Here is a 115,343-nt window from a genome sequence, read left to right as displayed (position 1 = left end):
GTAACCACAACGATAACGATACCATCCTCGGAAAGATTATGCCGGTCACGGAGGACAATATTACCGATATCACCGATCCCCTTACCATCAACATAGACAGCATCAGCAGGTACCTTACCAGCTTCTCGCCAGGAGTCTTGGGTTAGGGCAGCAACTTGGCCATTATCATGGATGATGACGTTTTCTTCAGGTACACCAACAGCTTGGGCGGTTTCACCATGAACACACAGCATGCGGTATTCCCCATGAACAGGCATAAAGAATTTTGGTTTCATCAAGCGAAGTAATAGCTTTTGCTGTTCTTGACTAGCGTGTCCAGAGGTGTGGACGTTATTAATCTTACCGTGAACCACCTCAGCTCCAGATTCTAGTAACTTGTTAATCAGGTTATTGACGCTGGATAAGTTACCAGGAATTGGGGAAGAAGAAAATACGACGGTATCTGTTGGGTGCAAGGTCACTTGGCGGTGGGTGCCATTAGCAATTCGACTTAGGGCAGCTAATGGTTCCCCCTGAGACCCTGTACACATAATCATGATCTCATTATCCGGATAGTCGTTAATTTCTTTTGACTCAATAAAGGTACCTTCTGGAATATTAAAATAGCCAATTTCTTGGGCATTGCGGAAGGCGTTCTCCATTGAGCGCCCAAAAACAGCGATTTTTCTGCCAGTGTTGACTGCTATTTCTATGGCTTCACTTAACCTGGAGATATTAGAAGCAAAGGAAGCAAAAATGATTCTGCCTTCGATTGGCGTCATAATATCTTTCAATGAATTGGACACATAGTGTTCAGACATGGTCCAACCAGGAACTTCAGAGTTGGTTGAATCAGCTAATAGGAGTAAGAGCCCCTCATCACCGATACGAGCCATTTTGTGCAAGTCTGCATGCTTACCAATTGGAGTAAAATCGAATTTATAGTCTCCTGTGAAAGCAACTGCTCCAACGGGAGTCTTAACTAAAATTCCCTTGGCGCCAGGAATTGAGTGGTTTACTGTGAAGAATGAAACGGATGTTTTATCAAAATTAATGATAGATTCGTCATCGATTTCATGTAGAATCGCATCACCTAATAAACCATGTTCTTCTAATTTGCCTCGAATTAAAGCCAGTGCTAATTGATCAGCATAAATAGGAAAATTCACTTGTTTTAATAACCAAGGAATTCCACCAATATGGTCTTCGTGGCCATGGGAAACAAAGATTCCTTTTACCTTATCTTTATTCTCAATGAGGTAGCTATAGTCTGAAATTACATAATCGATGCCAAGTAATTCATCGTCAGGAAATTTAACCCCATTATCCATAATAATGATTTCGTCTTGGTATTGGACCACGTACATATTTTTCCCAATTTCGCCAAGACCACCAATGGCAAAGACATAAACTTCATTATCTTTTACTTCAAAACTCATTATTTATCAAACTCCGTAAGATGAAAATCTGGGCTTTTTTGTTCATAAGCCAGATGGGCTTCATCTAATGCTTGGATGTGTTCAACGAGATAAGGGGTATTTTCTCGTAATTGTTGGCGTACATCGATAATGCTATCGGACTCGATATAGAGTGCTTGAGTTTTTTCACGAACAGGTGCTTCGTTAGCTTTTTCTTGATAAGTCACCTTAAATATCATAAAATTCTCCTTTTCTAGTATTAATTAGCTTGTTTATTGGAATTGAATCAATATCGCTTGTTCTATTTTAGCATAATGACAGAGCTTTGCCTAAATAAAGTTGTTCTAGCAAGTCCCTGCTTCATTAGGCGCCTTAAACATAAAAATAAATCGATATAAATTGGCAGGCGGTCCCTAATAGAACAAAGAGGTGCCAAATGGTATGGAAATAGACATATTTATGATCGAAACGATAGAAAGAAGTTCCTAGCGAATAAAAAAGTCCCCCGGCTAAAAGCCATAGAAGGCCAGCCAGAGATACCGACTGGATGATTGGGTAAACAATAAAGACAGCTAGCCAGCCCATACTTAAATAAATGTAGGTTGAGTATTTTTTCAACCAATGCCGCTTATAGATTTCACAATAAAGACCTAAGGCTACAATCAACCACTCAATAAAGAAAATTAGCCAGCCCAGGGAGTTATTTAAAGCAACTAAACAAAAAGGGCTATAGGAGCCAGCAATGAGAAAATAAATACTGCAATGATCAAAAAAGCGGAAGACTGGGGCTACCTTGGTAAAATATAGAGCATGGTACATGGTTGAAAAGAAATATAAGTTAATCATCGACAAGCCATAAATGGTGTAAGCCATTAGCCGGTTAAGTTCTTGAAATTGGAAAGCTTTGCTAATTAAAAGTCCCGTACCAATTAGGGCTAACAGTAAGCCGATGCCATGGCTAATCGCACTAAAAATTTGACTTGTTACTTGATAGGACCGCGAATTCAATATCTGGGGATTTGAAAACAAGAGGTTTTGTTGCTTTTCCATGGTCATCCTACTTTCCATTAAGCTCACTTTATAATTATATAATAACACAAGTCCTTAATCGGTGTTGGAGGAAGAAAATCTGGAGTTTGTCTTGCAAGCTTGAGTTAAAGTCGTCCTAATTTATCTTTAATAGCGTCTTCTGCTATAATTGTAGGGAACTGAGGAGGTAGCAGAATGGCATTTAATCCTAAAAACTTTGATTTTTCACTCGCAGACGATTTACTCAACCAGGCCGGCGATACGATTAATGAAATGGAAAAAATTGAAATTCTCGTCGTTGGAAAAACTGGTGTGGGTAAAAGTACTTTAATTAATAATATCTTTCGAGAAGAACTGGCTAAAACGGGCGTAGGAAAACCCATCACCCAACATATTCAAAAGCTTAGTAAAGAAGACATGCCCATCAATTTATATGATAGTCGGGGACTAGAGCTTTCAAAAGAAGTGCAAAAGCAAATTAAAGAAGAAATTAATGCTTTACAAGCTGATCTCACTAAAGAGGGCAGCCATTTGCACGCAGCTTATTACTGTATCAATGCGAATTCTCAACGGATTGAAGAAATGGAAATTGACTTGATTGAGCAGCTCGCTGACCATATGCCAGTTATTGTCGTTTTGACCCAATCAATTGGTGAAGCGGGTGATACCATGAAGTCTTATATTGAAAGTCTTAATTTACCTATCCAGGGTGTCATTCCAGTCATGGCAGCCGATTACAGAATTAATGATCAAGTCACTATCGAAGCTTTCGGCTTGGAAGACTTACTTAATTTAACTTTCCTAGTTATTCCAGAAAATGTTCATCCCGCTTTTACCAATGCTCAACGGATTGATATTAAACGGAAGGCCAAGGCTGCTCGCCGTTGGGCAAAAAAGTCAGTAGCCATGACTTTTGGAGTCGGTTTTTCCCCGATCCCTTTCTCTGACGCCACTTTGCTCGTGCCAATTCAAATTACTATGCTAGCTAGGATAACAGCTATCTTCGGCATATCTATGCAAAGTAAGCAAGTCATTAGTATCTTAGGGGCAGTGATCGGGACTGGTGGGGCGACTTATATCGGGCGAACCATTGCCTCCAACCTGGTGAAGTTTATTCCAGGTTTAGGATCTGCATTAGGGGGGCTGATCTCAGGATCGACTGCTGCTATGGTGACGACTGCCTTAGCTATGTCCTATATTGAAGTATTAACCATTATTGCAGAATCGGAGGCTAAGGGCGAAGAAATTTCCCTTGAAAGTCTTAATAAATTAATGAAAACGCACTTTAGAAAACGCCTAAGACGCGGGAAGAAAGATAAAGACTTTCAAGATGTCGAAGACATGAAAGATTAATCGTCATGTGAAGAGCGTGAGACTAGTTGTTATCGATTGACTAGACAGGTTAAAAGAATAAATGAGGAAAACCAGGAGGATGAGCCAAAAGCTCTATTCTCCTGGTTTAATATTACTTATTATTTTTTTCGTGAACGAACAAAGGAATAGAGCAGATAGAGTCCAAGGACTACTCCCATGACAAAGAATAGTAGGGCGATATTGCCGGCATAGTGGCTATTGTTTTGGGAAACGATAAAGCCGGATGAGATGATTATTGCTGACAAAATGAGGGCTGTAACAATTCGGTTAATGATCTGATTAAGTTCTTTAGTTAACTCTTTAACTTCGCGCATGGAGATATTTATTGTCGTACGGCCCTTAATGAACTCAGAGAGGGCCTGGTTGGCTTGCTGGGGGAGAGAAATACCCGACCGCAATAAACGAGTTGATTCGCGAAGCAAGTGATCCTTGTTAAATAAACGACTCTGCTCTAATAAGGAGTGATGGAAGGTAAAATCCATAAAAATAGACATAAAATCAAATTCAGGATTCAAGGATTCGCAGATGCCTTCTAGGATAATCACGGTTTTACTTAATTGGACGAACTTAGTGGGAAAAGTTAACTTATATTTTAAGGCAGTTTTCATGACTTCTTGAAAAATTTCCCCCATATCAATCGCCTCCAGGCCAGTGGTGAGGTAACGCTCAAATAACCACTGAACATCCTTATACAGGCTATACTGGTCAGTGATCCGAGGCCCTTTGCAGATGATCTGTAGGAGGCGGACTAATTCATCAATATCCTTAAAAGCTAGGGCCTCTAATAAATTAATTAATAATTTTTGATCGGAGTAGGAGAGTGTCCCCATCATTCCTAGGTCAATAAAATAAATTTTTTCCTGACTAATGAGAATATTGCCGGGGTGGGGATCGGCATGGTAAAAACCATCCTCAAATACCTGGTAAAGAAAAGAATAGACCAGCTTTTCGGCGATATTATTCAAGTCATAGCCCATTTGTTTTAACTTTGAGACATTGCCAATAGAAACCCCCGCAATATAGTCCATAACCAATACTTTGTGGGTGGTTAAATCACCATAATAGTTGGGAACGCCTATCAAGGAACGCTTTTCATGGTTGCTTTGGAAACGTCGCATATTATTTGCTTCATTTAAGAAATCCATCTCTAAAAGACTTTGCTGGCGAATTTCTCGGAGAATAGCCACTGGATTGGAGATAATATTGGTGAAAATAGTAGGGACTTTATTGATAACGTGAATGAATAAATCAATATCGGAGATTAATTGCTCTTTGATTTGGGGACGCTGGATTTTAACCACGACCTCTTGACCAGTTTGTAATTGGGCCCGGTGGATTTGGGCAATCGATCCAGTAGCTAGGGCTTCTTTAGCAAAACTTGCGAAGCATTGGTCAGGAGCTTCTCCTAATTCTTCTCTAATAATTTGTTCGGCTTCTTGGTAGGAAAAGGGAGGGGCAGAGTGTTGTAGTTTTTGCAATTCTAAGATGTAAGGTTCAGAGAGGAGGTCGTTTCGAGTGGAGAGTATCTGACCAATTTTAATAAAGGAAGGCCCCAAGGCTTCAAAAGCCTGTCTTAAATTTTTAGCACTTTCCTGGACATCCAATTTTTTAAAACTGCGCTGGTAAACTTCTCCAAAACCAAAGTTAGCTAAAACTTGAATGATTTCACTTAAGCGATGTGTTCTATTTGCCATGCGATCACTTCCTAAAAAAGATGGGTATAAATAATTACTCGGCCCAGTCTTGTTCTAGTAAAAGCAAAAAGTTCTCAATGAGCTGATTAACTCTTGACTGACGTCTAAGCCAAATATTTATCCTTGAATTCTGATTAATCAGTTATTTTCTATGGCGATTCAGCCTTATGAAAAAACGCTTACCCTTAGATAAGCGTTAAGAAAACATTTTCTTAGATCTCATTTAATTTTTCTGATAACTGATTCACTTGGTCAGATAAATTATCAACTTGTACTTGCAAGGATTCGATTTGTTCTGAAAGCGATTGTTTTTGAGTTCGGTCGGTAAAGCTCCGCTTTAAGTCTTCAGTCAGTTCTTTACCTTCTTGGACGGTTATTTGTCCCTTATCAATGGCCTGTTTGATCATTTCTTGAGCTTTTTCTAAGGTTAGGCTAGTACCACCGACAGCAGCTAAAAATAATTTTTTTAGATTATCCATAATTACATTGCCCCTTTTAATTAGTCATCAACAAAAGTAAATAATAATTTTTCTTCTTCTTCATCGTAGTCAACTTCTAGAGAGTGATCATTGTAAAACCAAGCATCATCTTCTTCAGCAAAGAAGGTGATGCCGTCGATTGTTTCACTTACCAGGACTTTTTGTGGTTGACTGACTTGAACCATTACCGACACACCTTCATGAATGTTGGTTTTTCCATAGACCTTACTGGTGAAACGGACAGCATCCCCGGAACCTAGATCCATATCTTCTTTGAAAAACTTTAATGCCTGATCACTAATTCGAATTTGCATATTTTCACTCCCCTGTATCTTTAAACTAGCTCCATTATAGATGAAAAGAGAATACTTGACTAGTCAAAGGCTTGGGGGTCAAAATGCCTGAGTTTATTAGAGCTTTTCTTATTTTATTATTTATTTATAGGACAGTTAAATGCTATAATGGAAGTCGATATATTCTAAATGTTCAAGTACAATTTTGTGAAGAAGGGGTTCAATGGCAGCGTCTTATCAAAAAGATATTATTATCAGTCAAGATCAATGTGATCAAGAAGGTCGTATTCAAATTAAGAGCCTCATTGCTCTCTTTTTAGCCCTCTCTGCTGACCACGATCAAGCCTTAAAGCAGGCCGGACTTTGGTCGTTGGACTCGCGTTATATCTGGGTAATCGTTGAAAATCACTTAAGTATTAACCGTCTAGCAGAATGTAATGAATCTGTCACTGTGACCACAGAGTTGACAGGAGCTAACGCCTTCTTTGTAAAAAGAAGCTTTAGCTTAGTTGATCAAGATAGAGCCCTTTTAGCCAAGTGTACCATGGTATATACTTTGATTGATTTTGTCAGTCGTCAAATCGAGCGGGTTGATACGCACTCCTTAGATGCCAAGCTAGGGATTGATGTTAGCAAGCGCATTCGTTTGAATAAAATTAAGTTTTCACCAAGAGAAGATGCCGATTTGCTGACTGAATTCTTGGTTGATCATCAAGCGATTGATCAGAATAAGCATGTTAACAATTTAGTTTATTTGGATTGGATATTTAGGCAAGTGGGTCAAGAATTTATAGAGAGCTGGCAGGTGAAAGATTTGATCATCAGCTATAAACACGAGCTTTATGAAGGGGATCGCGGCTGGTTAAAATCAGAAATCAACCAAGCAGGCGATAAGCAGTTATTGACCAAGCATAAGATAGTATCCTTTGATGATAATATTCATGCAAGTGTTGAAATATCTTGGAATAGAAAAGACTAGTAAGGGGTTTAGGGAATGGCTTTCAATAATATGTATCATATTATTGACCGGGACGATTGGCATGCTTATCGTAACGAAATTACATCTGATATTAATGTGAAATTAACTGAGAAGCAATTAGAGGCCTTGCTGGCTTTTAATGACCATCTGACTTTAGAAGATGCTAATGATATTTATCAGCCTCTCACACAATTAATTAGTATATACTTTAAAAATTATCAAAGGTTGATTAGTGAACGCAATCAATTTTTAGGAATCAATGATAAAATACCACCTTTTATTATTGGCATATCGGGAAGTGTTGCCGTTGGTAAAAGTACTACGGCGCGTCTATTGCAACTCTTTTTATCGCAATTTTTTCCCTATTTAGATGTTGAATTAATTACTACCGATGGCTTTTTGTATCCTAATGAGCAATTAGAACATTGGGATCTAATGCACCGTAAGGGCTTTCCGGAAAGCTATGATATGCATGAATTAAAGAAGTTTTTCATGGCTGTCAAGAGCAATAAGCAGCGGCTCAAAGTCCCTTTGTACTCTCATGAGAGTTATGACCGGATTAATGCCTATCGAGAAATTAAATCGCCCCATATTCTTATTGTTGAGGGGATCAATGTTTTACAATTCGTTGGATCAGACCAGTTTTTTATTGGTGAATATGCTGATCTGTCTATTTATGTTGATGCCGATACTGAATTAATTGAAAAATGGTATATGGAACGTTTTATTTTACTTCGTGAAAATGCCTTGAAAGACCCCGACCACTATAACCAACGATATAGTAAGATGTCATTAGACGATGCTTTACGTTCAGCTAAACGGACTTGGGAAAACATTAATTTAGTTAACTTGGAAGACTATATTTTACCCACTCGAGATCGGGCAGACATAGTTATTCACAAAATTGAAAATCACTATATTGATTCAATTAGAATGCGACGCTATTAGGAGAAATGAAAAATGAATTTTGAAAAGAATTGGATAAAAGTTTTTAGTGGAATAGCCATTCTTTTGGCGGTCCTTTGGATAATGAATAATTTAAATATTATCAGTAATTTTATGGGCCAAATTCAAAATGTAATTAGTCCATTTTTAGTTGGGGCAGCAATTGCCTTTATTCTATCGATTCCGGTAAATTATATTGAAAAATACTTAAAAAGATTCGATTATTTTAAAAGACATCGGAAAACTTTGCGTGGCTTAGCCATTGTCCTTTCCTTGATTCTCATCGTCTTATTGATATACTTTTTAATCTTCTTAGTCTTACCTGATTTTGAAGATACGATCACTTCATTTATTTCTATCGTGCCTACAACCATTAGTCAAGTCATCTCTAAGGTCATGCGTTTTATTGACCGTCATCCTGAATTAGTGACTTATATCCAACAATTGGATATCAATTTAAATAATTTAGCCCAAAGAGCCATCGCCTTCGTGCAATCCTTAGCTACCAATTTGCTTTCACAAACCTTTACCATCGGTATTGGCCTGGTGAATAGTCTGTTTAACTTATTTATTTCTTTGGTTTTTGGGATTACTGTGGTTTCGGCCAAGGAAACTTTAACCAGACAAGTAAAGAAAGTCATCTATGCCATTTGTAATTTACCTTGGGCAAATTACCTAGTCAATGTGGGAAAGTTAGCCAATGATGTTTTCACTAATTTTGTTAGTGGCCAGGTTCTTGAAGCTTTTATACTTGGAATTATGGTTTATATTGGCATGTTAATTTGTCATTTTCCATATGCTTTAACTATTTCAGTGATAATGGGGGCTTCAGGTTTGATTCCTATTTTTGGAGCAATCTTCGGAGCAGTTGCTGGGGCCTTGCTAATCGTTGTGACTAGTCCGACCAAAGCGATCCTATTTATTATTTTTATAACTGTTGTGCAACAACTGGAAGGAAATATTATTTACCCTCGTGTTGTTGGGGGGAGCGTTGGTTTACCTGGTTTGTGGACTTTGGTCGCTGTGACTGTCGGCGGTGCCTTCTTTGGCTTACCAGGAATGTTACTCAGTGTCCCTACGGTATCGGTAATATACCAACTCACAGCAGCCACCATTAATCATCGACTCTATCTGAAAGAATTAGATATCGAAACCTGGAGCGCAGAAATTGATCCTAAATAAGAGAAAGAGGCTGGAACAAAAATTCCAGCCTTTTCTTATGCAATATTTTGTTGGTTTTTAGTGAAGCTAGCAGCAAGAAAACTTATAGTCATCGTTATTAAAGAATGAATTCGCTAATAGCCCATGTGAATTTCTGCGGCACTTTCTTGGTTAAATTGACTATTGTAAAGATCTGCATAGAAACCGCCTTTAGCCATGAGACTATCATGGTTACCGTGTTCGATAATATCACCATTTTTCATGACTAGTATAACGTCGGCATTACGGATGGTTGATAGGCGGTGGGCAATGACGAAGCTGGTGCGGTTTTCCATGATGCGGTCCATTGCAGATTGAATTAATTGCTCTAAGCGAGTATCAACCGAGGAAGTTGCCTCATCGAGAATAAGAATATCAGGATCAGATACGATCGCTCGGGCGATGGTCATGAGTTGTTTTTGACCTAGAGAAACATTACTTCCTTCTTCGTTAATTTCCATATCATAGCCACCAGGTAGGGTACGGATAAAATGATCAACATTGGCTATCTTAGCAGCATCAATCACTTCATAATCACTGGCTTCTAAATCACCAAGGCGAATATTTTCACGGATAGTATCTGTATAGAGCCAAGCATCTTGTAAGACCATCCCAATATGGTTTCTCAAATCATGTCGGCTGATGTCTTTGATATTAATGCCATCAATCTTAATGGCCCCGTCCAGGACATCGTAGAAACGCATGAGCAGGTTAATCAGGGTGGTTTTACCTGCTCCAGTTGGGCCAACAATGGCAACTGTTTGACCAGGTTCTACGGTAAAGGAGACATCGTGCATTAAGATATTATCCTCATCATAGGCAAATTTCACATGGTTAAAGCTAACTTGTCCTTTAATTGTTAGAGGAAGATGTTCAGACACTGGTTTTTGGTAAACCTCTTCTTCGCCAAGGAAGGTGAAGATTCGCTGACTGGCCGCTACAGCACTTTGAATCACTCCGATGAGTTGGGTGATGGTTTGGATGGGTTGGTTAATTTGCCAGACATATTGGACAAAGGCTTGTAAGTTACCAATGGTTAATTGTTGGATAAAGACGAAATAAGCACCGAGACCAGTGATTACAATATAGGCTAAATTAGAAATAAAGCTTAGGATGGGTTGGAGGATTTCAGCTAAGAATGCGGCTTTAAAGCCAACTTCTTGCAGATTTTGATTACGTTTTTCAAATTCATCAACCGACTCATTTTCTTTGTTATAGACTTTTATTTCGGTATAGCCGGATAATTGCTCTTGGGTATAGCCAAAGAGGTGTCCCAAAGCATCTGCTTGTTTTTTAAAGATTGGTTGGGAGTAATTCAAAATCGATTTTGCACTCAAGTAAGTAATAGGCATAGAGATGACACTAACCAAGGCCAGCTTCCAATGCAATATAAACATACTGATTAAGGCAAAACTAATTTGTAAAACGCCGGTTAATAGGGGAAGAACTGATTGCTGGAGGGCGTTGGATAAGGTATCTACATCGTTAGTCATTCGGCTAAGAATATCTCCCGTTTGATTCTTGTCGAAATAGGAAACTGCTAGGCGATTTGCTTTATGACTAATGGCATTACGCAAATCATAAATCGAATGCTGCACGACATCAGTTAACCAGTATTGACTGAGGTAAAAAGAACCATGGTAGAAGATTCCCCGTAGAAAGTAGAGGGCCATGATCTTTAATAAGTAGTCATAGTTAATCCCAGCTCCTGGCACATTATTCATGATGGCTAATATATTTTTAGAGATTTCAGTAATTGCTAAGCCTAGGACAATCGGTTCAAGGACATTTGATAGACATAGAACGATTGTACAAATAACACTTAAACTGAACTTAAAGCGGTAGGGAGAAATAAAGTGCCAGAGACTCTTCATTAATTGACGATTATTCTCCATATTCTAATTCCTCCTTGGTAAGTTGTGACGAAGCAATTTCATAATATAGCGGAGAGGACTTTAAGAGTTCCTTGTGGGTGCCTTTCGCGGCTATTTGACCATGATCTAAAACGATAATTTGATCAGCATTGATGATGGTGCCGACTCGTTGGGCAATAATAATCGTTGTCGCGTCTTTCGTTTCTTCCTTAAGCGCTTGGCGTACAGCAGCGTCAGTTTTATAATCCAGAGCGGAAAAACTATCATCAAATATATATATTTCCCGGTCCCCAATAATTGAACGGGCAATGGATAGGCGTTGGCGCTGGCCACCTGATAGATTAGTGCCGCCTTCGGTCAATTCGGTATGGTAACGAGTCGCCAGCCGATTGATAAATTCACTAGCCTGTGCGATCGAAGTCGCGTGGTCCATGTCTTCCTCGTCAGCATCAAATTTACCATAGCGGAGGTTGGTGGCAATCTGACCAGAGAAGAGATTGGCCTTTTGAGGGGTATAACCAATCTTTGAACGTAATACTTGCAAATCTAAGTCGCGGATATTGATACCATCGAGCTTAATTTCACCATTGGAGACATCGTAGAAACGAGGGATTAACTTCACAATGGTTGATTTTCCTGAACCTGTAGAACCGATAAAGGCGATGGTTTCACCAGCTTTTGAAGAAAAACTAATATCTCTTAGAACTGGTTCGTCTGCATCCGGATAGGCAAAATCGACATGGTTAAACTCTAAGCGCCCACTACCATCAGTCTCCATAATCGGATTTTCAGGGTGAGGGACGGTTATTGGTGTATGCATGACTTCATCGAGTCGCCCTGCTGAAACAACTGCTCGTGGATACATCATGAAAATATTAGCAAAAATGGTTAAGGAGAAGAGGGCTAGCCATACGTACTCAATAAAGGCAACTAAGGTCCCTACTTGAACACTCCCCCTAGCGGCAAAACCGGCACCAAACCAGACGATTAATATGATAGTAATATTCATGATTAAAGAAAAGAGAGAGGGCGTAATGGCCATGGTTTTAAACAGGCGACTAGAGTATTGTCGGTAAGTATGGTTGACTTCTTCAAAACGTTCTTCGAAAAATTGTTCCCGGTTAAAGGCACGAACGACTCGAGTACCAGTAATATTTTCTCTGAGAATCCGGTTAATACTATCTAAAGTTTTTTGTTGGGCACGAGAAATTGGTAAGGTTAGCCAGGCTATAATGATAATCATGGCCACTATCATGGGGGCCACGGGGAAAACATACAAACCTAATTCGGGCGAAGTCCGTGTAATCATATAAATACTAATAATGATCATCACTGGTGCAGTTGCCAAAGTCCTAAGAGTCATTTGAGTAAACTGCATGAGGATAAAAGCATCGGAAGTCATCCGGTTGGTTAAAGAGGGTACCCCGTAATCTTGAAACTCGTGATGAGAAAGCTTAAGCATTTTTTTAAATAAATCATTACGTAAATTCATTGTCATCATGGTTGACAACTTACTAATAAAATAAGAGCCAAAAATCTGTCCAGCAATGCCTAAACAAGAAATAAAGAGCATAATTGCTAGGAAAAAGTAAAGGTTGGATAAGTCACCTGGTATTAAAGCGTTATCAATAATCATTGCTAACATGGTTGGTAAACCTAGGTTAACCACTGAAAACATCAACATACCCAGGAAGATAAATACTAACTCTTTCTTAAAGGGTTTGATATAAGACCAAATATATTTCATAAAAACTCCCCTCAATAGATAAACTATTTACCATCATAAAAGACGATAGAAAAATTAGACAATAATTGTTTTCACACTAAATATATAATAAAAAAAGAAACATTGATAGCCCCATTTATCTGCCTTTCAGTCTAGGATTATGCCTAACTTTGGGGCCTTTTTTATTGTAGTCAACTCAAGGACCGGGCGAACGTATTTGATCGAGCGGGAGTGTATCAGATTTGATCGAAAGATAGATTATCATTTTTAACTTAAAACTATTGATTTTTAGGTCGACCCTAACTAATATTAAGTCAATAAAAAATATAACTTACAAAAAATTAGTTAAACTTCAGCTTTATTTAATTGGGAAATTGGAGTTTTACTAGTAAGGAGGAAAACAAAATGAGTAAGAAGGAATTAGTAAAAACAGTCTTTGATGGCCATCAAGCTGAGCGGACGCCGGTTGGTTTCTGGCACCACTTTGTAGAAGATGTTTACCATGCTAATGCGTTGAAAAATGATCAAATCAAACCAGCTAATTTAGCTGGCCACCAACAATTTCTTAAGGACATTGAGCCTGACTATATAAAGATAATGACCGATGGTTATTTTCAATATCCTAATGAAAAGTTACAAAATGCTGAGCATTTATCGGAAGTTGGAGAAATTGAACCGCTAGCAAATGATGATCCTTGGATTCAAGAACAAATTCAGTTTGCCAAGGAGGTCGAAGCCCTACATAATAACCAATTGTATAGTTTTTATAATATTTTCGGTCCATTAACTACCTTCAAAATTTTATATGATGACCAAGATGAACGTGTCAGCCGTTTCTATCAGGAAGATCCTGAACTTTTCGCAAAAATTTTAAAAGTCATTGCGGGAGATATTCAAAAGGTCATTGAAGGGATCTTATCAGAGACTACCGTTGATGGCATTTATTATTCTACCCAAGATTTACAAACCGATGATTTCACTGACAAAGACTTCATTGAACTGGTTAAGCCATTAGATACTGCTTTATTAAATCGTGCTAAAGAACTTAAACCTCACCATATCCTCCATGTTTGTGGTTACTTAGGCGCCCATAACCGATTAGAAAAATTTGCTGACTATCCAGCCAGTGCGGTTAATTGGGCAACTGGGCCGGAAAAATTATCAATTGAAGACGGCAAGAAGATTTTTAAAGATAAGGTTGTTGTGGGTGGTTTCCAAAATACAGCAGATGACCTCATTTACAAGGGAACAGAAGAAGAAATTAAAGCTTATACCAAGCAATTAATTAAAGAAGCTGGCGATACGCCTTATGTGATTGGTGCAGATTGTACCATTCCAGCAGATACACCAAGAGAACATTTTGAATGGGTTCGCCAAGCAAGTATAGAGGAGGCAGCTGAAAATGAAAAATAAAAAATTATTTATCGGTATTTTAGTGGCGGTAGTCGTTGTATTAGCAAGCTTCTTAATCAGAAACCGGAGTAATGAACCAAGTAAAGAAAATGCACGTAATGTGAAGGTTGCTTTTTGGCAGAATTATTATCCCTATAATTTCGTGAATGATAAGGGCGAAGCCGATGGGTATGAGGTTGCCGTTTTTAGAGAAGTTGAAAAGAAGTTGCCTCAGTACCACTTTGACTTTGTCCCCACATCTAATGAAGACTTACTCATTGGCTTAGAGTCAGGCAAGTATGACGCAGGGATTAAGGGATGCTGGTATACCGATGAGCGGGCTAAGAAGTTTATTATTCCTAAAAACTATCATGGGGCGAGTGTGATTGGGTTGACCATTCGTTCTGAAGATAAGGATAAATATAAAAACATCGATGATTTCGCTAAGGCAAAGGGAAGATTAGTTCCTATTTCCCCACAAAACGGTCAATATGATGTGATTCAAGATTATAATCAAAAGAATCCTGATCATCCTATTGATTTGGTTCCTGCTGATCAATTTGACTTATCCGATGCCTATGGTTGGGTGCTTGAAGGACGTTACGATGCTTACTTCTCTATTGACCTATCCTATAAAAAGTCTGTAGAAGATGAAGATGGTCCTTACCATGATAAAGCTGATCAATTGACCTACGTGACTTATAAAGGGATTCCAATCTATCCTTTATTTGAACGGACTGATGAAAATGAACAATTAGTCAAGGATTATGATCAAGCGATTAAAGAACTCCGTGAAGATGGTACTTTAGAAAAATTATCTCAACAATACTTAAATAAAAATGTATTTGATTATATTAAAGATTAAAAATGGCAATCTGATGTAAGACGAGGATGTGTTACTTAGCCCTGATTAAGTCTAGATGAAATGAAGTCTTCTGAATAATTATTTTCAGAGTAAGCAGTCAGTTCAATCTAAGTTAGCAGGGCTATTGCCATTCACTGACTAGTGTAGAAAGGAGATAATATGGTTAATTTTGATGTAAAATCCATATTCCCTTTATTTAAGGAATTGATACCATTTATACCAGTATCATTATTTATATTAATTATTGCCTTTACCCTTGGCAATTTACTAGGAGTTATTCTAGCTTATGGCTTAGAGGCAAAGCAAAGATGGTATCAGCAAATAACGAAGACTTATATATTTATTATGCGCTGTACGCCACCGATAGTGATGATATTTCTAGTGTTTTATGGTTTACCCCAGCTATTGAAGTGGTGGCTTAAGATTAACATTCATGATTTCTCACAAGCAGTCTTTGTCATTATTGCCTTAACTTTGCTATATGGAGCCAATATTTCTGTTGTGTTCAAAGCAAGTTATGATGCGGTCAATAAGGGGCAAAGGGAGGCTGGCTTAGCTTTGGGCCTGTCAGAAGCTAGGACTTTCTTTAGAATCATACTACCTCAAGCCTTAAGGATTGCCCTACCAAATATTGGTAACTCGACGGTTTCTTTATTAAAAAACACTGCCCTAGCTTATACCATTGGATTAATTGATGTCATGGGGGCAGGGCAATTATTTATTAATCGAAATATGGGTAATTTTTCCTTAGAAACTGATTTGGCCGTAGCCATTATCTATTGGATTATTGCTGGATTAATTATGGTTTCTATTCATCTATTAGAAAAAGAAATTTCTAAAGGGGAGGTATAGGGCGATGAATTGGGATTTTATTATTGATACATTTTTTGCTTCCTTAAAAGGAATTCCTGTGACCCTTAGTATTATGCTGGTAGCGATAATATTTTCTATCGCCCCTGCTTTATTGTTTGCCTTAGCTTTACAGAGGGAGCTGCCAGTCATTAGTAAGTTTATTCAAGTTTACTTAGCGACTATACGCGCTACTCCCTTAATTGTTCTTATTCTGTTCTTTTACAGTTTATTGCCTAGCCTTTTAAATCAATTCACCAATTTAATTCATGTTAAGGTAGACGTCTTTAATTTTAATCCGATTATCTATGCCTACATCATCTTCTCCTTAATTGCGCTAGCATCCTTAACCGAGATCTTTCGGTCTGCCTTAATGGCTGTTGATTATGGCCAGTGGGAAGCAGCCTTAAGTGCCGGTTTAAGTCCTTGGAAAAGTTTTGAAAGAATTATTTTTCCACAATTGCTTAAAGTCGCTCTACCTTCATTTATTAATTTGATTATTGAACTGGTTAAGGGAACTTCTTTAGTCTTTGTGATGACGGTGCAAGATATCACAGCTATTGCTAAGACGGCAGCCGCTTATTCCTATAATTTTACCAGTGCTTATATTGTTATCTTTGTTATTTATTTAATACTTTGTGGCTTAATTCAATATCTTGGACAGGTCATTAATAAGTATTATCTATCCCATGCCTAGGAGTGATTAATGATGTTAAATGTTAAAAATATCCACAAATCCTTTCTTGGTCAAAAAATATTGAAAGGAATCGATTTAACGGTTGATTCTGGAGATGTGATTGCTATTCTGGGCCCTAGTGGGTCAGGAAAGACCACCCTTTTACGGTGTTTAAATTTCTTAGAAAAGGCAGATCATGGTGAATTTGGCCTTTTAGGAGAGCATTATGACTTAAGCAAAATTACTCGAAAAGAGATTTTGAAAATCAGACAACATATTGGTTTTGTTTTTCAAAATTATAATTTGTTTAATAATAAAACGGTTTTAGAAAACCTGCTAGAACCACTGGTTACAGCGCGAGGCTGGGCAAAGGATGAAGCAGTTGCTCGAAGTGAAGAAATCCTTGACTGGGTAGGGATGGCTAAACTCAAGGATCGTTATCCTAATCAACTCTCGGGAGGACAACAACAAAGAGTAGGAATCGCTAGAGCAATCGCACCTAGTCCTGATCTCATCCTGTTTGATGAACCGACTTCAGCTTTAGACCCGGAATTAGTCGATGGGGTTTTAAATATTATGACTGAACTCGCGAAAAAGGGAACTACCATGGTCGTTGTGACCCATGAAATGTCCTTTGCTAAGAATGTTGCTGATCATATTATATTTATGGAGCAGGGAGAAGTGATTGAAGAGGGCGATCCTTACAGTTTCTTTAACGCTAAGAAAAATCAGAGAGTTCATAAGTTTCTCAATGTCTTAGATCGCTTTTAAAATAATGAGTTTATCAGAGGGCCGCAATAGCTTATTCGATTAGCTATTGCGGCTTTTTTGTTGAAATATTTCAAGCTCATAGTCTGAACTCGTTATATTCGTTTCTTGTGATCACAATTTATTAGTTAAGAATGGACAAGCTTGATCGAAAGAAGAAAGGAAAAAATTCTTGCTTTTTAAGCGCTATTTGTACTAATATAAAGTAAGTAAATATCACTTACAAAAAGTTAGTACTTTTTACAAGTTATCTAAAAATTTTCAAGTAAGTGATGAGTAAATTTCACTTTGGGAGGAAATATTTATGAGTAAGAAAGACCTATTAAAGAGCGTGTTGAATAAAGAAAAAACACATCGCACTCCAGTCGGCTTCTGGCATCATTTCCTGGCAGATGAACACCACTCTGACGCATTAGAAAATAAGAACTATAAGATAGAAAATTTAAAAGGCCATGAGCAATTTATCAAGGAAGTTCAGCCAGACTACATCAAAATTATGACGGATGGCTATTTCCTATATCCTAATGAGGACTTACGCACTGCCGAAAGCCTGGCTGATGTCCCATCGATCCAATCCCTGGGGAAAGACCATCCTTGGATTAGAGAACAGGTTCAATTTGCCAAAGAGGTTGAAGACTTACATCATGATGAGCTTTATAGCTTCTACAATATTTTTGGCCCATTGACTACCTGGAAATTCCTTTATGATGAACGTGATGAACGCTTAGGCCGCTTTTTCCAAGAAAACCCTGAATATTTTGCTGAAATCCTAAGAGTTATTGCTGAAGATATCCGTTCAGTGATTGAAGGAGTCTTATCTGAAACGACTGTTGATGGGATCTATTATTCGACCCAAGATTTGCAAACGGACGTTTTCACAGACCAAGACTTCAAAAATTTGGTTAAACCATTGGATATTTCCTTACTTGAGACAGCTGAACAGATCAAAGACCACCATATTTTACACATTTGTGGTTTCTCTGGAGCTCATAACCAATTAGAGAAATTCCTCGATTATCCTGCTACAGCAGTTAATTGGGCAACTCAGTCAGAACATTTACCAATAAGCGAGGGTAAAAAACTCTTTAAAGACCGGGTGATTGTGGGGGGGTTCCCCAATACAGCAAATGACTTGATCTATCAGGGCTCAGAGCAAGAAATTAAAGATTATACCAAGGAATTGATAAAAGAGGCAGCCGATCTTTCCTATATTTTAGGAGCAGATTGCACAATTCCTAAAGATACACCAACCGAACACTTGGAATGGGTGCGACAAGCAAGTAGAGAAGTAGGTGTGGATAATGAAGAATAAGAAAATACTGGGTGGAATTATTGCCGTAGCGGTGGTCTTATTAATTACTTTTTTGGTGCGAAACCGTGATGAAGAGACTAGCGCTGACAACCAGCGTACGGTAAAAGTCGCTATCCAACAAAATTACTATCCCTATAACTTTGTTAACGAAAATGGGGAAGCAGACGGCTATGAAGTGGCTGTTTTTAAAGAACTGGAAAAGAAATTACCCCAATATCATTTTGAATTTATTCCAACTTCTAATGAAGACTTACTTATTGGTTTAGAATCGGGAAAATATAATGCCGGGATTAAAGGCAGTTGGTATACAGAGGAGCGAGCGAAGAAATTCATCATCCCTGAAAACTATCATGGGGCCAGTGTCATTGGTTTGACCATTCGAGCAGAAGATAAGGATAAGTACCAAAGTATCGATGATTTTGCCAAAGATGGCGGTAAATTGGTGCCGATCTCTCCGCAAAACGCCCAATATGCGGTGATCCAAGAGTATAATGAAAAGAATCCTGACCATCCCATCGACCTAGTGGCAGCGGATCAATTCGACCTGTCAGATGCTTACGGTTGGGTCCTTGAAGGGCGTTACGATGCTTATTTTTCAATCGATCTTTCCTATCAAAATTCGGTAGAAAGTGAAGATGGCCCTTATCATGATAAGGCTGACCAATTAGCTTATATTCCTTATAAAGGAATCCCTATTTATCCTTTGTTTGAACGCACAGAAGAAAATGAGCAGCTGGCTAAAGACTATGATGTAGCTATCAAAGAATTGCGTCAGGATGGTACTCTATCCAAACTATCAGAAAAATATTTAGGCAAAGATGTCTTTGAATATGTAGAAGACTAGCACTCATGGCTGAAGAAGTGACTTAGAAAGGAGATAAAATGGTTAGCTTTGACTTTAATTTGATATTTCCTTTATTTAAAGACCTGCTTGCTTTTATCCCAGTTACCCTATTGGTCTTAGTCCTGTCTTTTGTGATTGGTAATTTACTTGGCTTTTTCCTAGCATATGGTCTTAAGGCTGAGCAAGCATGGTATCACGGTCTAGCCAAATCCTATATTTTTATCATGCGCTGTACACCTCCAATTGTCATGATCTTTCTAATCTTTTATGGCTTGCCCCAACTATTGGAATGGTGGCTGAGAATTAGTATTCATGATTGGTCACAGGCGATCTACGTTATCATTGCCCTATCGCTTTTATATGCGGCTAATATTTCGGTGGTTTTTAAAGCCAGTTATGATGCGGTTGACGATGGCTTGCGAGAGGCTGGTTTGGCCCTAGGTTTATCTGCACAAAAGACCTTTTTCTTAATCACTTTTCCCGAAGCCTTAAGAATTGCCTTACCGAATATCGGAAATTCTACTGTCAGCCTCTTAAAAAATACCGCCTTGGCCTATACTATCGGTCTGATTGACGTGATGGGGGCAGGTCAATTGTTTATTAACCGTCAGATGGGTAACTATTCCTTAGAGACTTATTTAGCTGTGGCAATTATTTATTGGCTGATTGCTGCTGTTGTGATGGTGATTATTCATCTAACGGAAAAGCGTATCAGTAAAGGGGAGGGGTAGACGATGAATATCGATTTTATTGTTAGTACATTTTTTGCCGCTTTAAAAGGTATTCCTGTCACCCTGAGTATTATGCTGGTGGCGGTTATTGCCAGTCTTCTACCTGCATTATTTTTGGCTATTGCGCTCATCCGAAAGGTGCCCGTTCTAACTAGTCTGATTCAGGTTTATTTGGCTATTGTTCGTGCGACACCCTTAATTGTTCTCATCTTATTCTTTTATAGTTTGCTGCCTAGTTTATTGAACCAGTTAAGTTTGAGTTTAAATTTAGGCATTGATGTTTTTAGCTTTAATCCAATAATATACGCTTATATAATCTTCGCTCTGATTGCTTTAGCATCATTAACCGAAATTTTTCGTTCAGCCCTATTGGCTATTGATTATGGACAATGGGAAGCGGCCTTAAGTTCTGGTTTGACGCCTTGGAAGAGTTTTGAAAGAATCATCTTTCCTCAACTGTTTAAAGTTGCCTTGCCATCTTTTACCAATTTGGTGATTGAATTGGTCAAAGGGACTTCCTTAGTTTTTGTCATGACGGTTCAAGATATTACTGCCATAGCAAAAACAGCTGCCGCTTATTCATATAACTACACCAGTGCCTACATAGTCATCTTTGTGATTTATTTATTGCTATGTGGAGGTTTACAATACCTAGGACACTTGGTGAATCGCTATTATCTCAGAGAGGCTTAGGGGGAGTCATTATGTTAGAAGTAAAAAATATTCATAAGTCATTTGGCGGTCAAGAAATCCTAAAAGGGGTCGATTTACAGGTTGAAGCTGGCGATGTGATTGCCATTTTGGGCCCTAGTGGATCAGGGAAGACGACCTTACTGAGATGTTTAAACTTTTTAGAGCGGGCTGATCAGGGAGAATTTAACTTCTTAGGGCAGCAATATGAGCTGAATAAACTTTCCAGAAAGGATATTTTATCAATACGCCAAGAAATCGGTTTTGTTTTTCAAAATTATAATTTATTTAACAATAAGACGGTACTGGAAAATTTATTAGAGCCCTTAGTTACAGGCAGACAATGGTCTAAAGAAGAAGCTATTACCCGAAGTGAAGAGGTGCTTAAATGGGTAGGCATGTTAGACTTAAAAGATCGCTACCCTCATCAGTTGTCCGGGGGCCAACAACAAAGAGTAGGAATTGCTAGGGCAATAGTCCCCAATCCCAGCCTGATCTTATTTGACGAACCTACCTCAGCCTTGGACCCTGAATTAGTGGATGGAGTTTTAAACTTGATCACGAAACTGGCTGACCAAGGTACTACCATGGTGGTAGTGACTCACGAAATGTCCTTTGCCCGCCATGTTGCTGATCATATTGTCTTTATGGATCAAGGAAAAATCATTGAAGAAAATGATCCGCTTACTTTCTTTCAGCACCCCCAAAGAAAAAGGACCCAAGATTTTCTTGAGGCAATCGCTAGTTACTAAAATAAAAAGACAAAAGCCCAAAATGTCCTTAATTAACCTTTTGGGCTTTTTGAATATCATTATTTACTTGTTAATCTTGGTATAAGGCGTTAACTCTGGCTTGAGTATCTTCATTGTTTAAATATTCTTCATAACCGGTCTCAATCCGGTCAACTAAGCCGTTAGGACTGACATGGATCACCCGGTTTGCAATGGTTGAGAGAAATTCTCTATCGTGGGATGAGAATAATAGGACGCCTTTAAAGCGGATTAAGCCATCATTCAAGCTGGAAATCGATTCCAGGTCAAGGTGGTTAGTCGGATTATCCATAACCAGGACATTAGCTTTGGAAAGCATCATTTTAGAGAGCATACAGCGGACTTTTTCGCCCCCAGATAGCACATTAACGTGTTTATTCACGTCATCACCGGAGAAGAGCATCCGTCCTAAGAAACTTCTCAAGAAGGTATTGTCTTGTTCTTCAGGCGTTTTAGCATATTGGAAGAGCCATTGTAATATGGATTGATCATTATTTTCAAACTCTTTTGAGGTGTCACGCGGCAGGTAACTTTGACTGGTGGTTACTCCCCATTTGAAGCTACCAGAATCAGGCTCCATTTCACCCATTAAAATTTGGAAAAGGGTAGTAACAGCGACATCATTGCGACTGACAAAGGCTACCTTATCATCATTTTTTAGGTGGAAGGTAATATTATCTAGCACTTTGACGCCATCAATTGTTTTAGAGAGGCCTTCTACGGTCAAGACATCATTACCAATTTCGCGTTCTGGTTCAAAGCCTACATAGGGATACTTACGGCTAGATGGTTGAATATCATCGAGCTCGATCTTATCCAGCATTTTCTTACGGGAAGTGGCTTGCTTTGATTTGGAAGCATTGGCTGAAAAACGGGCGATAAAGGCCTTTAATTCTTTGACCTTTTCTTCCTTTTTAGCATTGGCATCGGCTTGTAATTTGGCTGCTAACTCACTGGATTGCTTCCAAAAGTCATAGTTCCCCACGTAAAGTTTAATTTTACCAAAGTCAACATCACAGATATGGGTACATACTTGGTTTAAGAAATAGCGGTCATGGGAGACCACGATAACTGCGTTAGGGAAGTTAATAATATATTCTGCCAGCCATTCGATGGAGTCCGCATCTAAACCATTGGTTGGTTCATCAAGTAAAAGAATATCAGGATTTCCAAAGAGAGCTTGAGCTAAGAGTACCTTAACTTTATCGCGTTCTTCGAGTTCACTCATCAGTTGATAGTGTTTATCTTCTGCAATTCCTAAGCCTTGGAGTAACTGAGAAGCCTCAGATTCAGCCTCCCACCCATTCATTTCAGCAAATTGGGCTTCAAGTTCACCGGCACGAATACCATCTTCTTCACTGAAGTCACTTTTTGCATAAATGGCATCTTTCTCTTCTCTTATTTGGTAGAGTTCTCTATTCCCCATGATGACTGTATCAATTGGGCTATATTCTTCAAAGGCAAAGTGGTCTTGGTTTAAAACCGAAATCCGTTCGTTGGCTTCTTTACTGATTTCACCAGTTGAAGGGGCAATTTCTCCTGATAATATTTTAAGAAAAGTTGACTTTCCGGCTCCATTGGCACCGATGATACCATAGCAATTTCCGGGATTAAATTTTAAATTGACATTGTCATAAAGTTTGCGGTCAGAAAAATGTAGGCTAACATTTGAAACTTGTAACATGATGATTCCTCACTTTTTTTGATGATCGAGTAGTTTCAGTCACTCATACTGACTAATCATAACGAATTAAAACTTTGATTGCAAACAGTAAATGAGAAGAAAAAGCTCTAATTTGTCCTGATAAGGGCAGTGTGATATGATAAAAAATGTAAGCGATTTATATAAATACATGGAATGAAGGAAGTGACCCAGTGAAATCAGTTGTTATCTTTGATATGGATGGAACCTTAATTGATACAGAATCTGTCTACCTTAAGGCCTATCAAGAGGTTTTTCAAGCGCGAGGAATAGAATTTACCGATCAGGAATACATTGACCAGCATGCTGGTCGAACAGCAGCAGCCTGCTTACAGGCCCTAGTGGAAAAAACGGGCAGCCAAGATTTAGCTAAAACGCTTTTCAATGAAGCTGAGCAAAGATTTGTTGAAATTGAGGCTGAATCCGGTATCGACAATAAAGCCGGTTTACTAGAGACTCTCGAGGCTCTTAAAGACATGGAAGTTACCATCCATGTGGCTTCTTCCAGTAACCGCTCAGAAGTGATTTCTAGGTTAAAAGGAGCTGGAATTAGTTCATATATCGATGGTTTTACTTCTGGGGATGAAGTCACACATTCTAAGCCTCATCCTGAAATCTTTTTAAAGGCCTTAGAGAAGACGGGGCAAAGTAAGGATAGTGCTTTAATCATTGAAGACTCCGTAGCGGGGGTTGAAGCTGGTTTTCGTTCGGGAATTGATACCATCATGGTGCCTGACTTAGTCGCAGCTAGTGAGAAAAATAAGGCGCAAGCGCTTGCCATTGTTGACCGCTTAGACGATATCCTTAACTATGTTAAATAAGCTGGCTAAAGCACTTTACTAGCGGTATGAGATATCAGTAAACTGAATAATTTAGTCAATTTTATGCAAAAGCGACAGGGTCTAATTCCTGTCGCTTTTATGTTTATTGAAGTTTACTATCACTGGCTGATTGGTTCATTATATTATTTTGGAGGTAGTGAATAATTTTATCAGTTCCTTGGTCAATTTGTTGGTAGGTGGTTTGAAAGTCTTTGGTTAACATCGGATCATCAACGTCAGCTTGGTCTTCAAGGAAATGAGAGAAGGGGACGATTTTAGAAAAATAACTTTCTCCCAGACGCTCTCTAGTGGCATCATAGATAGTAGTATCCATACAGATAATCAAGTCGAAACGCTTGGCATCCATGGGTTTGAGAAGGCGACTCTTTAGTCCTTGATAGGGTATTTGATGTTCCTTGAGCAGCTGTATTACACGAGAATCCGCCTTATCACCATTGCGCCAATTTTCAATGGAAGCGGAGTCAACTTTTATGGACTGGGAGAAGTGGGCTTGCTTAATTTTTTCACGTAGCAGGGCTTCTGCTAATGGGGAACGACAAATATTAGCTAGGCAAACAAAAAGTATGCTTTTGCCTTTTGGGGCAATTATTTTTTGCCAGCTAGACTTTAGCCGCTCTCTAAGCTTCTGCCAGTTAGGGGACTTAGTTGCCATAGGGTGCTTTTCCCCATTGCGTATTAGTCTGACTCAAATCCAGGGCTTTATAGATAGCATCAGCGACACCGCCTTCGTTATGAGGACCGGTGACATAGTCAGCGATTTCTTTAACGGCGGGATCAGCATTAGCCATGGCGAAACTATATCCGGCCATTTCCAGCATTTTTAGATCATTCAAATTATCCCCAATAGCCATGATATTTTTAGGATTATAGCCATGGGCTTGGCAGTACTTGGCGACAGCCCCACCTTTATTGGCTGTTTTAGCTGAAATTTCCAAGTTTGACTTAAAGGAAGAAGTGATATAAATGTTATCATAGCGCTGACTTAATTCCTGCTGAATCGGATGGAGGACTTGCGGTCCCTTTTCATGAATAAAGACTAATTTGAGGATGTGCTGGCCTTCTTCTTCAATGAGGTCAGTTAAATCATCAATATATTCAATGGAGTTAACCTCATTCGATTGGCTGGCCCGACTAAGGGTTTCTTCAAAGCTCAATTCAGGAGACATTCTTTGAATCATATCTGCAATATAATGAAGGCGTTGGTGCTTTGAATTGGAGTAGACGTTCTTTGAAGTCATAGCTTCCATGTAATAGCCATGTTCACGTCCATAGAGAATAATCTCTTTAGCGACTTGGTCATCTAGGTCAATTTCATACTCTACCTCACCTTCTCGGTCAAAAAGAATGGCACCATTTAAACCGATAATCGGGCAGCGAATACCGGCTTCGTCTAAGAGTACCTTGGCTTCATGGAAGTTTCTTCCGGTAGCAACAATAAATGGGATACCTAATTGGTAGGTATGCATGATGGCCTCACGATTGCGTGGGTGGATGTGCATGGTCCCGTCCAATAATGTTCCGTCCATATCAGAAACAATTAATTCCAGCATAAAAATCTCCTTTTTTATAAAATCTGTTATAACTATGGCTATTGTAACATTTTAAAAAATGGTAGACTAGGTATAAGTTAAGTGATAAAGGAAAGGGGAAATCAAGCGTGCATACAATCATTAATAACCAATGGCAAGAGGCCTTAGATCCAGTTTTTGAAAGTCCTGCTTACCAAAAATTAAGAGAGTTTCTAAAAGATGAATATCGTAATCAGGTGATCTACCCAGATATGTGGCATATCTATGAGGCCTTTAAGTTAACCCCTTTTGACCAGGTAAAAGTCGTTATTTTGGGGCAAGACCCTTATCATGAACCCCATCAAGCCCATGGACTAAGCTTTTCGATACAGAAAGGGGTGGCGATTCCGCCTTCTTTAAACAATATCTACCAAGAGCTAAGCACTGATGTTGGTTTTCAACCTGTTCATCATGGAAATTTAACTGAGTGGGCCGAGCAAGGGGTCTTATTATTAAACTCTGTTTTAACAGTACGTCAAGGGAAGGCTCATTCACATCGCGGACGAGGTTGGGAAGAAGTCACCGACTTTGCTATCCAACAATTAAATAAGCGTAATCAACGGGTTGTCTTTATTTTATGGGGAAATGCGGCTAAGTCGAAGCGACGATTTATCGATGAAAATAAGCATGCTGTTCTAACTTCTGTCCATCCTAGTCCCTTATCAGCTTACCGAGGCTTCTTTGGGTCCCGACCATTTTCGAAAGCTAACCAGCTCTTAATTGAGAGTGGGCAAAGTCCAATTAATTGGCAACTCAGTGAATAAAAAATTACCCAATATCTTTGTGACACTCGCATTGGCCAGGGATGCAATGGCAAGTGACAGTTGGGACAAGTTCTTTATCCTTCAAGGCTTGGAAAATATTGTCTTGCATGCCTTGGTCCAGGTCACTTTGTTGGATCATGTCAATGATTAATTGATCGGCGTGGGTGCGACAATGTTGCTTGAGTAAATTATTAATATCAGCCACTTGGCTACTTGCTTCAGAAATTAGAGGATGGTAGAGATACTGTCCTCCTTTTTTTTCAGTCGCTAGATAGCCTTTATTGACTAAACGATGTAAGAGGGTTTTGATGGTTGTGGGTTTCCAACCAGTCTTTTCGCTGAGGCTATCGATTACAAAACGACTGGTGGTTACTCCTTGAGCCCAAATCACCCGGAGAACTTGGTGCTCACTGTCGGTTATGGAGTTTTTCTTAGTCATCTGTTTCACTTCCTTAGAGAATAATTACTTGAGTTTGCTTGTTTGGGCAGACGATGTTGACTTATCCAAGTCAGAATATCACGGTAAACGACTTCTTCATTGTCATAAAGAAAAAGCTCATGACCACGTTTTTCATAAATTTGAAAAATGACATCTTGAAAATGAGCTTCTTCCAATTCCTGGTAGGCGCCAGAAAGTTTTTTGCTTGGACCTAGTAAAAAATCATTGGCCCCATTCATAAAATATAGGGGGAGATGGGGGTCAATCGTCTTGGCCCAACCTTTTTTGGTAGCGGAGTCGACTAACCTAATTAAATGCCAAAAGCCATCATTAGTAAAAGGAAAACCATCCAGGGGATAGTCTACTTTTTCTGGTTGAGGGTACCAATATTTCAAGATCCGTAAATCGCGCTCACTAGGCTGGCGTTTAAATTGGGTAAAAAGACCACCAAATAAGAAACGGTGCAAAAAGAAATTGGTCGCTTGCGGACGACTGAGCTTAGTCAATAGGGGGCTCAATAATTTTCCCAAATCAATTACAAAAGAATGATCGGCGCTACCGGAGAGAATGGCTCCGGAGACCATGTGACTATATTTTTGTAGAAAAAGCCGAGAGATAAAAGACCCCATGGAATGTCCAATCAGAAAATAAGGGACATTGGGATTCACTGCTTTGACATCGCAAATCACGCGGTAGAGGTCTTCTACCAGAATTAACTTCATATTATAGGGCCCAAAATAGCCTAGGGCGTCATGGGCTTTGGCATAAGGACCATGCCCAACTTGATCATGGGCAATGAATGTGATGCCTTGAGACTGAAACCATTCTCCCATGGGCTGATAGCGGATGGCACTTTCAGACATCCCATGCACGTAGTGTATGATGGCCTCGGGATGGTCAGCTGTCCAGCTGTAGTAATCTAAGGGGTGTTTATCGGGGTGGGAAGATTTTAAATTGTGATGTTCTTGATACATGGTCGAATCCTTTCTCTTGTGGCTACTATTATATAGGAAAATTTTTAGAAGGTAAAAGTTAGGCTAGTCAGACAATAGTCTTGCCTAATATTGGTGTTCGTGGTAAATTTAACTATTAATAAGCTAACTTGTAGTAATCCTCATTTTAAAAGGAGTTTGATAATTATGAATTTTGTCTATATTTCCCCATATTTTCCTCAAAATTTCCAAGAATTCGCTGTTAAACTTCATCAAAATGGTGCAACAGTATTAGGTATTGGGAGTGAAGCCTATGATATTCTACCGGCGTCTCTTAAAGAAGCCCTGACAGAATATTATCGAGTGGATAATTTAGAAGATACTTTAGCTGTGAAGAAGGCAGTGGCTTTTTTCTTCCATAAATATGGTCCAATCGACCGGATAGAATCCCAAGAAGAATATTGGCTAGAACTAGATGCTCAATTACGTGAGCAATTCAATATTACTGGGATGAAACCTAAGGAACTGAAGAAAATAAAACACAAATCAGAAATGAAAAAATACTTTAAGAAGGCTAAGTGCCCAGTAGCCAAGGGGCGTTTAGTCAGAACCAAAGTTAGTCTGAAGCGGGCAGCTAAGGCCTTAGGTTATCCAGTTGTCTTAAAACCTGATGTTGGGGTAGGTGCTGGTAATACTTACCGAATTGATAACGATGGTGATTTGGAAAAATTTGAAGCCCAATGGGACCACACGACGCCTTACTTTATGGAAGAGTTTATTGAAGGTGGACAGCTATGTACTTTTGATGGTTTATTGGACCAAGAAGGTAATATTGTTTGGTATGGAAGTCTAACCTATGAAGAACCAACCTTGGATTGGGTCAATGGTGACCGCGATGGGGTCTACTGGATTGAAAAAGAAGTCGATCCAAAACTCAAAGAAATTGGCGAAAATGTCGTTAAAGCCTTTGGAATTAAGGAGCGTTTCTTCCATATCGAATTCTTCCGGATGCCGGATAATTCTTATCTGGGTATTGAGTATAATAACCGTGCTGTCGGTGGCTTTGGTCACGATGCCTATGACTACGCCCATAGTATCGACTTATATGATATGTATGCCAAGGTTGTTTTAGGCAAAGAAATTCCTGCTAACCCCAATAACTCACGCTATTGTGTGGTGACATTTAGGCAGGCAGATAAAAATTACCAACATTCAATTGCTGACATTAAGGAACGCTATGCTAATGATGTTAAAGCCGTTAAAGACCTACCTAAGGTCTACCATGATTTGTTAGGTAGTCAGTTATTTGCTATCCTATGTGACAATGACAACGAGCGTCAAGCAATTACGGATTACATCCGTGCCTAGCGTCACTTTATGCTTCATGCTAGAAAAGAGAATATAAGAGTAGAGCTAAAAAGAGCTGGTTTCAAATGTAATGACTCCAAAAGTTAGATCCTTAGTCCGACTTATTGGAGCCACCATAAATCACCAGCTCTTTTTTGATGAATTCTCTTTAATATTAAAAGTCAGAAAAAGAGAGTGTGACAAAAGTCAGAAGAGCCCTGAACCACTGGAGCGAACTATGGTAGATAGTTGCAAAACTATCGCACATAGTTCGTGAAGTGGACGTCAGGGCTGACTTTTGGAGCACGTTTTGAATAGATAGTTCGTGTTTTAAAAAGAGCCTGGGACTTTTGTCCCAGGCTCTTTTATCGTTATTAGATTTTCTAGACTTTAACTAGCATTAGGCAGTTCACTATCGCCTCCCGACCTGTAAATGGTCCGTCGACTATAACCTTCTCCTTGGCTATTTCCTGGACTCACACTAGGTTCTCTCTGAGAGCTTGGTGTTTCTCTAGGTGGATTTTGTAAACCTGATTCATTGCCTCGATCTGTGCTAGGCGCATCCTCTTTTGGATAAGCTGAGGTCGAATCTTCAATCTCAGATAATTCACTATCTGAGTGGCTTTCTTCCAGTCCGGAATGACTACTTTCTTCGACTTGACTTTCACTCTCTCTTGAAATGTAAGTTTCGACTTCTTGGCTACTTTCAGAGTATGAATTGGAGTCAATATCGATGGTGGTTTGTCTGCCATAATTTTGCTTAAGTTCTTGATACAATTCATTATTGACTAAATCTCGTACACTATGACCAGCGCCTGGACTAGCTAAGCGGAGTGGTTTTGAGCCAAAAATTAAATCAACTGTATGGACGGAGTCAGGTTGAGTCCAATCGCTACTTGGATTTCTACTTTCTAAGTGATCCATTACTTGCCGGTATAGGCGATCCGCAATTTGCTGTTGAGCTCTCGTTAAGTAACCATTTTCCTGGTAAGGCTCATCATGCCCAGTCCATACTGTTACTGTATGGTTTTTGGTGTAACCGCTGGCCCAGTGATCGGGGACAGCTCCGGCTGGAATATTCAATTGGCGAACTTGGTCATCCGTGTAATTGGTCGTCCCAGTTTTACCTGCCTCATGAATATTAGGATTATGAATCCAGGAAGATAAACCTGATTTAAAGGTATCTTTTAAGACAGAGGTTAGCATGTAGGCCGTGGAGTCTTTCATCGCTTCATGCGATTCACCTTGAACATCAACTTCTTCTCCGTCTGTAGTAATGAAGTAATCAACGGCTTTAGCTTCATTATATTGGCCATTATTCCCCATTGCAGCATAGGCAACGCTTAATTGTAAGGGGGTCATTTCCCCACCGATAGCATTGGATTCAACCAGACCTTTGCCATCATTCAAAGTAATTCCTAATTTCTTTAGAAATTCGTCGGCACGTTCTGGACCAACGTCCTGGAAGACTTTGATGGCAGGGATATTTCTTGAGTTCTTCAAGGCTGTTCTTAAGGTCATGGTTCCTTGATATTGACGGTCCCAGTTATAAACCTTGGTTCCACTTGAGTATTGATAAGGTTCATCTTTTTCAGTTTGGCCTGGTGAATAATTTAAATATTCAAAGGCAGGTCCATAGGCAGATAAAGGTTTTATGGATGAACCGACACTACGATTTAACTGGGTAGCTCGGTTAAGGCCCAATTGATTTTCTAAGTGGCGACCCCCGAATAGGGCAATGATATGACTATTGCTGGTATCTAGAACGGAGACCGCTGTTTGGATATTATCATTATCGAAAAGTAAACCATTGTTATCTTCAGCAGTTTGATGTAGGAAAGTTTGTGCTTGCATATCCAGGTGGGTATAGACTTTTAAACCATCGGAGTAAAGGTCATAGCCCGCCGCTTTAACGTCGGCAGCGACTTGCTGAATATAGGAGTCCAGCATCAATTTCTGTTGATTATTAGTATCAATCTGTTCGCTAAGCGGGAGTAAACCGTGATCAATCGGTTGGCTAATCGCTTCTTGGTACTCTTCTTGAGTAATGGTGTCATTATCTAACATCGTGTAGAGCACGGTATCGCGACGCTCTTTTGCCCTATCAGGATTATGGTAAGGATCGTATTCATTTGGTGCTTGCGGCATCCCAGCTAAAAGCGCAGTTTGATCTAGGCTCAGCTCAGTTAAAGGCTTGCCATAATAGATATTTGCGGCGGTTCCAATACCGTAGACACCATTAGCCATATAAACCTTATTAATGTAGTATTCAAAAATTTCCTGTTTAGAAAATTGTGATTCTAACTGTAGGGCCAACCATAACTCTTGGACCTTTCTCTTATAGGTTCGATCTGATTCATTTGTAGAGAAAACAGATAGTTTCACTAATTGTTGGGTAAGGGTAGAACCGCCTTGGGCAATCCCACCTGCTCTTAGATTGGCAAATAAGGAACCCATAATACGAATAGGGTCGACACCGCGGTGTTTAAGAAAGCGACGATCTTCGATTGATGTCACTGCGTCAAAGGTTTCTTGAGAGATTTCATCGCCTTCTACAATAATTCGCTCATTTTGGCTGGTTTCAAAAACTTCGTTTCCTTGGTTATCATATACGACAGAGGCCACTGAGCCTTGCAAATCACCTTCATTAATTTCTGGTGCTTGGGCAATCCAGATCAGGGCAATAATAGCTAAAATTATAAAGACACTGCCCACAGCACCAAGGCCAATCAGTAATATTTTCTGCCACAAGGGCTTATTGTTAAAATTATTATTTTTTCTTTGTCGTGTCTTTTCCTCTTTATTCAAGCTAGAGGTGCGCCTTCTATTATGGGGATAATGAGTAGACAAAAGAGTCACTTCCTTTTTAATTGTTATTTTGTAAATACTTATCCAGAGCAGCTAAATAATCGAGGGGAGGTTGGTATCCGACTTTAATCAAATAACCATGGTTTTTGACGCGTTTGAGACTAATTGAAGCTTTTTGCCCCTCTTGAAAAGCTTGCCAGTCCTCTAATAAAGCACTAAGCGGGTATAGATAGCTTTGCGACAAGGTGGTGAAATGTAAGATAACAAAACTTATACCTCCTTGCTGACTACATTTTTCCATGTGTTTAATCTGATGGTCATGGAAGTTATTGAGGGGAAAACGGGTTTTTGTTTTCGTTTGCTTGGCTTCAAAATCAATATACCTACCTTGGTAGACCCCATTATAATCTGTGGTTGAGGCTTGTCGATAGTAGGCCTCAGTGATTTTAGCATGTTGACGATTGGGATAATCGACATGCACCACTTGTATAGGCGTTGGCTTTTTATGGATAACTGCCAAGTCATGAGATAAATACCAGGCATTGGAATCATTTAACATGTCTTCTAGCAACATGCCTCTTTTAGCATAAATTGTCTTTGGCTGACGTCTTGAATGCTTATTTAGCGAGGGAGCTTTATGGTATTTCTTCCCGTTGGGATAATACATGACCTACCTCCTCTCAAACCATTAATTTATTATAGCAAAAATTGGCATTATTAAGAGAAATACATCCCCTATTTAATATAATTATAATATAGGCAATCTTTTTATCAAATGCACAGTATGGATATGCAACTAAAGATATTAAAGACTAGCCTGTAAAATTGCAATGGATAAGAATTATTTTGCGATAAATTGGACAAAGCCCCGGAATTAGTGTAATATATCTGAACGTGTAGATTAATCTTAAGGATTAATTCTTGATTTAGAAATTTATTTATAGTTAGGGGAATGACCGCATGTCAGTAAAATTTGAAGAAACAGCGACAAATGAAGGTGTTTTACACTTTACCGTTTCTAAAGAAGATGCTCAAAAAGCTTTAAAACAAGCATACAACCGGGTTAAAGGAAAAGTTAATATTCCTGGTTTCCGTAAAGGTAAAGTGAGTTACCCAGTTTTTGTTAAAATGATTGGTGAAGAAGCCTTATATGAAGATGCTTTAAACTATGCCTTACCACAAGCTTACGCTAATGCCGTAAAAGAAGCTGATTTGGATGTTGTAGGCCAACCTAAATTTGATGTGGAAAAAATGCACAAGGGTGGTTCTTGGGAATTAAAAGCTGAAGTAGCCACCAAGCCTTCAGTTTCTTTAGGCGATTACAAGGACTTAAGTGTTGATAAACAAGACCGTGAAGTAACTGATGAAGATGTGGATAACCGCTTGAAACAAGCCCAAGAAAACTTAGCAGAACTTTCCATTAAAGAAGGAGAAGCTCAAGAAGGCGACACCGTTGTGATTGACTATGAAGGTTCTGTTGATGGGGAAAACTTTGCCGGGGGTAGCGCAGAAAATCACTCCTTGGAATTAGGATCAAATTCCTTCATTCCTGGCTTTGAAGACCAATTAGTGGGTTCAAAATCTGGAGATGAAGTAGAAGTAAAAGTCACTTTCCCAGAAGAATACCACGCTGAAGATCTAGCTGGTCAAGACGCTATTTTTAAAGTGAAAGTTCATGAAGTAAAAGAAAAATCAGTTCCAGAACTCGATGATGAATTTGCTAAAGACGTGGATGACGAGGTTGAAAGCTTAGACGAATTGAAGGCTAAGTATCGTGATCAACTTCAAGAAGCTAAAGACCAACAAGCTGATGAACAAGTGGAAGACCAAGCAATCCGTCAAGCTGTTGACAACGCTGAATTTTCTTCTGTTCCTCAAGCAATGATCGATGAAGAAGTTAACCGTCAACTAGACCACTACTTGAATGAAATGCAACGTCAAGGGATTAGCCCTGAAATGTTCTATCAATTAACCGGTACTTCTGAAGAAGACTTACGTCAACAATTTGCTGAAGACGCAGATACCCGGGTAAAAACTAATTTATTATTAGAACAAATCATTGCTGAAGAAAACATTGAAGTGAGTGAAGAGGATATCGCTAAGGAAATTGAAAACCTAGCAGAAACCTATAATATGGAAGTTGAAGCCGTTAAGAACGTGGTCACTGAAGATATGCTCAAACATGACATTGAATTAAAACAAGCCATGAACTTAATTACCTCAACAGCTAAAGAAAAATAATCTGAACAGCTATTTTCAAAAATAGGTCAGAAATCGAGTGGGAGGTCGCATTAATTGACTTCACACTCGTTTTTTGTCACAATACATTAGATAGAGAAGGAGGAATGCGTAGAATGTTTAATGACGATAACGATAGCAATATCCATTGTTCCTTTTGTGGAAAGTCACAAGACCAAGTGACCAAGTTAATTGCAGGACCGGATGTTTATATCTGTGATGAATGTGTGAAACTCTGTCAAGAAATTATTGAAGATGACTTAAACGTTCAATCAGATAACGAAGAGTTTATCGTGAACCCTCCTAAGCCAACTGAAATCCGTCAAATTTTGGATGATTACGTGATTGGACAAACAGATGCCAAAAAGGCTTTATCTGTGGCCGTTTATAATCACTATAAACGTATTAACAGCAATCAAATTAAGAATCAAGACGAAGATAATGTAGAATTACAAAAAAGTAATATCTTATTAGTTGGTCCAACTGGTTCAGGGAAAACTTACTTAGCTCAAACGCTAGCCCGCATATTGAAAGTACCCTTTGCTATTGCGGATGCCACGAGTTTAACTGAAGCAGGTTATGTTGGAGAGGACGTTGAGAATATTCTCTTAAAACTGCTACAAGCAGCTGATTTTGATGTGGATAAAGCTCAACAAGGTATTATCTATATTGATGAAATTGATAAAATAGCAACCAAGGCGGAAAATGTATCTATTACCCGCGATGTCAGTGGTGAAGGAGTTCAACAGGCCCTCCTGAAAATTCTAGAAGGAACCGTTGCTAATGTTCCTCCTCAAGGTGGACGTAAACATCCTCATCAAGAGTTCATCCAAATCGATACTACTAATATCCTATTTATTGTAGGTGGGGCTTTCGATGGAATTGAAAATATCATTAAGGAACGTACTGGCCATAAGGTAATTGGTTTTCAAGCAACTCAGACGACAAAAGCTGAAAAGCATGACCTCATGACGCAGGTGATTCCTGAAGACTTACAAAAATATGGTTTAATTCCGGAATTTATCGGGCGTTTACCCATTATTGCTAGTTTAGATGAATTGAATGAGGAAGACTTGGAACGTATCCTGACAGAACCTAAGAATGCTTTGATTAAGCAATATAAACAGTTATTAGCCATGGATAATGTTCAGTTAGAATTTACTGATGACTCCTTACGGGCCATTGCTCAAAAAGCTATTGACCGTAAAACTGGGGCGCGGGGATTAAGGTCCATTATTGAAGAATCGATGTTAGAAGTGATGTATGATATTCCTAGTCGTGAAGATGTTTCTAAGGTTATCATTACTGAAGAAGTCGTTAAAGATCATGCAAGTCCCGAACTCTATGACCAAGATGGTCAGTTAATTGCCTAATGAATTAATTGAAGAGGGGCTGTGACAAGAGTCACAGCCTCTTTCTCAATGCAGTCCCTTATTTAAGCAAGCCATAAGACGCCTAAGCCTGTAATTAGCTAGGGAAATTTACTTTTAAATAATAATCTCAAGCTCGCCTAAGTCTGTTTTATAACGTAAGGAGTAGCTCATGATACAAGCACAGAATATTGAATTTATGCTAAGCGCCGCCAGTCCTAAACAATACCCTGTTCCTGACCGCCCAGAAATTGCTTTAGCTGGTCGGTCCAATGTGGGGAAGAGCAGTTTCATTAATACGATGACCAACCATAAAAAGATTGCTCGTATTTCCAGTAAGCCTGGGAAGACCCAGCAGTTAAATTATTATAATCTTGATAATAGTCTTTACTTAGTTGACGTTCCTGGCTATGGATACGCAAAAGTAAGTAAAACGGAGCGAAGCCGCTGGCAAAAACAACTGGCAGATTATTTTATCCAACGGGAAAATTTAGAAGCCGTCTTTCTTTTGGTAGATTTTAGACACCGGCCTAGTAAAGATGATATCAATATGAAAGATTTTCTTGACCAATGTCAGGTACCGTATTTTATTATTGCGACTAAGGCGGATAAGGTGAAGAAAAATCAATGGCATAACCACCTGCAAGCTATAAAAGAAGATTTAGACCTGGTGACTGAAGATCAAATTTTACCTTATTCTTCTGCCAACCGTGAGGGGCGTGATGAGGCATGGGAAGTCATCAATGCCTTATTGGCTGGAGACTATGATGAATAGCTATTGTTTGAAAAGAAATATCTGACAATATTTTCGCTCTTATCTTGCATTCAAAAATTATCTTCACTATAATTTACTCTGATATAGCCAGTGGAGAAAGTGGGGGGTACAATGGCCTTTATACCGGAGGAAGTTATTGATCAGGTCCGCCAAAATGTTGAAATTTTAGATATTATTGGTCAGTTTGTGGATCTTCAAAAGCGAGGAAAAAATTACTTTGGCAAATGTCCCTTTCACGATGAAAACACGCCCTCATTTACTGTAGAAGCTAATAAGCAATTTTATAAGTGCTTCTCCTGTGGTAAAGGCGGCAATGTCTTTAATTTCCTAATGGATTTAGAAGGATATAGTTTTCCTCAAGCTGTAAAAGAAGTGGCTCAATTAGCTAATCTTAAGTTGGACTTTAATTTTGACCAGCTAGACCCAGGGACCAGTGTCCGTCAGTATAATGAAGAAGAGCAAACGCTTATCGATATCCATGAAGAGCTGGCAAATTTATACCATTATTTATTAATGAATACCAAAGCTGGTCACCAAGCCTTGGCCTATTTAGAAGACCGGGGGTTAAAAACGGAAACCCTCGTCCAATATCACATTGGTTGGTCTCCCTACGATGGCCAGTTAACTTTCAACCATGTAAAAAATAAGGGGTATGACAGTGAAGCAATTGTAGCTAGTGGTATTTTTGTGGGTGATGGTCCGGAAAAAATCGATCGCTTTAGAGGTCGTATTGTATTTCCTTTACGTGATAAATTTAGTCATGTCTTGGGCTTCTCAGGAAGAATTCTTGAAGCCGATAGCGCAAATTCGCAGGCTAAATACCTAAACAGTCCAGAAACACCGATTTTTCAAAAAAATAATTTTCTATTTAACCTCGATTTAGCCCAAGATAGCATTCGCAAGGAAAAGGAAATTATTCTTTTTGAAGGCTTTATGGATGTCATTCATTCCTACCAGGCCGGGGTCAAGCATGGCGTCGCTTCTTTGGGGACCAGTTTAACTGATCGTCAGATTCAAGTCCTCTACCGCAGCTCACGACAACTTTTACTCGCTTATGATGGTGACAAACCCGGTTTAAAGGCAAGTAAGCGGGCGCTTGAACACATAGCCCAGCAAAGTCCTAGTATGCGAGTTAACCTGCTCATGTTTCCAAGTGGGATGGATCCTGATGAATTTATTGGTCGCTATGGTGAACAACGCTACCAGCAATTTATCCAAGAGCAAAGAATGACGCCGATTGCTTTCTACCGGCACTTTTATCAACAAGAGTTTTCTTTAGCAAATGATCAGGGGAAAATCCAATACATCAAGGCCATGCTAGCTGTTATTAGCCGCTTATCCTCCACTATTGAGCAAGATGTCTACTTACAGGAATTGAGTGAAGACACTGGGGTTGATAAACGTTCGCTTCAAGCCCAACTCCACTTTGAGCAGGAGACCGGGCAGCGAGAAGAGCAGTTTTCTGAAGTTAGCCGTGAGGAAGAAGAAGCTCAACTGGATAAATTCCCCTTAAAAAAATATTCCAGTTTACAGCGCTTTGAGTTACAATTACTTAACCGCCTACTAACTTCTGAGAATGCTTGGTATTTAATCAAAAATATTGATGGAAACTTTCATTTCGAAAGTAGTAGTATTGAAAGTGTCTATCTTTTACTATGGGCCTACCGGCAAAGTGAAGGTGAAAGTATTGATATTGGGAATTTTTATCAGACCCTTCGCTCTGATGCTGATAGGCGGATCGTTATTGACGCTCAGGCGATGAATCTTCCCCCTGAGTGTACTGGTCAGGAAATTAGCGATTTAATTTATCAAATAAAAGAAAAGAGTCATTATCAGGACCAAATTAGGCAGATCAACCGGGATATAGCGAATGCTAAGCAAATTAATGATTATGCTAAAATTAGCGATTTAAATCAACAGAGAATACAAATATTGCGACAAATGAAACTGTCAAAAAAGAAGTCAGGAGAGATTTAATTGAGCAAAACGACCGACAAGCAGGAAAAAACTTTAAAACAAGCCAGTCAAGAATTACTTAATGAGAAGAAAATATTGGGCTCTATTTTATATACTGAGTTAAGTGATAAAATTGCTCAACCCTATTCTTTGAATGATGAACAAATGGATCAGCTTATTGAAAAATTTGAAGACGGTGGCGTAGCCGTTGTTGATGAAGACGGAGGCCCAACCAACCGTCAGTTACAAAATGAAGCGCTTAAGATGCAAGAGGACGATGAAGAAACTGAAAAAGATATTGATCAAATCTTAGATGAAGAAGAAAAAACTAAGAAGAAAGATAAAAAAGACAAAAAAGATACTAATAAGTCGGCTTCTTCAACGAGTTCAAAGGTAAAAACTAACGATCCTGTACGTATGTATCTTAAAGAAATTGGCCGAGTAGACTTACTGACAGCTGATGAAGAGGTGTCCCTTGCCAAAAGAATTGAAGCCGGAGATCCAGTAGCCAAGCAAGAGCTGGCCGAAGCCAATCTCCGTTTAGTCGTGTCGATTGCTAAACGTTATGTCGGTAGAGGAATGTCATTTTTAGACCTGATCCAAGAAGGTAATATGGGCTTAATGAAGGCAGTAGAAAAATTTGATTATACCAAGGGTTTCAAATTTTCCACTTATGCCACTTGGTGGATTCGTCAAGCGATTACCCGTTCGATCGCTGACCAAGCCCGTACCATTCGTATTCCGGTACATATGGTGGAGACTATTAATAAATTAGTCCGCATTCAACGGCAATTACTCCAAGAACTCGGTCGCGAACCCACGCCAGAAGAAATTGGTGCGGAAATGGACCTACCTACTGAAAAAGTGAGAAACATTATGAAAATCTCACAAGAACCAGTTTCCTTGGAAACCCCTATTGGTGAAGAAGATGATTCCCATCTTGGCGATTTTATTGAAGACAATGATGCCATGCAGCCGGATGAATATACCAATCAGGAATTGTTAAAAGAACAACTCAATGAAGTGCTGGATACTTTAACTGATCGGGAAGAAAATGTCTTACGTCTTCGTTTCGGTTTAGAAGATGGTCAAACCAAAACCTTAGAACAAGTTGGACAACAATTTGGGGTGACTCGAGAAAGAATCCGTCAAATTGAAGCCAAGGCCTTACGTAAATTACGCCACCCAAGTCGTCTCAAACAATTAAAAGATTTTCTAGAAGACTAAAAGCAACTCTGATAACAGTAATGGCATTCAAATGTTGGATCGCTTTCCAACGCTTGAATGCCTTTATTTTATCCTTCGTTTATATAGATCACAATTGAAAGGAAAATGATCACTGTTGAATCCAATTATTAATCATGCTATCTTTAGATCAATTAGTTCATTCTAGAAGGAAGAGATGTCTTAGTGAAAGTAGTAAAATTCGGTGGTAGCTCTCTAGCTAATGATAAGCAAATAAAAAAAGTGAAGAATATCATCGCGAGTGATAAGGACCGAAAAATTATTATTGTTTCTGCACCTGGAAAGCGTTTTGATGGGGATATAAAAGTGACTGATTTATTAATAGAGTTGGCCTCACAGACACTAAATGGCAGCGTGGATACCTCCCAAACCTACAAGGAGATCGTTGAAAGGTATCGCGATATGGCAGAAGCCTTAGAAATACAAGAGCCAGTCATTGATGAAATCAAAAAATCTTTAAATGACATTCTCAATATGGATAAAAGTCAACCGGAATACTTTATCGATGCCCTCAAAGCGAGTGGGGAGGATAATAACGCTAAATTAATCGCGGCCTATTTCAGAACTTGTGGCTTGAATGCGAGCTACATCAACCCTGGTGAAGCAGGTTTGATTCTTAGTGATGAACCCGGCAATGCTAAGGTCTTAGCTGAATCCTATCTCAATTTAGCAAAACTAAAAGAGCGTGATGAGATCCTAGTTTTTCCTGGTTTTTTTGGTTACACCAAAGAAGGTAAGTTAGTCACTTTTTCACGTGGTGGTAGCGACATTACCGGAGCTATCGTTGCCAATGGAGTGGGGGCTTCTATGTATGAGAACTTTACCGATGTTGATAGCATCTTTGTCGCTAGTCCGGCCCACGTTCCTAACCCCGTTGGAATCAGCAATTTAACCTATAGAGAAATGCGTGAACTCTCCTATGCAGGCTTTACTGTGGTTCATGACGAGGCATTGTATCCTGCTTTTGCAGAAAACATTCCCGTCGTAGTCAAAAATACCAATAATCCGGAAGCCCCTGGGACAATGATTACGGAGAAGAAAATGACTGAAAATAAATGGCCAATTGCTGGTATCGCTAGCCATGGTGGATTTGCTTCTGTTTATATTACAAAATATATGATGAATCGCGAAGTGGGCTTCATGCGTCGCGTGTTGAGCGTCTTTGAAGAGTACGACTGTAGTGTAGAGCACGTGGTATCAGGGATCGATGATATTGATGTTATCTTTAAAGAAGAGCAACTTTCCGCAAAAGAATTAGATGAACTGCTTTTAGCGATCCAAACACGTACAGCAGCTGACAAGGTAGAAAAAAGAGAAAATCTTTGTCTGTTGATGATCGTTGGTGAGTCCATGCAATCAAGCATCGGGATTACCGCCCGGGCGACTAAGGCCCTCAGTCAAGCTAACATTAATTTAGAAATGATTAACCAGGGGTCTAGCGAAAATAGTGTGATGTTTGGTATCAAGGAAAATAAAGAAGCAGAAGCCGTACGGGCAATTTATGATGAATTTTTTGACGCAGAAGACTAAGCCACTTGTTAGGTTTAAAGATAAACAGAGAAGCTACTAAAGAAGTCAAATTTGTTTTGGCTAATAATAATTTTATGGATTGATTTATCACTTATTTTAAAAAATGCTTGCTATCTTAGAAGGAATAGGCTAAAGTAAGTAACAATAAATGTTACTAATACTTTGATAAAAAAGATTAGACATTCTTTAGTCTTTTTTATTCGCCTAACTTATGAAAGGGGTTACTCACATGGCTCAAGCAAAAGTAGTGATTCAAAACCTAAAGAAGAGTTTTGATGATAATGAAGTTCTCAAAGATATCAACTTAGAAATCAGCGAAGGTGAAGTGGTCTGCATCATCGGTCCTTCGGGTTCAGGAAAATCTACTTTATTGCGATGCATTAATCGTTTAGAGACGATTGATGGGGGTAGTGTGGTAGTCGATGGTATTGATATGTCTGATGAAAGTATCGATATCGACAAGGCGCGTGAAAATATCGGAATGGTTTTCCAACAATTTAACCTATTTCCGCATATGACTGTAAAAGAAAATATTACTCTAGCACCCCTCCAATTAAATAAATTAAGTCAAGAAGAAGCTGACCAAAAAGCCCTTGAATTATTAGATAGTGTCGGCCTTAAAGAAAAGGCTGACGCCTATCCTAATTCCTTATCTGGTGGTCAAAAACAACGGGTAGCCATTGCTCGGGCCCTGGCTATGGATCCTGACTTAATGTTATTTGACGAACCCACCTCAGCCTTGGACCCAGAAATGGTTGGTGACGTGTTAGAAGTCATGAAAGACCTTGCTAGACAAGGGATGACTATGGTAATTGTGACCCATGAAATGGGCTTTGCTAAAGAAGTGTCTGACCGTACCTTGTTTATGGATGGTGGTTACATTGTCGAGTCAGGTAAACCAGAAGATCTATTCAATCATCCCAAACATCAACGGACCCAAGATTTCTTAGAAAAGGTACTCTAATCAATAAAACAGCTGACCTTGGAGTTAGCATGAATTAGTGGAGTCATTTAGACAAGAATATTTTATTTAGAAGAGAGGCGGCATCTATACCCTGGCCTCTCTTTTATTTTATGGATGGGGCTAGTAATTCCTGCTTTTCAAGAGATAGTAAAAAAATTATAATTAAACAGGAAATGATTATAATTCTGATTAATGAATGGTACAATATTACTACTATTGATTTACGACTTGGAAAGGATGGAGCAAATTGCGCCAATTTTTTGAAAATAAAAAACTTGTGGTTGTGCTATTGAGTGTTATTAGCTCACTTAGCCTGATTGCTTTTTCCACCTTTGGACAGGAAAGTTTACCCCAACCCATGACCTGGGTGAATGACTTTACTGCAATGGTAGCTCGCCTGATATCGACCCCAACAAATTCCATCATGCAATTTGGCGATTCTGTGACTAATTTACAGAACACCTATCAGGAAAACCAGCAATTAAAAAAACAACTGTCCACTTTACAGAGCTTAGAAGCTCAAAATACCATTTTAAAAGAAGAAAATAAGCAAATGACCAATCTTTTAAAATTGAAACCGACCCTGGTTGGTAAGACAGTAATTGCAGCTTCAGTCATTTCTAGAGCTCCTGAGAATTGGTTAGATAAGTTGACTATTGATGTAGGTTCTAACAACGGGGTAAAGGAGAACATGTCGGTCATGACTGACTCAGGCCTCATTGGCCGAGTTTCCGAAGTTGGTCCCACAAGTGCAAAAGTGAGCTTAGTCACTTCAGACCAAGAAGATGCGGTGGAAATTGCTGCCGGTGTCCAATCGGATGATGGGATATTTTATGGGGTGATTGACCAATACGATTCCAGTCATAACCGCTTAATTGTCAATCAAATTCCTAAGGAAGCTAAAATAAAAGAGGGAAATCTGGTAACCACAAGTGGTCTGGGAGGCGTTTCTCCAGAAGGTTTAATCATTGGAAAAGTGGCTAAAATGGAAGATGATGAATTTGCTTTAGCTAAACGTGTCTATGTCGAGCCAGCAGCGAATTTCAATGATATCCGTCATGTCTTTGTGATTATGTCTCAAAGAAGTGAACCAGATACAGAAAACCCTAATGCGGCTGAAGAAATTCCAGGGGCCAATCACCAAGCTCAAGCCAGCCAAGCTGGGGCAAGTAATCATGCCAATTAGGAGGAGAGAGTGATATGTTCGATTATATACGCTATCATTTAACCCTTCCCGTTTTCTTAATTTTTGTTTTCTTACTGGATGGCGCTTTAGTCAACGTCTTACTAGCTAGTGTGGATACCTATGCCTATCAAATTATTCCCAGTCTTTTACTGATTAGTTTAACCCTGATTCCCTTATACTATAACCAGCCAAGAACGATTTACTTGATGGCTTTTATTATTGGTTTTCTATATGATTCATACTATAACGGAATTCTAGGAATTAATTTATTTCTGTTCCCAGCAGTCGTTTACTTATCTTACCAGGTAAAAAATCGCTTTCCCTTGAATTTTTATAGCATCTGGGTCTGGGCTGTGATCATGTATCTTTTATATCACAATGTGATTTATTGGCTCTATCGGATCTTACGTATTCACGGGGACACTTATCTTAAGTTCTTAGCTAGCTTTTTAGGTCCCTCCCTATTATTTAATAGTTTAATGATTTTTCTGCTCAACCTGGTGATTTATCGCTTAGTAAATTGGGTCAAGGGCTGATCCTTATTGGGTTTTAAAAATAAATAAATCTTGCTAAATACTAATAATATCAGTATAATGAAAATTAATATCATAATGACAGTGAATGGAAGAGGCTAAAACCTTTCTTTTAAAGAGAGTCTGGCTGGTGGAAACAGACAAAGAAACTTTAGCTACACACCCAGGAGTCAATAGTTTAAAAGGCTATTCGCTTAGCGAGCGTTACATCGCGATGTTACTAACATCATGAGGCAATTATTGTGAGATAGTTGCGAAAAAAGGTGGAACCACGAAAGCGTCCTTTTCGTTTTAAACGAAGAGGGCGTTTTATTTTTTATTAAAAGAAAAGGAGGAGTTTGTCATGATAGCAGGATTCGACTTGAAAAAGTCTTGGATAGTTATGGTTATTGCTTTAGTTACTATTTTGGGGTTGGTGGCAAACCACCATGTTGAAGCTGAAGAGGCAGCTCCTCAAGAACGGATGGAATCTGTTGAAGAGGGACCAAAAAGAGGCGATAAGGTTGTCATCGGCCTAGATGATACCTTTGCTCCCATGGGATTCCGTAATGGGCAAAATGAAATTGTTGGTTTTGACATTGACTTAGCCCAAGCTATTGCTGAGATTTACGGCTGGGAGCTCGACTTTCAGCCGATTGATTGGGCAATGAAAGAAACCGAATTGAATAGTGGTAATATTGACTTGCTTTGGAATGGTGTTGGAATTACCCCTGAAAGAGAAGAACAGATGCTCTTTTCACAGCCTTATTTTGAAAGTCCTAATATCGTAATTACTAAAAAGGGAAGCCCAATCAAGGAACTTTCTGATTTAGCTGGAAAAACGATATCGACCCAGTCTGGCTCGACGACAGCTGAAGATATTAAGGGCTGGCCCAATCAACTCTACCAAAAATTGGCGCAAAAACCGGTTCTCTATTCAAGTTATAACGAGGTTTTTGCTGATTTAGATTCCGGTCGTGTGGATGCTGTGGTCACTGATTATACTTATGGCCACTATATTATGGAGGTTCGTGGGGAAGAAAAATATGACTCCTTCGTGGACCCCAGTAAGGAGCCTGAGCAAATGGCAGTCGCGATGCGAAAATCTGCTAACGGTCTTAAGACAATGATCGACCAAGGTCTTGACCAAGTAAAGGCTAACGGAAAATATGATGAAATTGTCGCCAAATGGTTTGGAGAAAACCGCCAAGTGGCTAGCCAAGAGAATATTATTCAAAAAATCCTTCCCTCTCTATGGAGTGGTTTTAAATTAACCCTTGTCTTGTTTGCCTTGGTACTGGCACTTAGTCTCCCATTAGGTTTTCTTATCGCCATTATGCGGGTCTTTAGCCCTAAACTGATTCAATGGTTAATTGAAGGCTATGTCTTCATTATGCGAGGGAGTCCGCTCATGTTACAACTGATGATGGTTTTCTTCGGCCTACCTTATTTAGGAATTAATTTGGATCGCTTTACCGCAGCCCTTATTGCCTTTGTGATAAATTATGCCGCTTATTTTGCGGAAATTTTCCGGGGTGGGATTACTTCCGTACCCCAAGGACAATATGAAAGTATCAAAGTCTTAGGGATTGGCTGGCAAAGGGGCTTTCGTCGCATCATTTTACCCCAAGTGATGAAAATAACCCTACCATCTGTCGGCAATGAAGTGATTGCCTTAGTTAAGGATACTTCATTAGTTTATGTGATTGGCCTTGGAGAATTGTTACGGGCTGGTTCGATTGCTGCTAACACCTATGCAACCATTATTCCTTATCTGGTTTGTGGGGTGTTCTATTTAATCTTCACTGCCTTTGTGACCCTTGCCTTGCGTAGAATTGAATATCGGGTGAGCTGGTAGTCCAGTGATGAAAGAGGAGGGATTTTAATGGCCTTAATAGTTTCTAATTTAAAAAAAGCTTACAACGGTAATATAGTGATTGATCAATTTAACTGCCGGATTGATCCAGGAGAAATTGTTATTTTACTGGGCCCATCTGGAACCGGGAAAACGACATTTATGCGTTTGATCAATAACTTAGAAAAATGTGACCAAGGGAATATCGCCATTGGGGACCGGGTCCTCTGCCAAGAGACTTCCCAAGGGGTTCAATACAGTGATAAGACCAGTCAACGCCGTTATCAAAACGCCATCGGTATGGTTTTTCAAAATTATCAATTGTTTCCTAATTTTACAGTATTAGACAATGTCTTAGAAGCACCTATCGCTCAAAAGTTAGCACCAAAGTCCGACTTGCTCGATCAGGCCATGTTTTTACTAGATAGCGTGGGCCTAAAAGATAAGGCCAATGCCTATCCATCTACCTTGTCAGGGGGGCAAAAGCAAAGGGTTGCCATTGCTAGAGCCATGATGCTGTCACCAGAGATCATTTGTTTTGATGAACCGACTTCAGCCCTTGACCGCGAGTCCGCTAATCAGGTAGGAAAGTTAGTTCAAGCTATCGCTAAACAAGGTAAGGGCATTTTAGTGGTTACCCACGATACTCAATTTGGAGAAGATTTTGGTACCCGGATTGTTTCTTCTGAAGAATTTAAATAAGCCATCTTAATTACTTATTATTTTTTGGAAAATGATTGCCAAGTAATCAAAGATTGTGCTATAGTATAAAAAATTGAATTTGCCTTTAAACCTGTCCCGTGAGGCAGGCAAGGAGACTTATATAAAAAAGGGATTAGTCTATACATGACTAGTCTTTTCGTCGAGCCTCCTTGTATAGGAGGCTTTTTTAGTGGAAAAAAGTGGATAAAAGAGGCTAATTCAGTTCCTATCGACTATAAATAGGCGTTAAAAGGCTCCTGTGAGAGCTAACGAAAGGATAAGAAATGACAAAAAAGAGATTAATTTTAGAAGATGGTAGTGTCTTTGAAGGAGAAGGCTTTGGTTACGATAAAGAGGTGATTGGTGAGCTGGTCTTTAATACTGGAATGTCTGGTTATCAAGAATCCATTACTGACCAATCTTATGCTGGTCAATTATTGACCTTTACTTATCCCTTAATTGGTAACTATGGGATTAATTATGATAACTATGAATCCTTAAATCCTTCATGTGTTGGTGTCATTGTTCATGAGTGGGCTAGACGCCCCAGTCATTGGAAGTCTCAAATGAATCTCGATACTTTCTTAAAACAGAAAAAAATTCCTGGCCTAGCTGGTATCGACACTCGTTTATTAACCAAGAAAATCCGCAAGCATGGGGTTATGAAGGCTTACTTAACCAGTAAAGATGAGCCTTTGAGTGATTTATTAGCAGTCCTAAGGAATACAGAGCTTGATCGAAAATTAATTCAAAAAGTCTCTACCCAAGCGGCCTATCCGATTCCTGGTCAAGGTTACCGGGTGATCGTGATGGACTTTGGTTTAAAACACTCAATCTTAGCTGAATTATCCAAGCGCAATTGTCAGGTGACCGTGGTTCCATATGATACCAGCTTAGAGGAAATTACCGCCTTAGCTCCTGATGGAATTGTCTTATCCAATGGGCCTGGTGACCCTGATGATCTTCCTGAAGCATTAGACACCATCCGCGAATTAGAGAAGCGTTATCCCTTATTTGGAATCTGCATGGGCCATCAACTGTTTTCAAAGGCTAACGGGGCCAAAACTTATAAAATGAAATTTGGTCACCGTGGTTTTAACCATGCCGTTAGGGAACTTGCGACTGGTCAAATTCATTTTACTAGTCAAAACCACGGTTATGCTGTCAGTCGAGAAGATTTACCAGCAGACCTCGAAATCACCCATGAAGAGATTAATGACCATACTGTCGAAGGGCTTCGGCACAAAAAGTACCCCGCCTTTTCGGTTCAGTATCATCCCGATGCTTGCCCTGGGCCTCATGACGCTGGATATCTATTTGACAGCTTCTTAAAGTTAATCGAAGAAAGTAAACAAACAAAATAGTCTATTTAAATCTAATCAGTGAGTTAGAAAATAGGAGGAAATATGACAAAACGTAATGATATTAAAAAAATAATGGTTATTGGTTCTGGCCCTATTGTGATTGGCCAGGCAGCAGAATTTGATTATGCAGGGACTCAAGCTTGTTTAGCCTTACGCGAAGAAGGTTATGAAGTGGTCTTAGTGAACTCTAATCCAGCGACCATTATGACTGACCGTGAAGTAGCCGATAAGGTTTATATGGAACCTTTGACCTTGGAATTTTTAACTCAAATTCTGCACCAAGAACACCCTGATGCTCTCTTACCTACCTTAGGGGGGCAAACAGCCTTGAATATGGCTATTGAACTTTCTCAAGCTGGTGTTTTAGAAGACTTAGAAATCGAACTTTTAGGAACGGACTTAAAAGCCATCAACCAAGCTGAAGATCGGGAACAATTTAAGGAGTTAATGGAAAGCTTAGGTGAACCGATTCCTGAATCCAAAATCGTCCACCATGTTGATGAAGCTATCGCCTTTGCTAATGAAATTGGCTATCCGATAATTGTTCGTCCTGCTTTTACTCTAGGAGGAACTGGTGGGGGACTCTGCGACAATGAGGAAGAATTAGCGGAAATTGCTGAACATGGCTTATCCTTATCTCCAGTGCACCAATGTTTGATTGAGCGTTCGATCACCGGCTACAAAGAAATTGAATACGAAGTTATGCGGGATAGCCAAGACAATGCCTTGGTAGTATGTAATATGGAAAATTTTGACCCGGTGGGTATCCATACTGGGGATTCCATTGTTTTTGCCCCATCACAAACTCTTTCCGACGAGGATAGCCAAATGCTCAGAGATGTGAGCTTAAAAATTATTCGGGCCCTGGGGATTGAAGGTGGCTGTAATGTCCAATTAGCTCTGGACCCTCATTCAGCTAACTATTATGTGATTGAAGTTAACCCTCGGGTGTCACGGTCTTCAGCCTTAGCCTCTAAAGCCACTGGCTACCCTATTGCTAAACTAGCCGCTAAGATAGCTGTTGGTTTGACTCTCGATGAAATGATCAATCCAGTCACTGGTTCTTCCTATTCCATGTTTGAACCTGCTTTAGACTATGTGGTATGTAAGATGCCACGCTTTCCTTTTGACAAGTTTGAGCATGCTGACCGCCATCTAGGGACCCAAATGAAGGCAACTGGGGAGGTTATGGCGATTGGTAGAAATATCGAAGAAAGCCTGCTCAAGGCTTGCCGGTCATTAGAAATTGGCGTGATCCATAATGAAATTAGTGACTTTGCTGACTTAGATATGGAGACCTTAGCAGAAAAAATCAAACATCCCCAAGATGATCGTTTCTTTTATTTATCTGAAGCGGTCCGCCGTGGGGTAGATATTGATTTGTTAAACCAATGGACTGGGATCAATCCTTTCTTCCTTGATAAGCTCTTAGTTATTGCGGAATTGGAAGAAGAATTAAGCCAAAATGTAGGAGATCAGTACAGCTTGCGCAAGGCCAAGGTAAAAGGCTTTTCCGATGTAAAAATCGCTGAACTATGGGGTTGGACGCCAGAAGAAGTGAGAGAATATCGTCTTAAGACTGGTATTCTGCCAAGTTATAAAATGGTTGATACCTGTGCGGGGGAATTTGAATCGCAAACCCCATACTTCTATTCCACCTATGCTGAAGCCAACGAATCGCAAGTTTCTGACCGTGAAAAAGTCATTGTCTTAGGATCTGGGCCTATTCGTATTGGTCAAGGGGTTGAATTTGACTATGCCACGGTCCACTGTGTTGAAGCTTTAAAACATGCAGGCTATGAAGCCATAGTTATTAATAGTAATCCAGAAACGGTCTCCACTGACTTTTCGATATCGGACAAATTATATTTTGAACCCTTAAGTTTTGAAGATGTGATGAATGTTATTGACTTAGAGCGGCCTAAAGGGGTTATCGTTCAGTTCGGTGGGCAAACAGCGATTAATCTTGCTTGGCCATTGGCTAGAGCTGGAGTGAAATTACTGGGAACCCAAGTAGAAGATATTGACCGCGCAGAAGATCGTGATCTTTTTGAACAATTGATTCATTCTTTAAATATTCCTCAGCCTAATGGGAAAACGGTAATGAATGAAAGTGAAGCGGTCAAGGCAGCCAAAGAAATTGGTTATCCTGTTTTAGTACGTCCTTCCTATGTCATTGGCGGTCGGGCTATGGAAATTGTCTATAGTGAAGCTGAATTACATAAATATATCCAAAGCGCTGTTGAAGTGAGTGAGGATCATCCTGTCTTAATCGACGATTACCTCCTCGGTATCGAATGTGAAGTTGATGTGATCTCAGATGGTGAAGATGCCTATGTTCCAGGCATTATGGAACATATTGAACGCGCCGGAGTGCACTCGGGAGACTCTATTGCTGCTTATCCACCTCAAAACCTAAGTGCATCGGTGCAAGCAACTATCATTCAATACAGTCAGGAATTAGCTAAATCCTTGCACTGTGTGGGCTTAATGAATATTCAATTTATCGTCCAAGGTGAGAAAGTCTATGTAATCGAAGTCAATCCAAGAGCCAGTCGGACGGTGCCATTCCTATCTAAGGTAACCAATATTTCCATGGCTCAAGTCGCTACCCAGTTAATTCTTGGTAAAAAACTTAGCGATTTGATCGACCTTAGTTCGCCAAAAGAAGCAGACGGCGTCTATATTAAGGCACCGGTCTTCTCCTTTAATAAATTGGCCAAAGTGGATAGTTTACTAGGTCCAGAAATGAAATCGACAGGTGAAGTCATCGGATGTGGTCGTAGTTTAGAAGAAGCTCTCTACAAAGCCTTTGAGGCTAGTGGCTTACACCTGCCACAGTTTGGAAACATCCTTTTCACCATTGATGACCTTTCGAAAGAAGAAGCCCTGACCCTGGCTAATGGCTTTAAGTGCTTAGGCTATGAAATTTTAACGACTACGGGTACTGGCCAATACTTTAGCAATAACGGTCTAAAAGTAAAAGCTGTGGCTAAAATTAACAGTAATGAGGCAAATAGTATTCCTAATTTAATTGAAAATGGCAAGATTCAAGCCATTATCAATACTGTCGGTGGACAAAAGGAAGCTGGTGAGGATGGTCAAATTATTCGTCAATTAGCAATTGAACATAATATTCCACTGTTTACCACCTTAGATACTGCTTTAGCCATGCTGAAGGTACTACAAAGCCGCAGTATTTCAACTCAAGCCTTATAAGATAGACAAGAAATCGTTAAACTTTAGAAAAATTTTAGGGGGATAAGAATGGAACATTTAACCAGTGTACAAGATTTAAGCAATGAAGAAGTAATGGAGCTTATTAGACAAGGGGAAACTTTTAAAAATAGTCCAGTAGCGGTTCATCCCCAATCCATTACTATGGCTAATTTGTTTTATGAAAATTCAACTAGAACACATATGAGTTTTGAGCAGGCAGAACGGCGGTTGGGTTATCAAGTCTTACCCTTTGAAGTGAGTCAGAGTTCGGTCAATAAAGGCGAAAGTCTCTATGATACCGTTATTACTTTAGAAGCTATTGGAGCTAATGCATTAGTTATTCGCCATTCTCAAAATGAGTACTATCTTGACCTATTAAAAGAGCTTAATAAACACCACCACAAAATCCACCTTATTAATGGTGGGGATGGTAGTGGCCAACATCCGAGCCAATGTTTACTAGATATGATGACTATCTATGAGGAGTTTAAGCACTTTGATGGTTTGAAGGTTGCAATTATTGGTGACATTAAAAATTCACGGGTAGCTCGCAGCAATGCCCAATTACTCAACCAATTGGGGAGTGAAGTATTCTTTTCGGGTCCAGAAGCCTGGTATGATCCCCAAATGGACCAATATGGCAGCTACCAAGACATTGACCAGTTAATTGACCAAATGGATGTGGTGATGCTTTTACGGGTCCAACATGAAAGACATTCTGATGACCCATTGGAGAAGAGTTTTGACCCTAAGCGTTATCATGAGAAATATGGAATTAATTTAGACCGTTATCAAAAGCTACAAGACCATGCCATATTAATGCATCCAGGTCCTATTAATCGTGACGTTGAACTAGCTAGTGAACTTGTAGAATCAGAAAAGAGTCGCTTTGTGCAACAAATGGAAAATGGCGTTTATATGAGAATGGCTATCTTAAAGAGTGTGATTGAGGGTGAGAAATAATGAAAGTCCTAATTCAAGCAGGTAAGGTTTATAGTCAGGGCTCTTTGACGACTATGGATATTCTTATTGAGGGAGGAAAGATCCAAGCTCTGGGTCAACACTTGGTTGATCAAGATGAAGTTGATCAAGTGATTGATGTTTCAGGTTGTTTGGTGACTCCAGGACTTATTGATATCCATGTGCATTACCGAGAACCAGGTTTTGAAGATAAAGAAACGATTGCTAGTGGTAGCCGGGCAGCAGCTCGCGGCGGCTTTACTAGCGTATGTACCATGGCTAACACCAATCCTGTTCCTGATACCCCTGAAAAACTTAGCCAGTTAATTCAAAAGAATCAAAATGATGGTGAGGTAAAGATCCATCAATACGCTCCCATTACCAAGGATTTAACCAGTGACCAAGTTGTTGATATTCCAGCAATGAAGGAGGCAGGTGCCTTTGCCTTGAGTAATGATGGACATGGCGTCCAATCTGCTGCAACCATGTATCAAGCGATGCTAGCAGCCAAAGAGCAAGGCCTAGCCATTTGTGCTCACCTAGAAGATCGTTCCTTATTTAATAATGGCGTGATCAATGCAGGTAAGGCTGCAGAGCGTTTGGAACTTCCTGGGATTTTATCAGTGGCTGAAAGCAGTCAATTGGCTAGAGATATTGAATTAGCTCGGGCAACAGGGGTTCACTACCATGTCTGCCATGTGTCTACGGCGGCCAGTTTAAATTTGATACGCCAAGCCAAATTGGATGGAGTGAATATTACTTGTGAGGTTGCTCCCCACCACCTTCTCTTTCATGATGGTAATATCTTAAAAGATGATGCCAATTATAAAATGAACCCGCCATTGAGAAATTCATCAGACCAAGAAGCCCTAGTCCAAGCCATAAATGACGGGACCATTGATTTGATCGCTACAGACCACGCTCCCCATACCGAAGAAGAAAAGAGTCAAGGTTTCTTGAAGTCCCCTTTTGGAATTGTTGGTAGTGAAACAGCCTTTATGAGTTTATACACGCTATTAGTTAAGCGAGGAAAACTCAGTTTAGAAAGGCTCATTGCCCTAATGACTGACCAACCTCGTCAATTATTCCATTTAGAGACAGCAGGAACAATCTGGCCAGGGCAAGCTGCTGATATTAGTATCTTTAACCTCGACCGCCCTTATCAAGTGAAGGCCAGTGACTATGCCTCAAAGAGTAGCAATAGTCCTCTAAATAACACCAGTTTATACGGAAAAACCGAATATTGTTTAGTTAATGGAGAAGTTGTTTATCAAGCTGAGGGAGGAAATAGTAATGAATAATATCCAAGTGGAATTACCCGGTTTATCCTTATCTAACCCCTTAATGCCCGCTAGTGGGAGTTTTGGTTATGGTGATTTCTCTAATTGCCAAGACCTCGATTTAAGTCAATTAGGCGCCTTAGTGATAAAAACCACCACTTTGGAAGCTCGCGAAGGTAATCCTGATCCTAAGATGTGGTGGAATGATGAATACAGTCTTAATGCGGTAGGCTTAAAAAATCCAGGAATTGATGTGGTTATCAAGGGAAAACTTCCTCAGCTCAAAGAAAAATATCCTAGCTTGCCTATCATTGCTAGCGTAGGAGGAAATACAGTTGAGGACTATTGTCAAGTCGCCCAATTATTTGATCAATCCGGCCTAGTGAACGCTCTTGAAATTAATATTTCTTGTCCGAATGTGAAAAAGGGCGGCCTAGCTTTTGGTAAGGATCCTCAATTTGCTAAGGAATTAACCGAAAAAATTAAGTCCTTAGTTGACCTACCAGTATACGTTAAATTGTCACCCAATGTCGATAACGTGGTGGCTATGGCCCAAGCCTTGGAAGAAGCAGGTGCAGATGGGCTAACCATGATCAATACCTTACTCGGAATGGGTATTGATATTAAAGAAAAAAGACCAGTTCTAGGTAATGGCTATGGGGGAATCTCAGGCCCACTCTTAAAACCTTTAGCATTAAGAATGATTCACCAAGTCCGCCAACAAAGTCAGCTACCTATCATCGGGGTCGGTGGTGTATGCACGGCCGATGATGTGATTGAAATGTTTATGGCCGGAGCTAACGCAGTCCAAGTGGGTTACCAACACTTTAAAAATCCAGGAATTTGTATTGATTTAGCTAAAGAATTACCGTCTCGTTTAGCAGAATTAGGTATTTCGAGTTTAACAGATATCCAAGTAATTTAATTTAAAACCGATAAGTTGTAAAATGAAGTGCATAAAAAAGGGCGACAAAAAACCAGTGAGGCTCTATATTTATAAAAGCTAAGGATTTATCCTTGACCTTAGGGCTAAATTTTGCTAAACTACTCTTGTTGTATTTCTGTAAGCACCAGAACTGCAACCGCGCATCGATAAGTTGAAGTATCAAGTATGATTATTTGATCACTTATCTTGGCGAGTCTAAGTAATTATAAGGAGGTGCATTGCATGTACGCTGTTATTAAAACAGGTGGAAAGCAAATTAAAGTTGAGGAAGGTTCAGTAATCTTTGTTGAAAAATTAGATGCTGAAGCAGGAGATAAGGTAACCTTTGACGAAGTAGTCTTTGTTGGTGGTGAAAGTACTAAAATTGGTACGCCATTAGTAGAAGGTGCCTCAGTTGAAGGAACTGTTGAAAAACAAGGTCGCGAAAAGAAAGTGACTACCTTCAAATACCGTCCTAAAAAAGACTCTCGTTCTAAACAAGGCCATCGTCAACCTTATACTAAAGTAACAATTGATTCAATTAAGGCTTAAGTATGATTCAAGCAAAGTTTAAATGTAAAGATGGAAGCTTTGTAAGTATGACAGTGCTAGGACACGCTTTATCAGGGGAATACGGCCATGATTTAGTGTGTGCTGCGGTGTCAACTTTAACTTTTTCCCTGGTGAATAATTTGGAGCGTTTAACACAAGTTGCTCCAATTGTTGACTTAGATCCAGATGGGGGTTATCTCTATTGCGAAATTCCCGCTGACTTGGATGATAACCAAGCCCAGCTTGCCGAAATCTTATTTAAAAGTTGCTATTATGCCTTAAAAGATGATGTTAGCGCCAGTCAACCTGATTATCTTCAGGTATCTTTAAATAAGTAAACAAAGGAGGAACCTAACATGTTAAAATTAGATTTACAATTTTTCGCCCACAAAAAAGGTGGCGGTTCCACAGCTAACGGCCGTGACTCACAAGCTAAACGTTTAGGAGCTAAACGGGCAGATGGCCAATTTGTAACAGGTGGATCAATTCTTTACCGTCAACGTGGTACCCATATTCATCCAGGTGTAAACGTTGGACGCGGTGGAGACGATACTTTATTCGCACTATGTGATGGTGTGGTTAAATTTGAACGTAAAGGTCGTAACAGCAAACAAGTTTCTGTATACCAAGAAGCTTAAGCAGACGACTTAAGAGGCTGAGACAGTTGTCACAGCCCTTTTTTATTATAAAGACATTTAAAAGGAGTAGGTTATGGATACCGAAGGAATTAAATCAGCCTTTACATATTTGCATGAAGCGACCGAAAAAAGTGCTCAGGCCTTAGAGATGACCTATGTTGAGGCTATTCATGAAACATTACAGAACCTATTACTAGGATCAGCCCAGCAAATTAACGGAGCACCTGACGATCAAGTGATTAAGGAATTAAATAACCTCTATCAAAAAAGTCAGTGGCAGGCTTTAGACCAGGAAGCCAAGCATAATATCATCCAGTGGCTATTGATTGAAGGGGTAAAGAAGCAAGAAATACAGGCAAATTATCAAGCCACCCCTGATGCCATTGCCTTAATTATCGGTTACTTGGCCTTTCGCTTAGTTGAGTCGAATCGAAATTCGCTAGAAAAGTCTATCAATCTTTTTGATCCCTGCTTTGGCACCGGTAATTTATGGTCACTGGTGGCGAAGACTTTTACGGACCAAGACTATCAAGTCCTTGGGGCCGGAGTAGATAATGATGACTTGATGCTATCTATTGGTGAAAAGGCCATGGCCTTACTTGGCTTAAGTCCAAAACTCACCCTTGCTGATGCTTTGGGAGATCTGTTGGTTGATCCCTGTCAGGTTATTATTGCTGATTTACCGATAGGCTATTATCCTCAAGACCAAGTCGCCCAGACTTTTAAGAGCGGCGCAAAATTTATTGAGGAAGGCTCTCATGCCTATGCCCATTATTTGTTAATTGAGCAGGGGATTCATTATTTAGAGGACAATGCTTGGGGCTTGTTCTTAGTCCCTAAATCTACTTTAACCGATCCAACGCTACCGCAATTGATGCAAGGGATAAATGAAACAGCTTATTTGCAAGCCTTTATTAATTTACCCCAAAGTCTTTTTCAAAACGAGTTTTCGCAAAAAAGTATCCTGATTCTCCAAAAACAAGGAGACCGGGCCAAGCAAAGTGACCAGGTCCTTATTGGTAACATTCCTGATTTTAAAGCAGTTGACGACATGAAACAATTTACTTCACAATTTAACGACTGGTTAGACAAGCATATCGTTAATGGGGAATAATATATAGAAAAAGCTCAGTCTATCTTTTACTATGTCGCAGTAAAAGAGACTGAGCTTTTTGTTAATCTTCTTGGAATTGGGCGCTATACAAGCCGTAATAGAAGCCTCGTTTTTCCATTAGACTTTCATGGTTACCTTTTTCAATAATTCTTCCTTGGTCCATAACAATAATTTGATCAGCATCCTGAATCGTACTTAAACGGTGAGCAATCACAAAACTGGTTCGTCCTTTAAGTAATTTTTCGGTTGCTTTCTGAATTAATTCTTCAGTGCGCGTGTCAATACTTGAGGTCGCTTCATCTAAGATTAAGATATCTGGTGTGGCTACTAGGGCACGGGCAATCGTAATGAGTTGTCTTTGCCCCTGAGAAATATTTGAAGCATCTTCATTAATGATGGTGTCGTAGCCATCAGGCAATTTCCGAACAAAGTCATCGACATGGGCGGTTTTAGCTGCAGCATAAACTTCTTCCTCTGAAACAGATTGGTTATGATCACCGTATGCGATATTATCATAAATACTTCCGTTAAATAGCCAGGTATCTTGTAAGACCATTCCGATTTGTTTACGAACATCCTCGCGGGAATAGTCACGAATATCTTTACCATCAATTTTAATACTACCTTTATCGACGTCGTAGAAACGTTCTAATAAGTTAATTAGAGTCGTTTTACCAGCACCAGTAGGGCCAACGATAGCAATAGTTTCGCCCTCATTAACATCCAATTTATAATCTTTTAAAGTGTAATGGTCGTCATCATAACCAAAATAAACATTGTCAAAGATTACTTTTTTATCAGTGTCAATAACGGAGTAGTCGCTATGGGTTACTTCCATTTCCTCCAGATCCAGGAATTCAAATACCCGTTCTGCGGAAGCTAGAGTACTTTGAATTTGGTTAACGATAGTAGCAAGGTTGGAAATGGGTTGGTAAAGTTGGGGGTTGTATTGCAAGAGGGCTTGGACATCCCCAAGTGGTAGACGACCTTGTAAAATCTCTATCCCTCCGACAAAAGCAATGAGGACGTAATCTAAATTACGGATAAAGTTAACCATGGGATAGAGAAAACCAGAAAAGAATTCTGCCCGTTGTGAGGTTTTATAATAAGCATCGGTTTCTTCTTCAAATAGATCGCGCTTATGACCTTGTTGGTTGAAAGCACGAATTTCAATTTGACCATTATAGTCTTCCTCAATATGGTCATTAATGTTTCCTTGAATTCTTTGCCGGTCAGCAAAGAGTCTTTGAGTTATTGGTGTGATGCGGCTGACTAGGAAAACAGCAAATAGAACAGTTAATATCATAAGCCCCCCAATTTTGGGACTGATCATGAGGATCATCGTTACTACACCAATTAACTGGGTAATGCTCATAATGGTTTGAGCAATATTTTGTTGCAGGGTACGGGCAATATTTTCAATATCATTAATAGCCCGACTCAAAATTTCACCGGTCGATAAATGATCAATGGTACTAATTGGAAGCTTGTTCAATTTATCTCGCATGGCTTGGCGGAGATTAGCAATTGTTCCCTGTACGGCATGTGACAGTAAATAATTTTGGAAGTAACGGCCAATACTAGTGGCAATATATAAGGCAGCGACCACTAGAAGCACACGGAAAATCCCGGTAAAGTCAATCTTATAGCCCATTTGTCCATTCATTTCTTGTAGGCCTTGGCTGACCCCTTCAGCAATCAAGGTCGTTGCTTGTCCTAAAATTTTAGGCGCAACGGTTTCGGCTATCGTTGCTGCCACCGAAAGGATTACAACCGCAATGAATGATTTTTGATAGTGACCGAAAAATTTAAAAAGACGTTTAAGGGCTTTGCTAGTTGATTTTGGTGTACGTCTTCCCATTATTCACTCACCTCCTTGAGTTGTGATGACACAATAGAAGCATATAATGACGAAGTTTCCATCAAAGTATCATGGTTACCTAAACCAGCCACACTCCCATTGTCTTCTAAGACTAAAATTTTATCAGCATCCCTAATTGTAGAGACCTTTTGCGAAATAATAAGGGTAATTTTATTCTTGGCGTACTGACTCAGTGCCTGTCTTAGGTTAACATCTGTTTTAGCATCTAAGGCAGAAAAGGAGTCATCAAAGATTAAAATAGCCGCATCCTTCATCAGGGCTCTGGCGATGCAGAGACGTTGTTTTTGTCCTCCTGAAAAATTTGAACCGCGTTGCTCGACCCGGTGGTCAATGCCATCGGATAAGTTTGACACAAAGTCAGCAGCTTGAGCAATCTTTAAGTTTTGCCAAATTTCTTCATCACTAGCCTGCTCTTTACCAAATTCTAAGTTAGATCGAATATTCCCTTTGAAAAGGTTGGCCTTTTGAGGAACGTAGGCGATATAGTCACGTAGAGCATCAAGATTATAGCTTTCAATTTTTTCGCCATTAATCTTGATGTCGCCACTAGAACGTTCATAGAAGCGCAGGATGAGGTTAGCAATTGTTGATTTCCCCGAACCTGTCCCGCCAATGATTCCTAAGGTTTCCCCAGCTTTGATAGAGAAATTAATATCGGTTAAAACATTAGATTCTGCCCCTTGATAGCTGTAATTGACATGGTCAAAATCTAGTCTAGCTTGCCGCTTAGGGTCAAAAGTCTTGCCACCATCAGCAGGGGAATGAATTTTTTCAGGAGCATCGAGGACTTGGTTAATCCGTTCAGCTGAAACTTGGGCTCTTGGGATGAGAACAAACATCATGCCGATAAAGGCAAAGGATATTCCCATAATGGATGTATAGGAAACAAAGGAAAGAATAACTCCAATGCTGAGTTGTTGGTTGGCGACTAAATGCCCCCCGAACCAGTTAATATAAATCGTGGTTAGGTTCAAAATTAAGAGTAGGGCAGGGAGTAGGAAAGCTAAGCGAATTTGGGCGCCAACAGCCGTTTGCCGATAGTCTTCATTGGCCTTAGCAAAGCGCTTGGATTCATAGTCACTCTTATTAAAGGCGCGAATGACGCGAATACCAGTTAGTCCCTCTCTAAAGATAAGGTTCATATTGTCCACCTTGGCTTGCATGGCGCGGAATAAGGGGGAGGCGAAATAGAGGACTAAGGCTAAAGAGATAATAACTAGGGGAATGGTAACCAGATAGGTTTGACTAAGTAAGGCGCTTGCTCGGTAGGCCATCACTAAGCTAGCAATAAGCATAGCCGGAGCCAATAGAAACATTCGTAAGACCATCATTGTGGTCAATTCAATTTGCATAATGTCACTTGAGCTCCGAGTAATCAGAGAGGCACCACCAAAATGATCGTAAGTGTCTTTCGATAAGCGTTGTACTTTAGTGTAGATGGTATCTCGTAAATCTTTTCCCAGTCCTTGTGAGGCTTGTGAAGCAAACCAGATATTTGCTAGGGCAGAACCAACAATGATTAGGGTGACACCTAGCATCTGGATAGCAATTCGGCTAATGGCTGAAAAATCCCCAGGGACAATCCCTTGGTTAACTAGGCCAGCGGTGAAAGTTGGTAAGACTAATTCAGCAAGCCCTTGGGCAAATGCAAAGAAGATACTAAGTAAGATTAAGTGTATGGGGATGCGTTTTAATATTTTTAACATAGGCGACTCCTTTCTTATTTTTGTTCTTGTAAATTATTGTGAATACGTTTGAGTAATTCTTGGATTTCTTTTTTATCATTTAAGGATAAATTGTTAGTCACAATTTCTTCAAGTTGGTCAAAAATGAATTTGATTTCTTTAGCCAGTTTTTCTCCCTGTGGCGTTAAGAACAGGTATTTCTTTTGTTCATTCCCGGAAATTTGTTTGCGATAAAGATAACCTTTACTTTCCAGACTAGTCACAATATTACTGGTCGTAGCATGGGGTTTATCCAAATATTCTGCGAGCTCTTTTTGGATGAGCTGGGGATGGAGATGGATATAGTAAAGACTCTTGGCTTGAATGATATTTAGATTGGCTTTTTTAACCTGTTTGTCGATATAGCTTTTTTCTAAAGTCGCTACCTGAAAGAGTAGTGTACTTAGGTGGTCTTGGGCAAACTCCATAGTAACTCCTTTCTAAGCATTTTATTTTTGAAAATGTCCATTTATCCATGATAATCATTTTTACTTGTATTTACAAGTAAAGCGCTTAGGCTTTTAGAATTCGATAAAATAAGCCAATTAATCTAGAATGACCTGGCAAGATTTAAGGAGAGATAAAGGAATTGTTTCTTGGTTCATCAGAAAATACTCATGGTCCAGGCTGTGTATATAACCATGTAGTAATCGATAGTGGCCATCTGAGTCGACTTCATTCAAAACAATGGTGCAGGGGAGTTGACTATTCAAGGCCAGAAAAAGTTTCTGGCGGAGTTCGGTCAAAGTCATTTGCTGGCTAGTCAAGGACTGGGGATGGACTCTACCGTAATTTTTTTGCCTTAATCTTAAGGCTTCTCGGTGTTCAGATAGGAACATGCTCTGCCATTTGATCATGGATCGATAGGCATGGGGGAATTTTTGGTGCTTTGTTTGCTCGGGCATAGAATCATTTCCTTATATTAGCTAGTAAATAATCATATGGTGCTATCTCTTAATATAAGAACATATGTTCTAATTGTCAACTGATCTAACCAATGAGCAGGTACTGATTTATTGCTTGCCAAATATTGTCTAAAACTAATAATCTCGATTTAAAATGTGCTATACTATGAGGAAAAATATCCAGCTGATAAAAAATGACTGATCTTCTAGCTTAGCAGATAAGTCTACCCTTAGCAATGCTGGCAATTTTGTTAATGAGTGAAGCGATGCTTAAGGCAAGTCAAAATTAATTGATTTTCGCTCTACTAATTTGATACTTAGGTGAATATTAAGGAGACAGTTATGAATTTTGAAAGCTATACCCACTATGGGCACAATATTGGACGGAATATGTCAATTAATCGTTATGGACACGCCGGAAAGCCCTTTTTGGTCTTTCCCTCTTCAGGTGGGTCTCATAATGAATATGCTGATTTCGGGATGATTGAGGCCTGCCAAGCCTGGATTGATAATGGTAAGTTGCAATTCTTTACTTTATCATCCTATGATGATCAGAGCTGGTTATCCAATAAATCAGGTCACGATATGGCCTTAGCCCAACAGGCTTATGATCGTTATTTTATTGAAGAAGCTCTTCCCTTAATTAAGCATGTTTCGAATTGGATGGACCCCATGGGCGCAACCGGTTGCAGTATGGGAGCCTACCATGCCATTAATACTTTTTTAAACCACCCAGATGTAATTGATACTGTGATTGCTCTAAGTGGAGTATATGATGTTCGTTATTTCATGAAAGGCTACCAGAATGATTTCGAAATTTACCATAACTCACCAGTCGATTTCCTTTGGGGGCAAAATGATCCTTGGTTTATTGACCATTACCGCCAAGGCGATATCATTGTATGTACAGGACTCGGTCCCTGGGAAGAAGATGGTCTACCAAGCTTTTATAGCCTAAAAGCAGCCTTTGAATGTAAACAAATCCCTGCTTGGTTTGATACTTGGGGAGAAGATGTGGCCCATGATTGGCCATGGTGGCGCAAACAAATGCCATATTTTCTGCAAGTTTTGTATCCTCTGTGATAAAGACACTTAATAGTGGAGAAACAAACGGCATTTAGAACGGACGTTAAATGCTATCAATAATAATTGGCTAACTAGTCTCTTATAGACAATGGTCTTTACTTATCGAAATTGTTTTTTTGTGCTAGTATAAGATAATTAAATACCCATTTTATATAAGGAGGAAATTGAGTAAATTATGAAGGCTGCTTTTATCATTGATAGTACGGCATCACTTCCCGATAATATGAAGAATTTGGCCAATGTCATGGAAGTGGAATTATCGGTACGTTTTCCTGATGGGGAGGTCTTTGGTGACACGACAGATATTGCGGAAAGCAAGCGTTTTTACAACAAATTGGAGACCAGTGAGGAACTCCCAACCTCATCGCAACCTCAACCTGTAGAATTTTACCGGGTCTGTGACCGGCTAGTGGAAGAAGGCTATGACACAGTTTTTGGTATTTTCCTTTCCTCTAAAATAAGCGGGACCTTACAGACTGCCCATATGATTTTAGAGGAGTATGCTGATCGCTTTAACTCTTATATTATCGACTCTAAGGGAACTTCTATCCAAATGCTTCACATCTTAAAAGAGGGAATGGCAATGGTAGAAGAGGGGCGGCAGCCTGAAGCTATAGCGGAAGAAATGCAATGGATTGCTGATAACTCCCGTGTCTATGTCATGTTAAAAGACTTGAAAAATATTGTTAAAGGCGGACGAGCAACTTCCTTTCAAGCAGCCTTGTCTACCATGCTAAGAGTATTTGTTATTCTATACTTCAATGAAGCAGGTGAAGTGGTTTTATTTGATAAGGTTAGAACCAAACGTAAGGTGATCAAGCGCTATATTGAACTCGTTCAAGAGGCAAAAGATCGCTACCCTGCAGGACTAAAATTAGCTTTTGCTCATGGTAATGCCCCTGAGGGAGTCAAAGAATTTGAACAAGCAATTTTAGCTGAATTCCCTGATTTAGATTATATGACGACTTATTTGACCCCTGTTTTAGGGACCCATGGAGGCCAAGGATGTATTGGCATGGGAACACTAGCATGTCGTCGCCCACAAGGAGAGTAAGAAACAGAGAGCCTGAGTCGATAATCTCGGCTCTTTTTTTATATAATTGGATCACTTAATAATTACAGTTATTAAGGCGATATGATAGTTGCTGTTAATAGGCTTTTTCTTTTGCAGAAAAGGATAAAAAAGTTCTTGACAGAAGAGTGACAATTAAGTTATGATATATGGGTAGTCAAATTTAGCGGTCATGGCGGAATCGGCAGACGCGCTACCTTGAGGGGGTAGTGGGAGTAATTCCCGTGGAGGTTCAAGTCCTCTTGGCCGCATAGATATTTTAGAAACAAGCAAAAGGCTTATAGAAGTAAATGAATGAGCGGTTCTAAGAACCGCTTTTTTATTACTTTCTATTCCGCTTTAAAACCTATTTACCGTATTTAGCTTTCAAACACCTGCTAGTAGCTTATATGTTAGATTACGCTCTTCTTAAATACTTGGAAAGAAAATATAAGAACTGGGTCAAAGAAACTAAGTTTAGCCTAGTAAAAGTGTTTGGATGGCAGCTTTACTTTGAAAATCTTAGTGAGATAGGGTAAGATTAAAGCATATAGATGTAGCAAATATAGAAGGGATGGAAGCAATGAAAGTTGATCATACTTGTGTGCGGGTGAAGGATTTAGAAGCCTCAATTGCTTTTTATCAAGAAGCTTTCGGATTTGAAGTGGTTGATAAAAAGGATTTTCCGGATAATGAATTTACCTTATGTTATATGGCCTTACCAGGCTCCAGCTGGCGCTTAGAATTAACATATAATTATGACAGTGATGGTTATGATCTTGGTAATGGCTATGGTCATATTGGTTTATTAGTTGATGATGTTAAAGCTATTCATGACCAACATGAAGAAAAAGGGTACGAATTGACTGATATTTCTGGCTTACCCGGAATGGATCCTTTCTACTATTTTGTAACTGATCCTGATGGGTATAAAATTGAAGTGATTCAGGATGGAGTCTTATAGACGATTTAAATAAATTCCTTGTTTAATAGGATACTCTATGATAGACTTATTTCATGCGATGAATCGACATCAACATGGCATAAGATAAGTCCATGTAGTGTTATAGAGAGTACACGGTTTATTGTTTAAACCACTACAGGAAGTAGGTACTTGGTTAATGAGTGATGTGAACACTGATTAACCCTTAGTCTAGGGAAGGCGAGGAGATTTCTCCTCGCCTTTTTTGTATAGAAAGATAGGGGTGAGATAGATGTCTAATCAAGAATTAAGTTTAAAAAATATTGAAGACAATATGTATTTCTTTAATAAAGGAAAACATTATCATGCTTATCGCTTCTTAGGAGCCCATAAAATGGCTTCAACTCCTCAAGATGGTTATCGCTTTACCACTTGGGCTCCCCAGGCCAAATCAGTGGCGATTGAAGGTGATTTTAACCAGTGGCAGCCGCAAGCGCTAGAACGGGTCGGAGAAACTGGTGCTTGGACAACAGTTATTAAGGAAGCTTCTGAGTGGGATTTATACAAATTTGTCATTGAAGGGCGGGATGGCTTGGTTAAAGAAAAACAAGACCCTTTTGCCTTTGCTAGTGAAGTTCCACCTAAAACTGCTTCAGTTATCCAGGATCCCACGAGTTATAGCTGGAATGATGAAAAATGGCTCCAGACCAGGCGGCAACAAAATATTTACCAGAGCCCGATTAATATCTATGAAGTCCATCAGTCCTCTTGGCAACGTCATAAAGATGGTAGGGCGTATAGTTTCGATGATTTACGCAAGGAGTTAATTCCTTATGTTAAGAAAATGGGTTATACCCACATTGAATTTATGCCTCTGACCGAACACCCACTTGAAGCCTCATGGGGTTACCAAGTCAGTGGTTATTACTCCATTGCTGGGCGTTATGGGCATGACTTTGATCCGCTAAAACGTTTTGTAGATACAGCTCATCAAGCAGGAATTGGAGTCATCATGGATTGGGTACCTGGTCATTTTGTGATTAATGATGATGCCATGGCTAACTTTGATGGTGGGCCGACTTTTGAATATAGTGATCCCAGGCGAGCTAAGAACATTCGTTGGGGAACCCTGAATTTTGACCTAGGAAAAACTCAAGTCCAAAGTTTTCTCATATCCAATGCTGTCTATTGGCTCGAAGAATTTCATTTTGATGGCTTACGGGTGGACGCGGTTTCTAACATGCTTTATCTTGACTATGATGAAGGGGATTGGACACCTAATATTTACGGTAATAACGTCAATTTAGAAGGGGTCGATTTTATACGCCGCTTGAATAAAGAAATTTTCCTGCGTGACCCCTCATATTTAATGATTGCTGAGGAAAGTACTGCTTGGCCAGGAGTCACCCAGTCGATTGATCAAGGCGGCCTTGGCTTTAATTTTAAGTGGAATATGGGCTGGATGAATGATACTCTCAAATTCTTTAAGCTTGACCCACTCTCGCGCTCCTATAATTATCGGTTAATTACCTTCACCTTCATGTATATGTTTGATGAAAACTTTATTCTGCCTTTTTCCCATGATGAAATCGTCCATGGAAAAGAATCCTTATTAGGGAAGATGCCGGGGGATAACCGTTACCGGCAGTTTGCTAATTTGCGGTTAATGGAAGGCTATCGGATGGTATATCCCGGGAAAAAATTAAGTTTTATGGGCAATGAAATTGGTCAATTTTTAGAATGGCGTTTCTATGAGGGCTTAGAATGGGAGACCTTGTCCAGGGAATATAATTTGGAATTTCAAGATTACATTTCCACATTAAATCAGTTATACTTAAGTGAGAAAGCGCTTCATCACTATGATTTATCAGCTAAAGGCATCATTTTTCTTGAGGCAGATAATCCTGATGAAAGCATTGTGGCTTTCATCCGCAAAGGGGAAGAATTAAGCGATTGTGTCATCTGTATATTTAATTTCACCCCAGTTGAACGCCACAATTATCGACTGGGTGTGCCTTTGCCAGGCAGTTACCGAATATTATTAAATAGTGAAATGAAAGAATTTGGCGGTAACTGGCTCTACCAGAAAGAGATCTTCCAGACCGAAGACAAAGCCCACCAAAAACAAGATTATTCAATTGAACTTGTTTTGCCGAGTCTATCGCTTTTACTACTAGTACCAGACACCATTGATGAAGAAGCCTTGGTCAAATCGCAAGCAAAAACAGCCAAAGGCAATAGTCAGCAAACAAGTAATCAATTAAGTAAATTCAATTCCTAGGCCGTCCAATGCTGTAGAAGGCTAGGAAATAATTTTTATTTCAGAGAGGAGGGACGAGAGTAATCTCGTAATCTATGAAAAGTGAAATGTTAGCTATGATTTTAGCTGGTGGTAAAGGGACTCGTTTAGGGAAACTCACTCAAGATATCGCTAAACCTGCTGTCCCTTTTGGGGGAAAATACCGTATCATTGATTTTCCCTTAAGTAATTGTGCGAATTCAGGCATTACGACAGTAGGAGTGATGACTCAGTATGAACCACTCGTTTTAAATGACCATATTGGTAATGGAGCGCCTTGGGGGCTGGATGTTAGTGATGGCGGGGCAGCTGTTTTACAGCCTTACTCAAGTAGTGAAGGAGAAAAATGGTTTAAGGGAACAGCCAATGCGATTTATCAAAATGTAGCCTTCGTCGATTCACATCAACCTAAATATGTCCTTATCCTGTCTGGTGACCATATTTATAAAATGAATTATGAAGCCATGCTTCAAGAGCACATAAAGAACGAAGCTGATTGTACGGTAGGAGTCATCCCCGTTCCAATGGAAGAAGCTTCCCGTTTTGGAATTATGAATACGGATGAGGCCGGCCGCATTGTTGAATTTGAAGAGAAACCGGCTGAGCCTAAGAATAATTTAGCTTCCATGGGAATTTATATTTTTAATTGGGAATTATTACGCCAATATTTGGTAAATGACCCTGAGAAAATGGAAGACTTTGGCCATGATGTTATTCCTGCTTATCTTGAAAACCAAGAAAGACTCTACGCCTATTCCTTCCATGGTTACTGGAAGGATGTTGGGACCATCGACAGTCTTTGGGAAGCTAATATGGAATTTTTAGAGCCTAACCATCCGCTAAATATTCGAGAAGATACCTGGCCTATCTTTTCGAAAGTTGCGGTTGCCCCTCCACAATTCATGTCAGAAGAAAGTCATGTCGAAGATTCAATGATTTGTGATGGAACAATTAATCGTGGAAGCATTAAAAATTCAGTCATTTCGCAAAATGTCACAATTGGCAAGGGAAGTCTGATTGAAAATAGTGTGATTATGTCAGGAGCAAAAATTGGCCAGAATGTAGAAATTAAGTATGCGATTCTGGGTGAAAATGCTGAAGTGATGGATAATACACGCTTTGTTGGTGAAGTACATGATATTCAGGTGGCTGGATATGAAGAAATAATAGGGGGTAGTGAGCATGGTTCAAAATAAAGTTTGCGCAATATTAAACTTAACTGAAAATGATAACGATCTTTACCCATTGACTAAGCAACGTCCTATTGCCATGTTACCTTTTGCTTGCCGTTACCGCTTATTAGACTTTGCTCTATCTAGTATCACTTACGCTAATATGCGTTCGGCAGCCCTCTTTATCGGCCGATCAGGTCGCTCTGTCTATGATCATATCCGTAGCGGGAAACCTTGGGACTTGGACACTTATCGGGGTGGCATATTTACTTTCTCACAAATGGAGCACAAACAAGCGCTTTATGAAGCAGCTAGTCGCCGTGGCGATTTTTATGATGACCATGAGACATTTATTAATCGTTCGCATGCGGATTATGTTTATGTTGCTGGATCGCGTGTCTTAGCTAATGTGGTTATTAGTAATTTAATTGAAGCCCTAGAAGATTCTGATGCTGATATTGCCCGCCTATATACCCGTGTTCCTCGTGAAATGATAGAATATCATCCCAATGAGCGGTTGGTTAGCTTGGATGAAGCAGGCTATATTAATGATTTACAAGTTGAGGGGGTTACCCCAATTGAAAGTGATACCGTCCTATATGATATGAACATGTCCATCGTACCAACTAAAATCATGTTAGAAATTATCGAAAAGGCAGAAAGCCAAGACATCAATCAAAACCTTGATGACATTTTGATCCAATTCCTTCCAGATTATAAGACGGTTGGGGTTGAACATCATGGCTATATTGCTAATATCGATTCGATCAATGCTTACTACCAAGCAAGTATGGACATGTTAGAGGCAGAAACTTATACCGAGCTCTTTCAAAACAAGCAGAGTATCTATACCAAGGGACACAATGGGGTTCCAACATTTTACGCTAAAGGAGCTGACGTTAAGCATTCCCAATTAGCCACGGGCTGTGAAATTTTTGGAAAGGTATTCCATTCCCAACTATTTCGTAAGGTGGTGGTGGAGGCTGAAGCTGAAGTTAGTCACTCTATTATCCTGCAAGGCTGTAAAATTGGTAAAGGGGCTAAGGTTTCCTACGCTATTTTGGATAAGAATGTGACCGTTGAACCAGGAGCAGTTATTGAAGGAAAACCTGACGATTTAATTGTTATTGGTAAGCATGAAGTTATCAAGAGATCTGACTTCTAAACTTTTTTGTCAGGTGATTGGAAGAGTTAGAAAAGAGGACATGATGAAGGTTTTATTTGTTTCTGCAGAAGCAGCTCCTTTTTTTAAATCAGGGGGGCTGGGGGATGTTTCCTATGCCCTACCTAAGGAATTACAGCGCCAGGGGGTAGATATTCGTGTCGTCCTCCCTTATTACACGCTCATGCCAGAAAAATATAAAGAAGATGTCACCGATTTAATGCACTTTACTGTCGACATGGGTAAGAAGAAAGCCTATGTTGGTATTAAATATTTACAATTAGAAGGGCTAAGCTATTATTTTGTCGATAATTTAGATTATTTTGATCGTGATTCTCTCTATGGCTATGGTGATGATGAAGAACGTTTTGCCTTTTTCTCTCTAGCAGTTATTGAAATGATGGAGAAAATTGATTTCATTCCTAACGTCATTCATGTCAATGACTGGCAAAGCGCTATGATTCCAGCTCTCTTAGTTGATCGCTATCATTGGGTAGGAGCCTATAAGAATATTCGCAAGGTATTAACCATTCATAACTTGCGCTTTCAAGGCTGGACGGACCGAGAAAATTTAAAAAATTATTTCAATACTACTGATAGCCTCTTTCATGATAAGGGTGTGAAACAAAATAACCGAGTCAATTATTTAAAGGGAGGAATCAATTTTAGTGATATTGTCACTACTGTTAGCCCTAGCTATGCTCGGGAGATCCAAACGCCTGAATTTGGGGAAGCTTTAGACGGAACGCTTCGAGCTAATGCTTTTAAGATTCGCGGGATAATCAATGGCATTGATTATGATTTGAATAATCCGGAAACAGACCCTGCCTTAGCCAAAAACTATAGCATGGATACAGTGCATGATGGGAAGGCAGCCAATAAGGCCTTCTTACAGGAACGGGTGGGCTTAGCAGTTGATCCTGACCGGCCGCTTCTTGCCGTGGTGAGCCGCTTAACCGACCAAAAGGGCATGCAATTATTAGAAGCTAAGGCTGAAGAATTATTGCACACCACTTCAGCCCAATTCCTCATTTTAGGGACAGGTGATCAGCGTTTCGAGCACTCCTTCCGTTACTTTGAAGACCAATATAAGGGACGATTTTGTGCCTATATTGACTTTGATACCCAATTAGCTCAACAAATTTATGCCGGAAGTGACCTCTTCCTGATGCCGAGTGCCTTTGAACCTTGTGGGCTTTCGCAAATGATTTCAATGCGTTATGGCACTTTGCCCCTGGTTCATGAAACAGGAGGCTTAAAGGATACGGTTATTCCTTATAATCAGTTTACCGGGGAAGGTAATGGCTTTAGTTTTAAACGTTTTGATGCGGGGGATTTTTCCAACATGGTCCACTATGCACTCGGCGTTTACTACAACCAAAAAGAAGCCTGGCATTATCTGATTCAACATGCGATGACTCGCGATTTCCGCTGGGAAAAACCAGCTAAGGACTATTTAACGATTTACCAGCAACTCCTTAATGAGTAACGAGAAAAGCAATACAAAACAAAAAGGCCAAATTCAAGCTGTTCACTCGAATTGGCCTTTTTCTTATCTATGGTTAAGGAGTTCTTGCCAGCTTTTAAAATCACTATGTTGACGGACGAATTGGTTCATCAAATAGGAATCTCCCTCGTTTAATTGATCAGCGGCTTGTAGAGGAAGTGGCGCCTGTAATGAAAATTCTTCAAAGCTATCAAAAGAGGTATACTTTCTAATAAAATCTTGGCTTAAATAAATACTTGCTTTCTCCTCAGCTTGGTCTTCGGTTTGATCTTCCTGACGCGGATTAGCTGGTTGGATTAAACGGTCAAATAAATCGTCGATACTTTCCATTTCCTCTTTTTTAAAGCGAAATCCCATTGTATTCCTTACCTCCTTAAGAATAAAGTAATTTTTAGATCATTATCATTATACGCAAAGTTTGCTAAGATAAATAGAGAAATTATGATGAAAGGTTGATAAAGCAAATGGCTGGACTATTATTTTATGGACACTCGGTTTTAGCGAAATTTCCCTTCGCCCAGATTGGAAATGTAAAAATTGATAACCGGGCCGTGAGCGGCAGCATTGCCGAAGAAGGTTACGATATGCTAATCAAAAATAATGATTTAAGTGAAGATTATGATACCATTTTATTAATGTACGGGATTAATGAATTATGGCAGGGCTTAGGCATCGAGAATCCGACCTACTGGATTGAAAAGAATATCGAATATTTTAACAAGCATTATCCTGAGTCTCAGCTGATCTTATCCCTAGTGATGCGAAATCTTAGGGAAGATCCCTCTGTCTCCAATGTGCTCATTGATCGTTTAAATGATGAGTTAAGACAATTTGATAATAAATATTCATTAACTTATTGGGATTGGCAAGGATTTTACGACGTAAATAATTATTGCCGACCTGAGCTAACTATCGAGGGGGTCCACTTGACTCAAGATGGCTACCAGCTGTTGGCAGAAGGCATTGAGAAAACCATAAGAAGAGGAGCTAAGTAATGACCAAAACACTCTCCAGACGACTGAAAGGAATCGCAAATTATGTTGAAAAGGGAAGTTTTGTAGCAGATATTGGTTCAGACCACGCCCATATTCCGATTTATTTACTAGACCAAGGCCTGATTAAGGGGGCTATTTGTAGTGAAGTCGCTCAAGGGCCTTATGAGCGGATGTGTCAAGCCGTGCTTGATAAGCACTATGGCGATTTAGTATCTTGCCGCTTAGGCAATGGTTTAGCTACCTTAAAAAAAGAAGACCCAGTCGATACGGTTATAATCGCAGGTATGGGGGGCAAGCTCATTCATGAAATTTTACTTGCTGGCGAGGATATTTTGACGCAATTAGACTATCCCAAGCTAATTTTACAGGCAAATATCGATGAATACCTTTTGCGCCAATGGTTATTGGACCAGGGCTATAAAATTATAGGAGAAGATATTTTAGAAGACGCAGGAAAAATTTATGAAATTATTGCTGCCGAATATGTCGGAAAGGCTCCTGGTCTCAGTGACAGCCAAATTTACCTAGGACTTTATACCCAAGCTAGCAATCCAGCTATTTTTAGAAAAAAATGGACCCGACGTCAGCACAAGATAGAAAGTATTCTCCAACAAATGAAAGGGGAAGCACTTAGGGAACGACGTCAGCAATTTAGTCAACAGTTAGCAATGATCAAACAAGCTTTGGAGGGTGAAAGTGATGACCAATAAAGTAACCGTTAGTGACCTTGTCCAGTATTTTGAAAATCGTTTTCCCACTGCCTATGCGCTTGAAGGCGACCCCATTGGTTTACATTTTGGTTCTTTAGATCAAGAGGTCAAGCGGGTTTTAGTGACTTTAGATGTCCGTCCGGAAGTGGTTGAGGAGGCCATAGCGAAACAAGTTGACTTTATATTTTCCCACCATCCGGTAATATTTAGGCCAGCAGAGCGCCTCAGCGAGGATGACCCTCAACAAGCCATGTATGCCAAATTGATTAGGCACCAAATCGCCGTCTACAGTGCTCATACTAATCTTGATAGTAGTCAACCAGGAATGAATGATTGGTTAGCTGAAAGTTACGGGATTGAAAATGCTGAGGTTTTCGCCGCTCATTACCAGGAAAAAAATTACCGCCTGGTTACTTTTTTACCTATGGAGAGCTTGCCTGCCTTCAAAGAGGCGCTTAGTGCCTATCCTCTTTCTGTTATTGGAAATTACCAGCATTGTTTCTTTCAATGGACTGGTCAAGGGAGTTTTATTCCTGTAGATGGAGCGCAACCAAGAATTGGTGAGGTAAACCAAGTCACAGAGCTTGAGGAAGTTGCCTTGTCCCTAACTGTCAAGGAAGGGGAAAAAGAGAAAGTTTGTGACCTGGTAAAAAATTACCATCCCTATGAAGAACCAGTCGTTGAAATCTATGAGAAGAATAATGATTATCATAGTATCGGAATGGGAAGAATAGGGGAATTAAAAGAGAAAATTCCATTTAAAGATTATGTGGAAAAAATTAAGGCAGTTTCTCACTTAGAAGGCATTCGCTTTGTGACTAGGGATGACAAGGCTCTCGTTCGTCGGGTAGCCGTATTAGGTGGGGCAGGTTCATCCTATTACCAAGCAGCCAAGGCAGCTGGGGCGGATGTTTTTATTACGGCTGATGCGGATTACCATACTGCCCATGACATCTATGAAAGTGGCCTTAGTCTAATTGACCCCGGTCACCATATGGAAGCTATTTGTATTCCCTATGTCCTAGACGAGTTGACCCAGTGGAGCCAAACCAATCATTTGGGGCTGGCTGTCTTCCCTTCAATGGTCAACACTGATCCTTTTCATTTCTTGTAGGAGTCTATTAAAGGAAGGTTAGCATGCGTTTACAAATCACACGTATTTTAGAAACTAAGGATAATCGTGAGGGCACATTGAGAGATATGGCAAGCTTTTTAGCGGCTGATCGAAATCACCGGGTCTTTTATTTAGTTCCTGAACATATGAAGTTTGATATGGAGAAAATTATTCTTGATAATATCCAAACTTATAAAAGTAAGCCTGCTAGTGATGATGGGGTTGCTATGATGCGCTTACAGGTCTTTTCTTTTAAACGACTGGCCTGGTATTTTTTAGAACAAAACCAAGAGCCTATTCAATCAGGACTAGATGATATTGGCCTAATGATGCTGATCAAGCAAATCTTAAATGACTTGCAGGAAGATTTACTTATCTTTCGTCGCGAAAGTAGCTATATTGGGTTTCAAGAACAATTAACCCAATTGTTTAAGGAGTTTGACCAGGGGAATATCAGTAGTCGTCGTTTAATTGAAATCTACCATACAGTAGAGGCAGAGGCGGATGGCCAAGATCCCTTATTAGACAACCAATTAGACAAATTAAGAGAACTTATTCTTATCTACCAAAGCTTTGAAAGCAAGTTATCCGATCAAATTCTTACTGAACAGGCTCTTTACAAACAATTAAAGCATTATCTGACGACGTCCGATTTATCTCAGGTTAGAATAGTCGTTGATGGTTTTTATCGTTTTACTGCTAATGAGTTTGATATTCTTGGCGACTTATTGGCGGCTTGTGACCAAGTAGAAGTAATATTAACTCTGGATAATCAGAAGACGCTGAAGAGTGAATTTCAAGGACAAGATTTATTTAGTTTGAGCCGTCAAAGCTATAATAACTTAGTCCAATTAGCAAAAACTATCGATTGTCCCCTGATGTTTGATCGAGTGGGTAAGATTAATGAACAGTTTGATCCAGGCTTTTACTTACTTGACCAAACCCTAGTCAAGGACTGGTCGAATGAAAAGGCGGCTTACGCTACTATTTCCAAAGAAGAGCAAGATCAAGTGAAAAATTTGATCCAAGTGTGGTCATGTCAAACCCCCTATATTGAAGCAGAACAAGTGGCTAACCAAATTTATCATTTAGTCAGCTGTCAAGCCTATCGTTATCAGGATATCCAAATTTTGACTAGGGACTTTGACCAGGTAAGAGAACAGCTTTTGCCATATTTAAAGATGAATAATATTCCCTATTTCCTTGACGATAGTGAATCCATGGCAGACCATCCCTTATTTTTATTCATCGATGCGCTTATTCGCATTTACCGTTATGATTGGCGTTATGAGGATATCTTTAATCTGTTACGAACTGAACTGTTACTGCCCTTGCATGATTCTAAGGATCCCTGGTCTGAAGTTGAAAGTTTTCGTCGCGAGGTCGATCTCACAGAAAACGTGGTGCTACAAAATGGCTATGAGGGTAAACAATGGTGGCAAAAAGGGGTCACTTGGTCATATTTAAGGGTGGATGATTACGGGCAAGTGGTTGCCAGTGAATCAGATCAAAGAACTCAGGAAATTGCTAATCAAGTCAAAGCCTTTCTTGCTGAAGCCTTGGATGGCCTTTTTACAGCTTTTGACCAAGCAAGCAATAACCATGAAGCTTTGCTGGCCCTCTATCAATTTTTAGTCCACTATCAGATTCCTGAACAATTAATGCTTTGGGCTCAAAATAATGCCCTTAATAACCGCTTAGATGAGGGACGGCACCATGAACAAGCTTGGCAAGCCTTTATCAAAGTGCTTGATCAATATGATCGTTTATTTAAGGAGCAAAGCTTTAAAATTCAAGATTTTCAAGAAGTTTTGGCCAGTGCCTTTAACCAGACAAAATATAATATGGTTCCCCCAACCTTGGATTCGGTAACGATTCGAGGAATTGACAGTCAACGTTCAGAACATAAAAAGGTAACTTTTGTTATGGCCTTGACCAAGTCTAATTTACCTAAGGCTTATCAAAATCATAGCCTACTGACGGATGAAGATCGGGAGGTTTTAAATCACTATTTTAACGTCAATGAAGGCTTGAATCTAAGTAGCCAAGTCAAGACAAATAACGAAAAATTTATTGCCTATAAACTCTTTCTATCTGCTAGCGAGCGCTTATATTTGTCTTTTCCCTATAATCAACTAGGAGATAAAACGATAGATATTTCTCCCTATTTAGCTTACTTAATTGACCGCTTTGACCTCGAAGTTTGGGATAAAAAATCACTAGCCTTGCCAGTGTCTGAGAAAGACTCTCTAGTCTTTGGAAATTGGCGTAGTCAATTACATTACTTGATCCAAGTTTATCAAGGCAATAAAAGTCAGCACTTGGCGGTTTCAGATCGATGGGAAGCACTTAAAGAAGCTCTGAGCCAAGAGACTAAGAGTCGGGACTATAGCCTCAGAGTACTCCAGGGATTAGACCACCAAAATAAAGTGGTCAATTTAAGTTCAGAGGAAGCAAAGGCCCTATACGGATCACAACTAGCGGTATCCGTCTCAAGCTTAGAATTGTATAATAAGGATCCTTTTTCCTACTTTTTACAGTATGGCTTAAAGTTAAGAGAGCGGCCCATCTTTAAAATTGATGAGCGCCTGACAGGAAGTTATTTCCACCGGGTATTGCAAGAATATTATGATCTAAAGAAACAGTCAGATGACTCCTTTGATGAACTATTTTCTCATGCGCTCGACACCACCTTAAAGGATCCAACCTATGATATTTTTTCGGCCAACCAGTTCTATAATTACCAATTAAAACAATTAAACTTTAACCTTAATCGTTTTATCAAACAATTTGATATAAAAATGAATAAGACCAAGTGGCATAACTATGCTAATGAAGCAAGTTTTGGGATGAAGGCGGATCAATCCTATTCCTATAATCTTTCTGATCAGACTAGGGTTCACCTGCGGGGAATTATTGACCGCATTGATACTTTTAATTGGCAGTTTAAGGGGCAAGATTACTTAGTTAGTCAAGTCACTGATTATAAATCAGGGGCAAGGGCTATCAGTCTTGGAGATATTTTCCAAGGGACTAATATCCAGTTATATACGTATTTATTAGTCTGTTTGGAAAAATTTCAAGCCCAAAATCCCGATAAAAAGATTATTCCATTTGGAGCCTTTTACCAAAAGGTGAGTGCTCCTTTGAAAAAGATTGAAAATCAAAGCGAATATGCTGAGATGATGGAAAAAAATGCTAGGGGTAGTGTCGATTTAAGTCAGGAATTAAAAAGCAATGAATATTTCCTAGCTAACCAGCAACTACTCGAGGACATTATGAAAGAGGGCTACGATGGGGAAGAGCTCTATGCTTATGGACTGAAAAAAGACGGAGATTTTGATAAGAATAGGTCGCGAAAAATACTGACCTTAAAAGAATTCCAAGACTTATTAGACTACATAAAAGAAATTATTTATATTAGCTCTAAAAATATCATGAGTGGTGATATTCAATTACGTCCCCTGGAAGATGAAAAATATCTTCCCTCGACAACAGCCTATAAAAGTATTGCTCAGTTTGATTTAACCGAGCCAGGCAAACACTATCGTGACCGATTAAAGCTCTCTAAGGACACCTTTTTCCAAATGATCGCCAATGAATTAAATGAGACAAGTGAGGAGGAAGAATAAGGGTGGAAATACCAATTAAACCGCAAAATGCAACTTATACGGACCAACAATGGTCTGCGATTCATTTAAACCAGCATAATTTATTACTTTCGGCCTCAGCTGGCTCAGGAAAAACCCGGGTACTGGTTGAGAGAATTATTAATCAAGTGAAAAGTGGGCGTAAGCTATCAGAACTCTTAGTGGTTACTTTTACAGAATTAGCTGCTAAGGAAATGAAAGAACGTATTGAAAAAAGCCTAAAAGATGAAATTAACCGTGAGCTAGATAGTCAAAAAAGATTTCATCTCCAAAGGGAAGTTCAAGCTCTGCCCCAAGCGAATATCTCGACCATTGATGCCTTTTGTCGGCAAGTGATCAATCGCTACTATTATCTAATTGATCTAGACCCCAAATTTCGCCTAGTGACCGATGAGACGGAATGGTTACTCTTTTATGAGAAAGTTTGGAAAAAGTTAAAAGAAGACCTTTTAGACCCTGAAAGTGATATTTATGGCGATTATCATGATGAATTTGTGATCCTCAGCAATAATTATTCAGATGGCCGGCAAGCCAGTGATGAAAAGCTTAGCCAGTTAATTTTTGATTTGTATAATAAGGCACGGTCTCACGCCAACCCCAAAGGCTGGCTCCAAGAAGCCTTAAAGTATTATCAAACTGATGAGACTTACTCAAAAAGCAATTTTTACCGTCAGGAGTTGGTCCCTTATTTATCTCAGCTACTGGAAAATCGCTATATCAAAGCCTTTACTGCCTATGAAGAAAGTATTTCCAGTCAAGGTCTAGCAGGAGATGAAAGCGGCGAAGGCATTCAGAAATTAATTGCCGGTATCCAAGAACAGAAGCAGTTTTTTATCCATTTAAAAGACCTGCTAGAAAAAAAGGACTATCAAGCAGCCTTTGAGTATTTTAACAACCGGCCCAAATTTGCTTTTATTAACTACAAGGTTAAGGCCAAGTCTCCAGCTATGGATCAAAAAAAGGCCCTAAGATCTGCTTATAGTCAACTGCTAAAAGACTTACAATTAAATGCTAAAATCAACCAGACTGATCTCTATAAATTTTTAGCCTTTGATGAAGAGACCACAAATAAAATGCTAGAAGAGAGCTATTGCTTGGCTTCAGCCATTGTTCATCTTTGTCAATTATTCATTGACCGCATGCAAGCAAAAATGCTTGAAGAAAAGCAGCTGGACTTTCAAGCCATTGAATTATATACTTATCAAATTTTATCTCCGACTGATCCCGACAAGAATGAAGCCCTGCTTTATTATCAGTCCCGCTTTAAAGAAATCATGGTCGATGAGTATCAAGACGTCAATGGCCTGCAAGAGGCGATCATTCAAGCGGTTAGTCAAGAAGATCGTTCCCATAATCGCTTCATGGTAGGGGATGTGAAGCAAAGCATCTATCGCTTCCGCTATGCCGACCCTAAATTATTTATGGACAAGTACCAGCGTTATGCTAACTTTGACGAGCAAACGCCGCCTTTTGAGGAGCCTTCTTATCGAATCAATCTAGCGGAAAATTTCCGTAGTCGCCCTGAGATTTTAAGCTTTGTCAACTTTGTATTTTCTCAATTAATGGATGAAAAAATTGGTGGAGTCGATTATCTTTCTGAAGGACAGTTAAGTGTAGGAGCCACTTGGTACCCAGACCTAGAAGGCTATGAAACGGAAGTCTTATTAGTTGAAGAAAATGAGGATTACCGTCAAAGCTTGGATAGCAATCAAGAACTGTCTCGAACCGAACTCCAAGCAGAAGTGATTGCCCAAAAAATAACTTCGCTCATGCAAAAGGGCTTTAAGATTTATGATAAGGATGCAACTAGTGAAGATAAGATGCGCCCGCTACGCTATAGTGATATTGTTATTTTAGGAAGCAATCGTACTTTTTATCAGGATTTAGAAAACATTTTCACTCAATACGATATACCGATTATGCAAGACAAAAAGCAAAATTATTTCCAACGGACTGAAATAATGACCATGGTAGAGCTATTGAAATTAATTGATAATCCTTACCAAGATATTCCTTTGGCAGCAGTATTACGGTCACCAATTATCGGCTTGACTGAACCAGAAATGGCTCAGATACGCATGGCTGAGCGCGAGGGGACTTATTTTGAAGCGGTCCAATCTTATATTGAATCTCACCAAAATGAAAGGGATAATGACCTACTTAATAAACTCCAACAACTGCTCGATTGGCTCCAGTTCTGGCGTAGTTTCACCAAAGAACATTCGATAGCTCAATTAATTTGGCAAATCTACCAAGATACAGGCTATTTAGACTATGTGAGTGGGATGACCAATGGTTTACAGCGCGAAAGTAATTTACATGGCTTATATAAGAGAGCCTATGATTTTGAGGAAAATCAATTCAGGGGTCTTTTTCAATTTATCCGTTTCATTGAAAAAATGCAGGAACGTGAGAAAGACTTAGAAAGTCCCCAAACCATCGATCTCAATCAAAATGCAGTCCAATTAATGACCGTCCATGCCAGTAAGGGACTAGAATTCCCTGTGGTTTTTTACTTCAATATGGCTAAGGGATTCAATGTCGACGATCTGAAGAATGAACTGTTGATTAATGACCAAATAGGTATTGGGGTTAAAGTCAGAGACCGTTTCAATGGCATTAGCTATAGCAATCCGATTCGTTTGCTGGCTGAACACTATGAACGTCTTGAACTTAGTGCAGAGGAACAACGTAAGTTATATGTGGCCTTAACCCGGGCTGAGCAAAAACTTTATCTAGTAGGCGCGACAGAAGCCCGAGATAAAACTTTTGATCAATGGATTAAATGGGCCGACTTGAGTCAAAAAAATCAGGTCATCGATGAGAGTTTACGCGCTATTTCTAATCAAAGCGATAATATCCAAAAATGGATTGGAACTGCAATTGCCCGTCATCCGGATTTTAGAAATAAAAGTCATTATGACCAGGCACCCCAATCTAGCTATCAAAGCGTGACTACGGATTTTCATATCCAGATGGTCAATGAGGAAGAACTCTTAACCCACACAGCCTTTCAAAATATTCAGCTTGCGCCCGAAAAGGCAAGTGTTGAGGGAGAGAATGCTCAAACAGAGATTATTTCATCGCCCTTGGATTACGACTATCTTTATCAAGAAGCTAGTCAGACGAGTAGTTATCAGTCAGTGTCGGAATTAAAGCGGCTGTTTGAGGAACCAGAAGATGGCCGTCAAATGCAGTGGCGCTATTCAAATAGTCAGAGTGAAGCAGTGCAAGGTCTGCGGTTTACTCCGAGTCACTATCCCGCTCCAGAATTTATTCAGAGTCAAGCGGTGCATAGTCCTAGTGAGCATGGCTCAGCCGTTCATTTACTTCTCCAAGCCATGGACTTAAAGGCTATGCCTAGTTTCGACTCACTATCCGAAAGCTATAAGGACTTAGTTGCTAAGGGCCTGCTCGAAGAAAGTAGTCTAAGTGAGGCTGATTTACAGCAGCTATTGGCTTTCTTTGAAACACCTATGGGTAAGAGAATCATTCATCCTAAGAGCCAAGTTTACCGGGAACAGCCTTTTTCCTATTTACTGCCTTATCGCCAACTAAAGTCCTCTACTGGGCTAGCCCTCAATGATAAGGTCCTCATTCACGGAATTATTGATGGATTTCTCATGGATGAAAATGACCAGGTATGGCTATTTGACTATAAAACCGACCATATTGGCTATTTACCCGCTAAAGCGCAAAGGCAAGTCCTGTTGAAACGCTACCGTGTCCAAATGTCACTTTATCAAAAAGCTTTAACTTCAATTTTAGAACGACCGGTGGATTATGCGGTCTTGATAGCCCTGGATTCTTTAGAGACTTTCCTGGTGGAATAAAAATTAAATAAATCTTGCTTTAAAGGGGATAAACATGCTATAATAACTTTTGTTGAAAAGAGCATGTTTGTTCTGCGGGTGTAGTTTAGTGGTAAAACTGCAGCTTCCCAAGCTGTCGTCGCGAGTTCGATTCTCGTCACCCGCTTTATATTGACTATTAAAGTGAGACTGGCTTGTCTCACTTTTTATTTGTATTTAAAAGGTTAAAAGGAGAGTTAATGTGAAATACTATGCGGTAAAAAAAGGGCGGAAAACTGGAATTTTCACTGATTGGCCAACTTGTAAAAAAGCTATCGAAAAGTACCCCAATGCCGTCTATAAATCCTTTAGCAGTCAAGCAGAGGCGGAAAACTTTTTAAGTGATCAAGGTAGTCAATCTGTCAAGGTCGATTTCAATGACCAAGTTTTAGCTTATGTTGATGGCAGTTTCATGACTGCCAATAATCGTTATGGATTTGGTGGAATTCTCATTTATCAAGGGAAAGAATATACCTTCTTTGGCGGCGGCGATGATCCAGAATTAGTTAAAATGCGCAATGTCGCTGGGGAAATGATGGCGAGTATGCGGGCTGTAAAGGCGGCAATTAAATTAGAAGCTAAAGAAGTCCTTATTCATTTTGATTATCAAGGAATTGAAAAATGGGTCAATGGCGATTGGCAAGCTAAGAATGAATTTACTCAGTCTTACCGTCAATTCATGTTAGATAAAGAAAAAGAAATTAAGATTCATTTTGTTAAGGTCAAGGCCCACTCAAACGATCATTATAACGATATTGCAGACCAGCTTGCTAAGAAAGGTGCACTTAACTAAAATAAGTTAAAGGAGTTCTATCATGTTTTTTTATCTCTTAAGCGTTATCTTAGTGATTATTGATCAAATGATAAAAGCGTGGACGGTGAACCATATCGCCTTAAATGAAACGATCCCTTTTATTCCTAATCTTTTATCCTTACATTATTTACAAAACCGTGGAGCAGCCTGGGGAATGCTTGCTGGTCATATGTGGCTATTTATTCCCATTACTTTACTCGTTAGTGGCCTAATCATTTATTATTACCATCATGACAATGTCCGCCATCCCTTATATGTGACTAGTTTATCCTTATTGCTTGCAGGGGCTGTAGGAAATTTTATTGACCGTGTCCGCTTGGGCTATGTCGTGGATATGTTTAAACTAGAGTTTATGGATTTTCCCGTTTTTAATTTTGCGGATACTTGTTTAAGTTTGGGAGTAATTTTCTTTATCATTTACTTGTTATTCTTTGAATCAAAAGAGGAGTGATTTCATGCTTGAGAAAAGCTATGAATATCATGGTGATCAGAATCTGCGTTTGGATCGTTATTTGAGTCAGCGTTTAGATAGTTATAGCCGTAGTGAGATAGCCCAATGGATTAAAACGGGTCAAGTGAAAGTGAATAAGCAAGTAGTTAAGCCCAGTTACCGTTTAAGCCCTATGGATAAGATCTCCTTAGCGATTGAGGAAGAGCAGAAGCTTCCGATAGTGGGAGAGTCGCTGGATCTTGACATCGTTTATGAAGATAAAGACCTGCTAGTGATTAATAAAGCCAAAGGGATGGTCGTTCATCCCTCCAAGGGCCATTTAAGCGGGACCTTGGTTAATGCCTTATTAGCCTATGCCCAAAAAAGTCATTTTACATTGAGCGACTTGGGCGATTATTATCGACCAGGAATTGTTCATCGGCTAGATAAAGATACCAGTGGTCTAATGGTAGTTGCTAAATCAGACCAAGCTTATCAAGCTTTGCTGGAAGACTTGGCTAATCATCAAGTGGTTAGAAAATACCTTGCCCTGATTTATGGTCATTTACCTGATAAGCAGGGGACGATTGATATTCCCTTGCGTCGTCATCCTAAAGACCGGATGCGCTATGTGGGTGACCCTCTGGGAAAAGAAGCAGTGACCCATTTCAAGCAAATCGCTCAAGTGGAAAACTATGCCTTGCTGCGACTAAGTTTGGAAACTGGCCGTACCCACCAAATTAGGGCCCACTTAGCTTACTTGGACCATCCTGTTGTTGATGACCCACTCTATGCCAAAGCCTATCAGCAGCGATTTTTTAGTCAGCAGGGACAATGTCTCCATGCCTATGGGCTATCATTTAATCACCCGATCACTAAAGAAAAACTTAGCTTTCAGGTTAAGCCGCCTAAGATCTTTATGAACATATTGGATAAGGCCTTACCTAACTATGATTTACACTTGGAAAATTAAAAGCCTAGGAGCTTATAAATTTTCTTAAACTTGGCAAGTCAGATAATTTTTAGTACAATTAAAAAGATGTTTATATAGAGGGGGAAATCATTCATGTCAAATTTCGCTTGGATTATTATTATCATTATTACTTTGATTATCGGTATGATCTTAGGTTTCTTTATTGCTCGTCGTTATATGATGAACTATTTCCAAGATAACCCACCAATTTCAGCTGATATGATTCGGACGATGATGGCACAAATGGGGCAAAAACCATCCGAAAAACGTGTCCAACAAATTATTAATTCTATGAAAAAAACGAAAAAATAATAGTAAGGAGGTTGGAGGAATTCCAGCCTCTATTTGTTTTATGCTTTTTTAAAAGGTTAGCTTAGCTGATGCTTGAAAATCCTAGCGAGGTGATAAAAATGTGGTTTTATAACTTTATGGCTTACTTGGTTAAAGGCTTAATTCGAATTGTCAATGGAAAACCAGAACTTTCCTACCATGAGGACTATGATCCTGACCAACAGTATTTAATTGTTGCTCCCCACCGCAGTATACTTGATCCGGTAATTATCGGCATCCATACCTTACCTAAACCGGTTCATTTCTTAGCTAAGCAGGAGCTATTTTCATCTGCCTTGGTGAATTGGTGCTTAGACCACTTAGGCGTTATGCCAGTCGATCGAGAAAATCCTAGCATGGCTTCCTTAAAAGAGGCGGTAGCCGAACTCAAAAAGGGTGAAGACAATGTTGGGCTTTTTCCTACGGGATCCCGCTATTCGACAGAAATTAAAGACGGAGCAGCTGTATTGGCAAAGATGGGTAAGGTTAACATTTTACCCGTTGCCTACCAAGGCCCAATTTATATTTCTGGACTCTTTTCAAGAAAGGCAAAAAATAGGGTAAAGTTCAGAGTGGGGAAACCCATCTATATGCCTGCTGGTAAGAAGTTATCAAAAGAAGAACTTAGTGAAATTGACCAGCAGATTGGGCAGGCTTTTCAAGAAATTGACCAGGCGATTGATCCTAATTATCACTATGATGTTGAAGAAGCCATCCGTCAACGAGATCGAAAATAAGAATTCCTATGGCCAGGTCAGGCTATAACTGTGCTGTATTTTAGTAAAGTCTACTAGTAAGAATGATTTCATCACATACTAAAACAGCTTACTTTTATAGAATAAAATTTATATTTTAAATTATAAGTTGACTTTAACTTAAAAAATGTTTATCATTGTTCCAACAGCTTAAGAAAGGAGCATGTGATTATGTCAGTTAAATATCTTATTAACCAGAGCGCATGCTCTACTTATCAAAATGTACGATTTTACTTTAGCTATTTTAGATAGCGTTTGTACTATGAATCATCATAGATACAAACGTCAAATTCAAGTTTGTATCTATGATGGCTAAAGATCTTAAGCATGTCTAGCCCTCATAGAATGGATAAATTCTAAATGGGCTAATACCACTATTAATATACGCTATTACTCAGCCCATTTAGTTTTTTCCAAACTAGGTGGGCTTTTTTTATACCTTTTTGGGGAGTGATAGTATGGAAGGTCCGTTTAACAGTCAGAGAAAATAGCAAGTTAACCGTTTTTTATATCGAATTATGGAGGAAAAAATGATGAAAAAATATTTACGTTATCTCGTAGCTGGTTTATTAACCTGTACATTAGCCGCTTGTTCCAACCAAGGCAAGGAGACTAGTAAGGATAAGGTCGATGTGGGGATCATTCAATACATGGAACACGATTCCTTACAAAAAGCTAAGGAAGGCTTCCAGGATAGTTTGAAAGAAGCTGGTTATGAAGAAGGTAAGAATTTAGCGATTGAATTCCATAACTCCCAAGGTGACCAATCAAACCTGCAAAGCATTACCCAACAATTAAAAGGGAAGAAAGATTTAATTTTAAGTATTGCTACTCCAGCTGCCCAAGCCATGCTGAATACAGACAAGGAGACCCCGCAATTATTTACAGCAGTTACTGATCCAGTAGGTGCTAAATTAGTTGAAAGTAAGGAAAAACCAGGTAAAAATATGACCGGCACTAGTAACTTGACTCCTGTTGGAGATGTGGTTAATTTATTATTAAAGGCCGATCCAAGTATAAAAACAATTGGTATCTTGTATAATTCAAGTGAAATGAACGCGCAAGTTCAATATGAACAAGCCAAGGAATATATCGAGTCCAAGGGCTTAAAGGTCGAAACTATGACAGTGACGTCAACTAACGATGTGCAACAAGCAACTAAAATCTTAGCTGAAAAAGTTGATGGTATCTACCTTCCAACAGATAACACCATTGCTAATACCATTCAAACCATTGGAAAGGTCCTAATGGAGACCAAGACACCATCAGTTGCCGCTTTCGATGCTGCAATCGAAGGTTCTCTATGTGCCTATGGGGTAGACTACTATAAATTAGGACAACAAACTGGAAATATGGCTATTGATATCCTTAAAGGAGACAAAAAACCTGCGGATATTCCAGTGGAAATGTCTAAGGACATGGTCATTAAGGTAAACGATGAAATGGCTGCTGCCTTGGGAATGGACAGTGAGGAATTGAAGGCGCGTTTAAAAGGATAGTGAATAAAATTATTTAGCATAAATGAAAGATCATAGCCAGACTAGAGGTATTTAGAAGAGGTCAAGAAGAGAGGAAAGTCAAAGCAAAGTTAAAAGGTCTAACCTGCCGTAAACGACCAGGTATCTTAAAAATCCTTGTAAAAGAGTTAAGCCAGGTAACCTAGCGTATCGCTTGCTTATGTAAGAAGTATTGGCCTATATCTATAATAACTGTAGCATGTGAATTAGGGCAGCTAAGAGATGCCTTTTTTAGTCCAAAGAGATAACTTAAATAAAAATATTATTTATCTTTGTCTCAGATCATGGCGAAAATTTCAAGATTTCGTCAGCTTTTCATGATAAGATATTAAAAATACTTTAAAGAAAGATGGTTAATTTATGCAGAATTTAAAAATTAAGAATATCTTTAATCAAGTTTTAAATGGGGCATCAACAGGTATTGTTATCGGTTTGATTCCTAGTGCCATACTAGGGGCATTAACTCGGTCTTGGCTCAGTACGCCAGGCGTTTTGGCTGACTTTGCTGGCTCTATTCAAGCCTTTCAATTTGCCGTACCTTTTTTAGTCGGTCTCTTTGCGGCCTTGCAGTTAAATATGAAGGGCATGGAAACAGCAGCATTAGCAGGAGCTGCTTTTTTAGGGAGTGGAGCAGCTCGCTTAGTCGATGGGGCTTGGGCACTTAAAGGAACGGGAGACTTAATCAACACCATTATCACCGTCTTTATTGCTGCTATTTTTATTAAACTTTATAACAATCGCTGGCAAAGTCTCAACATTGTGGTTCTTCCTTTACTGGGAGGAATTTTACCCGGTTTTATTGGCCGTTTAATCCTACCTTTGGTTAGTCAACTGACTTTACTTTTAGGCCAGGGGATTGCTCACCTCACAGAGATTCAACCATTAATTATGGCTATTTTAATCGCAATTGCCTTTGCCATTATTATCGTTACCCCTCTGTCTAGTGTTGCGATTGCTTACGCGGTATCCATTAGTGGTCTAGCGGCTGGGGCAGCTAACTTAGGAATTGTAGCGGTTGTATTTACTTTTCTCTATGCTTCCTCACGGGTTAATAGTAATGGGATTACTTTTTCATTATTATTTGCTGGGCCAAAATTATTTATGGCCAATTACTTACAAAACCTAAAAATGACCCTACCTATTGTGATTAATGCAGGGGTAGTAGGACTCTTTGGTTATTTATTTAATATTCAGGGAACTACTGAATCAGCTGGTTTTGGTATCACGGGTTTATCTGGACCAATCAATGCCTATTATTTTATGGATGGTAATGCAGTGGTTAATATTCTGGTCCTCTGCCTAACATATGTAGTAGTGCCTTTGGCGATTTCTATTATTACCCATCAGACTTTTACCCGTATGGGGATTTATGATGAAAGTATTTATGTTTACCATGCGCCAGAACACTAAGAACGAAATGAAGAAGTTAATACTTTTAGGAAAGTTCCTTAGCATAGAAGCTAAGGGCTTTTTGTTTTAATTGGGTCTTTTAAAAGATAGGTAAAAAGGCTTGTTTAATTTTTATTTATGACATATGATGAGTAGGTAAAATACTATTAATTAGGGGAGCCACGGCTGAGAGGATTGATATCGACCCTGTAACCTGATCAAGGTAATGCTTGCGTAGGTAGTCTTTTTTTGTGCTCTCCTTTATCTTTTAGGAGGGATTTTTTTGAATAAGAAATCAAGTCCATTGATTTTAGTAACGGTAGCGATGTTTGTGGCCATTGGGGTAGTTATTTCACCGATTTTTCGCGTCGAGGGCTTTGCTCCTACTGCCCACTTTGTTAATGTAGTTTGTTCGGTTTTATTGGGCCCTCGGTATAGTTTGTTAAATGCTATTCTGACTGCGATTATTCGGATGAGTCTTTTTTCGGTGCCTCCATTAGCTCTAACTGGCCAAGTTTTTGGTGCTGTGCTCTCAGGATTACTGTATCGTCTCTTTAATGGGTCTATCCTTGCCTGTGTAATTGGTGAAATTATCGGTACCGGGATTATCGGAGCTATTGCTTCCTATCCAGTAATGGCGCTTCTATTTGGAAAAACAGGAATTACTTGGCTCTTCTATGTGCCTAGTTTTCTTATTGCAACAATTATTGGTGGTGTCTTAGCTTATTTCTTCTTAGCCACCTTGCGGCAAACCGGTTTGCTTTATAAAATGCAAAAACGCCTAGGAATCAATGTTTATGACTCTTCTAAGAAAAAGGCTTAAATTCGTCATAGTTAAAGCTAAAGATCTCAATTTTTTCTGCGTCTTTAGCTATTATCTGTTATTATAAGATCACAAGAGTGAATAAGAGATTAGAGAATTAGGAGCTTTTTAATGGATAATTTAATGGAAGAAATACTTATTCCCCAAGCGGAATTATTAAAACGTATCGAAGAATTAGCTAAGGACATTGCCGAAGAGTATCAGGATAAGAATCCTTTACTGGTTTGTGTCTTAAAAGGGGGCATGCCCTTTATGGCTGATTTAATGAAACAAATGGATATCCTTCTTGAAATTGACTTTATGGATGTTTCTAGTTACGGTGATGCCTTTGAATCCAGTGGCGAAGTAAAAATAATAAAGGATTTATCGGTCCCTGCAAAAGGGCGTCATATCTTATTTGTTGAAGATATTGTAGATACCGGGAGAACTTTAAGCTATCTGTATAAGGTCTTAAAATCCCGCCAGGCAGCTTCCATAAAAACCGTTTCTTTATTAGATAAACCGAGTCGGCGCAAAAAGGACTTTCAGGCCGACTGGATCGGCTTTGAAATTCCGGATAAGTTTGTTGTCGGTTATGGCTTAGACTATAAGGGCCAATTGAGAAACTATCCTAATATTGCTGTTTTAAAAGAAGAAGTCTATTCTTAACCACATATTCTTACTTATAAGAGAAACTGGGCATTCGTCCCAGTTTTTTTCTTATTATTAGCTAAGTTAGCTAAGGCTATCAGGACTGATTGGAAAAGATCATAACTGGATGAGCTATCTGTGATTTATTTTCCTTTATAACTATATTATCCTGTAAGATAGAATCATTTAACGTAGAAAAGAGGTTTGTAGATGAAAGAAGCGCTTAAATTTGCCTTTCCCAAAACTATCCCGATTATGATGGGGTATTTATTCTTGTCATTATCCTTTGGTTTATTAGCAACGAGTTCAGGGATTCACCCCTGGTTAACTATTTTAATGAGCCTAATTGTTTATGGGGGGTCGATTCAATTTGCCGGCATAAATGTCTTATTGGGAGCCTATGATCCCTTTGCCGCTTTTATGCTAGCTGTTATGGTGAATGCGAGACACATGTTTTACGGCATTACCATGTTAGAAAGTTATCAGTCCCTAGGTTGGAAAAAATACTATAGCATTTTTGCTTTGTCTGATGAAACCTTTTCACTGACGGCTTCGGTTAAGGTTCCTGGTCATATTGACAAGTCTTGGGTCTACTTTTTGATCAGTTTATTAGATCAGTTTTACTGGATTATTGGAACAGTTCTGGGGATTTTCTTAGGAAATTTTATCAGCTTTAGCCTAAGAGGAATTGAATTTATTTTAACAGCCTTGTTTGTAAGTATTTTTGTCGACCAATGGCAAGGAAGCGCTAACCATAGGCCACAAATCATTGCCCTAGCCACTGGCTTAATTTGTTTATTTATTTTTGGCCCTAACAGCTTCTTGATTCCTGCAATGTTAATCATTATTGCTATATTCTTTTTTATTTTTATACGTGAGGAGGAAGAAAGATGAGTTTTAACCAACAGTTAATAACAGTCATTCTCTTGGCCTTGGGAACAGCCTTAACCCGTTTTATTGTCTTTGTGGTTTTTTCGAAAAACCAAGTTCCTCCTCGCTTTGTCACTTATTTGGGTAAAGTCCTTCCTGCCGCTGCGATTAGCCTCTTAGTGGTTTATTCCTTACAATCAAGTAACCCCTTGGCTTATCCTTATGCCTTGCCTGAGCTGATTGCCATCCTTGTGACAATCCTACTTCAGGCTAAGACCCACCGCTCTTTACTGAGTATCGCTGGCGGAACCCTGTCTTATATGTTCTTAGTTCAAGTGGTTTTCCCATAATTCTTTAAAAGTTAAGCTAGGGAAGAGTTAATAACATAATGTAATAAAAAACGGAGATTCATAAAAAGTGAATCTCCGTCTTTTTAAAAGTTTTTAGCAATGTCACTTAACATAAACTTTTCTTCGAGTTCTCCTTGGTATTTTATACCTAAATGATGAAAGGCTTTGTCTAGGGCGTGGTACATTTTTTGGAAATATTTGACTTCCATATTACTTCCCATATGGGCGATTCGCAGCAGTCTTTCGCCTTGGGGACCGTCGCCTTTAGTAATTAAAATACCTTCGTCCCTTACTAATTTCATCACATCCAGGCTTGCAACTGATTCAGGGAGTAAAACACTGGTTAATGTATTTGAGGCATGGTCTTTAGCATATAGTTCAAAACCGGCTTCTTTAAATAATTGTCGGGTAGCTTCAGCCCATTTTTGATGCTTGTTGGCAAAATCACTGTCAATCGCTTGTTGAATAGCTACATCCATGGCGTAAATGGCCTGTTCATTCATTGTATAAGGAAAGTCGAAATGCGGGTCGTCAAAGCTGAGATAAGATTGGAAATTGGCGTAAAAGCTAGGGATAGGAGAATGACGATTTTCCATATGCTCTATAGCGCGTTTAGAAAGGGTGACACTAGCCAAGCCTACAGGAGCGGAAAAGCATTTTTGACTACCACCAAGTAAGACATCTACTTTAGCTTGGTCAAAGTTAATATATTCGCCGCCAATTGCGGAAACAGAATCGACTATAGAGAGAATATTATAGCTATTTAAGATTTGACCGATGCCATGAATATCATTAGTGATGCCGGTGGGGGTTTCACAATGGACGAAAGTTGCCACCTGAAAATCGTGGTCGTCTTCTAGAAAGGCTTTTAAGTCATTCAAGTCAATCCCACGGCGCCAGTCACTTTCATAAAGCACAACCTCTGCCTTAACAAAGCTGACAAAGTCTTGAAAGCCTTGACCATAAACCCCGTTACTAATCACCAAAACCCGGTCTCCTGGTTGGATGATAGAATTGACAGCAGCTTCTAGAGCCAATAGGGCTTCACCCACCATAAAAAAAGAGACAGCTTTGGTATGTAATAACTGTGATATCTTGTTTTCAATCTGACGTTGATATTGGGTGTACTGGTGGTCAATATCAGGATTAGTTTTTACTTGACTATAGGCTTTAAGGACGGCTTGGGAGATATGAGTGGGTCCGGGACACAAGTTTAACATACGATCATACCTTTCTAGTGAGTAATCATTATCTCAAGTATAGCAAACATTTGACATAAAGAAATAGTTATCGCTATACTAAAGAAAAGGAATTTGTGAAAGGGCTTTCTGCGTGAGATAATGTAGTTGTGAAAACAAACACAATATTTTTAGAAGGAGTGACTCAAATGTCAGTTGTTGAGACTAAAGTTGAGAATAAAGTGGGGAAAATTATTCTAAGAAATGATCCGTTAAACATCTTGGAAATGGAACACTTACAATTGATTGAAGATGCTGTTCATGAAATGGATAACAATGATGAAGTAAGTGTTATTTATTTCACAATGGTTATGCAAAAAGAAGGAAAAATCTTCTCTGCTGGTATGGACCTCGATGAAATGCTAGCAACTCAAGAGGAAGAAAATGGGATTGAAAATTACTGTAAAGTGTCTAAACGTAACTACTCCTGCTTCTACTATGCTAAAAAACCAGTAATCTATGTCTATGATGGCATTGTTCGCGGTGGCGGTTGTGAAATGTCACTCTTTGCTGACTACCGGATTGCTGGTGAAAAATTAAATATTGCCTTACCGGAAATCGGCATCGGTATTATCCCTGGTGGGGGCGGTACCCAAACACTTCAACGTTTAATTGGTGTTGCTAATGCGAAATCATTAATTTATACCGGCAGACCATTGAAAGCTGAAGAAGCTAAAGAAGTTGGCTTAGTTCAAAATGTCTTTCCATCTGACAGTTTGCAAGAAGAAGCAACTAAGATTGCTGAAAAAATGGCTAAGAATTCCCCACAAGGTTTACAAGCAGCTAAACGTGCCATTAATGATGGGGCTCACCTACCTATCGATGAAGCTCTAGCCTTTGAAACCGAAGTCTTCATTGACAACTTCAAAACTGAAGATGCTGCTGAAGGGATTAAAGCTTTCAAAGAAAAACGTGAACCTAACTACAAAAACTGTTAGTCATTTAGGGATTAAGGTACAGCTAAGAAGCAAAAAGCTCCCCAAACTTTGTAAAAGTCGGGGAGCTTTTTATTAGTCTTTATTGGTGGAGAAAGTAAATTTAGGGCTGAGTTCGCGAAGAATATCTGTTGATGATTGAATAAATTCAACGATGGTTGGCGCTAGGGAACGATCTTGACGATGAGAGAATACATAGTCACACTTAAAAATATCACTATCAAAAACAAAGACGTTACAGTCATTAAAAGTTGGCCAAGACATTCCTGTAACCGGTACAAAGGTAGCCCCTACTCCTTTTCTTGTTAAACCGACTGCCGAATAGACAGTGGAAGTTTCCAAAATAACATGTTGTTTTAGCCTTTTACGGTTATAAAATAAATCCACTAAGCGTCTTAAACCAAAATTATGGGGGAGTAAGACGAGGGGGAGATTATCTAATTTTTTAAGATCGTAGGGGAAATGGGTGATCTCGCTTCCATATTTCTCTTGGTAGAGTGGGTTATTTTTAGGGACAATCAAATACATCTGGTCGCTATAGACATAGTGATGTTGAAAAGCATTGTTTTCCATAGGAGCCATTTCAAAAGCGATATCAATCATGTGATTTTCGATTAAAGAATCAATGGTATCGGCATCCTCTTCATAAAATTCAAATTTAATTTCGGGATTTTTATCAAGAAAGGGTGGAATAATTAAAGGTAAGATACTACTACCTAGGGCCGGATTAATCCCTAGTTTAATTTTCCCTTTTTTGTTTTTTGAGATCATATCAAATTCACTTAGCATATCGAGGTCGATTTCATGCTTTCTGCGCAAATGGTCTAAATAACGTTCACCGGCATAAGTAATTTGAACCGAACGCGGTAAACGGGTGAAAAATTCTAATCCATACTCACCTTCTAAACGACTTAACATTTTACTTAAATAGGGTTGAGAGACATAGAGCTTTTCTGCAGCAGCAGTGATATTACCTTCGGCAACAATTGTTTCCATGAGTACTAAGGGTGTTATGTTAGACATTTTTAGAAACCTCCAAATAGTCAGTGCATGCTTAACGGTGTGTACAGTATAGCATAATTTACCAGCTATAACAATATAGTTATTGATAGCGCTTTCATCTATTATTTCTATTTTCATTTCTTTTCCGATATAATAAGCATGTAAAAGAAATGGTTTGTAGTTACTTAGCTTGTTATAACTATAAATTAATACATTAGCTATTTCAAAGGAGGAAGATCGAATGTTTAACGATCAAGTTGTTGTAGTTACTGGCGCAGGCCAAGGTATTGGTGCTGAAATCGCTAAAGAATTCGCTCAAGATGGTGCTCAAGTAGTTATTGTGGATTTCAATGAAGAAACTGCACAAAAGACAGCAGAAGCCATTAATGAAAATAGTGGTAAAGCAGTTGCTTATCAAGCAGATGTATCTGATTTCGACCGTGCTGAGGAAATTATTGCAGATGTTGTTGAAAAATACGGTAAAGTTGATGTCTTAATCAACAATGCTGGTATTACCCGTGATGCTTCATTGAAGAAAATGACTAAAGAACAATGGGATCAAGTTATTGCAACTAACTTAACAGGTGTATTTAACTATTCTAAAGCAGCATTTATTCGCATGACTGCCGCAGGGTACGGACGTATTGTTAACGCTTCTTCCTTAGCAGGGGTTGAAGGTAACTTCGGTCAAACCAACTATTCCGCTTCAAAAGCAGGTATTATTGGTATGACTAAGACAATCGCTCGTGAAGGTGCTGCTAAAGGTGTTACCGTTAACGCTGTTGCACCAGGTTTCATTGAAACCCCAATGACCGATGCTATTCCAGAAGAAATCAAACAAAATATGATTGATGGTATTCCAGTAAAACGTATTGGTTATCCAAAAGACATTGCCAATGCAATGAAATTCTTAGCTTCACCAGATTCAGGTTATATCACTGGTCAATTACTACAAGTTAACGGTGGTATGAACATGTAATGTCGCTCGCTGCATAAAAATTAAAGGAACGGTTAACCGTTCCTTTAATCATGTTTTTTACAGCAAGGAGAAAATATATGGAAATTCTTGGCGTAATCGGTATATTTCTTGCGATTATCGCAATTATTTATTTATCAGTTAGAGGATTAAACATTGTTATTGCTGCTCCTCTAGCCACATTAATTGTTATTCTAACCAACCAAATGGACATCTTTGGGTCATTAATTGGTGATGCACCTTCTTATATGACCGGTCTTGCAGGTTTCTTAATTAAAAACTTTGCGATTTTCCTATTAGGCGCAGTTCTGGCTCAATATATGGAAAAAAGTAATGCTACAGTTTCGATCGCTAACTGGGTTTTGGCCAAAGTTGGTTTAGATAATCCTTTTATTGTGCTAGTAGCTTTCGCTGGTATTGCAGCAATATTAACTTATGGTGGGATTAGCTTATTTGTGGTTATGTTTGCCTTAGTTCCATTAGCTCGACCAATCTTTAAAAAGTTAAATGTCAATTGGTCCTTACTACCTATTCCGCTATTCTTGGGAATGGCAACCGTAACTATGTCTATGCTGCCAGGGACACCTTCAGTTCAAAACGCGGTACCAACGACTTACTTAGGGACTACTTTAACAGCAGCTCCTGTGTTGAGTATGATTGGTGTTATTACAGTGGTTGCTTTTGGGCTGACCTACTTAAAGTTTCAATTAAATCGGAGTCTAGCTAAGGGAGAAACTTTCTATTCCTATTTAGATGAAGGGGAATCAGTTGGAGAAGAAGCTGACCTTGACGCTGAAACAGATGAAGAAAATATTCCTCCAATTTTATTAGCTATTTTACCATTGGTTACTTTAGTAGCGATTATTTTAATCTTCAGTGATGTGCCGAATATTATTTTGATTGCTTTAACTGTGGGGATCTTATTAAGTGCCTTCTTATATCGGAAATATTTACCAAAACAAACTTCACTATTGAATGATGGAGCTAATAGTGCTGTACCATCAGCCTTTGCTACCTCAAGCTCAGTAGCTTTTGGGTCAGTATTAACCAGTGCGCCTGGCTTCAGTGTGGTTCAAGATGCGATTATGTCTATCCCGGGTAACCCTTTAATTGGACTATCTGTAGCAACTGCTTTACTTGGCGGGATTACAGGTTCTAGTTCCGGGGCTCTGGGGATCGTTATGCAAAACTTTGCACCAACTTATTTAGAGATGGGAATTGCGCCTGAATTGATTCACCGTATTGCAGTTGTTGCATCAGCTGTGATTACCGTGGTTCCTCATTCGGGAGTGACAATCACCTTTAACAACTTGACTGGCCTAAGTTTAAAAAATGCTTTCATGCATCAGTTTATAATGGTTAATGGTGGTCACTTGCTTGCCTTAATCGCTATGTTAATTGCTTCAACAATTTTATATTAAGAAAAGAAATGTATTTATAGAAAAGGAGAGAGATAAATGGGTAAAAAGAAACCAGTTATTTCAAGACGTGAAGCAGCTGATTTAATTAAAGATAACGATCTATTAGCTACTTGTACTTTCGGTTTAGGGGGCCTACCTGAAGACTTACTAGTAGGGGTTAAAGAACGTTATGAAGAAGAACAACATCCCAAAGACATTACTTTCATGTGGTCATGTGGTATTGGTAACAACAAACCTGGCCGTGGTGCTGACCACTTATTAGCAGATGGTTTGGTAAAACGTATCATTGCTGGTCACGTTGGTTCTTCACCTGGTATGGTTGATAAGGTGGTTAATAACGAAGTTGAAGCCTATTTATTACCACAAGGTGTATTTACTCAACTTTATCGCGCTATTGCTGGTAACAAACCTTTCTTAACTAAAGTTGGTTTACAAACCTATGTTGACCCTCGTTTAGAAGGGGCTAAAGCAACTGAAAAAACCACTGAAGAACTTATCGAATTAGCGGAATTTGGTGGCGAAGAATGGTTGAAATATCCAGATTTTGATATTGATGTTGCCTTCATCCGTGGATCATTTGCTGATGAAAAAGGAAACATGAACGTTGAAGATGAGACCTGTATTCTTGAACAACTTGAATTAGCAATGGCTACCAAGAAAAAAGGTGGTACCGTTATTGCTCAAGTAAAACAAATTGTTGAAAACAACTCTCTAGATCCTAAGAGTATTGTGGTACCAGGCGGTTTAATTGACTATATTGTGGTAGCTGAGCCTGAATATCACTATCAAACTATGGGGACCTACTACAGCCCAGAACTAGCTGGAAAAATCAATGTTCCAGTGGACAGCGTTAAACCTGCACCACTTTCATCACGTAAGGTCATTGGTCGTCGTGCAGCTATGGAATTACAACCTGATTCTGTGATTAACTTAGGTATCGGTACGCCTGACATGGTGGCTTCTGTTGCCCAAGAAGAAGGCGTTGCTGACGAATATGTGACAACTCTAGAGATGGGTATCTGGGGTGGTAGTGCTGCTGGTGGCTTAGACTTTGGTGCTTCACGTAATGCTGATGCTTCCATTGCTATGGCTAACCAATTTGATTTCTACGATGGTAACGGTTTAGACCTTTCTGTATTAGGAATTGGACAAATTGACCAATATGGTAACAATAACGTTACAAAATTTGGTCCTAAAGTTCCTGGCCCAGGTGGATTCATCAATATTTCTCAAAACACTAAGAACCTTGTCTTTGTAGGTACTTTAACTGTTGGTGGTAAATCACACATCGAAGACGGTAAATTAGTCATTGATGAACAAGGTCGTGGACCTAAATTCTTGAAAGAAGTTGAACAAGTAAGTTTCTCTGGTAAATATGCCCAAGAAAACGACCAAAATATCTTATACGTCACTGAACGTGCTGTCTTTGACTTACATGAAGGTAAAGTTCGTTTAATTGAAATTGCACCAGGAATTGACCTCCAAAAAGATGTTCTTGACCAAATGGAATTTGAACCTGAAATTGCCGAAGACTTGAAAGAAATGAATCCTGATATCTTTAAAGAAGAATGGGGCGGCCTTAAAGAAATTATTGATGCAAAATCTAAAAAATAATTAGATATGTTGTATAATAAAGGCCTTGAAATTAAAGGAGGATTTAGTGAATGTTAAAAGCTAAAAATGAAGAAGTTGTTTTTGTTGGTGCCGCACGGACTCCTGTTGGTGCTTACCTAGGCGACTTAAAGACTGTTCCAGTTGATGAATTAGGGGTAATTTCTCTTACAGAAGCTGCTAAACGTGCTGGTGTTGAAGTTGAAGATATTGAAGAAGTTATTGTTGGTCATGTCACTGGATCACAAACAACCAATAATTTAGGTAACATTATCGGGATTGATGCAGGAGTAAAAAATACTGCAACAGGTATGACTATTAACCGTATCTGTGGATCAGGTATTCAATCCGCTGTATCAGCCGCACAAGAATTACTATTCTCCAACAAAAGTATTATTGCTGCTGGTGGGGTAGAATCTTTATCACGTGCGCCTTTCTATCTACCAGAATCCGCTCGTTATGAGGGATTAAAGGGAGGCAATAAACCTTTAATTGATGCTAACTTAGCTGGCCATAGCTCTGCTTCTGGTAAAGATTCTGGTGTTAACCACATGGGAAACACTGCAGAAAATGTTGCTCGTAAATACGGAATTACTCGTGAACGCGCTGACCAATTTGCAGTAGAATCTCAACGTAAAGCTGCAGAAGCTATTGAAAACGGACGTTTCGCTCAAGAAATCATTCCGGTAGAAGTTAAAGGACGTAAGGGGAAAGTTAACGTCGTAGAAAAAGACGGCCATCCACGTCCAGGAACATCGATGGAATCATTAGCTAAATTACGCCCAGCTTTTGAAAAAGATGGTATTGTTACTGCAGGTAATGCTTCTGGCTTAAATGACGGTGGTGCTTTTGAAATTATGACCACCAAATCAGTTGCTGAAGAACGTGGCTTAGAAATCATGGCTCGTGTCGTTGACTACCAAATTGCTGGTTGTGACCCTGCATACATGGGCTTAGGACCGGTTCAAGCGATTAAAGACATTCTTGCGCGTCAAGAAATGGACCTTAAAGAAGACATTGATATCTTAGAAATTAATGAAGCCTTTGCAGCTCAAACTATTGGTTGTTTGATTGAACTTGGTATTGAAGAAGATACTGACTTCTACAAGAATCATTTCAACCCACATGGTGGTGCAGTTGCTTTAGGGCACCCATTAGGCATGTCTGGTGCACGTATCATTACATCTCTATTGTATGAATTCAAGAACCATCCAGAATACCGTTACGCGATTGCTTCAGCATGTATCGGTGGTGGACAAGGTATTGCTCTCTTACTTGAAAATGGTTATTACCAAGGCTAATTTTAATCATTAGCTTGAAATAGAACTCCTAGGGACTTCTCCTAGGAGTTTTTTGTGTTCTGTAAGATCTAAATATTAGTAATGACAGACTTCTACATATGCCTTAAGGCTGGATATTCTATTCACTTTTACGTCGGTATGGTATAATAAATTAATTCAAAGAAGTTAATTATTTATAAAAAGTGGGTGAATTTATGCGTTGGAGTATACCAACAAAAATGATTGAGGAAGGTAGGCAGCTAGTTAACCAGGACCGTGTGCTAAAAGTGATTCCTAATGAAAATGAAGCTATTTGGCGCGCAGAAGTTCTTGACGATGAAAAATACATCGTTATTTTAGATGGAACTGGTAAAGAAGAAGATATTTGTCGTTGTATCACTTGGCAACAAAAATCTTACTGCCCACATACTGTTGCAGTGGAATTGTTTTTACGTGACCATGATGTGGTGCGTGCCATGGCATATTCCAAGAAGCCTCTATTTCATTATCCAGAAAATGTGATGGACCAGCATCCATCGATCGATAAATTACTCACTTCCTACCGTGAAAGAATGGATTACAAGCTCAGTGACCAGGATCAAGTCAAGACCTATCGTTTAAAGGTTCAATTTGAAATTTACGATATGACTGGACTCCAATATCAATTATCGAGTGAAAGACTCTTTTATTTAAGGCTAAAAGTCGGCTATGATCAACTTTACTATGTTCAAGATTTTACGGATTTTTATCGACAACTTTTAAATGCGGGCTCATATAGGCTCTCCAACCGCCACGACAAAGCGGTCTGGCTCATTAAAGAAGCCTTTAATGCTGATACTTATGACTTGCTTTACCAATTAGCCTTGATTAAGGAAAATAACAATCACCGCCTAGAAGCAGGATTAAATATTTCGACATCTCACCAAAGCCCTCAACGAGATTTCTTATCTCAGAAACAATTGTCCATGTTGATAGATTTTTATCAAGAGCACAGTGAATCAAATCAAGATGGCGACAACATCCAATTTTATCTCGATGATGACTTAGTTGAGCTTAACTTTTATCAAGACAAACGGCCAGTCTTACTTGAACTCCAGCACAAGGATGGAAATTACCTAGTGATCATGAACCCTAGGATGCGCTTATATAAGTTCTACCAAATGATCTTCGATGGCTCCAACCTCTATAGAATTGAAGCTGACCAAAGTTATTTTGATGATTTAGAATTGTTGCAAGGAACATTTGCTGACCATTCCTACCAGTGGCAGCTTAGTGCGGATGAGGTTGAAGAGTTTATTTCTTGTTTTGGCTACCAAATTCTTGCCCATGGTCTTATCAATAATATTGTATTGTTAAGTTTTGCTTCAGGAATGGGCCCATTGAAAGTAGAGATAGCCCTAGATGTCAGTGATCGTCTCTTACAAGCTAATTTAATCTATCATTATGGCCAGTACCAGTTATCTGATACTCCAGGAGAAAATATTTTGCCAGAAAAGGGCATTATCTTAAGAGATATTAAGGGCGAAATTCAATCCGAGCAACAACTTATCAAATTAGCCTTTGAAAAATCAGATAATCAATTTATTAGTCAATTTGATAATTTTAATCAAACCATGGAAGCTTTAAACGATTGTCAGAAATTCTTCCCTGATGAATGGACGGTGACTTATAGTCAACAATTAGAGGAATGGCAAAATAACGATAAGCAATTAAAAGTAGAAACTGGTAAGAATGAAGAGAATCGCTTCTTAACGATTAATTTCACCCTGGATGATGTTGATGACGATGAAGTCAATGAAATTTTAAAGGCTATCGAGCAAAACGACAAATACCTGCAGTTAGATAGTGGAAAAATTATTGATTTGAAGAAAATTATTACTCCTCAACAGAATAAGATGTTAAAACAGCTGCGTTCTGGTAATACGCATTGGGAAAATGGGGGGCAAGTTCCTGCCTATCAGAGTCTAAAATATGCAGACGCCTTAGGTCAGGCAGTAGATTTTGAACAATTCTACCAAGATATCATCCACCCAGCTCGGTCAGATTACCAAAGCAATCCAGGCTTAAAAACTGAATTAGCCCCTTATCAGAAATATGCTGTTCAGTGGTTAGGCCAATTGGCTAAATATAACCTAGGTGGACTATTAGCCGATGAAATGGGACTAGGGAAAACTGTTCAAACAGTGGCTTTCCTCTTGGATTACTTTGATAAATTGCCTCAAGCCAATGTACTCATTTTAGCGCCAGCTTCTGTTATTTATAATTGGAAATATGAAATTCAACGCTTTGCTCCAGAGGTGAAGGTTGTGGTATTAGATGGTAGTGTTGAGGAAAGGGAAAAAATCCGTCAGGAAAATCCCAAGGCCATCTGGATTTGTTCCTACCATTCCTATCGTAATGACCAAGAAGCCTACCACCAAGAATATTTTGATGTTTTGATTTTAGATGAAGCCCAAGCACTCAAGAATGAACGTACGGTTTTATACCAATCAGTTGTTAACCAGGACAGTGGCATGCGGATTGGCTTATCAGGGACTCCTTTAGAGAATAATTTAAATGAGTTTTGGGCTTTGATGCAAATGATTTTACCAGGTCTATTACCACAGAAGAAAGAATTTCAAGCCATGTCCATTGAAAACATTCGTAAATTGGTTAGCCCCTTTGTCTTACGTCGAACCAAACAGGAAGTTCAATTGGAATTGCCTGATAAGTCCGTACATAATCGCTATGCTAGCTTAGAATCAAATCAAAAGGCGGTTTATCTTGCTTACTTGGAAGATATCCGCGATCGCCTAAAAGATAATGATGTCAATGGTTCTCACAAACACATGGAAATGCTTGCTGCCATCACCCGCTTGAGACAAATTTGCTGCCACCCAGCCCTAGTTAATTCTGACTACCAAGGAACGAGTGGAAAATTTGAATATTTCAAACGGATGTTAGAACGGGCCTTAAGTAATAATCGTAGAATATTGGTCTTTTCACAATTTACATCGATGCTAGCGATCATGCAGGATTATTTAGACCAAGAAGCGATTAACTATTTTATTATTGAAGGAAAAACCAATAAAGAAAAACGCCAAGATCAAGTCAACCGCTTCAACCAAGGTGAAGGCTCCGTCTTTTTAATCTCCCTAAGAGCTGGCGGAGTAGGAATTAATCTGACCGGTGCGGATACTGTCTTTCTTTATGATCTTTGGTGGAATCCCTCTGTTGAAGAACAAGCTATCGGCAGGGCCCACCGAATCGGTCAGACCAAAGATGTTGAGGTTTACCGATTCATTACAGAAGGAACGATTGAAGAGCGCATTGCTGAATTACAAGAAGAAAAACGCCATCTTTTCGATGAACTTTTCCAAGATGAGGAAATGGGAGAAAGTTCCCACTTAACCATGGATGACTTGCGCTTTATTTTAGATATGCCTGCAAGTTAAAAGTGAAACGTCAAGTATAAAATAGAGGAGGTAGATGATGAATATCAAAGGACTGTTAAAAGCGCTTTTAGGTGTTTTCTTTGCCCTACTAATTGTCATTTCAGGAGCATTTCTTTATCAAGAATTAAAGCATTCTAAGGATGGCCAAAGCTGGGAGTTTAGTTTAAAGCCTAAGAATAATTCTTCAAAAACAAGTAGTGCGCGCATTTTTTGTAATGGGGACCTACTTTATCACGATATCGTTTATTGGTCTGCTGAGCAGGGGGATGGGACTTATGATTTTAATAATAACTTCCGTTACGTTAAAGATTGGTTAGGCCAGGGAGATTTGGTGATTGGAGATTACGAAGGCACCATCACACCAGGACGTGAGTTAACCGGTTATCCAATGTTTAATGCCCCAGTGGAAGTCGCTTCAGCTATAAAAAATGCTGGTTATGATGTGATGGCCTTAGCAAATAATCATATTTTGGATATGGGGTTAGAAGGAGTCGCTTCAACTCAAAAAGCCTTTAATGATTTAGGGATCGATACTATCGGAGTTTATACCAAGGCACCACGCTCCACTGATCAACTCTTAATTAAAGAGGTTAATGGCATTAAAATAGCCATTTTAAATTATGCATATGGCTACAATGGTATGGAACAAAATCTGTCCAAAAAAGAATATGAGTCTTCCATGAGTGACCTTGATGAAGAGAAAATGAAGGAAGAAATTAACTTTGCTGAGCAAAATGCGGATATAACCATTGTTATGCCGCATATGGGTATTGAGTACCAGTTACAACCTAATGAAGAACAGAAAGCTCTCTACCATAAGATGATTGACTGGGGAGCTGATCTCGTCTTTGGGGGCCATCCTCATGTCATTCAACCAAGTGAAGTGGTCAACCACAATGGTGAAAATAAGTTTATTATTTATTCCATGGGGAATTTCTTATCTAATCAACGGATCGAAACCGTTGACAACCCTTGGACGGAAAGAGGGGTGCTGATGGATGTTAGCTTGACTAAGCAGGGAGACACCACCAAAATTGACACTATTCAAGCCCATCCTACCTGGGTTAATCGTACACCCAATGGAAAAAGAGGGCACGGCTTCGATCTATATGACTACACAGTTTATGTCTTAGAAGATTGGGTTCAAGGCGGGAAGTATTATGGTCAATTAGGTCAAGCGACTCAAGCTAGAGTGGATCGCGCTTACCAAGAAACACTTGACCATGTCAATTTACAATGGCCTAAGGAATGAAAAGGAAGGTAAAATGTCTGAACGCGAAAAAATGAAAGCTGGTCAATGGTACGATGCTAATTATGATGAGGAACTATTAGCTATGCGGCAAAATGCCCAAGGCTTAGCTAAAAAATATAATGATTGTCTATTAGAAGATCCTCAGCAAAAGGAAGCCTTCTTACGGCAAATTTTTGCTCATTTCGGGGGTAGGTCTCAATTACTGGCTCCTTTTTATATTGACTATGGGACTAATGTAAGTATCGGAGATGATTGCTTTATTAATTATTCTGCTTACTTCATGGACGGGGCCCCTATTACTATAGGAGACCACTGTTTTATTGGACCCTTTTGTGGTTTCTATACAGCACAGCACCACCTACAAATCAAAAAGCGTAACCAGGGCCTAGAGCGGGCTTTACCGATCAAGGTTGGTGCAAACTGTTGGCTGGGAGCTAATGTTTCCGTGATGCCTGGCGTAAGTATTGGTTCTGGTGCAGTGATTGGAGCTGGCAGCGTGGTAACCAAGGATATTCCGGACAATGCCTTAGCAGTCGGAGTGCCGGCAAAGCTTGTTCGCTATATTAATCAGGACGAGGAACTAGATGTTTAAATAGAAAATGCCATTATAGCCTTGTATTCTATTCGTAAATGATATATAATAGCTCAGTATGTGTTTAACATATATTTATTTCACACTACGTGGATTGAAACGCCAGGTGCTCTAGCATGAGTAGCGTTTCTTGGAAGCGTAGGCGGAAAAATAACCAAATGGAGGTAATAGATATGTCACAAGTGACTATGAAACAATTATTAGAAGCAGGGGTTCACTTCGGTCACCAAACCCGTCGTTGGAATCCTAAAATGGACCGTTACATTTTTACCGAACGTAATGGCATTTATATTATTGACTTACAACAAACTGTCAAATTATTAGACAAGGCTTACAACGTGGTTCGTGATATTGCTGCTAATGGTGGTAACATCTTATTTGTTGGGACCAAGAAGCAAGCACAACAAGCTATTGAAGAAGAAGCTTTACGTTGTGGTCAATACTACGTTAACCATCGTTGGTTAGGTGGCTTGTTAACTAACTGGGACACCATCCAAAAGAGTATCCAACGCATGCGTGATATTGATCGTATGGAAGAAGACGGTACTTTTGATGTTCTTCCTAAAAAAGAAGTTTCTGAATTAAATAAAGAACGTGAAAAATTAGAGAACAACCTTGGTGGTATGGCTGATATGCCAAGCTTACCAGATGCAATTTTTGTGGTTGACCCACGTAAGGAAGAAATTGCAGTTAACGAAGCTAAGAAATTAAACATTCCAATCATTGCTATGGTCGACACTAACTGTGACCCAGATGATATTGACTATGTCATCCCTTCAAACGATGACGCTATTCGTGCAATCCGCCTAATTGCAAGTACTTTAGCTGACGCTGTACTTGAAGGTAACCAAGGTGAAGATGACGAAGACGCAAGCGAAGAATTAGCAACAGACGAAGATTTAGAAAAAGTTGCTGCCCAATTTGCTAGTGAAAACGAAGAAGCAGAAGGCCAAGAATAATCTAAATCGGTTGCAGTAAAACGCTAAAAATAGTAAGATATAAAAGAGTAGATAGCTATCTTCTTAGGTAACTCAAGCTTCAAGTAGCTTTTACTTATGAGATAGCTATTTTTTTGAAATGAATTCACTATAGGAGGAAAATAAAATATGGCAATTAGTGCAAAGTTAGTTAAACAATTACGTGATCAAACTGGCGTGGGTATGATGGACGCTAAGAAGGCTCTTCAAGAAACTGATGGGGACATCGATAAGGCTGTCGACTACTTACGTGAATCTGGTCAAATGAAAGCTGCTAAGAAGGCGGATCGTGTTGCTGCTGAAGGTTTGGCAAAGATTTATATTGAAGGCAATACTGCAGCTATTTTAGAAGTAAATACTGAAACTGATTTTGCTGCAAAAAATGATAAGTTCACTGAAATTATCGATGAAATTGGACATGCCTTAGTACAATATAAGCCACAAGATATGGAAGAAGCTAAGGAAAAAGTTGAAATTAACGGTGAATCCTTAGAAGACTACCTTACTCAAAAGACTGCGATTATTGGTGAACGGATTAACTTCCGTCGTTTCACTGTTTTTGAAAAAACTGATGACCAAGTGTTCGGACAATATGTCCACATGGGTGGGAAAATTGCTACACTTGTTTTAGTAAATAGTTCTGATGACCAATTAGCTTTAAATCTTGCTTTACATGTTAGTGGGATTGCGCCTAAATATGTTAGTGAAGAGCAAATTCCCCAAGAAGAACGTGATCATGAACGCGAAGTCTTGACTGAACAAGCTAAAAATGAAGGTAAGCCTGAAAAGATTATTGAAAAAATGGTTGAAGGTCGTATGCACAAATTCTATGCTGAAGTTTGCTTAAATGACCAAGACTACTTGCTCGATGACAGCATGACTGTTAAAGAATTATTAGACAAAGAAGATGCTTCTGTAGAAGATTTCCGTCGCTACGCTGTTGGTGAAGGTATCGAAAGAAAAGAAGAAGATTTCGCAGCTGAAGTTCAAAGTCAAATGCGTTAATCATCCAGCAAATACTTTGTTGGAAAATACTAATAGGTTGGGTTAAGCCCAGCCTTTTTATTAGAAGGTTAAGGAGCGAATCATGTCTACAAAATATAAACGTATCGTTTTAAAATTGAGCGGGGAAGCCCTAGCAGGCGACAATAATTTTGGAATTGACCCTAAAACAATGAAAAAAATTGCCCAAGAACTCAAGGATGTCTACCAATTAGGGGTTGAAATAGCCATTGTCTGTGGTGGCGGAAATATTTGGCGTGGAAAAACGGGTGAAGAAATTGGTATGGAACGGGCCCAAGCAGATTATATGGGGATGCTAGCTACGATAATGAATGCCCTAGGCTTGCAAGATGCCTTAGAAAACCTAGAAGTGCCTACCCGGGTCCAAACTTCTATCGAGATGCGCCAAATTGCTGAACCTTATATTCGTCGCAAAGCCGTGCGCCATTTAGAAAAAGATCGGGTAGTCATCTTTGCTGGCGGAACAGGGAACCCATATTTTTCCACAGACACCGCTGCTGCTTTACGCGCTGCAGAAATTGAAGCGGACGTTATTTTAATGGCTAAAAATGGAGTAGACGGTGTTTATACAGCTGATCCAAAAGTCGATCAAAATGCAGAGAAATTCTCAGAACTTTCTCACACAGAAGTGATTACCAAGGGCTTACAGGTCATGGATGCAACAGCAAGTTCTTTGAGTATGGATAATGATATTCCGATTGTCGTCTTTAACCTTAACGAGCGTGGAAATATTCGTCGTGTTGTTGAAGGGGAAGAAATCGGAACAACGGTAAGGGGTTAGGATAATGGATATTAATAACTTGTTTACGGAAACAAAAAACCGTATGAAGAAGAGCGAGCAATCATTGCAAAATGAACTCGGCAAAATTCGTGCTGGCGTAGCCAATGCCAGTTTATTGAATGGTATCTATGTCGAATATTATGGGGTTGAAACGCCTTTAAATCAAATCGCATCAATTACCATTCCAGAGCCAAGAATGTTAATGGTGACTCCATATGACCGGAGTGCCTTAGACAATATTGATCGTGCCATTCAAATGTCGGATATAGGTATAGCTCCTACTAATGATGGGGAAAAAATTCGTTTAGTCATTCCTGCGCTAACTCAGGAACGTCGTCAAGAACTGTCTAAGTTAGTTGGTCGTGATTTAGAAGACGCCAAAATTGCCATTCGAAACATTCGTCGTGATGCTAATGATGCCATTAAGAAAGCAGAAAAAGACGGAGAAATCACTGAAGACGATGCTCGTCGTAATGAAAAGGAAGTCCAAAAAATTACTGATGAAGTAACTGAACGTTTGGATAAAATTGCTAGCGATAAAGAAGATGAAATTTTAAATAGTTAATCCTTACTTATTGCTTGAATTAGTGACTTTTTATTCCTTCTTTATATTCTAAAGAGGTGAATATTAAGTCACTTTTTCTTTTATTAAGTTCTATTGTTAGCGATTAGAATCCAGCTAGATACTCTTAAGTAATTCTTCCCCGCTTTTTTCTCCTTACATGTTAAAATAGGTATTAATTTGAGAAATGAGATTTACAAAATTCCTGACTAATCGGTACAATATAACTAGTATTTATATTTGAGGTGGAAACATTATGAACGAAACGCATCCTTTTGACCCTAATTTAGAAATTCCCCAGCATGTTGCAATTATCATGGATGGTAACGGTCGTTGGGCAAAGGAACGTGGCTTAAAGCGTACTGATGGACACCATGAGGGCCTAAAAGCCATTCGCCGCGTCGCTGTAGCGGCCAGTCAAATCGGTGTCAAGATATTAACTGTATATGCCTTTTCTACCGAAAACTGGAAACGTCCCCGTAGTGAAGTGTCTTATCTTATGAAATTGCCTAATTTAATGGAAGCAGAACTCTTGCCCGAATTGATAGAGAATAATGTTCAGGTTAAGATTATGGGGAATAAAGGCTCAGTGCCTAAATACACTATCCAATCTATTGAAAATGCCATAGATAAGACTAAGGATAACACTGGCTTAATCCTCAATATTGCCTTTAATTATGGGAGTAGAGCTGAGATAGTTGAGGCGGTAAAGGAAATCGCTAGTGAAGTTAAATCTGGGCATTTAGATCCTGATTCGATAGATGAAGACACGATCAGCCATCATCTCATGACCCAACAACTTGCCCCCTACAATGACCCTGATTTTTTAATTCGCTCGAGTGGAGAAGTCCGGTTAAGTAATTATTTACTTTGGCAATTGGCCTATAGTGAAATGTATTTTATTGATACTAAGTGGCCTGATTTTGACAAAAAAATCTTTTTATTATGTATTGGCGAATACCAAAGCCGTCAAAGACGCTATGGGGGCCTAAAATAGAATGGATGTATGACTATGAAGACGCGTACGATTACTGCAATTATCGCTTTAGTAATTTTTATACCTTTCTTACTTATTGGAGGAGGGTATTTTGAAGCTTTAGTTGTCTTGTTAGGAATCGTTAGTTTGAGTGAATTACTAAAAATGATGAATGTCCCGCTTTTTTCTTTTGAGGGGCTGGTTACCCAGTTGATGATGTTGGTCGTCTTACTTCCTGACCGGGTCTTATCTTTTATCCCCCATTCTCTAACGGTAATGGATCTCTTCTATGCTGGTATCATTTTTCTGTTTATAGCCATGGTTTATTTTCCCGAACAGATGGATTTTAAGCGCCTATGTGCTTTAGCTGTTTCAGCCGTTTATGTAGGTATTGGTTATCATTATATGATTATGACACGACGGTTAGGACTTTTTGCTGTCATTTTTGCTTTTGGTATTATATGGTTTAATGACAGTTTTGCTTATCTAGCGGGCGTTCATTTTGGCCGCCATAAGTTAGCGCCTAAGATATCACCTAATAAAACCATCGAAGGCTCGATAGGTGGGATATTGGCAGGGATCATCTATAGTCTTTGCCTCAATTTTTTTGATGGTAGTTTGAACCTGCCACTCCTTTCAGTGATTATCTTGGCGATTGCTCTTTGTCTCTTGGGGCAATTTGGCGACCTCATTGAATCAGCCATTAAACGCTACTTTAAAGTGAAAGATAGTGGAAAAATACTACCAGGGCACGGAGGCTTACTGGATCGATTTGATAGTCTACTGATTGTTCTACCAATGTTTCATTATTTAGTGGCATTTTTGTAGTAAGGAGTTTCTATGAAAGCAATTATCGTTTTTATTATTATTTTCAGTGTTATCGTGATATTCCATGAATTTGGCCACTTTATCATGGCTAAACGGTCAGGGATTATGGTTCGTGAGTTTGCTATTGGTATGGGACCACGTATTTTTCATTATGAAGGAGAAGAAACCACTTATACCCTACGCCTTTTACCAATTGGTGGCTATGTCCGTATGGCTGGTCTTGAAGATATGGATGAAGTCATTGAACCAGGACGACAAATTAAAGTCGGCTTTAATGATGATCAAGTGATTGATTTAATTTGCTTAGACAGTAACGAGGAAGACATTGAGGCTCTACCATTGGAAGTGATGGATAGTGACTTGTCTGAGTCTATGTATATTCATGGGGTCCCATTTGGTGAAACTGAATCTAAAAAATATTCTGTTAGCCCAGAAGCCTATATTTTGGAAGAAAATGGTAGCCTAGTAAAAATCGCTCCGCTTGACAAGCAGTTTCAATCAGCACCTTTAATTAACCGCCTGTTAACTAATATCATGGGCCCAATCAATAATTTTATTTTAGGTATCTTAGCCTTTATCCTTATCGCCTTTCTTCAAGGCGGTGTTTATAGTAATGCTCCAATCTTAGGGGAGATGGTTGAGGACTCAGCTGCTCAAGAAGCGGGATTAGAAAGCGGAGACCGGGTCATCAAGATTAATGATGAGAAGATAGATAGTTTTACTGACATGCAAAAAATTGTTAGTCAACACCCAGGTCAAGAAGTCAATTTTACCGTTGAACGTGACCAAGAGCAAAAATCTATCGCTGTTCAAGTAGGAGCGGTCGAAACGAATAAAGGTCAAAAAATCGGGCAAATCGGCGTACGTGCACCTCAAAATAAGTCCTTTGGGGCTAAGATTGCTTATGGATTTAAAGCGACTTGGGCGATTGTTGTTGGAATTATTAGCGCTATAGCTTCCATGGTCGTTAATGGTTTTGATATTAATAACTTTGGTGGTCCGGTATATATGTACCAAGCGACCTCTCAAACTGTAGAAGTCGGCTTTATTGCTGTTCTACAATTAATGGCTTATTTGACTGTGAATTTAGGCATAGTCAACCTCCTGCCTTTCCCAGCCCTTGATGGGGGCAAGGCCTTCCTCAATATTATTGAAGCCATACGTGGGAAAGCTTTAAGTGTGAGGACAGAGGGAATTATTAATTTGATTGGTTTTGTCTTATTAATGGTCTTAATGATTGCCGTGACCTGGAATGATATCTTACGATTATTTTAAATAAAAAGAGAAGCCCTTTTGAGGGTTTCTTTATTTTGAAGGGAGAATGAAATGCTTTCTAACGAAGAGATGTTTCAAACTTTACTTAGGCAAATGCATTGGCAGAGTGATGATGAAAATATTAAGCAGGGGTCTATTGAAGAGGTGATTGTTCACCAAGTCTCTCGCTGCTATCAATTCAATATTCGTTTCCCAGAACGCTTACCTTTTTCTGCTTATCAACTTTTTTATGCCCAGTTAACCAATACGTTTCAAGCCATAGCCAAAGTAAAATTGAAAGTTATTATCAGTCAAGTAAGTACAGCTAGTGACCAAGAAGTGAGTGCTTATTGGCCAGTGATTTTGGAATGCTTGAATTTGTCAGATGGCATGGCTCAACAAGTTTTATATGCTAATCCTCCTAAAATTAACCAGGGGAAGATGTTCCTTTATGTAGAAAATGACCCCATTCGAGATTATGTTGAAACTAACTACGTTCAGGCGATCCTGGATTGCTATCAGCGCCACGGCTTCGATAAGCTAAGTCTTAAGGTTATTGTTGATCAAGACAGGGCAAATGAGCGACAAGAGCAATACCAGTCTAGACGTCAAGCGCTAGAGAAGGAAGAACAAGAAAAAGCCAAGCTTGTCCAGGAGCGTAGTGAGCAAGCCCCTTCAAATGCTAAGCAAGTTAAATCTCCGGATCAAATTCGAATCGGGCGATCTATTCCTAGTGACCAAGTTCAGATGATGAAAAGCTATACTGAAGAGCAGCGTCGTGCTGTAATGGAGGGTGTCGTTTTTGATGTTGAGATACGGGAATTAAGAACCGGGCGCTGCATTCTTGTCTTAAAAATGTCAGATTATACCTCGGCCTTTATTGTACAAAAATTCTCTAATAGTGACGCTGATATTGCCATCTTCAATAGTATCAAGGAAGGTATGTGGTTACGTGTTCGAGGTGATATCCAAATGGATGACCGCTTTGCTAGAGACCTCGTTGTCAATGCACGTGACCTGGAAGCCATTGAAAAGGAACCACGTCAAGATACCATGCCGGAAGATCAAAAACGAGTAGAGCTTCACTTACACACGAATATGAGTGCCCTGGATGCTACAAATTCTGTGACTGATTTTGTCAAGCAGGCGGCCGCATGGGGGCACAAAGCTATCGCTGTTACTGACCATGGTAATGTCCAGGCTTTTCCTGAAGCTAGTCAAGCAGCTAAAGACACTGGGGTCAAGCTGATTTATGGTATGGAAGCCTATGTCGTTGATGATGGAGTCCCCATTGCCTATAATCCCGGCCACGTTGAATTAGAAAATGCGACTTATGTTATTTTTGACGTGGAGACAACCGGTTTATCGGCAGTTTATAACACGATTATTGAAATAGGTGCGGTAAAGATGCATAAAGGAAATGTGGTCGGAGAATTTTCAGAGTTCTTAAACCCAGGCCATCACTTATCCAGCTTTACCACCGAATTGACAGGCATTACCGACAGTATGGTAGCTAATGCCCGTCCTGAACCCGAAGTGATGCAGGATTTCTTGGACTTCTGTCAAGGAACGATTTTAGTCGCTCATAATGCTAGCTTTGATGTTGGCTTTATTGATGCTGCCTACCAAAGAAATGGCTTACCTACCATAGAAAATCCAGTGATTGATACCTTGGAATTAGCTCGCTACCTTTACCCACATTTGAAATCCTTCCGTTTAAACACCTTGTCCAAGCATTTTAACGTCTCTCTAGAACACCACCACCGGGCGATTTACGATGCGACTTCAACGGGTGCTTTGGCATGGATTTTTGTTAAGGAAGCCAAAGAATCTCATGATATGGTTTACCATGATCAGTTGAACCGTGATATAGGTCAAGGAGATGCCTATAAAAAAGGACGCCCCTTCCATGCGACCATCTTAGCCAAAAATCAAAAGGGGCTTAAGGACTTATTTAAATTAGTGAGTGCCTCTAATGTTGACTATTTTCACCGGGTTCCGCGTATTCCTCGCTCGCTTTTAAAGGAACACCGTGAGCATCTATTGGTTGGTTCCGCTTGTTCAGAAGGAGAAGTCTTTACTGCTGCCATGCAGAAAGGAAAGGAAACCGCTAAGAAATTTGCTGAGTTTTACGATTACCTTGAAATTCAACCCAAAGCATCTTATGAGCCTCTTTTACGTAATCAAGATATTATCAATAATGAGGCTTTAGAAAATATCATTAATGATTTAGTGGACATTGGAGATGAACTTGGTATTCCAGTGGTAGCCACAGGAGATGCGCATTATCTTAATCCCGAAGATAAAATTTACCGAGAAATCTTGATCAATTCGATAAAATCTAACCGCTCTAAATATTTTCCTAGAGCCCATTTCAGGACGACCAAAGAAATGCTCGATGATTTTGCCTTTTTGGGCGAAGAGAAAGCCTTTGAATTAGTCGTCACTAATTCTAATGCCATAGCTGATTCCATTGATTTTGTGGAACCTATTCACGATAAGTTGTATACACCCCATATCGATGGTGCTGAAGAGTCCATTCGTAATGATGCTTTTACTAAGGCTCATGAAATTTACGGGGAGAATTTACCTGAACTGATTGAAGAAAGATTAGAACGGGAATTGGACAGTATTATTGGTAACGGTTTTGCGGTGATCTATTACATTGCGCAAAAGTTAGTGTGGAAATCGAATGAGGATGGCTATATTGTTGGTTCTCGGGGTTCGGTGGGCTCTTCCTTTGCTGCCACCATGCTAGGTATCACTGAAGTTAATCCCCTTCCACCACACTATGTCTGTCTTAACTGCCATTACAGTCATTTCTATACCCATGGCGAAATTGGATCTGGTTTTGACTTAGAAGATAAGGATTGTCCCGAATGTGGTCAGCCATTGTCTAAGGATGGTCATGATATTCCTTTTGAAACCTTCTTAGGTTTTAATGGAGACAAGGTTCCTGATATCGACCTTAACTTCTCCGGAGAATATCAAGCTCAAGCCCACAACTATACTAAGGTCCTTTTTGGGGAGGACCACGTTTATAAAGCCGGAACCATCTCTACTGTTGCTGATAAGACCGCATTTGGCTATGTTTTAGGTTATGATCGAGATCATAATTTAAACTTAAGGCAAACCGAAAAAGATTTTCTCGCCAAGGGGGCTACCGGGGTAAAACGGACCACTGGACAACACCCGGGTGGGATTATTGTTATTCCAGAAAACATGGATGTTTATGATTTTACCCCGATCCAATACCCTGCCGATGAGCAAACTGCTGATTGGCGGACCACCCACTTTGATTTCCATTCCATTCATGACAATGTCTTGAAATTAGACTGCTTGGGTCACGATGATCCTACGGTTATTCGTAAATTACAGGATCTGTCGGGAATTGAGCCGACAGATATCCCAATGGACGATCCCGAAGTCTATAAACTATTTAATGGAACCGAATCCCTTGGGGTGTCTCCAGAGCAAATTTTTTCCAAAACCGGAACCCTGGGTATTCCTGAATTTGGTACGCCATTCGTTAGACAGATGCTAGAAGCGACTCACCCCAGCACTTTTGCCGAATTACTACAAATTTCCGGTCTATCTCATGGTACTGATGTTTGGCTGGGAAATGCGGAAACTTTGGTTAGCGAAAAGGGCATGGAATTAAAGGATGTTATTGGTTGTCGGGACGACATTATGATGGACTTGATTCATATGGGAGTTCCTAAGAGCGATTCCTTCCAAATTATGGAAAAGGTAAGAAAGGGGAAAGGGCTATCACCTGAACACCAAGCGATCATGAAAGATCATGAGGTACCAGAATGGTACATGGATTCCTGCCAAAAAATTAAGTATATGTTTCCTAAAGCCCATGCGGCTGCTTATGTGATTAATGCCTTGCGGGTAGCTTGGTTCAAAGTGCACCATCCGATTTGGTACTATTGTGCCTATCTCAGTGTCAGGGCTGAAGATTTTGATTTGAAAGCCATGGCAGGAGGTTTAGAATCGAACAAGGACCGTCTTAAAGAGATAAAGGCTAAGGGGAATGATGCCAGTGCCAAAGAAAAGGCCCTACAAATTGTTCTAGAATTAGTCAATGAAATGTGGGAGCGTGGTTTGAAATTTAAGATGGTTGATTTAGAAAAATCAGATGCCAAAGACTTTGTTATCGAAGGAGAGGATACCTTAATTGCTCCATTCCGTGCTGTTTCTGGATTAGGTGTCAGCGTGGCTCAACAAGTCGTTAAAGCTAGAGAAGAATCTCCTTTCTTATCAAAAGAAGATCTGAAGATTCGTGGTAAGGTCAGCCAATCAGTTATTGATCATTTAGATGAATGCAATGCACTGAATGGCTTACCGGAAGAAAATCAATTGTCCCTATTTGATTTTTAAAAGAGATAAGCAATTGAAAGGCGTAATACTTAACAAGGCTGTTATTTTCGACAGCCTTGTTTTATTATATTGTATCTTCTATCTTTTCTAGTAGGGAGCCTTTTACTAGCTAATCGCTAGAGTGCTATGTTACGATCAAAGTAAACTTATTTTTATTTGTTCATGTTCACTTCTAAAGTGACTGAATCTTTTGAAGAGAGGAGCTGTTATGATGCAAGAAATGATTATTACCATTGTTGACCATAAATATGGTCGCGATGTGATCAAAACTGCCCGGGAAGCTGGAGCTGTCGGAGCTACTGTCGTTAAGGGACGTGGAGCGGGTTATAAAGATTATGAAGCCGCTTTTGATGTCACCATTGAAGAAGAAAAAGATATTGTCTTAATGGTGGTAGATAGTGAAAAAGTAAGTGCCATTTCCCAGGCTATTGTTGAGAAAATGAACCTGAGATCACCAAATTCAGGAATTACCTTTTCCCTACCTGTCAATAATACGACTGGTTTATTGCGTGAAATTGAATAAATTCTGAAAGAAAGGAGAGCGTCTATGGATGTTTTAATTGATAGTTTTAAAGAAACAGCTTACTCGGTATTACCTGTGGTGGCTATTGTATTAGTGCTATCATTTTTTGTGGTAGATGTGCCAGCTAATATGTTGCTCGCTTTTATTATTGGGGCGATTTTACTCATGTTAGGGCTGACGATTTTTCTAACTGGTATTGATGTGGGGATGACCCCAATTGGGAACCACTTAGGGCACTATGTTGCCGGAAATAGTTCGGCTAAGGTCATTGCAGTGATCAGTTTTATAATTGGTTTTGCAGTGACTATCGCTGAGCCAGACTTATTGATACTGGGTCTGCAAATTCAAGAGGCGACCTCAGGTGCCTTGAGTCAGCAACTAGTCGTCTTATCAGTCTCTATTGGTGTGGGGATCATGATTGCTTTTGGAGTTTTTCGACTCTTGAAACGAATTGCTTTAAAGTATTTCTTTGCACTTGTTTACGGAATTATTTTAATACTGGCTATTTTTTCTGAAGACTCTAACATTGCTATGGGATTTGACGCTTCTGGTGCGACCACCGGAGCATTAACCACTCCCTTTATTTTAGCCTTGTCAGGTTCCCTTGCCCAAAGGATGGGGGGGAAAGATGCTGAAGACAACGCCTTTGGTCTTGTTGGCGCCATGAGTACTGGGCCAATCTTAGCGACCCTTTTACTGATTCTATT

General features: G+C 39.4%; 100 protein-coding genes, 2 tRNA genes and 2 other annotated features (2 of these 104 running past the window's edge). Of the genes, 80 read left to right on the top strand and 22 right to left on the bottom strand.

All coding sequences use genetic code 11. The features are described 5' to 3' along the window. The 3 genes from rnjA to trhA all read right to left on the bottom strand — a co-directional run. A protein-coding gene (gene rnjA, locus JFU01_RS02015; RefSeq protein ID WP_070558085.1) for a ribonuclease J1 crosses the window boundary here: on the bottom strand, positions 1 to 1,418 show its 5' portion. Its footprint begins 256 nt before the window's first position; the window shows 1,418 of its 1,674 coding nt (coding positions 1-1,418); the start codon lies at positions 1,416 to 1,418; the stop codon falls past the left edge of the window. Further along, complete coding sequence (locus tag JFU01_RS02010) at positions 1,418 to 1,636, bottom strand: DNA-dependent RNA polymerase subunit epsilon (protein ID WP_060778127.1); 219 nt, start codon at positions 1,634 to 1,636, stop codon at positions 1,418 to 1,420. The genes rnjA and JFU01_RS02010 overlap by 1 nt, the downstream gene beginning before the upstream one ends. A 133-nt stretch (positions 1,637 to 1,769) precedes the next feature. Further along, on the bottom strand, positions 1,770 to 2,447 hold the full coding sequence (gene trhA / locus JFU01_RS02005) for a PAQR family membrane homeostasis protein TrhA (RefSeq protein ID WP_198434174.1): 678 nt from the start codon (positions 2,445 to 2,447) through the stop codon (positions 1,770 to 1,772). A gap of 174 nt (positions 2,448 to 2,621) precedes the next feature. Here trhA and JFU01_RS02000 point away from each other — a divergent pair, with 174 nt between their 5' ends. Continuing rightward, complete coding sequence (locus JFU01_RS02000) at positions 2,622 to 3,779, top strand: YcjF family protein (protein WP_195855645.1); 1,158 nt, start codon at positions 2,622 to 2,624, stop codon at positions 3,777 to 3,779. Between the two features lie 119 nt (positions 3,780 to 3,898). Here the strand turns inward: JFU01_RS02000 and JFU01_RS01995 are convergent, their stop codons facing one another. The 3 genes from JFU01_RS01995 to JFU01_RS01985 all read right to left on the bottom strand — a co-directional run bounded on the left by JFU01_RS01995 (position 3,899) and on the right by JFU01_RS01985 (position 6,287). Continuing rightward, positions 3,899 to 5,494: an ABC1 kinase family protein gene (locus tag JFU01_RS01995; protein WP_195855644.1), complete on the bottom strand. Its 1,596-nt coding sequence runs from the start codon at positions 5,492 to 5,494 to the stop codon at positions 3,899 to 3,901. 212 nt (positions 5,495 to 5,706) lie between these two features. Beyond that, entirely contained in the window at positions 5,707 to 5,973 is a 267-nt protein-coding gene (locus JFU01_RS01990; RefSeq protein WP_013668728.1) for a hypothetical protein, read from the bottom strand. Between the two features lie 20 nt (positions 5,974 to 5,993). Further along, a complete protein-coding gene (locus tag JFU01_RS01985) occupies positions 5,994 to 6,287 on the bottom strand; it encodes a HesB/YadR/YfhF family protein (protein WP_070558076.1) in 294 nt (97 codons plus the stop codon). Positions 6,288 to 6,489: 202 nt separating this feature from the next. Between JFU01_RS01985 and JFU01_RS01980 the strand changes: the two genes are divergently transcribed. From JFU01_RS01980 to JFU01_RS01970, 3 genes are read left to right on the top strand one after another with little or no spacing between them, the layout of a single operon-like run. Continuing rightward, complete coding sequence (locus tag JFU01_RS01980) at positions 6,490 to 7,245, top strand: acyl-[acyl-carrier-protein] thioesterase (protein WP_195855643.1); 756 nt, start codon at positions 6,490 to 6,492, stop codon at positions 7,243 to 7,245. Between the two features lie 15 nt (positions 7,246 to 7,260). Further along, complete coding sequence (gene coaA, locus JFU01_RS01975; RefSeq protein WP_195855642.1) at positions 7,261 to 8,193, top strand: type I pantothenate kinase; 933 nt, start codon at positions 7,261 to 7,263, stop codon at positions 8,191 to 8,193. A 12-nt stretch (positions 8,194 to 8,205) separates the two neighbouring features. Next, complete coding sequence (locus JFU01_RS01970) at positions 8,206 to 9,372, top strand: AI-2E family transporter (RefSeq protein WP_195855641.1); 1,167 nt, start codon at positions 8,206 to 8,208, stop codon at positions 9,370 to 9,372. Positions 9,373 to 9,485: 113 nt separating this feature from the next. Here JFU01_RS01970 and JFU01_RS01965 read toward each other — a convergent pair whose 3' ends face one another. Beyond that, positions 9,486 to 11,285 (bottom strand): ABC transporter ATP-binding protein, encoded by a 1,800-nt coding sequence (locus JFU01_RS01965; protein WP_195855640.1) that lies wholly within the window; start codon positions 11,283 to 11,285, stop codon positions 9,486 to 9,488. Next, positions 11,275 to 13,011: an ABC transporter ATP-binding protein gene (locus JFU01_RS01960; RefSeq protein ID WP_195855639.1), complete on the bottom strand. Its 1,737-nt coding sequence runs from the start codon at positions 13,009 to 13,011 to the stop codon at positions 11,275 to 11,277. Before JFU01_RS01960 ends, JFU01_RS01965 begins: the two co-directional genes overlap by 11 nt. Positions 13,012 to 13,395: 384 nt before the next feature. Between JFU01_RS01960 and JFU01_RS01955 the strand changes: the two genes are divergently transcribed. From JFU01_RS01955 to JFU01_RS01910, 10 genes are all read left to right on the top strand, one after another. Further along, positions 13,396 to 14,403 (top strand): uroporphyrinogen decarboxylase family protein, encoded by a 1,008-nt coding sequence (locus tag JFU01_RS01955; protein ID WP_195855638.1) that lies wholly within the window; start codon positions 13,396 to 13,398, stop codon positions 14,401 to 14,403. Next, positions 14,393 to 15,247 carry a transporter substrate-binding domain-containing protein gene (locus tag JFU01_RS01950; protein ID WP_060778139.1) on the top strand — a complete coding sequence of 285 codons (855 nt, stop codon included), beginning with the start codon at positions 14,393 to 14,395 and terminating at the stop codon, positions 15,245 to 15,247. The genes JFU01_RS01955 and JFU01_RS01950 overlap by 11 nt, the downstream gene beginning before the upstream one ends. Before the next feature lie 159 nt (positions 15,248 to 15,406). Further along, positions 15,407 to 16,099: an amino acid ABC transporter permease gene (locus tag JFU01_RS01945; RefSeq protein WP_195855637.1), complete on the top strand. Its 693-nt coding sequence runs from the start codon at positions 15,407 to 15,409 to the stop codon at positions 16,097 to 16,099. A 4-nt stretch (positions 16,100 to 16,103) separates the two neighbouring features. Continuing rightward, positions 16,104 to 16,793, top strand: a complete 690-nt coding sequence (locus tag JFU01_RS01940) for an amino acid ABC transporter permease (RefSeq protein WP_195855636.1) — start codon at positions 16,104 to 16,106, stop codon at positions 16,791 to 16,793. A 12-nt stretch (positions 16,794 to 16,805) separates the two neighbouring features. Then, positions 16,806 to 17,543 (top strand): amino acid ABC transporter ATP-binding protein, encoded by a 738-nt coding sequence (locus tag JFU01_RS01935; RefSeq protein WP_195855635.1) that lies wholly within the window; start codon positions 16,806 to 16,808, stop codon positions 17,541 to 17,543. A 301-nt stretch (positions 17,544 to 17,844) separates the two neighbouring features. After that, a complete protein-coding gene (locus JFU01_RS01930; protein ID WP_195855634.1) occupies positions 17,845 to 18,852 on the top strand; it encodes a uroporphyrinogen decarboxylase family protein in 1,008 nt (335 codons plus the stop codon). Then, complete coding sequence (locus JFU01_RS01925; protein ID WP_195855704.1) at positions 18,839 to 19,696, top strand: transporter substrate-binding domain-containing protein; 858 nt, start codon at positions 18,839 to 18,841, stop codon at positions 19,694 to 19,696. The genes JFU01_RS01930 and JFU01_RS01925 overlap by 14 nt, the downstream gene beginning before the upstream one ends. Positions 19,697 to 19,734: 38 nt before the next feature. After that, complete coding sequence (locus tag JFU01_RS01920; RefSeq protein ID WP_195855633.1) at positions 19,735 to 20,427, top strand: amino acid ABC transporter permease; 693 nt, start codon at positions 19,735 to 19,737, stop codon at positions 20,425 to 20,427. A 3-nt stretch (positions 20,428 to 20,430) separates the two neighbouring features. After that, on the top strand, positions 20,431 to 21,120 hold the full coding sequence (locus JFU01_RS01915; protein WP_195855632.1) for an amino acid ABC transporter permease: 690 nt from the start codon (positions 20,431 to 20,433) through the stop codon (positions 21,118 to 21,120). Between the two features lie 11 nt (positions 21,121 to 21,131). Then, positions 21,132 to 21,869 carry an amino acid ABC transporter ATP-binding protein gene (locus JFU01_RS01910; protein WP_195855631.1) on the top strand — a complete coding sequence of 246 codons (738 nt, stop codon included), beginning with the start codon at positions 21,132 to 21,134 and terminating at the stop codon, positions 21,867 to 21,869. Between the two features lie 70 nt (positions 21,870 to 21,939). On the opposite strand, the gene JFU01_RS01905 is transcribed toward JFU01_RS01910, so the two are convergent. Beyond that, on the bottom strand, positions 21,940 to 23,571 hold the full coding sequence (locus tag JFU01_RS01905) for an ABC-F family ATP-binding cassette domain-containing protein (protein ID WP_195855630.1): 1,632 nt from the start codon (positions 23,569 to 23,571) through the stop codon (positions 21,940 to 21,942). A 191-nt stretch (positions 23,572 to 23,762) separates the two neighbouring features. On the opposite strand from JFU01_RS01905, the gene JFU01_RS01900 reads away from it, so the two are divergent. Beyond that, positions 23,763 to 24,410, top strand: a complete 648-nt coding sequence (locus JFU01_RS01900) for an HAD family hydrolase (RefSeq protein WP_111853357.1) — start codon at positions 23,763 to 23,765, stop codon at positions 24,408 to 24,410. A 103-nt stretch (positions 24,411 to 24,513) separates the two neighbouring features. On the opposite strand, the gene JFU01_RS01895 is transcribed toward JFU01_RS01900, so the two are convergent. Continuing rightward, entirely contained in the window at positions 24,514 to 25,083 is a 570-nt protein-coding gene (locus JFU01_RS01895) for a low molecular weight protein-tyrosine-phosphatase (protein ID WP_195855629.1), read from the bottom strand. Beyond that, a complete protein-coding gene (locus JFU01_RS01890) occupies positions 25,073 to 25,981 on the bottom strand; it encodes a Cof-type HAD-IIB family hydrolase (protein ID WP_195855628.1) in 909 nt (302 codons plus the stop codon). Before JFU01_RS01890 ends, JFU01_RS01895 begins: the two co-directional genes overlap by 11 nt. Positions 25,982 to 26,088: 107 nt before the next feature. On the opposite strand from JFU01_RS01890, the gene JFU01_RS01885 reads away from it, so the two are divergent. Then, the gene (locus JFU01_RS01885) at positions 26,089 to 26,763 is read left to right on the top strand and encodes a uracil-DNA glycosylase (protein ID WP_195855627.1); all 675 of its coding nucleotides are present in this window, start codon (positions 26,089 to 26,091) and stop codon (positions 26,761 to 26,763) included. A 4-nt stretch (positions 26,764 to 26,767) separates the two neighbouring features. Here the strand turns inward: JFU01_RS01885 and JFU01_RS01880 are convergent, their stop codons facing one another. Next, positions 26,768 to 27,202, bottom strand: a complete 435-nt coding sequence (locus tag JFU01_RS01880) for a BlaI/MecI/CopY family transcriptional regulator (protein ID WP_195855626.1) — start codon at positions 27,200 to 27,202, stop codon at positions 26,768 to 26,770. A 5-nt stretch (positions 27,203 to 27,207) separates the two neighbouring features. Continuing rightward, complete coding sequence (locus JFU01_RS01875) at positions 27,208 to 28,176, bottom strand: alpha/beta hydrolase (protein WP_195855625.1); 969 nt, start codon at positions 28,174 to 28,176, stop codon at positions 27,208 to 27,210. 165 nt (positions 28,177 to 28,341) lie between these two features. Here JFU01_RS01875 and JFU01_RS01870 point away from each other — a divergent pair, with 165 nt between their 5' ends. Beyond that, the gene (locus JFU01_RS01870) at positions 28,342 to 29,502 is read left to right on the top strand and encodes an ATP-grasp domain-containing protein (RefSeq protein ID WP_195855624.1); all 1,161 of its coding nucleotides are present in this window, start codon (positions 28,342 to 28,344) and stop codon (positions 29,500 to 29,502) included. Between the two features lie 369 nt (positions 29,503 to 29,871). On the opposite strand, the gene JFU01_RS01865 is transcribed toward JFU01_RS01870, so the two are convergent. Further along, positions 29,872 to 32,289, bottom strand: a complete 2,418-nt coding sequence (locus JFU01_RS01865) for a transglycosylase domain-containing protein (RefSeq protein WP_230086927.1) — start codon at positions 32,287 to 32,289, stop codon at positions 29,872 to 29,874. 58 nt (positions 32,290 to 32,347) lie between these two features. Further along, a complete protein-coding gene (gene recU / locus JFU01_RS01860; protein WP_195855622.1) occupies positions 32,348 to 32,956 on the bottom strand; it encodes a Holliday junction resolvase RecU in 609 nt (202 codons plus the stop codon). A 293-nt stretch (positions 32,957 to 33,249) separates the two neighbouring features. Between recU and tig the strand changes: the two genes are divergently transcribed. The 20 genes from tig (at position 33,250) to JFU01_RS01760 (ending at position 56,674) form a co-directional block, all read left to right on the top strand. Beyond that, a complete protein-coding gene (gene tig, locus JFU01_RS01855; RefSeq protein WP_195855621.1) occupies positions 33,250 to 34,530 on the top strand; it encodes a trigger factor in 1,281 nt (426 codons plus the stop codon). A gap of 113 nt (positions 34,531 to 34,643) precedes the next feature. Continuing rightward, a complete protein-coding gene (gene clpX, locus JFU01_RS01850; protein WP_195855620.1) occupies positions 34,644 to 35,900 on the top strand; it encodes an ATP-dependent Clp protease ATP-binding subunit ClpX in 1,257 nt (418 codons plus the stop codon). Positions 35,901 to 36,069: 169 nt separating this feature from the next. Next, positions 36,070 to 36,672, top strand: a complete 603-nt coding sequence (gene yihA / locus JFU01_RS01845) for a ribosome biogenesis GTP-binding protein YihA/YsxC (RefSeq protein WP_070558032.1) — start codon at positions 36,070 to 36,072, stop codon at positions 36,670 to 36,672. Positions 36,673 to 36,783: 111 nt separating this feature from the next. Continuing rightward, positions 36,784 to 38,649, top strand: a complete 1,866-nt coding sequence (gene dnaG / locus JFU01_RS01840; protein WP_195855619.1) for a DNA primase — start codon at positions 36,784 to 36,786, stop codon at positions 38,647 to 38,649. Next, entirely contained in the window at positions 38,650 to 39,855 is a 1,206-nt protein-coding gene (gene rpoD, locus JFU01_RS01835; RefSeq protein WP_195855618.1) for an RNA polymerase sigma factor RpoD, read from the top strand. Positions 39,856 to 40,038: 183 nt separating this feature from the next. Beyond that, on the top strand, positions 40,039 to 41,403 hold the full coding sequence (locus JFU01_RS01830; RefSeq protein ID WP_195855617.1) for an aspartate kinase: 1,365 nt from the start codon (positions 40,039 to 40,041) through the stop codon (positions 41,401 to 41,403). A gap of 229 nt (positions 41,404 to 41,632) precedes the next feature. Then, positions 41,633 to 42,367 (top strand): amino acid ABC transporter ATP-binding protein, encoded by a 735-nt coding sequence (locus JFU01_RS01825; RefSeq protein ID WP_111822379.1) that lies wholly within the window; start codon positions 41,633 to 41,635, stop codon positions 42,365 to 42,367. A gap of 247 nt (positions 42,368 to 42,614) precedes the next feature. After that, complete coding sequence (mreC, locus tag JFU01_RS01820) at positions 42,615 to 43,553, top strand: rod shape-determining protein MreC (protein ID WP_070558023.1); 939 nt, start codon at positions 42,615 to 42,617, stop codon at positions 43,551 to 43,553. A gap of 14 nt (positions 43,554 to 43,567) precedes the next feature. Further along, on the top strand, positions 43,568 to 44,089 hold the full coding sequence (gene mreD, locus JFU01_RS01815; protein ID WP_060778159.1) for a rod shape-determining protein MreD: 522 nt from the start codon (positions 43,568 to 43,570) through the stop codon (positions 44,087 to 44,089). A gap of 72 nt (positions 44,090 to 44,161) precedes the next feature. Continuing rightward, positions 44,162 to 44,374: a binding site (T-box leader), on the top strand. 55 nt (positions 44,375 to 44,429) lie between these two features. Then, complete coding sequence (locus JFU01_RS01810; RefSeq protein ID WP_195855616.1) at positions 44,430 to 45,923, top strand: ABC transporter permease subunit; 1,494 nt, start codon at positions 44,430 to 44,432, stop codon at positions 45,921 to 45,923. A gap of 27 nt (positions 45,924 to 45,950) precedes the next feature. Next, on the top strand, positions 45,951 to 46,622 hold the full coding sequence (locus tag JFU01_RS01805) for an amino acid ABC transporter ATP-binding protein (protein ID WP_195855615.1): 672 nt from the start codon (positions 45,951 to 45,953) through the stop codon (positions 46,620 to 46,622). A gap of 284 nt (positions 46,623 to 46,906) precedes the next feature. Then, positions 46,907 to 47,986: a carbamoyl phosphate synthase small subunit gene (locus tag JFU01_RS01800; protein ID WP_195855614.1), complete on the top strand. Its 1,080-nt coding sequence runs from the start codon at positions 46,907 to 46,909 to the stop codon at positions 47,984 to 47,986. Positions 47,987 to 48,028: 42 nt separating this feature from the next. Beyond that, positions 48,029 to 51,205 (top strand): carbamoyl-phosphate synthase large subunit, encoded by a 3,177-nt coding sequence (gene carB / locus JFU01_RS01795; protein ID WP_195855613.1) that lies wholly within the window; start codon positions 48,029 to 48,031, stop codon positions 51,203 to 51,205. A 48-nt stretch (positions 51,206 to 51,253) separates the two neighbouring features. Continuing rightward, positions 51,254 to 52,168: an aspartate carbamoyltransferase catalytic subunit gene (locus JFU01_RS01790; protein WP_195853592.1), complete on the top strand. Its 915-nt coding sequence runs from the start codon at positions 51,254 to 51,256 to the stop codon at positions 52,166 to 52,168. Then, on the top strand, positions 52,168 to 53,466 hold the full coding sequence (locus JFU01_RS01785) for a dihydroorotase (protein WP_195855612.1): 1,299 nt from the start codon (positions 52,168 to 52,170) through the stop codon (positions 53,464 to 53,466). The genes JFU01_RS01790 and JFU01_RS01785 overlap by 1 nt, the downstream gene beginning before the upstream one ends. After that, positions 53,459 to 54,370: a dihydroorotate dehydrogenase gene (locus JFU01_RS01780; protein ID WP_195855611.1), complete on the top strand. Its 912-nt coding sequence runs from the start codon at positions 53,459 to 53,461 to the stop codon at positions 54,368 to 54,370. The genes JFU01_RS01785 and JFU01_RS01780 overlap by 8 nt, the downstream gene beginning before the upstream one ends. Positions 54,371 to 54,515: 145 nt before the next feature. After that, positions 54,516 to 54,598 (top strand) — a sequence feature (ribosomal protein L21 leader region). A gap of 15 nt (positions 54,599 to 54,613) precedes the next feature. Next, on the top strand, positions 54,614 to 54,922 hold the full coding sequence (rplU, locus tag JFU01_RS01775) for a 50S ribosomal protein L21 (RefSeq protein ID WP_013668659.1): 309 nt from the start codon (positions 54,614 to 54,616) through the stop codon (positions 54,920 to 54,922). Between the two features lie 2 nt (positions 54,923 to 54,924). Next, positions 54,925 to 55,260, top strand: a complete 336-nt coding sequence (locus JFU01_RS01770) for a ribosomal-processing cysteine protease Prp (RefSeq protein ID WP_111822386.1) — start codon at positions 54,925 to 54,927, stop codon at positions 55,258 to 55,260. Between the two features lie 18 nt (positions 55,261 to 55,278). Then, on the top strand, positions 55,279 to 55,560 hold the full coding sequence (gene rpmA, locus JFU01_RS01765) for a 50S ribosomal protein L27 (RefSeq protein ID WP_013669098.1): 282 nt from the start codon (positions 55,279 to 55,281) through the stop codon (positions 55,558 to 55,560). 73 nt (positions 55,561 to 55,633) lie between these two features. Further along, complete coding sequence (locus tag JFU01_RS01760) at positions 55,634 to 56,674, top strand: class I SAM-dependent methyltransferase (protein WP_111822387.1); 1,041 nt, start codon at positions 55,634 to 55,636, stop codon at positions 56,672 to 56,674. A 61-nt stretch (positions 56,675 to 56,735) separates the two neighbouring features. Here JFU01_RS01760 and JFU01_RS01755 read toward each other — a convergent pair whose 3' ends face one another. From JFU01_RS01755 to JFU01_RS01740, 4 genes are all read right to left on the bottom strand, one after another. Then, complete coding sequence (locus JFU01_RS01755; RefSeq protein ID WP_195855610.1) at positions 56,736 to 58,535, bottom strand: ABC transporter ATP-binding protein; 1,800 nt, start codon at positions 58,533 to 58,535, stop codon at positions 56,736 to 56,738. Further along, positions 58,535 to 60,262, bottom strand: a complete 1,728-nt coding sequence (locus tag JFU01_RS01750) for an ABC transporter ATP-binding protein (RefSeq protein ID WP_195855609.1) — start codon at positions 60,260 to 60,262, stop codon at positions 58,535 to 58,537. The genes JFU01_RS01755 and JFU01_RS01750 overlap by 1 nt, the downstream gene beginning before the upstream one ends. A 14-nt stretch (positions 60,263 to 60,276) precedes the next feature. After that, a complete protein-coding gene (locus JFU01_RS01745; protein ID WP_195855608.1) occupies positions 60,277 to 60,708 on the bottom strand; it encodes a MarR family winged helix-turn-helix transcriptional regulator in 432 nt (143 codons plus the stop codon). Between the two features lie 117 nt (positions 60,709 to 60,825). Then, positions 60,826 to 61,185, bottom strand: coding sequence for a YolD-like family protein (locus JFU01_RS01740; RefSeq protein WP_195855607.1), 360 nt, complete (start codon positions 61,183 to 61,185; stop codon positions 60,826 to 60,828). A 342-nt stretch (positions 61,186 to 61,527) separates the two neighbouring features. On the opposite strand from JFU01_RS01740, the gene JFU01_RS01735 reads away from it, so the two are divergent. The 8 genes from JFU01_RS01735 (at position 61,528) to glgA (ending at position 70,366) form a co-directional block, all read left to right on the top strand. Further along, on the top strand, positions 61,528 to 62,268 hold the full coding sequence (locus tag JFU01_RS01735; RefSeq protein ID WP_195855606.1) for an esterase family protein: 741 nt from the start codon (positions 61,528 to 61,530) through the stop codon (positions 62,266 to 62,268). Between the two features lie 178 nt (positions 62,269 to 62,446). After that, positions 62,447 to 63,325: a DegV family protein gene (locus JFU01_RS01730; protein ID WP_195855605.1), complete on the top strand. Its 879-nt coding sequence runs from the start codon at positions 62,447 to 62,449 to the stop codon at positions 63,323 to 63,325. Between the two features lie 184 nt (positions 63,326 to 63,509). Then, positions 63,510 to 63,594: transfer RNA gene (locus tag JFU01_RS01725), tRNA-Leu, on the top strand. 311 nt (positions 63,595 to 63,905) lie between these two features. After that, on the top strand, positions 63,906 to 64,286 hold the full coding sequence (gene gloA / locus JFU01_RS01720) for a lactoylglutathione lyase (protein WP_060778174.1): 381 nt from the start codon (positions 63,906 to 63,908) through the stop codon (positions 64,284 to 64,286). Between the two features lie 250 nt (positions 64,287 to 64,536). After that, a complete protein-coding gene (gene glgB, locus JFU01_RS01715; RefSeq protein ID WP_198434173.1) occupies positions 64,537 to 66,525 on the top strand; it encodes a 1,4-alpha-glucan branching protein GlgB in 1,989 nt (662 codons plus the stop codon). 74 nt (positions 66,526 to 66,599) lie between these two features. Then, a complete protein-coding gene (locus JFU01_RS01710) occupies positions 66,600 to 67,739 on the top strand; it encodes a glucose-1-phosphate adenylyltransferase (protein WP_195855603.1) in 1,140 nt (379 codons plus the stop codon). Further along, positions 67,726 to 68,880, top strand: a complete 1,155-nt coding sequence (glgD, locus tag JFU01_RS01705) for a glucose-1-phosphate adenylyltransferase subunit GlgD (protein ID WP_195855602.1) — start codon at positions 67,726 to 67,728, stop codon at positions 68,878 to 68,880. Before JFU01_RS01710 ends, glgD begins: the two co-directional genes overlap by 14 nt. Before the next feature lie 43 nt (positions 68,881 to 68,923). Beyond that, positions 68,924 to 70,366: a glycogen synthase GlgA gene (glgA, locus tag JFU01_RS01700; protein WP_195855601.1), complete on the top strand. Its 1,443-nt coding sequence runs from the start codon at positions 68,924 to 68,926 to the stop codon at positions 70,364 to 70,366. A gap of 63 nt (positions 70,367 to 70,429) precedes the next feature. On the opposite strand, the gene JFU01_RS01695 is transcribed toward glgA, so the two are convergent. Next, positions 70,430 to 70,741, bottom strand: a complete 312-nt coding sequence (locus JFU01_RS01695; RefSeq protein ID WP_111822398.1) for a hypothetical protein — start codon at positions 70,739 to 70,741, stop codon at positions 70,430 to 70,432. Between the two features lie 107 nt (positions 70,742 to 70,848). Between JFU01_RS01695 and JFU01_RS01690 the strand changes: the two genes are divergently transcribed. From JFU01_RS01690 to JFU01_RS01610, 17 genes are all read left to right on the top strand, one after another. Then, complete coding sequence (locus JFU01_RS01690) at positions 70,849 to 71,379, top strand: GDSL-type esterase/lipase family protein (RefSeq protein ID WP_195855600.1); 531 nt, start codon at positions 70,849 to 70,851, stop codon at positions 71,377 to 71,379. Continuing rightward, a complete protein-coding gene (locus JFU01_RS01685) occupies positions 71,379 to 72,089 on the top strand; it encodes a tRNA (adenine(22)-N(1))-methyltransferase (RefSeq protein WP_195855599.1) in 711 nt (236 codons plus the stop codon). The genes JFU01_RS01690 and JFU01_RS01685 overlap by 1 nt, the downstream gene beginning before the upstream one ends. Next, a complete protein-coding gene (locus tag JFU01_RS01680; protein WP_195855598.1) occupies positions 72,079 to 73,203 on the top strand; it encodes a Nif3-like dinuclear metal center hexameric protein in 1,125 nt (374 codons plus the stop codon). Before JFU01_RS01685 ends, JFU01_RS01680 begins: the two co-directional genes overlap by 11 nt. A gap of 23 nt (positions 73,204 to 73,226) precedes the next feature. Then, on the top strand, positions 73,227 to 76,835 hold the full coding sequence (locus JFU01_RS01675; protein ID WP_195855597.1) for a PD-(D/E)XK nuclease family protein: 3,609 nt from the start codon (positions 73,227 to 73,229) through the stop codon (positions 76,833 to 76,835). 2 nt (positions 76,836 to 76,837) lie between these two features. Next, the gene (addA, locus tag JFU01_RS01670) at positions 76,838 to 80,686 is read left to right on the top strand and encodes a helicase-exonuclease AddAB subunit AddA (protein ID WP_195855596.1); all 3,849 of its coding nucleotides are present in this window, start codon (positions 76,838 to 76,840) and stop codon (positions 80,684 to 80,686) included. 74 nt (positions 80,687 to 80,760) lie between these two features. Continuing rightward, a tRNA-Gly gene (locus tag JFU01_RS01665) sits at positions 80,761 to 80,831 on the top strand. 75 nt (positions 80,832 to 80,906) lie between these two features. After that, positions 80,907 to 81,497 carry a ribonuclease H1 domain-containing protein gene (locus tag JFU01_RS01660; protein ID WP_195855595.1) on the top strand — a complete coding sequence of 197 codons (591 nt, stop codon included), beginning with the start codon at positions 80,907 to 80,909 and terminating at the stop codon, positions 81,495 to 81,497. 22 nt (positions 81,498 to 81,519) lie between these two features. Beyond that, entirely contained in the window at positions 81,520 to 81,969 is a 450-nt protein-coding gene (gene lspA, locus JFU01_RS01655) for a signal peptidase II (protein WP_111822405.1), read from the top strand. A 4-nt stretch (positions 81,970 to 81,973) separates the two neighbouring features. After that, positions 81,974 to 82,921 carry an RluA family pseudouridine synthase gene (locus tag JFU01_RS01650; protein ID WP_195855594.1) on the top strand — a complete coding sequence of 316 codons (948 nt, stop codon included), beginning with the start codon at positions 81,974 to 81,976 and terminating at the stop codon, positions 82,919 to 82,921. Between the two features lie 93 nt (positions 82,922 to 83,014). Then, positions 83,015 to 83,233 carry a YneF family protein gene (locus tag JFU01_RS01645; RefSeq protein WP_013669734.1) on the top strand — a complete coding sequence of 73 codons (219 nt, stop codon included), beginning with the start codon at positions 83,015 to 83,017 and terminating at the stop codon, positions 83,231 to 83,233. A gap of 98 nt (positions 83,234 to 83,331) precedes the next feature. Continuing rightward, positions 83,332 to 83,988 carry a lysophospholipid acyltransferase family protein gene (locus JFU01_RS01640; RefSeq protein ID WP_195855593.1) on the top strand — a complete coding sequence of 219 codons (657 nt, stop codon included), beginning with the start codon at positions 83,332 to 83,334 and terminating at the stop codon, positions 83,986 to 83,988. A 548-nt stretch (positions 83,989 to 84,536) separates the two neighbouring features. Then, positions 84,537 to 85,505, top strand: a complete 969-nt coding sequence (locus JFU01_RS01635) for an ABC transporter substrate-binding protein (RefSeq protein WP_442778703.1) — start codon at positions 84,537 to 84,539, stop codon at positions 85,503 to 85,505. Positions 85,506 to 85,883: 378 nt separating this feature from the next. Further along, positions 85,884 to 86,933 carry a PTS transporter subunit IIC gene (locus JFU01_RS01630; RefSeq protein ID WP_195855591.1) on the top strand — a complete coding sequence of 350 codons (1,050 nt, stop codon included), beginning with the start codon at positions 85,884 to 85,886 and terminating at the stop codon, positions 86,931 to 86,933. A 262-nt stretch (positions 86,934 to 87,195) separates the two neighbouring features. Next, a complete protein-coding gene (gene thiW / locus JFU01_RS01625) occupies positions 87,196 to 87,735 on the top strand; it encodes an energy coupling factor transporter S component ThiW (protein ID WP_195855590.1) in 540 nt (179 codons plus the stop codon). Between the two features lie 111 nt (positions 87,736 to 87,846). Next, positions 87,847 to 88,383, top strand: a complete 537-nt coding sequence (gene hpt, locus JFU01_RS01620) for a hypoxanthine phosphoribosyltransferase (RefSeq protein ID WP_070560285.1) — start codon at positions 87,847 to 87,849, stop codon at positions 88,381 to 88,383. Between the two features lie 192 nt (positions 88,384 to 88,575). After that, positions 88,576 to 89,259, top strand: coding sequence for an AzlC family ABC transporter permease (locus JFU01_RS01615; protein WP_151018903.1), 684 nt, complete (start codon positions 88,576 to 88,578; stop codon positions 89,257 to 89,259). After that, on the top strand, positions 89,256 to 89,585 hold the full coding sequence (locus JFU01_RS01610) for a branched-chain amino acid transporter permease (RefSeq protein ID WP_195855589.1): 330 nt from the start codon (positions 89,256 to 89,258) through the stop codon (positions 89,583 to 89,585). The genes JFU01_RS01615 and JFU01_RS01610 overlap by 4 nt, the downstream gene beginning before the upstream one ends. Before the next feature lie 83 nt (positions 89,586 to 89,668). On the opposite strand, the gene JFU01_RS01605 is transcribed toward JFU01_RS01610, so the two are convergent. Continuing rightward, positions 89,669 to 90,805 (bottom strand): pyridoxal-phosphate-dependent aminotransferase family protein, encoded by a 1,137-nt coding sequence (locus JFU01_RS01605; protein ID WP_195855588.1) that lies wholly within the window; start codon positions 90,803 to 90,805, stop codon positions 89,669 to 89,671. Between the two features lie 167 nt (positions 90,806 to 90,972). Here JFU01_RS01605 and JFU01_RS01600 point away from each other — a divergent pair, with 167 nt between their 5' ends. After that, a complete protein-coding gene (locus JFU01_RS01600) occupies positions 90,973 to 91,761 on the top strand; it encodes an enoyl-CoA hydratase/isomerase family protein (protein WP_195855587.1) in 789 nt (262 codons plus the stop codon). Positions 91,762 to 91,833: 72 nt separating this feature from the next. Here the strand turns inward: JFU01_RS01600 and JFU01_RS01595 are convergent, their stop codons facing one another. Then, positions 91,834 to 92,781: a LysR family transcriptional regulator gene (locus JFU01_RS01595; RefSeq protein ID WP_195855586.1), complete on the bottom strand. Its 948-nt coding sequence runs from the start codon at positions 92,779 to 92,781 to the stop codon at positions 91,834 to 91,836. Between the two features lie 220 nt (positions 92,782 to 93,001). Between JFU01_RS01595 and fabG the strand changes: the two genes are divergently transcribed. The 17 genes from fabG to JFU01_RS01510 all read left to right on the top strand — a co-directional run. Then, positions 93,002 to 93,739, top strand: coding sequence for a 3-oxoacyl-ACP reductase FabG (fabG, locus tag JFU01_RS01590; protein ID WP_195855585.1), 738 nt, complete (start codon positions 93,002 to 93,004; stop codon positions 93,737 to 93,739). A gap of 77 nt (positions 93,740 to 93,816) precedes the next feature. Beyond that, a complete protein-coding gene (locus JFU01_RS01585; protein WP_195855584.1) occupies positions 93,817 to 95,157 on the top strand; it encodes a GntP family permease in 1,341 nt (446 codons plus the stop codon). Positions 95,158 to 95,193: 36 nt separating this feature from the next. Continuing rightward, complete coding sequence (locus JFU01_RS01580) at positions 95,194 to 96,771, top strand: acyl CoA:acetate/3-ketoacid CoA transferase (RefSeq protein WP_195855583.1); 1,578 nt, start codon at positions 95,194 to 95,196, stop codon at positions 96,769 to 96,771. Between the two features lie 50 nt (positions 96,772 to 96,821). Beyond that, positions 96,822 to 98,069 (top strand): thiolase family protein, encoded by a 1,248-nt coding sequence (locus JFU01_RS01575; RefSeq protein ID WP_195855582.1) that lies wholly within the window; start codon positions 96,822 to 96,824, stop codon positions 98,067 to 98,069. A 194-nt stretch (positions 98,070 to 98,263) separates the two neighbouring features. Then, positions 98,264 to 101,482, top strand: a complete 3,219-nt coding sequence (locus JFU01_RS01570) for a DEAD/DEAH box helicase (RefSeq protein WP_195855581.1) — start codon at positions 98,264 to 98,266, stop codon at positions 101,480 to 101,482. A 37-nt stretch (positions 101,483 to 101,519) separates the two neighbouring features. Then, positions 101,520 to 102,734, top strand: a complete 1,215-nt coding sequence (locus JFU01_RS01565; RefSeq protein ID WP_195855580.1) for a CapA family protein — start codon at positions 101,520 to 101,522, stop codon at positions 102,732 to 102,734. A gap of 13 nt (positions 102,735 to 102,747) precedes the next feature. Beyond that, entirely contained in the window at positions 102,748 to 103,326 is a 579-nt protein-coding gene (locus tag JFU01_RS01560) for a sugar O-acetyltransferase (RefSeq protein ID WP_195855579.1), read from the top strand. A 173-nt stretch (positions 103,327 to 103,499) separates the two neighbouring features. Further along, positions 103,500 to 104,285, top strand: coding sequence for a 30S ribosomal protein S2 (rpsB, locus tag JFU01_RS01555; protein WP_060778203.1), 786 nt, complete (start codon positions 103,500 to 103,502; stop codon positions 104,283 to 104,285). A 147-nt stretch (positions 104,286 to 104,432) separates the two neighbouring features. Then, complete coding sequence (gene tsf / locus JFU01_RS01550; protein WP_060778204.1) at positions 104,433 to 105,308, top strand: translation elongation factor Ts; 876 nt, start codon at positions 104,433 to 104,435, stop codon at positions 105,306 to 105,308. A gap of 82 nt (positions 105,309 to 105,390) precedes the next feature. Next, a complete protein-coding gene (gene pyrH / locus JFU01_RS01545) occupies positions 105,391 to 106,107 on the top strand; it encodes a UMP kinase (protein ID WP_013669226.1) in 717 nt (238 codons plus the stop codon). Between the two features lie 4 nt (positions 106,108 to 106,111). Beyond that, positions 106,112 to 106,672: a ribosome recycling factor gene (frr, locus tag JFU01_RS01540; protein ID WP_195855578.1), complete on the top strand. Its 561-nt coding sequence runs from the start codon at positions 106,112 to 106,114 to the stop codon at positions 106,670 to 106,672. A gap of 253 nt (positions 106,673 to 106,925) precedes the next feature. Continuing rightward, positions 106,926 to 107,666: an isoprenyl transferase gene (locus tag JFU01_RS01535; protein WP_195855577.1), complete on the top strand. Its 741-nt coding sequence runs from the start codon at positions 106,926 to 106,928 to the stop codon at positions 107,664 to 107,666. A gap of 15 nt (positions 107,667 to 107,681) precedes the next feature. After that, positions 107,682 to 108,473: a phosphatidate cytidylyltransferase gene (locus tag JFU01_RS01530; RefSeq protein ID WP_195855576.1), complete on the top strand. Its 792-nt coding sequence runs from the start codon at positions 107,682 to 107,684 to the stop codon at positions 108,471 to 108,473. Between the two features lie 12 nt (positions 108,474 to 108,485). Next, the gene (gene rseP / locus JFU01_RS01525; protein ID WP_195855575.1) at positions 108,486 to 109,748 is read left to right on the top strand and encodes an RIP metalloprotease RseP; all 1,263 of its coding nucleotides are present in this window, start codon (positions 108,486 to 108,488) and stop codon (positions 109,746 to 109,748) included. Between the two features lie 51 nt (positions 109,749 to 109,799). Continuing rightward, positions 109,800 to 114,113 carry a PolC-type DNA polymerase III gene (locus JFU01_RS01520; protein WP_195855574.1) on the top strand — a complete coding sequence of 1,438 codons (4,314 nt, stop codon included), beginning with the start codon at positions 109,800 to 109,802 and terminating at the stop codon, positions 114,111 to 114,113. Between the two features lie 211 nt (positions 114,114 to 114,324). Continuing rightward, on the top strand, positions 114,325 to 114,636 hold the full coding sequence (locus JFU01_RS01515; RefSeq protein ID WP_049776761.1) for a P-II family nitrogen regulator: 312 nt from the start codon (positions 114,325 to 114,327) through the stop codon (positions 114,634 to 114,636). Positions 114,637 to 114,660: 24 nt separating this feature from the next. Continuing rightward, on the top strand, positions 114,661 to 115,343 hold the start of the coding sequence (locus JFU01_RS01510) for a DUF1538 domain-containing protein (protein WP_195855573.1). The gene runs 778 nt beyond the window's last position; only the first 683 of its 1,461 coding nucleotides appear in the window; it begins with the start codon at positions 114,661 to 114,663; its stop codon lies beyond the right edge, outside the window.

This window comes from Aerococcus sp. Group 2 (assembly GCF_905125285.1).
Classification (GTDB): Bacteria; Bacillota; Bacilli; order Lactobacillales; family Aerococcaceae; genus Aerococcus; species Aerococcus urinae_E.
Note: the sequence above shows the minus strand (reverse complement) of the source record. Positions and strands in the feature narration are given on the sequence as shown.

Bases quoted from the DNA above. Each gene is read 5' to 3' on its own strand.
- JFU01_RS02010 (WP_060778127.1), bottom strand. From the start codon at position 1,636: ATGATATTTAAGGTGACTTATCAAGAAAAAGCTAACGAAGCACCTGTT.
- trhA (WP_198434174.1), bottom strand. From the start codon at position 2,447: ATGGAAAAGCAACAAAACCTCTTGTTTTCAAATCCCCAGATATTGAAT.
- JFU01_RS02000 (WP_195855645.1), top strand. From the start codon at position 2,622: ATGGCATTTAATCCTAAAAACTTTGATTTTTCACTCGCAGACGATTTA.
- JFU01_RS01995 (WP_195855644.1), bottom strand. From the start codon at position 5,494: ATGGCAAATAGAACACATCGCTTAAGTGAAATCATTCAAGTTTTAGCT.
- JFU01_RS01990 (WP_013668728.1), bottom strand. From the start codon at position 5,973: ATGGATAATCTAAAAAAATTATTTTTAGCTGCTGTCGGTGGTACTAGC.
- JFU01_RS01985 (WP_070558076.1), bottom strand. From the start codon at position 6,287: ATGCAAATTCGAATTAGTGATCAGGCATTAAAGTTTTTCAAAGAAGAT.
- JFU01_RS01980 (WP_195855643.1), top strand. From the start codon at position 6,490: ATGGCAGCGTCTTATCAAAAAGATATTATTATCAGTCAAGATCAATGT.
- coaA (WP_195855642.1), top strand. From the start codon at position 7,261: ATGGCTTTCAATAATATGTATCATATTATTGACCGGGACGATTGGCAT.
- JFU01_RS01970 (WP_195855641.1), top strand. From the start codon at position 8,206: ATGAATTTTGAAAAGAATTGGATAAAAGTTTTTAGTGGAATAGCCATT.
- JFU01_RS01965 (WP_195855640.1), bottom strand. From the start codon at position 11,285: ATGGAGAATAATCGTCAATTAATGAAGAGTCTCTGGCACTTTATTTCT.
- JFU01_RS01960 (WP_195855639.1), bottom strand. From the start codon at position 13,011: ATGAAATATATTTGGTCTTATATCAAACCCTTTAAGAAAGAGTTAGTA.
- JFU01_RS01955 (WP_195855638.1), top strand. From the start codon at position 13,396: ATGAGTAAGAAGGAATTAGTAAAAACAGTCTTTGATGGCCATCAAGCT.
- JFU01_RS01950 (WP_060778139.1), top strand. From the start codon at position 14,393: ATGAAAAATAAAAAATTATTTATCGGTATTTTAGTGGCGGTAGTCGTT.
- JFU01_RS01945 (WP_195855637.1), top strand. From the start codon at position 15,407: ATGGTTAATTTTGATGTAAAATCCATATTCCCTTTATTTAAGGAATTG.
- JFU01_RS01940 (WP_195855636.1), top strand. From the start codon at position 16,104: ATGAATTGGGATTTTATTATTGATACATTTTTTGCTTCCTTAAAAGGA.
- JFU01_RS01935 (WP_195855635.1), top strand. From the start codon at position 16,806: ATGTTAAATGTTAAAAATATCCACAAATCCTTTCTTGGTCAAAAAATA.
- JFU01_RS01930 (WP_195855634.1), top strand. From the start codon at position 17,845: ATGAGTAAGAAAGACCTATTAAAGAGCGTGTTGAATAAAGAAAAAACA.
- JFU01_RS01920 (WP_195855633.1), top strand. From the start codon at position 19,735: ATGGTTAGCTTTGACTTTAATTTGATATTTCCTTTATTTAAAGACCTG.
- JFU01_RS01915 (WP_195855632.1), top strand. From the start codon at position 20,431: ATGAATATCGATTTTATTGTTAGTACATTTTTTGCCGCTTTAAAAGGT.
- JFU01_RS01910 (WP_195855631.1), top strand. From the start codon at position 21,132: ATGTTAGAAGTAAAAAATATTCATAAGTCATTTGGCGGTCAAGAAATC.
- JFU01_RS01905 (WP_195855630.1), bottom strand. From the start codon at position 23,571: ATGTTACAAGTTTCAAATGTTAGCCTACATTTTTCTGACCGCAAACTT.
- JFU01_RS01895 (WP_195855629.1), bottom strand. From the start codon at position 25,083: ATGGCAACTAAGTCCCCTAACTGGCAGAAGCTTAGAGAGCGGCTAAAG.
- JFU01_RS01890 (WP_195855628.1), bottom strand. From the start codon at position 25,981: ATGCTGGAATTAATTGTTTCTGATATGGACGGAACATTATTGGACGGG.
- JFU01_RS01880 (WP_195855626.1), bottom strand. From the start codon at position 27,202: ATGACTAAGAAAAACTCCATAACCGACAGTGAGCACCAAGTTCTCCGG.
- JFU01_RS01875 (WP_195855625.1), bottom strand. From the start codon at position 28,176: ATGTATCAAGAACATCACAATTTAAAATCTTCCCACCCCGATAAACAC.
- JFU01_RS01870 (WP_195855624.1), top strand. From the start codon at position 28,342: ATGAATTTTGTCTATATTTCCCCATATTTTCCTCAAAATTTCCAAGAA.
- recU (WP_195855622.1), bottom strand. From the start codon at position 32,956: ATGTATTATCCCAACGGGAAGAAATACCATAAAGCTCCCTCGCTAAAT.
- tig (WP_195855621.1), top strand. From the start codon at position 33,250: ATGTCAGTAAAATTTGAAGAAACAGCGACAAATGAAGGTGTTTTACAC.
- clpX (WP_195855620.1), top strand. From the start codon at position 34,644: ATGTTTAATGACGATAACGATAGCAATATCCATTGTTCCTTTTGTGGA.
- yihA (WP_070558032.1), top strand. From the start codon at position 36,070: ATGATACAAGCACAGAATATTGAATTTATGCTAAGCGCCGCCAGTCCT.
- dnaG (WP_195855619.1), top strand. From the start codon at position 36,784: ATGGCCTTTATACCGGAGGAAGTTATTGATCAGGTCCGCCAAAATGTT.
- JFU01_RS01825 (WP_111822379.1), top strand. From the start codon at position 41,633: ATGGCTCAAGCAAAAGTAGTGATTCAAAACCTAAAGAAGAGTTTTGAT.
- mreD (WP_060778159.1), top strand. From the start codon at position 43,568: ATGTTCGATTATATACGCTATCATTTAACCCTTCCCGTTTTCTTAATT.
- JFU01_RS01810 (WP_195855616.1), top strand. From the start codon at position 44,430: ATGATAGCAGGATTCGACTTGAAAAAGTCTTGGATAGTTATGGTTATT.
- JFU01_RS01805 (WP_195855615.1), top strand. From the start codon at position 45,951: ATGGCCTTAATAGTTTCTAATTTAAAAAAAGCTTACAACGGTAATATA.
- JFU01_RS01800 (WP_195855614.1), top strand. From the start codon at position 46,907: ATGACAAAAAAGAGATTAATTTTAGAAGATGGTAGTGTCTTTGAAGGA.
- carB (WP_195855613.1), top strand. From the start codon at position 48,029: ATGACAAAACGTAATGATATTAAAAAAATAATGGTTATTGGTTCTGGC.
- JFU01_RS01790 (WP_195853592.1), top strand. From the start codon at position 51,254: ATGGAACATTTAACCAGTGTACAAGATTTAAGCAATGAAGAAGTAATG.
- JFU01_RS01785 (WP_195855612.1), top strand. From the start codon at position 52,168: ATGAAAGTCCTAATTCAAGCAGGTAAGGTTTATAGTCAGGGCTCTTTG.
- JFU01_RS01780 (WP_195855611.1), top strand. From the start codon at position 53,459: ATGAATAATATCCAAGTGGAATTACCCGGTTTATCCTTATCTAACCCC.
- rplU (WP_013668659.1), top strand. From the start codon at position 54,614: ATGTACGCTGTTATTAAAACAGGTGGAAAGCAAATTAAAGTTGAGGAA.
- JFU01_RS01770 (WP_111822386.1), top strand. From the start codon at position 54,925: ATGATTCAAGCAAAGTTTAAATGTAAAGATGGAAGCTTTGTAAGTATG.
- rpmA (WP_013669098.1), top strand. From the start codon at position 55,279: ATGTTAAAATTAGATTTACAATTTTTCGCCCACAAAAAAGGTGGCGGT.
- JFU01_RS01760 (WP_111822387.1), top strand. From the start codon at position 55,634: ATGGATACCGAAGGAATTAAATCAGCCTTTACATATTTGCATGAAGCG.
- JFU01_RS01755 (WP_195855610.1), bottom strand. From the start codon at position 58,535: ATGGGAAGACGTACACCAAAATCAACTAGCAAAGCCCTTAAACGTCTT.
- JFU01_RS01750 (WP_195855609.1), bottom strand. From the start codon at position 60,262: ATGTTAAAAATATTAAAACGCATCCCCATACACTTAATCTTACTTAGT.
- JFU01_RS01745 (WP_195855608.1), bottom strand. From the start codon at position 60,708: ATGGAGTTTGCCCAAGACCACCTAAGTACACTACTCTTTCAGGTAGCG.
- JFU01_RS01740 (WP_195855607.1), bottom strand. From the start codon at position 61,185: ATGCCCGAGCAAACAAAGCACCAAAAATTCCCCCATGCCTATCGATCC.
- JFU01_RS01735 (WP_195855606.1), top strand. From the start codon at position 61,528: ATGAATTTTGAAAGCTATACCCACTATGGGCACAATATTGGACGGAAT.
- JFU01_RS01730 (WP_195855605.1), top strand. From the start codon at position 62,447: ATGAAGGCTGCTTTTATCATTGATAGTACGGCATCACTTCCCGATAAT.
- gloA (WP_060778174.1), top strand. From the start codon at position 63,906: ATGAAAGTTGATCATACTTGTGTGCGGGTGAAGGATTTAGAAGCCTCA.
- glgB (WP_198434173.1), top strand. From the start codon at position 64,537: ATGTCTAATCAAGAATTAAGTTTAAAAAATATTGAAGACAATATGTAT.
- JFU01_RS01710 (WP_195855603.1), top strand. From the start codon at position 66,600: ATGAAAAGTGAAATGTTAGCTATGATTTTAGCTGGTGGTAAAGGGACT.
- glgD (WP_195855602.1), top strand. From the start codon at position 67,726: ATGGTTCAAAATAAAGTTTGCGCAATATTAAACTTAACTGAAAATGAT.
- glgA (WP_195855601.1), top strand. From the start codon at position 68,924: ATGAAGGTTTTATTTGTTTCTGCAGAAGCAGCTCCTTTTTTTAAATCA.
- JFU01_RS01695 (WP_111822398.1), bottom strand. From the start codon at position 70,741: ATGGGATTTCGCTTTAAAAAAGAGGAAATGGAAAGTATCGACGATTTA.
- JFU01_RS01690 (WP_195855600.1), top strand. From the start codon at position 70,849: ATGGCTGGACTATTATTTTATGGACACTCGGTTTTAGCGAAATTTCCC.
- JFU01_RS01685 (WP_195855599.1), top strand. From the start codon at position 71,379: ATGACCAAAACACTCTCCAGACGACTGAAAGGAATCGCAAATTATGTT.
- JFU01_RS01680 (WP_195855598.1), top strand. From the start codon at position 72,079: ATGACCAATAAAGTAACCGTTAGTGACCTTGTCCAGTATTTTGAAAAT.
- JFU01_RS01675 (WP_195855597.1), top strand. From the start codon at position 73,227: ATGCGTTTACAAATCACACGTATTTTAGAAACTAAGGATAATCGTGAG.
- lspA (WP_111822405.1), top strand. From the start codon at position 81,520: ATGTTTTTTTATCTCTTAAGCGTTATCTTAGTGATTATTGATCAAATG.
- JFU01_RS01650 (WP_195855594.1), top strand. From the start codon at position 81,974: ATGCTTGAGAAAAGCTATGAATATCATGGTGATCAGAATCTGCGTTTG.
- JFU01_RS01645 (WP_013669734.1), top strand. From the start codon at position 83,015: ATGTCAAATTTCGCTTGGATTATTATTATCATTATTACTTTGATTATC.
- JFU01_RS01640 (WP_195855593.1), top strand. From the start codon at position 83,332: ATGTGGTTTTATAACTTTATGGCTTACTTGGTTAAAGGCTTAATTCGA.
- JFU01_RS01635 (WP_442778703.1), top strand. From the start codon at position 84,537: ATGATGAAAAAATATTTACGTTATCTCGTAGCTGGTTTATTAACCTGT.
- JFU01_RS01630 (WP_195855591.1), top strand. From the start codon at position 85,884: ATGCAGAATTTAAAAATTAAGAATATCTTTAATCAAGTTTTAAATGGG.
- hpt (WP_070560285.1), top strand. From the start codon at position 87,847: ATGGATAATTTAATGGAAGAAATACTTATTCCCCAAGCGGAATTATTA.
- JFU01_RS01615 (WP_151018903.1), top strand. From the start codon at position 88,576: ATGAAAGAAGCGCTTAAATTTGCCTTTCCCAAAACTATCCCGATTATG.
- JFU01_RS01610 (WP_195855589.1), top strand. From the start codon at position 89,256: ATGAGTTTTAACCAACAGTTAATAACAGTCATTCTCTTGGCCTTGGGA.
- JFU01_RS01605 (WP_195855588.1), bottom strand. From the start codon at position 90,805: ATGTTAAACTTGTGTCCCGGACCCACTCATATCTCCCAAGCCGTCCTT.
- JFU01_RS01600 (WP_195855587.1), top strand. From the start codon at position 90,973: ATGTCAGTTGTTGAGACTAAAGTTGAGAATAAAGTGGGGAAAATTATT.
- JFU01_RS01595 (WP_195855586.1), bottom strand. From the start codon at position 92,781: ATGTCTAACATAACACCCTTAGTACTCATGGAAACAATTGTTGCCGAA.
- fabG (WP_195855585.1), top strand. From the start codon at position 93,002: ATGTTTAACGATCAAGTTGTTGTAGTTACTGGCGCAGGCCAAGGTATT.
- JFU01_RS01585 (WP_195855584.1), top strand. From the start codon at position 93,817: ATGGAAATTCTTGGCGTAATCGGTATATTTCTTGCGATTATCGCAATT.
- JFU01_RS01580 (WP_195855583.1), top strand. From the start codon at position 95,194: ATGGGTAAAAAGAAACCAGTTATTTCAAGACGTGAAGCAGCTGATTTA.
- JFU01_RS01575 (WP_195855582.1), top strand. From the start codon at position 96,822: ATGTTAAAAGCTAAAAATGAAGAAGTTGTTTTTGTTGGTGCCGCACGG.
- JFU01_RS01570 (WP_195855581.1), top strand. From the start codon at position 98,264: ATGCGTTGGAGTATACCAACAAAAATGATTGAGGAAGGTAGGCAGCTA.
- JFU01_RS01565 (WP_195855580.1), top strand. From the start codon at position 101,520: ATGAATATCAAAGGACTGTTAAAAGCGCTTTTAGGTGTTTTCTTTGCC.
- JFU01_RS01560 (WP_195855579.1), top strand. From the start codon at position 102,748: ATGTCTGAACGCGAAAAAATGAAAGCTGGTCAATGGTACGATGCTAAT.
- rpsB (WP_060778203.1), top strand. From the start codon at position 103,500: ATGTCACAAGTGACTATGAAACAATTATTAGAAGCAGGGGTTCACTTC.
- tsf (WP_060778204.1), top strand. From the start codon at position 104,433: ATGGCAATTAGTGCAAAGTTAGTTAAACAATTACGTGATCAAACTGGC.
- pyrH (WP_013669226.1), top strand. From the start codon at position 105,391: ATGTCTACAAAATATAAACGTATCGTTTTAAAATTGAGCGGGGAAGCC.
- frr (WP_195855578.1), top strand. From the start codon at position 106,112: ATGGATATTAATAACTTGTTTACGGAAACAAAAAACCGTATGAAGAAG.
- JFU01_RS01535 (WP_195855577.1), top strand. From the start codon at position 106,926: ATGAACGAAACGCATCCTTTTGACCCTAATTTAGAAATTCCCCAGCAT.
- JFU01_RS01530 (WP_195855576.1), top strand. From the start codon at position 107,682: ATGAAGACGCGTACGATTACTGCAATTATCGCTTTAGTAATTTTTATA.
- rseP (WP_195855575.1), top strand. From the start codon at position 108,486: ATGAAAGCAATTATCGTTTTTATTATTATTTTCAGTGTTATCGTGATA.
- JFU01_RS01520 (WP_195855574.1), top strand. From the start codon at position 109,800: ATGCTTTCTAACGAAGAGATGTTTCAAACTTTACTTAGGCAAATGCAT.
- JFU01_RS01515 (WP_049776761.1), top strand. From the start codon at position 114,325: ATGCAAGAAATGATTATTACCATTGTTGACCATAAATATGGTCGCGAT.